Annotated in this window: 116 protein-coding genes, 1 tRNA gene and 3 pseudogenes (2 of these 120 running past the window's edge); 33 read left to right on the top strand and 87 right to left on the bottom strand. The window is 36.0% G+C overall.

The genetic code is table 11. The annotated features are described in order from the left end of the window. The 8 genes from QOL71_RS11820 to QOL71_RS11785 form a co-directional block, all read right to left on the bottom strand. A protein-coding gene (locus QOL71_RS11820) for a porin (protein ID WP_283417112.1) crosses the window boundary here: on the bottom strand, positions 1-23 show its 5' end (the start). The gene continues 1,054 nt to the left of window position 1, outside the view; 23 of the gene's 1,077 nt are visible here — the first part of the coding sequence; the start codon lies at positions 21-23; its stop codon lies beyond the left edge, outside the window. Positions 24-52: 29 nt separating this feature from the next. Further along, positions 53-679 carry a TMEM175 family protein gene (locus QOL71_RS11815; RefSeq protein WP_283417111.1) on the bottom strand — a complete coding sequence of 209 codons (627 nt, stop codon included), beginning with the start codon at positions 677-679 and terminating at the stop codon, positions 53-55. An 18-nt stretch (positions 680-697) separates the two neighbouring features. Further along, positions 698-1,333 (bottom strand): hypothetical protein, encoded by a 636-nt coding sequence (locus QOL71_RS11810; protein ID WP_283417110.1) that lies wholly within the window; start codon positions 1,331-1,333, stop codon positions 698-700. A gap of 144 nt (positions 1,334-1,477) precedes the next feature. Continuing rightward, positions 1,478-1,936, bottom strand: a complete 459-nt coding sequence (locus QOL71_RS11805) for a hypothetical protein (protein ID WP_283417109.1) — start codon at positions 1,934-1,936, stop codon at positions 1,478-1,480. A 21-nt stretch (positions 1,937-1,957) separates the two neighbouring features. Then, positions 1,958-2,308: a DoxX family protein gene (locus tag QOL71_RS11800; protein WP_283417108.1), complete on the bottom strand. Its 351-nt coding sequence runs from the start codon at positions 2,306-2,308 to the stop codon at positions 1,958-1,960. A gap of 13 nt (positions 2,309-2,321) precedes the next feature. Continuing rightward, positions 2,322-2,837: a class I SAM-dependent methyltransferase gene (locus tag QOL71_RS11795; protein ID WP_283417107.1), complete on the bottom strand. Its 516-nt coding sequence runs from the start codon at positions 2,835-2,837 to the stop codon at positions 2,322-2,324. Positions 2,838-2,902: 65 nt separating this feature from the next. Next, positions 2,903-3,658, bottom strand: a complete 756-nt coding sequence (locus QOL71_RS11790; RefSeq protein ID WP_283417106.1) for an SDR family oxidoreductase — start codon at positions 3,656-3,658, stop codon at positions 2,903-2,905. Between the two features lie 96 nt (positions 3,659-3,754). Continuing rightward, on the bottom strand, positions 3,755-4,123 hold the full coding sequence (locus QOL71_RS11785; protein WP_283417105.1) for a helix-turn-helix domain-containing protein: 369 nt from the start codon (positions 4,121-4,123) through the stop codon (positions 3,755-3,757). A gap of 684 nt (positions 4,124-4,807) precedes the next feature. Here QOL71_RS11785 and QOL71_RS11780 point away from each other — a divergent pair. Next, positions 4,808-5,143: pseudogene (locus tag QOL71_RS11780) on the top strand (hypothetical protein); the annotation flags it as partial. A gap of 21 nt (positions 5,144-5,164) precedes the next feature. Here QOL71_RS11780 and QOL71_RS11775 read toward each other — a convergent pair. From QOL71_RS11775 to QOL71_RS11690, 19 genes are all read right to left on the bottom strand, one after another. Continuing rightward, positions 5,165-5,422, bottom strand: coding sequence for a helix-turn-helix domain-containing protein (locus QOL71_RS11775; RefSeq protein WP_283417104.1), 258 nt, complete (start codon positions 5,420-5,422; stop codon positions 5,165-5,167). An 88-nt stretch (positions 5,423-5,510) separates the two neighbouring features. After that, the gene (locus tag QOL71_RS17675) at positions 5,511-6,029 is read right to left on the bottom strand and encodes an RteC domain-containing protein (protein WP_346772097.1); all 519 of its coding nucleotides are present in this window, start codon (positions 6,027-6,029) and stop codon (positions 5,511-5,513) included. After that, a complete protein-coding gene (locus tag QOL71_RS17670; RefSeq protein WP_346772096.1) occupies positions 5,992-6,360 on the bottom strand; it encodes an RteC domain-containing protein in 369 nt (122 codons plus the stop codon). The genes QOL71_RS17675 and QOL71_RS17670 overlap by 38 nt, the downstream gene beginning before the upstream one ends. A gap of 45 nt (positions 6,361-6,405) precedes the next feature. Beyond that, the gene (locus tag QOL71_RS11765) at positions 6,406-6,741 is read right to left on the bottom strand and encodes a helix-turn-helix domain-containing protein (protein WP_283417103.1); all 336 of its coding nucleotides are present in this window, start codon (positions 6,739-6,741) and stop codon (positions 6,406-6,408) included. Further along, positions 6,728-6,970, bottom strand: a complete 243-nt coding sequence (locus tag QOL71_RS11760) for a hypothetical protein (protein WP_283417102.1) — start codon at positions 6,968-6,970, stop codon at positions 6,728-6,730. The genes QOL71_RS11765 and QOL71_RS11760 overlap by 14 nt, the downstream gene beginning before the upstream one ends. 16 nt (positions 6,971-6,986) lie before the next feature. Next, positions 6,987-7,226, bottom strand: coding sequence for a hypothetical protein (locus tag QOL71_RS11755; RefSeq protein ID WP_283417101.1), 240 nt, complete (start codon positions 7,224-7,226; stop codon positions 6,987-6,989). Between the two features lie 17 nt (positions 7,227-7,243). Continuing rightward, complete coding sequence (locus QOL71_RS11750; RefSeq protein WP_283417100.1) at positions 7,244-7,450, bottom strand: hypothetical protein; 207 nt, start codon at positions 7,448-7,450, stop codon at positions 7,244-7,246. Continuing rightward, entirely contained in the window at positions 7,451-7,738 is a 288-nt protein-coding gene (locus QOL71_RS11745; protein ID WP_283417099.1) for a hypothetical protein, read from the bottom strand. It abuts the gene before it with no gap. Continuing rightward, a complete protein-coding gene (locus tag QOL71_RS11740; RefSeq protein WP_283417098.1) occupies positions 7,705-8,148 on the bottom strand; it encodes a transposase in 444 nt (147 codons plus the stop codon). Before QOL71_RS11740 ends, QOL71_RS11745 begins: the two co-directional genes overlap by 34 nt. A 398-nt stretch (positions 8,149-8,546) precedes the next feature. Then, positions 8,547-9,080 carry a hypothetical protein gene (locus QOL71_RS11735; protein WP_283417097.1) on the bottom strand — a complete coding sequence of 178 codons (534 nt, stop codon included), beginning with the start codon at positions 9,078-9,080 and terminating at the stop codon, positions 8,547-8,549. 85 nt (positions 9,081-9,165) lie between these two features. Further along, positions 9,166-13,752, bottom strand: a complete 4,587-nt coding sequence (locus QOL71_RS11730) for a hypothetical protein (RefSeq protein ID WP_283417096.1) — start codon at positions 13,750-13,752, stop codon at positions 9,166-9,168. Positions 13,753-13,847: 95 nt separating this feature from the next. Continuing rightward, complete coding sequence (locus QOL71_RS11725) at positions 13,848-14,504, bottom strand: hypothetical protein (protein ID WP_283417095.1); 657 nt, start codon at positions 14,502-14,504, stop codon at positions 13,848-13,850. 275 nt (positions 14,505-14,779) lie between these two features. Further along, positions 14,780-16,237, bottom strand: coding sequence for a helix-turn-helix domain-containing protein (locus tag QOL71_RS11720; RefSeq protein WP_283417094.1), 1,458 nt, complete (start codon positions 16,235-16,237; stop codon positions 14,780-14,782). A 543-nt stretch (positions 16,238-16,780) separates the two neighbouring features. Next, positions 16,781-18,103, bottom strand: a complete 1,323-nt coding sequence (locus QOL71_RS11715; RefSeq protein ID WP_283417093.1) for an erythromycin esterase family protein — start codon at positions 18,101-18,103, stop codon at positions 16,781-16,783. A gap of 303 nt (positions 18,104-18,406) precedes the next feature. Further along, a complete protein-coding gene (gene pafA / locus QOL71_RS11710) occupies positions 18,407-20,056 on the bottom strand; it encodes an alkaline phosphatase PafA (RefSeq protein ID WP_283417092.1) in 1,650 nt (549 codons plus the stop codon). Positions 20,057-20,140: 84 nt separating this feature from the next. After that, positions 20,141-21,262: an alpha/beta hydrolase-fold protein gene (locus QOL71_RS11705; RefSeq protein ID WP_283417091.1), complete on the bottom strand. Its 1,122-nt coding sequence runs from the start codon at positions 21,260-21,262 to the stop codon at positions 20,141-20,143. 17 nt (positions 21,263-21,279) lie between these two features. Beyond that, on the bottom strand, positions 21,280-23,955 hold the full coding sequence (locus QOL71_RS11700) for a TonB-dependent receptor (RefSeq protein WP_283417090.1): 2,676 nt from the start codon (positions 23,953-23,955) through the stop codon (positions 21,280-21,282). Between the two features lie 31 nt (positions 23,956-23,986). After that, positions 23,987-25,462 (bottom strand): trehalase family glycosidase, encoded by a 1,476-nt coding sequence (locus QOL71_RS11695; protein WP_283417089.1) that lies wholly within the window; start codon positions 25,460-25,462, stop codon positions 23,987-23,989. Between the two features lie 2 nt (positions 25,463-25,464). Next, positions 25,465-26,694, bottom strand: a complete 1,230-nt coding sequence (locus tag QOL71_RS11690; protein WP_283417088.1) for an MFS transporter — start codon at positions 26,692-26,694, stop codon at positions 25,465-25,467. A 121-nt stretch (positions 26,695-26,815) separates the two neighbouring features. Between QOL71_RS11690 and QOL71_RS11685 the strand changes: the two genes are divergently transcribed. Then, complete coding sequence (locus QOL71_RS11685) at positions 26,816-27,661, top strand: AraC family transcriptional regulator (protein ID WP_283417087.1); 846 nt, start codon at positions 26,816-26,818, stop codon at positions 27,659-27,661. Between the two features lie 395 nt (positions 27,662-28,056). On the opposite strand, the gene QOL71_RS17720 is transcribed toward QOL71_RS11685, so the two are convergent. The 8 genes from QOL71_RS17720 to QOL71_RS11655 form a co-directional block, all read right to left on the bottom strand. Then, positions 28,057-28,230, bottom strand: coding sequence for a hypothetical protein (locus tag QOL71_RS17720; protein WP_430395194.1), 174 nt, complete (start codon positions 28,228-28,230; stop codon positions 28,057-28,059). Between the two features lie 53 nt (positions 28,231-28,283). Further along, on the bottom strand, positions 28,284-28,439 hold the full coding sequence (locus QOL71_RS17715; protein WP_417323516.1) for an IS1/IS1595 family N-terminal zinc-binding domain-containing protein: 156 nt from the start codon (positions 28,437-28,439) through the stop codon (positions 28,284-28,286). Positions 28,440-28,649: 210 nt separating this feature from the next. Next, a tRNA-Asp gene (locus tag QOL71_RS11680) sits at positions 28,650-28,723 on the bottom strand. Between the two features lie 474 nt (positions 28,724-29,197). Further along, positions 29,198-29,797 (bottom strand): hypothetical protein, encoded by a 600-nt coding sequence (locus QOL71_RS11675; protein WP_283417086.1) that lies wholly within the window; start codon positions 29,795-29,797, stop codon positions 29,198-29,200. Continuing rightward, positions 29,787-32,984, bottom strand: a complete 3,198-nt coding sequence (locus QOL71_RS11670) for an HsdM family class I SAM-dependent methyltransferase (RefSeq protein WP_283417085.1) — start codon at positions 32,982-32,984, stop codon at positions 29,787-29,789. Before QOL71_RS11670 ends, QOL71_RS11675 begins: the two co-directional genes overlap by 11 nt. Before the next feature lie 495 nt (positions 32,985-33,479). Then, positions 33,480-33,938: a MarR family winged helix-turn-helix transcriptional regulator gene (locus tag QOL71_RS11665; RefSeq protein WP_283417084.1), complete on the bottom strand. Its 459-nt coding sequence runs from the start codon at positions 33,936-33,938 to the stop codon at positions 33,480-33,482. Then, positions 33,931-34,353 carry an EVE domain-containing protein gene (locus tag QOL71_RS11660; RefSeq protein ID WP_283417194.1) on the bottom strand — a complete coding sequence of 141 codons (423 nt, stop codon included), beginning with the start codon at positions 34,351-34,353 and terminating at the stop codon, positions 33,931-33,933. Before QOL71_RS11660 ends, QOL71_RS11665 begins: the two co-directional genes overlap by 8 nt. A gap of 58 nt (positions 34,354-34,411) precedes the next feature. Continuing rightward, positions 34,412-34,771, bottom strand: a complete 360-nt coding sequence (locus tag QOL71_RS11655; protein WP_283417083.1) for a VOC family protein — start codon at positions 34,769-34,771, stop codon at positions 34,412-34,414. A gap of 451 nt (positions 34,772-35,222) precedes the next feature. Here QOL71_RS11655 and QOL71_RS11650 point away from each other — a divergent pair, with 451 nt between their 5' ends. After that, positions 35,223-36,263 carry a zinc-dependent alcohol dehydrogenase family protein gene (locus QOL71_RS11650; RefSeq protein ID WP_283417082.1) on the top strand — a complete coding sequence of 347 codons (1,041 nt, stop codon included), beginning with the start codon at positions 35,223-35,225 and terminating at the stop codon, positions 36,261-36,263. 56 nt (positions 36,264-36,319) lie between these two features. Here QOL71_RS11650 and QOL71_RS11645 read toward each other — a convergent pair whose 3' ends face one another. The 36 genes and pseudogenes from QOL71_RS11645 to QOL71_RS11470 form a co-directional block, all read right to left on the bottom strand. Next, complete coding sequence (locus tag QOL71_RS11645) at positions 36,320-37,252, bottom strand: AraC family transcriptional regulator (protein WP_283417081.1); 933 nt, start codon at positions 37,250-37,252, stop codon at positions 36,320-36,322. 156 nt (positions 37,253-37,408) lie between these two features. Next, entirely contained in the window at positions 37,409-38,143 is a 735-nt protein-coding gene (locus QOL71_RS11640) for an SDR family oxidoreductase (RefSeq protein WP_283417080.1), read from the bottom strand. Positions 38,144-38,148: 5 nt separating this feature from the next. Further along, a complete protein-coding gene (locus QOL71_RS11635; RefSeq protein WP_283417079.1) occupies positions 38,149-38,352 on the bottom strand; it encodes a type 1 glutamine amidotransferase family protein in 204 nt (67 codons plus the stop codon). Continuing rightward, positions 38,352-38,867: a type 1 glutamine amidotransferase domain-containing protein gene (locus tag QOL71_RS11630; protein WP_283417078.1), complete on the bottom strand. Its 516-nt coding sequence runs from the start codon at positions 38,865-38,867 to the stop codon at positions 38,352-38,354. Before QOL71_RS11630 ends, QOL71_RS11635 begins: the two co-directional genes overlap by 1 nt. Positions 38,868-39,022: 155 nt before the next feature. Then, positions 39,023-39,598, bottom strand: coding sequence for a Crp/Fnr family transcriptional regulator (locus tag QOL71_RS11625; protein WP_283417077.1), 576 nt, complete (start codon positions 39,596-39,598; stop codon positions 39,023-39,025). A gap of 91 nt (positions 39,599-39,689) precedes the next feature. Beyond that, on the bottom strand, positions 39,690-39,986 hold the full coding sequence (gene trxA, locus QOL71_RS11620; RefSeq protein WP_283417076.1) for a thioredoxin: 297 nt from the start codon (positions 39,984-39,986) through the stop codon (positions 39,690-39,692). A gap of 12 nt (positions 39,987-39,998) precedes the next feature. Then, positions 39,999-40,235 (bottom strand): hypothetical protein, encoded by a 237-nt coding sequence (locus QOL71_RS11615; protein WP_283417075.1) that lies wholly within the window; start codon positions 40,233-40,235, stop codon positions 39,999-40,001. 8 nt (positions 40,236-40,243) lie between these two features. Then, positions 40,244-41,635, bottom strand: coding sequence for an MBL fold metallo-hydrolase (locus QOL71_RS11610; protein WP_283417074.1), 1,392 nt, complete (start codon positions 41,633-41,635; stop codon positions 40,244-40,246). Between the two features lie 80 nt (positions 41,636-41,715). Then, on the bottom strand, positions 41,716-42,333 hold the full coding sequence (locus QOL71_RS11605; protein ID WP_283417073.1) for a class I SAM-dependent methyltransferase: 618 nt from the start codon (positions 42,331-42,333) through the stop codon (positions 41,716-41,718). A 15-nt stretch (positions 42,334-42,348) separates the two neighbouring features. Further along, complete coding sequence (locus QOL71_RS11600) at positions 42,349-43,149, bottom strand: sulfite exporter TauE/SafE family protein (RefSeq protein ID WP_283417072.1); 801 nt, start codon at positions 43,147-43,149, stop codon at positions 42,349-42,351. Between the two features lie 176 nt (positions 43,150-43,325). Further along, positions 43,326-43,670 carry a NifB/NifX family molybdenum-iron cluster-binding protein gene (locus tag QOL71_RS11595; protein WP_283417071.1) on the bottom strand — a complete coding sequence of 115 codons (345 nt, stop codon included), beginning with the start codon at positions 43,668-43,670 and terminating at the stop codon, positions 43,326-43,328. A 136-nt stretch (positions 43,671-43,806) separates the two neighbouring features. Further along, positions 43,807-44,991, bottom strand: coding sequence for a cytochrome d ubiquinol oxidase subunit II (gene cydB / locus QOL71_RS11590; RefSeq protein ID WP_283417070.1), 1,185 nt, complete (start codon positions 44,989-44,991; stop codon positions 43,807-43,809). A gap of 19 nt (positions 44,992-45,010) precedes the next feature. Further along, positions 45,011-46,546, bottom strand: coding sequence for a cytochrome ubiquinol oxidase subunit I (locus QOL71_RS11585; protein WP_283417069.1), 1,536 nt, complete (start codon positions 46,544-46,546; stop codon positions 45,011-45,013). A 15-nt stretch (positions 46,547-46,561) separates the two neighbouring features. Next, positions 46,562-46,795 (bottom strand): DUF4492 domain-containing protein, encoded by a 234-nt coding sequence (locus QOL71_RS11580; protein ID WP_283417068.1) that lies wholly within the window; start codon positions 46,793-46,795, stop codon positions 46,562-46,564. A 100-nt stretch (positions 46,796-46,895) separates the two neighbouring features. Next, positions 46,896-47,771 (bottom strand): AraC family transcriptional regulator, encoded by an 876-nt coding sequence (locus tag QOL71_RS11575; protein ID WP_283417067.1) that lies wholly within the window; start codon positions 47,769-47,771, stop codon positions 46,896-46,898. Between the two features lie 60 nt (positions 47,772-47,831). Further along, positions 47,832-48,683 carry an IS3 family transposase gene (locus QOL71_RS11570; RefSeq protein WP_283417066.1) on the bottom strand — a complete coding sequence of 284 codons (852 nt, stop codon included), beginning with the start codon at positions 48,681-48,683 and terminating at the stop codon, positions 47,832-47,834. A 14-nt stretch (positions 48,684-48,697) separates the two neighbouring features. Further along, a complete protein-coding gene (locus QOL71_RS11565; RefSeq protein WP_042722216.1) occupies positions 48,698-49,132 on the bottom strand; it encodes a helix-turn-helix domain-containing protein in 435 nt (144 codons plus the stop codon). Between the two features lie 98 nt (positions 49,133-49,230). Continuing rightward, positions 49,231-49,437 (bottom strand): YgaP family membrane protein, encoded by a 207-nt coding sequence (locus QOL71_RS11560; RefSeq protein WP_283417065.1) that lies wholly within the window; start codon positions 49,435-49,437, stop codon positions 49,231-49,233. Between the two features lie 30 nt (positions 49,438-49,467). Beyond that, complete coding sequence (locus QOL71_RS11555) at positions 49,468-49,659, bottom strand: DUF6132 family protein (protein WP_283417064.1); 192 nt, start codon at positions 49,657-49,659, stop codon at positions 49,468-49,470. Next, positions 49,643-49,948 carry a hypothetical protein gene (locus QOL71_RS11550; RefSeq protein WP_283417063.1) on the bottom strand — a complete coding sequence of 102 codons (306 nt, stop codon included), beginning with the start codon at positions 49,946-49,948 and terminating at the stop codon, positions 49,643-49,645. Before QOL71_RS11550 ends, QOL71_RS11555 begins: the two co-directional genes overlap by 17 nt. Positions 49,949-49,984: 36 nt before the next feature. Then, positions 49,985-53,212 (bottom strand): efflux RND transporter permease subunit, encoded by a 3,228-nt coding sequence (locus QOL71_RS11545; RefSeq protein ID WP_283417062.1) that lies wholly within the window; start codon positions 53,210-53,212, stop codon positions 49,985-49,987. A gap of 128 nt (positions 53,213-53,340) precedes the next feature. Next, a complete protein-coding gene (locus QOL71_RS11540; RefSeq protein ID WP_283417061.1) occupies positions 53,341-54,429 on the bottom strand; it encodes an efflux RND transporter periplasmic adaptor subunit in 1,089 nt (362 codons plus the stop codon). 65 nt (positions 54,430-54,494) lie between these two features. Further along, the gene (locus QOL71_RS11535) at positions 54,495-55,802 is read right to left on the bottom strand and encodes a TolC family protein (protein ID WP_283417060.1); all 1,308 of its coding nucleotides are present in this window, start codon (positions 55,800-55,802) and stop codon (positions 54,495-54,497) included. Between the two features lie 135 nt (positions 55,803-55,937). Further along, a complete protein-coding gene (locus QOL71_RS11530) occupies positions 55,938-56,372 on the bottom strand; it encodes an OsmC family protein (protein ID WP_283417059.1) in 435 nt (144 codons plus the stop codon). Between the two features lie 4 nt (positions 56,373-56,376). Continuing rightward, positions 56,377-56,688 carry a rhodanese-like domain-containing protein gene (locus QOL71_RS11525; protein ID WP_283417058.1) on the bottom strand — a complete coding sequence of 104 codons (312 nt, stop codon included), beginning with the start codon at positions 56,686-56,688 and terminating at the stop codon, positions 56,377-56,379. A 65-nt stretch (positions 56,689-56,753) separates the two neighbouring features. After that, entirely contained in the window at positions 56,754-57,362 is a 609-nt protein-coding gene (locus tag QOL71_RS11520; RefSeq protein WP_283417057.1) for a Crp/Fnr family transcriptional regulator, read from the bottom strand. A gap of 399 nt (positions 57,363-57,761) precedes the next feature. Next, on the bottom strand, positions 57,762-58,952 hold the full coding sequence (locus QOL71_RS11515; RefSeq protein WP_283417056.1) for a DUF3570 domain-containing protein: 1,191 nt from the start codon (positions 58,950-58,952) through the stop codon (positions 57,762-57,764). Positions 58,953-58,986: 34 nt separating this feature from the next. Then, a complete protein-coding gene (locus QOL71_RS11510; RefSeq protein WP_283417055.1) occupies positions 58,987-59,208 on the bottom strand; it encodes a DUF4266 domain-containing protein in 222 nt (73 codons plus the stop codon). Further along, positions 59,205-60,131 carry an FAD:protein FMN transferase gene (locus QOL71_RS11505; RefSeq protein WP_283417054.1) on the bottom strand — a complete coding sequence of 309 codons (927 nt, stop codon included), beginning with the start codon at positions 60,129-60,131 and terminating at the stop codon, positions 59,205-59,207. Before QOL71_RS11505 ends, QOL71_RS11510 begins: the two co-directional genes overlap by 4 nt. 5 nt (positions 60,132-60,136) lie before the next feature. Next, complete coding sequence (locus QOL71_RS11500; protein ID WP_283417053.1) at positions 60,137-60,580, bottom strand: thioredoxin family protein; 444 nt, start codon at positions 60,578-60,580, stop codon at positions 60,137-60,139. 70 nt (positions 60,581-60,650) lie between these two features. After that, positions 60,651-61,040, bottom strand: coding sequence for a hypothetical protein (locus QOL71_RS11495; RefSeq protein ID WP_283417052.1), 390 nt, complete (start codon positions 61,038-61,040; stop codon positions 60,651-60,653). A 40-nt stretch (positions 61,041-61,080) separates the two neighbouring features. After that, positions 61,081-63,588: a cation-translocating P-type ATPase gene (locus QOL71_RS11490; RefSeq protein WP_283417051.1), complete on the bottom strand. Its 2,508-nt coding sequence runs from the start codon at positions 63,586-63,588 to the stop codon at positions 61,081-61,083. A 71-nt stretch (positions 63,589-63,659) separates the two neighbouring features. Then, positions 63,660-64,124, bottom strand: a complete 465-nt coding sequence (locus tag QOL71_RS11485; protein ID WP_283417050.1) for a heme-binding domain-containing protein — start codon at positions 64,122-64,124, stop codon at positions 63,660-63,662. Positions 64,125-64,173: 49 nt separating this feature from the next. Beyond that, positions 64,174-65,328 (bottom strand): efflux RND transporter periplasmic adaptor subunit, encoded by a 1,155-nt coding sequence (locus QOL71_RS11480; RefSeq protein ID WP_283417049.1) that lies wholly within the window; start codon positions 65,326-65,328, stop codon positions 64,174-64,176. Between the two features lie 2 nt (positions 65,329-65,330). Continuing rightward, a pseudogene (locus QOL71_RS11475) lies at positions 65,331-69,678 on the bottom strand (CusA/CzcA family heavy metal efflux RND transporter). Positions 69,679-69,816: 138 nt separating this feature from the next. Further along, the gene (locus QOL71_RS11470; RefSeq protein WP_283417048.1) at positions 69,817-70,203 is read right to left on the bottom strand and encodes a hypothetical protein; all 387 of its coding nucleotides are present in this window, start codon (positions 70,201-70,203) and stop codon (positions 69,817-69,819) included. A gap of 327 nt (positions 70,204-70,530) precedes the next feature. On the opposite strand from QOL71_RS11470, the gene QOL71_RS11465 reads away from it, so the two are divergent. From QOL71_RS11465 to QOL71_RS11440, 6 genes are all read left to right on the top strand, one after another. After that, entirely contained in the window at positions 70,531-71,550 is a 1,020-nt protein-coding gene (locus tag QOL71_RS11465) for a sensor histidine kinase (RefSeq protein ID WP_283417047.1), read from the top strand. Continuing rightward, complete coding sequence (locus tag QOL71_RS11460) at positions 71,547-72,326, top strand: LytR/AlgR family response regulator transcription factor (protein ID WP_283417046.1); 780 nt, start codon at positions 71,547-71,549, stop codon at positions 72,324-72,326. The genes QOL71_RS11465 and QOL71_RS11460 overlap by 4 nt, the downstream gene beginning before the upstream one ends. A gap of 98 nt (positions 72,327-72,424) precedes the next feature. Further along, complete coding sequence (locus QOL71_RS11455; RefSeq protein ID WP_283417045.1) at positions 72,425-72,808, top strand: DUF4890 domain-containing protein; 384 nt, start codon at positions 72,425-72,427, stop codon at positions 72,806-72,808. Then, positions 72,805-73,635: an alpha/beta hydrolase family protein gene (locus QOL71_RS11450; protein WP_283417044.1), complete on the top strand. Its 831-nt coding sequence runs from the start codon at positions 72,805-72,807 to the stop codon at positions 73,633-73,635. The genes QOL71_RS11455 and QOL71_RS11450 overlap by 4 nt, the downstream gene beginning before the upstream one ends. Further along, positions 73,610-73,885 (top strand): hypothetical protein, encoded by a 276-nt coding sequence (locus tag QOL71_RS11445; protein WP_283417043.1) that lies wholly within the window; start codon positions 73,610-73,612, stop codon positions 73,883-73,885. Before QOL71_RS11450 ends, QOL71_RS11445 begins: the two co-directional genes overlap by 26 nt. A 157-nt stretch (positions 73,886-74,042) precedes the next feature. Further along, positions 74,043-75,338 (top strand): NRAMP family divalent metal transporter, encoded by a 1,296-nt coding sequence (locus QOL71_RS11440; protein WP_283417042.1) that lies wholly within the window; start codon positions 74,043-74,045, stop codon positions 75,336-75,338. 286 nt (positions 75,339-75,624) lie between these two features. On the opposite strand, the gene QOL71_RS11435 is transcribed toward QOL71_RS11440, so the two are convergent. The 6 genes from QOL71_RS11435 to QOL71_RS11410 all read right to left on the bottom strand — a co-directional run bounded on the left by QOL71_RS11435 (position 75,625) and on the right by QOL71_RS11410 (position 80,511). Then, entirely contained in the window at positions 75,625-76,344 is a 720-nt protein-coding gene (locus tag QOL71_RS11435) for an IS1 family transposase (RefSeq protein ID WP_283417041.1), read from the bottom strand. Positions 76,345-76,874: 530 nt separating this feature from the next. Further along, complete coding sequence (locus QOL71_RS11430; protein ID WP_265144823.1) at positions 76,875-77,696, bottom strand: SMODS-associated NUDIX domain-containing protein; 822 nt, start codon at positions 77,694-77,696, stop codon at positions 76,875-76,877. Continuing rightward, positions 77,693-78,577 carry an AAA family ATPase gene (locus tag QOL71_RS11425; RefSeq protein WP_122027989.1) on the bottom strand — a complete coding sequence of 295 codons (885 nt, stop codon included), beginning with the start codon at positions 78,575-78,577 and terminating at the stop codon, positions 77,693-77,695. Before QOL71_RS11425 ends, QOL71_RS11430 begins: the two co-directional genes overlap by 4 nt. Before the next feature lie 2 nt (positions 78,578-78,579). Further along, entirely contained in the window at positions 78,580-79,089 is a 510-nt protein-coding gene (locus QOL71_RS11420; protein WP_283417040.1) for an HORMA-1 domain-containing protein, read from the bottom strand. A gap of 8 nt (positions 79,090-79,097) precedes the next feature. Then, a complete protein-coding gene (locus QOL71_RS11415; protein ID WP_283417039.1) occupies positions 79,098-80,084 on the bottom strand; it encodes a CBASS oligonucleotide cyclase in 987 nt (328 codons plus the stop codon). Between the two features lie 250 nt (positions 80,085-80,334). Beyond that, complete coding sequence (locus QOL71_RS11410) at positions 80,335-80,511, bottom strand: hypothetical protein (RefSeq protein ID WP_002981080.1); 177 nt, start codon at positions 80,509-80,511, stop codon at positions 80,335-80,337. A gap of 166 nt (positions 80,512-80,677) precedes the next feature. Here QOL71_RS11410 and QOL71_RS11405 point away from each other — a divergent pair, with 166 nt between their 5' ends. From QOL71_RS11405 to QOL71_RS11385, 5 genes are all read left to right on the top strand, one after another. Beyond that, the gene (locus tag QOL71_RS11405; RefSeq protein ID WP_002981081.1) at positions 80,678-81,373 is read left to right on the top strand and encodes a hypothetical protein; all 696 of its coding nucleotides are present in this window, start codon (positions 80,678-80,680) and stop codon (positions 81,371-81,373) included. Next, positions 81,360-81,704 carry a hypothetical protein gene (locus tag QOL71_RS11400; RefSeq protein ID WP_122027993.1) on the top strand — a complete coding sequence of 115 codons (345 nt, stop codon included), beginning with the start codon at positions 81,360-81,362 and terminating at the stop codon, positions 81,702-81,704. The genes QOL71_RS11405 and QOL71_RS11400 overlap by 14 nt, the downstream gene beginning before the upstream one ends. After that, positions 81,697-82,497, top strand: coding sequence for an ImmA/IrrE family metallo-endopeptidase (locus QOL71_RS11395; protein WP_283417038.1), 801 nt, complete (start codon positions 81,697-81,699; stop codon positions 82,495-82,497). The genes QOL71_RS11400 and QOL71_RS11395 overlap by 8 nt, the downstream gene beginning before the upstream one ends. 375 nt (positions 82,498-82,872) lie before the next feature. Further along, the gene (locus QOL71_RS11390; protein WP_283417037.1) at positions 82,873-83,895 is read left to right on the top strand and encodes a hypothetical protein; all 1,023 of its coding nucleotides are present in this window, start codon (positions 82,873-82,875) and stop codon (positions 83,893-83,895) included. 15 nt (positions 83,896-83,910) lie between these two features. Next, positions 83,911-84,750 carry a hypothetical protein gene (locus QOL71_RS11385; protein WP_283417036.1) on the top strand — a complete coding sequence of 280 codons (840 nt, stop codon included), beginning with the start codon at positions 83,911-83,913 and terminating at the stop codon, positions 84,748-84,750. 291 nt (positions 84,751-85,041) lie between these two features. Here QOL71_RS11385 and QOL71_RS11380 read toward each other — a convergent pair whose 3' ends face one another. Then, positions 85,042-85,830: a DeoR/GlpR family DNA-binding transcription regulator gene (locus tag QOL71_RS11380; protein WP_283417035.1), complete on the bottom strand. Its 789-nt coding sequence runs from the start codon at positions 85,828-85,830 to the stop codon at positions 85,042-85,044. Positions 85,831-86,006: 176 nt separating this feature from the next. Here QOL71_RS11380 and QOL71_RS11375 point away from each other — a divergent pair, with 176 nt between their 5' ends. The 16 genes from QOL71_RS11375 to QOL71_RS11300 all read left to right on the top strand — a co-directional run bounded on the left by QOL71_RS11375 (position 86,007) and on the right by QOL71_RS11300 (position 103,835). Continuing rightward, positions 86,007-87,611 carry a glycerol-3-phosphate dehydrogenase/oxidase gene (locus QOL71_RS11375; protein ID WP_283417034.1) on the top strand — a complete coding sequence of 535 codons (1,605 nt, stop codon included), beginning with the start codon at positions 86,007-86,009 and terminating at the stop codon, positions 87,609-87,611. 19 nt (positions 87,612-87,630) lie between these two features. Beyond that, positions 87,631-89,142, top strand: coding sequence for a glycerol kinase GlpK (glpK, locus tag QOL71_RS11370; protein WP_002978575.1), 1,512 nt, complete (start codon positions 87,631-87,633; stop codon positions 89,140-89,142). A gap of 86 nt (positions 89,143-89,228) precedes the next feature. After that, entirely contained in the window at positions 89,229-89,945 is a 717-nt protein-coding gene (locus tag QOL71_RS11365) for an MIP/aquaporin family protein (RefSeq protein WP_047096316.1), read from the top strand. Positions 89,946-89,966: 21 nt separating this feature from the next. Beyond that, on the top strand, positions 89,967-90,794 hold the full coding sequence (locus QOL71_RS11360; protein WP_283417033.1) for a hypothetical protein: 828 nt from the start codon (positions 89,967-89,969) through the stop codon (positions 90,792-90,794). Positions 90,795-91,023: 229 nt separating this feature from the next. Further along, entirely contained in the window at positions 91,024-91,479 is a 456-nt protein-coding gene (locus QOL71_RS11355) for a MarR family winged helix-turn-helix transcriptional regulator (protein ID WP_283417032.1), read from the top strand. Further along, complete coding sequence (locus QOL71_RS11350) at positions 91,476-92,858, top strand: TolC family protein (protein WP_283417031.1); 1,383 nt, start codon at positions 91,476-91,478, stop codon at positions 92,856-92,858. The genes QOL71_RS11355 and QOL71_RS11350 overlap by 4 nt, the downstream gene beginning before the upstream one ends. Before the next feature lie 5 nt (positions 92,859-92,863). Continuing rightward, positions 92,864-93,820: an HlyD family secretion protein gene (locus QOL71_RS11345; RefSeq protein ID WP_283417030.1), complete on the top strand. Its 957-nt coding sequence runs from the start codon at positions 92,864-92,866 to the stop codon at positions 93,818-93,820. A gap of 2 nt (positions 93,821-93,822) precedes the next feature. Beyond that, positions 93,823-94,977: an ABC transporter permease gene (locus QOL71_RS11340; protein ID WP_283417193.1), complete on the top strand. Its 1,155-nt coding sequence runs from the start codon at positions 93,823-93,825 to the stop codon at positions 94,975-94,977. A 68-nt stretch (positions 94,978-95,045) separates the two neighbouring features. Beyond that, the gene (locus QOL71_RS11335; protein WP_283417029.1) at positions 95,046-95,921 is read left to right on the top strand and encodes a helix-turn-helix domain-containing protein; all 876 of its coding nucleotides are present in this window, start codon (positions 95,046-95,048) and stop codon (positions 95,919-95,921) included. 101 nt (positions 95,922-96,022) lie between these two features. Further along, entirely contained in the window at positions 96,023-97,612 is a 1,590-nt protein-coding gene (locus tag QOL71_RS11330; RefSeq protein WP_283417028.1) for an oleate hydratase, read from the top strand. Positions 97,613-97,669: 57 nt separating this feature from the next. Next, on the top strand, positions 97,670-98,302 hold the full coding sequence (locus QOL71_RS11325) for a porin family protein (RefSeq protein WP_028122568.1): 633 nt from the start codon (positions 97,670-97,672) through the stop codon (positions 98,300-98,302). A 100-nt stretch (positions 98,303-98,402) separates the two neighbouring features. Continuing rightward, positions 98,403-99,362 (top strand): alpha/beta fold hydrolase, encoded by a 960-nt coding sequence (locus tag QOL71_RS11320; RefSeq protein WP_115621430.1) that lies wholly within the window; start codon positions 98,403-98,405, stop codon positions 99,360-99,362. 36 nt (positions 99,363-99,398) lie between these two features. Further along, positions 99,399-100,160, top strand: coding sequence for an MlaE family ABC transporter permease (locus QOL71_RS11315; RefSeq protein WP_028122566.1), 762 nt, complete (start codon positions 99,399-99,401; stop codon positions 100,158-100,160). Between the two features lie 9 nt (positions 100,161-100,169). After that, positions 100,170-100,937 (top strand): ABC transporter ATP-binding protein, encoded by a 768-nt coding sequence (locus tag QOL71_RS11310; protein WP_028122565.1) that lies wholly within the window; start codon positions 100,170-100,172, stop codon positions 100,935-100,937. Positions 100,938-100,940: 3 nt separating this feature from the next. Further along, entirely contained in the window at positions 100,941-101,939 is a 999-nt protein-coding gene (locus tag QOL71_RS11305; protein WP_034972710.1) for an MlaD family protein, read from the top strand. A 126-nt stretch (positions 101,940-102,065) separates the two neighbouring features. After that, complete coding sequence (locus QOL71_RS11300; RefSeq protein WP_283417027.1) at positions 102,066-103,835, top strand: oleate hydratase; 1,770 nt, start codon at positions 102,066-102,068, stop codon at positions 103,833-103,835. A 225-nt stretch (positions 103,836-104,060) separates the two neighbouring features. Here the strand turns inward: QOL71_RS11300 and QOL71_RS11295 are convergent, their stop codons facing one another. From QOL71_RS11295 to QOL71_RS11280, 4 genes and pseudogenes are all read right to left on the bottom strand, one after another. After that, on the bottom strand, positions 104,061-105,197 hold the full coding sequence (locus QOL71_RS11295; RefSeq protein WP_034972714.1) for a catalase family protein: 1,137 nt from the start codon (positions 105,195-105,197) through the stop codon (positions 104,061-104,063). Positions 105,198-105,208: 11 nt separating this feature from the next. Beyond that, the gene (locus QOL71_RS11290; RefSeq protein ID WP_283417026.1) at positions 105,209-106,567 is read right to left on the bottom strand and encodes a Dyp-type peroxidase; all 1,359 of its coding nucleotides are present in this window, start codon (positions 106,565-106,567) and stop codon (positions 105,209-105,211) included. A 2-nt stretch (positions 106,568-106,569) separates the two neighbouring features. Further along, positions 106,570-107,121, bottom strand: a complete 552-nt coding sequence (locus QOL71_RS11285; protein WP_028122560.1) for a hypothetical protein — start codon at positions 107,119-107,121, stop codon at positions 106,570-106,572. A gap of 405 nt (positions 107,122-107,526) precedes the next feature. Then, positions 107,527-107,793, bottom strand: a pseudogene (locus QOL71_RS11280) (isocitrate lyase); the annotation flags it as partial. Between the two features lie 143 nt (positions 107,794-107,936). On the opposite strand from QOL71_RS11280, the gene QOL71_RS11275 reads away from it, so the two are divergent. Genes QOL71_RS11275 through QOL71_RS11265 form a run of 3 tightly spaced genes read left to right on the top strand, consistent with a single transcriptional unit; the run spans position 107,937 to position 110,207 of the window. Next, positions 107,937-109,271, top strand: coding sequence for an efflux RND transporter permease subunit (locus QOL71_RS11275; protein ID WP_283417025.1), 1,335 nt, complete (start codon positions 107,937-107,939; stop codon positions 109,269-109,271). Between the two features lie 23 nt (positions 109,272-109,294). Continuing rightward, positions 109,295-109,477: an efflux RND transporter permease subunit gene (locus QOL71_RS11270; protein ID WP_283417024.1), complete on the top strand. Its 183-nt coding sequence runs from the start codon at positions 109,295-109,297 to the stop codon at positions 109,475-109,477. 4 nt (positions 109,478-109,481) lie between these two features. Then, the gene (locus QOL71_RS11265; RefSeq protein WP_283417023.1) at positions 109,482-110,207 is read left to right on the top strand and encodes a phosphatase PAP2 family protein; all 726 of its coding nucleotides are present in this window, start codon (positions 109,482-109,484) and stop codon (positions 110,205-110,207) included. 280 nt (positions 110,208-110,487) lie between these two features. Here the strand turns inward: QOL71_RS11265 and QOL71_RS11260 are convergent, their stop codons facing one another. From QOL71_RS11260 to QOL71_RS11240, 5 genes are all read right to left on the bottom strand, one after another. Then, complete coding sequence (locus QOL71_RS11260; RefSeq protein ID WP_283417022.1) at positions 110,488-111,564, bottom strand: nucleotidyl transferase AbiEii/AbiGii toxin family protein; 1,077 nt, start codon at positions 111,562-111,564, stop codon at positions 110,488-110,490. 20 nt (positions 111,565-111,584) lie between these two features. Beyond that, positions 111,585-112,322 carry a DUF6577 family protein gene (locus QOL71_RS11255; RefSeq protein WP_283417021.1) on the bottom strand — a complete coding sequence of 246 codons (738 nt, stop codon included), beginning with the start codon at positions 112,320-112,322 and terminating at the stop codon, positions 111,585-111,587. 290 nt (positions 112,323-112,612) lie between these two features. Then, on the bottom strand, positions 112,613-113,872 hold the full coding sequence (locus QOL71_RS11250; protein WP_283417020.1) for a hypothetical protein: 1,260 nt from the start codon (positions 113,870-113,872) through the stop codon (positions 112,613-112,615). A gap of 107 nt (positions 113,873-113,979) precedes the next feature. Further along, positions 113,980-115,038, bottom strand: a complete 1,059-nt coding sequence (locus tag QOL71_RS11245; RefSeq protein WP_283417019.1) for a hypothetical protein — start codon at positions 115,036-115,038, stop codon at positions 113,980-113,982. 12 nt (positions 115,039-115,050) lie between these two features. Further along, positions 115,051-115,343, bottom strand: partial view of a helix-turn-helix domain-containing protein gene (locus QOL71_RS11240; protein ID WP_283417018.1) — the 3' portion only. 217 nt of this gene lie beyond the right edge of the window; the window shows 293 of its 510 coding nt (coding positions 218-510); its start codon lies beyond the right edge, outside the window; it ends in the stop codon at positions 115,051-115,053.

Below are 115,343 nucleotides of genomic sequence, written 5' to 3'. Positions count from 1 at the left end.
ATAAATGATATTATCTTTTTCATTTAAAACTCATCTCTCAAACTATTAATTACTATTTCTTTCTACCGCCAGAGAAAAAGGCAAAAGCATAATTCAGCTGGATAGCGATAATGACTCCAATACTCAGATACGGATTAATAAAACAAAGCAATGCTCCAAAGAAATATAATGCCTGCGCTACCAGAATCCTTCTCCTGATTGACTCATAGACCATATCTCTGGTCTCTTCTGTGATGAAGCCTTTCCTGCCGGCATATGTCCAGTTGATATAAAGGAATATTCCCATCAGCAAAATATTAAGCCAATACAATAGAATAGAAAATTTAAAATTGATGTGATCACCCAGAAAAGCGGTTGAAAAAGGCAATGTAGATACAAAAAGCAGGAAAAGCAGGTTGATCCAGATAAGATTTCTGTCACTTTTCTCAATATGACGGAACTGTGCCGACTGCCCTACCCAGAAGATTCCGGCTGTCATAAAACTTAAGAAGTAAACCAGGAATTTCGGCATCAGAGCGAAGAAAGCGTGCATCAGATCGCCTTCCGTCTCGTGGCCTTCCAACTCCGGAACTTTGATCTCTAATACGAGAAGGGTCATTGCCACGCCAAAAACGGCATCGCTGATAGCATTAATACGCTCAGCACTCTGGCCGGCAAGTTTATTATAACTTAATTTCATTTTTTATGTTTTTGGGATTTAAAAATTAACTCTTAAAAAAGGTCCGATATTGAAGTCTTTGTGAGAACTTTTGCCATGTTCTTCAACTTCTACACCTACACCAAAACCGATTTTTTCATTGTATTGAGCACCAAGTTTAAGCTGTTGTGTGCTGAATGCGTGACCGTGATCATAATTGATGGCCGTTCTTGCCTCCAGCCTGGTAACGAGTCTCCATTTTTCGCTCAGTTCCGGCAGATAGCCTAAAACTACAAGAAGTTGTGCATCCGGATCTTTGGTAATGGCAGTAGAAAGATTGGTATAAACCAGCCATTTTTCACTTTCTCTCAGATACTGAACTCCAAGCCTTGCACTGAACGGATAATGAGAAGTCGCATACGTTCCGGCGGTAATACCGAAATGGTTCTTGAAATTGTAAGCAAAGATGTTGTAATTTACAAATCCCGGATGTTCTGTTTCATATTCCTGGAGATGCATTTCGCTTCGGGAAATAACAGTCCAACGCGCATCTTTGTCTATAGGTTCCAGGAAAAAGAATTCGGAGGTTAATCCTTTATGTCCGGCTAGCACATCTATATAAACCTGTGACTGAGCATTTATTTTCCCAAATATCAGCATAAAAAATACCGATAATAAAAGTAGTTTTTTGTTCATTTTTAATGAATGATTTTTAGTTATTGTGTTATTTATTGGTCGTTGTTAATAGAAATCCAGTCTAATGAATGATCCAACCACATATAAATCCTTTCTTTATCAAGAGAGGATTTAATGATTAAATTATTTTAGTATTCTTAAAAATTAATGGGCTTGCCCGATGTCCAGACGGTCGAATTTGCCATCAGAATTCTGATGAAATCTGAAGAATACCTTAAAAGTTCCCCATTTTCCAGCCTTGAAATTTCCGGTAATATCTTTCCCGTCATTTTCAACAGAATCTATAGTAAGGAATTTTTCTTCGCCACAAGCTTCTTTTACAAACGCCAGAAAACCTCTCGGGTTTCCATCATCCGTCATTGTAGGATTAGCTGTAAAATAGGATAAGAAAGTTTTGCTGTCACCGTTTTGCCACGCTGTCATTGCAGCATTCACAGTTGGGTTGGTAATTTTTGATAAGTCCATAGTTTGTTGTGTTTTTTTAAGGGTTAGATTTTTATTTTCAGATAATTTCTGTGTTTTTTCTGTTTTAGTCTGTGCGCAGGCCGTTACAGAACACAGCACCAATGCTGAAAAGTTTGCAAATAATATTTTTCTCATCATTTGTGTTTTTAGAATCATTAATTAAGCACTCTTTAAAGGATGCTGAAGATAGATAATCAACAGATTAAGCAGCAAAAATGGAAGCTCAACCATTACACCTTTGAAGTCTTTATCTAATAAATGAAAACAGATAATCAGCAAAATTCCCGCTGCCATCAGAAAATTTCCCCAGACAAAAGTTTTTGGAAAAAGAATTAATACTGCTGCAAGAATAGTAACAGTTCCGTTAATCATCAGTCCGGTTTTTCCAAAACCCCATTTTCCGAACATCTCCATCATTTCAGGCTTTCCGGAAAATATAGCATATCCTTGTTTGAAGCCCATAAAAACGGCAACCAGAATCAGAATTCCATTTATAATTTTAAGTATCATCGTAATTAATTTTTTAAGTTTTAGTAATGAAAGCCGAATACATTGTTCCGCCAAAAACAGACTTTCTTTCGCCTATTTTTTCAATTTTTGAATAACCAAATTGACTGAATAACAACTTCAACTGAACAAAAGGAATTGGATAGGGCTCCCACTGGTTCGGAACCGAATGGTCGTATTCTACAATGATCCATCTTCCGTTTCCTTGCTCAAAATATCCTTCCAGCTTTTGAATTAACCTTACCTTATTTTTTACAAAATGCAGTGCATTGGCTAAAAGAACCCCATCCAGAGAAGGAATATTCAAATCATTATTTTCAAAATCGGCCTGTTTAAAATCAATTTTTGATTGATGATAACGTTCTGAAAATTCTTGTCGAATTCTGTCAACAGCAAGTATTTTACTTTCCGTTGATAATTTTTCGGCCAAGGCATAAGTAAAAGTTCCGCTTCCACAACCTAAGTCTGCCCATATTTCAGGCCGGATTGAGGTCAATTCTGGTAGCAATAATTTAGCTTCGCCGATCTCCATAAAATAAAAATTGGGAATTGAAGCTTTTCCAATTCCCAACTTTGAAAGAGCTTATGAATACTCTATTACCTCGTCGTGTATCCGCCGTTAGCGAAAATAGTCTGACCAGTGATCCACCATCCGTCAGTTACTAAAAACTCTACCAATGGGGCAATATCTTTGATATCGGTAAGACCACCTAATGCGGAAGCAGACTTGTGATAAGCCACAGCATCATCAGCTTCCTGACCATAGAAAAATGGCGTATCCATTGGTCCGGGCGCAACTGCTGTTACAGAAATACCTCTGGCTCCGAATTCTTTAGAAGCCGCTCTTGTGAAGTGCTCTACTGGTGCTTTCATTCCAGCATACGTAGAATAAAGACCTGTGTAAGCCGCAAGAAGAGACGTTACAATCGTACAGATTTTCCCGTGATCAGCTACTTTTTTACCAGCTTCCTGCAGGAAGAAATACGCCACCTTCGAGTTGATATCAGACATTGTATCGTATTCTTTCTCTGTAGTTTCTGTAAAAGGCTTTTTCAATACCATCCCAACCGTATTGATAGCGATATCAATAGTTCCGAACTTACTGATGGTTTCGTCGAAGAATTTAGTTATGTTTTCAACTTTCGTAAGGTCAGCCTGAAATAAAAAAGCTTCTGCACCTAAAGCCTGAACGTCGGCCAAAGTTTTTTCGCTTTCTGCTCTTGAACCCTCACTATTGTAATGAATTGCTAGTTTTGCACCTTTAGCAGCAAAGTCTCTGCTTAATAATCCTCCAAGATTTTTACCACCTCCGGCAATAAGGACCACTTTCCCTTTCACATCGTGTTTTGACATATTACTTATTATTAATTGTTAACAATACAAATATGAAAATTTACAGTTATTAAAGCATGGTGAACTTTTCGGATGTTAGAATAATTTCGGAAATCATTACATTGTTTTTCTGAATTGTCCCGGAGTTATCCCAGTCCATTTTTTGAAAAATTTTGAAAAGTTAGAGGGATCATAAGTCAGTGATAATGAAATCTGTGCAATAGAAGTTTCTTTATTTTTCAATAATTCTTTAGCTTTAGAAATGATTTTCTCATCATAAAAATGGCAAGGATGCTTACCCATTTCTTTTTTTATCGTATCCGTCAAGTGTTGGTGGGAAATGGCAAGTCCGGAAGCAATCTGATTAAGTTCCATAAACTCTGAAGCTTTCCCTTCAACAACATCTGAGATATGCTGATCTAAAAATTGAAAATATTGTAATGTAATTTCTTTACTTCGGGAATTGGTTTGAATTTTTTTTTCCATTCATTTGTGCTTTATTAATAAAATATATAAAAAAACAGTCCTTATTAATATATAAGGACTGTTTTTGCGATCCGGACGGGACTTATCAGTTTTCAAATCAGCCTTTATTTATAGTACTTTGCGTAAGCGATTTTTTTAAAGACTCCTAATTCTCCCCCTCCTATTTTATTACAATTTGTAACATCTTATGACTACTCAAATTTAAAGAAAATCCTTGACCTATGCAATAAACAACAAGGTTAATCGGTGATAAATTCTTTTAGATTTTCGTATTCCAGACCGGTGAATTGGCAGAACTCCTGAACAGAAACAAACTGGTGCTCCTGCTTGTTCAGAGCTATCATAATTTTACGGATTAGGTTACGACTATACCTTTCACTACGCCCTGTAATTCTCTGAACGTCTTTTGGGTAAATACAAAGTCGCTGCATTCTCTTTTTCATACTCTATCCATACTTTTGGTTGGGAGTTACTATACTGATTCTGCGGTGACTATACAAATGTAAAATAATTCTTTTTCTTTCCCAAAACGAAACTTCTTACCATTTCGACAAAATAGGTCTGTAGCGGCACCTAAACTTGTATTGAATCTGCATTTTATGAAATTTTGTCTTGTGAATTCACCAAGGTTTGGGCGGATGTACCTCTGAACATCCGGAAATCAATCTAATAAAAAGTAAAATAATGGCAAGACAAAGAAGTATTATCAAACTCGACGGAACGATCGGAGGTATTACCTTCTATAAGTCTAAAGATGGTTATTTAGCCAGAGAGAAAGGCGGAATCCCCGCGGAGAGAATAAGAACCGATCCCGCCTTTCAAAGAACCAGAGAAAACGGAGCGGAATTCGGGCGTGCTGGAAAAGCAGGGAAAGTTCTGCGAAATTCTATTAAACAGCTTTTGCAGAACGTAAATGACAGCAAAATGGTAAGCAGACTGACCAAAGAAATGGTAAAGGTTATCCAGATGGATGCTACCAATCCAAGAGGACTAAGAAACGTTATCGACGGCGAAGCTGAGTCGAATGTAATTCATAACAAACTATTTCTGATTCAACATTTTCTCGATATCCTGATAATTGTAATACAGTGTTCCGCCGACTTTGGAATATCTTAATGTTCCGCTGATACGGAGATTTTGTAATGTTCCGGAGGAGATTTTCAGAAGCGATTTGACTTCTGAAGAGCGCAGCCACAATTTTTGTTCTGTGGTTTTGATATGGAATAAATTTTTGATTTCTTCTAATAATTCCATTTTGAATTCCTGAAGGTCTTCTTTAGTGATGATGTTGACTGCCATAATTTTAGTTTTAAGATTATGGTTTCAAAATTGTGGGTTTTGAATGGTTTTAAATCACAACGGAGGTCGCGTTGGGTATGAAATTTTATCAAAAAGATTCATCGGTATCATCCATTCTTTTGAGAAGATTATTTTTCAAGGTATCCAAAAACTTTGTCCGGTTTTCTTTTCTTGCCCTTATTTCCAAGAAACTCCGGCGGTATTGTCCTAAATCTATATCCAGATTTTCTTCAAAAAAATCAGCAATTATTTTAAGGTCTGCTGAACCATTATTGAAAACGCCCTCCGTCTGTAATGCATACAATAACTCTGTAAGTGCTATTTTGGAGCCCGTCCATACCAGTTTTGCGTTGGGGTTGCGTTGGGTATTCAGTTTGTGATTTTTTCTATCTAAAGTTAGTAATCTGTCTTCCAGATATAGTTGCAGCAGGTCGTGGACAAGAATTTTTGCAATTTTAAAATCGTGTGAAGTCGTGAAATTGGGGTCTGCTTCATAATAAAAATTATCAAGGCTTTGTTTGATATCAAAAGAGCCTCTTACAAAATATTTATAATCTAAATAGGTACTTTTAGTTCGATAATATTTGTAAAAAATCCAGGTTGTCATCAAAAAATCGTTTCAGCTTTTCCAATTCATTATTATAATATTTTTTTATAATCCGTCCACTTCCGGAAGGTTTCTTCATTTCTATTCTATAAACTGAATTGTAATAAATTCTCTTCGAAGTAAACTGGGGCTTCACTTCCTTGAAAAAAAGTATCTCTTCATCTTCAGATTTGAAGCCGATCTTTAAAACTAAAGCTTTTACTTTTTGTAGTGACTGAATAATTATCCATAGAGATCTTTCGCATTTTAGAACTGTATCATCTACCTCCAGATCAATAAAATTAAGTTGTTCCGTAAGGTTGTGGAGTACTCGTCCTATGTTGTTAATCATTTGTTTTTTATCATTAAAAAAAGGAGACTTAGCAGCCTCCCTGTATTAAACTAAAAACATCTTTTTCCACTTAGCCACTGTATTCCTGCTTAATTTAAAATGATTTGCCAGTTCGCAGTTATTAAGTTTATATTTTTTCTGGTAATCCAAAATATTGAGGATATCAGACTTTTTATAAGAGCGATGCTTTTGATTGAATTGCATGGATTCTTTGTCCTTTCCGAAAATTCTTTGATTGAGCTCAATAATATTTAAAACGGATAAATTTTCTTTACTAAGCAAAATTCTACACTCTTCTTTTTTATGAGGATATTTTTTCTGAAGGATATCTAAATAAATATTCTTGTAATCTGGTCTAGCCATTCTTTTACTTTTTATCACATATTTTGATTCTATCCAATACCAATATAATAGTCCCTAACTCTTCCTCTATAAAATATAGGTAAAGCCTCTTTTTATAAAGCCCGAAAAAACGCCTTTTAATGATATAGATATATTGTTCGTCACACTTGCTCACTAATGGGAATTTCAGAAAGGCTTCTATTTCTTCCCGGGTTTTCCCAATGATTTCTTTTTCAAAAACCTCAAAATTGCTGCTGTTTATATCCATTTTATTCCCTGGATTATTATTTCTTTATTTTTCCATACATAGATACGATTGATTTACGTATCACAATATCATCTTCAAATTCTATGTAAAGAATCTTTTTCCTTCCATACCAGGTCTTAGATATTATGTAATACCAGATATCGTCCGGATAAAAATTGAAATCATCTCCCAGCAGATCTATGATTTCAGATTTTGTTTTTCCTACAAGTGATAAATGCTCTATTTTTCTTTCGTTATTTTTTCTTTTTTTCATCATAGAATAATTTTGTGTATTTACATGATATCTGTTCTGGAATAAAAATCCCAAACTACACCATTGTTATAACACTTTACATATAGCTTTTTTTGAAATAGCCCAAAAAAGTAAGTTTTCATTATGATTTCATACTGATTTTTATATATCCATTTCGCAGAACAGTCAAAAATACTTTCTAGTTCTTCCAGTGTTTTTCCGATATATTTTTCATTCTTAGCATTCATTTAAAAATTTCTAAATATTTTATATTCAGGAGTTTCATTCTCATAATAAAAAATATATTGGTACTCTTTCCACAGGAAATACCGGATAATAGCAACATCAACCACTATATCTTCATCAAAAATAAAAATGACTTCATCTCTGAAAATACTCCAGAAAGGAGCAGGATAAAACCAGATTTCGTTATCCGAATGCCGAGAAGGTTTTCCCCAGATTTTGCTGATATTTTCTTTTTGCAGATATAGGTATGTACTAACTATTTTTTTAAATTTCCGTATTTGCTTATCCATTTGTAAAGAGTTGTTTTGGGAATTCTGTAACGGTCCATTATCTGGTTTTTGGTCATTGCTCCTGTTATTATCTGTTCAAGAATAAAGTCTATAATTTCCCTTGTATAAAGATTTTTACGAAACTGTGGCAATAACTTTTTTTTGTTTTGCTGATTTTCGGATTTTTCGATTACTGCAGGTGGCGCAAATAATATCAAATGCTGTGAATAAAGCCTGAAAAAATCATACTCTAAAAGTTTGCTCCATCTTAAAAGGAGTTTCACATCCAGGCTTTCGGATTGATACATCTGTTCAATATCCCGTTCACTGCATTGAAAAAAATTGGATATACGCTGGACACTAATACCTGATTCTTCCACACCTTTACGTATGACATCACCGATATTAATGTTTTTTAAATCTACAATCATAGAATTATTATTAATTTTTCTGCATAAGCATAGTGATTACTATATAATTTGAACACCTTTGAATCAGTGTTCGGTGTGCTTACTTACGAGAGTTTAGAAATATATCCGAAAATACCTTTCACGACTAACGAGCGTGAAAGATATCCTTCGGATGTTTTCCATCATTTACATTCTTTTAAAAATCCGTTGTAAAATACCGGATATAGAAGCAGGCTTCCAAAAAAAACAAGATACATATTCGGGAAAATGAATGAACCAAATTTCAACTTAAATGAAGGGTTTAATTTCATCACATACAATTTTAATAAAGAAACCCCCGAAACAATTCTTTCCCATCATTCGTTTTATTTTTGGTTATGAAAATGGGGGGCTTCAGTTATTAAATTATTTGTAATTACTTATTTCCAATAGCTCCAGTTTGCCCCGTCATATACCGCTAACATATCTGCTGTGGTGTCATATACCATTGTTCCTGCAATTGTTCCTTTAATATTTTGATGAGGATTTGCTACCTGAGGCAACACCAGGGCTTTGGTTGTGGATTCTAAAACCAATACACCCGGTTTAGCTGTGATATCGGCGCCTATAATGACCCCCGCGGGATTCGAAATCACATCAGCCCCTGTATTTGAAAAAGAATGATTTACACCTTGGTTTTCATCAGTCAATAATGTCCAATCTCCCAGGTTACCGTTGTTTTTTCCTTCCCAGACTTCCACTGCTTTTTTTGTTGTGTTAAAAATAAAAGTTCCTCCTGATGCTCCCGGAGCCGTGTTTACCGACGGTAATATGATTCCTTTATTTTCCGTGCCAAATTCCAGCAAAACACTGCTGTTGGTAATGTTTTGCTTGCCTATAGCGACCTGCGCTTTTGTTTTCTGTACTATCAGGAATATAAAAACACCTGATAATGCTATGATGTATTTTTTCATTTTCTATTTTTAAAGTGAAGTAAAAGGCAGAGCCTGTCATTTTTTAATCCTGACAAACTCTAACCTTCCAACTAATAACACGTTTTTATTCGTTGCAACCTCTTTTTATACAGTTCCATCCAGTACGTAAAGGTTCGATTACCGGCGTAGTAGCGCCTCTGTACATTTGAACACATTGAAGATCTGTATTATAGATCAACATCCCATCTATGGCAATTAAAGCATCTCTCTGAACAGTCGTCATATGGGTAATCACGAAGCCTTTTTCCGCACTATCCATTACGATGTGCCCATTCGGTACATTTTCCGGCCAGCTGATATTACCCGTTTTGTTGGTAATGCCGGCTTTGGTAAGAACCCCCACCTTAGTATAGCCATCAGGAGTTCCCGGCATGCCAGGTTTTATACATTCACAAGGAACTGTATTGAGCCCATAACCGTAACCGGACAGTTTTGTAGGGCCAACAACTGTTTGTGTAGCAATTACAGTATTGCTACTCGCGGTGTTCCAAACTATTGTATTAAAACTCATAACATTGGTTGTAACAGGATCAAATAATTCAAGTTCCTCCAAAGCTGCGTTATCACTTCTTTTACCGTACATTTTCACACTTCCTGCAGGACTTATCTGCACCCTGATAACAGGGCTGGAAGCAGTACCATTCATCATCCATATTGCAGGAACACTGCCTATCTGCCACTGCGCACCGTCTGCCTTGAAACGGATATTGGGAGCAGACTGGGCAGAAGTACTGAACTGCATTTCCTGCGGTGCCAGCAAAGTCCCGTTGATATCCATATTAAAAGAATTATCTAAACTATAGATATCCAATATAAATCCATAATTGGCAGCAGGTTGTGTGAACGTTTGGGTTACAGGATTGCTTGGAGCATTCCCATTATAGTTCCACGAAAATGATTCTCCCGAAACAGATTTTGTGCAAATTTCAGCAGTATTATTACAATTCGCATATTCCGGGTCTGCCGCTGTATAGTAAGAGACAGTAACAGGATTAGATGCAGCTGGGGTACCACAGTTAGCAAGCGATGATACATAAAATGCATAATAAGTGCCTGCTGTTACAGTTGTGGGATCTGCTACTTTGTTTGCCGGAATCATTGTGGAGCTCGTGTACCATTCCAAAGTATATCCAGACGGTAAAGCAGATGTATGTGCATTAGCTAAGTTTGCTGTACTGCCAGAACAAATTTTCAGGTTTTGAACGGTTGGAGCAGATGGTACTCCAATAGCGCCACACAGATTTAGAATACCTGTATTAGTAAAGTTGTATGTGTTTTCCGTGGCATCTACTGATGTGCCGTCTCCCATACTTCCATTAGTCCTATGTCCTACATAGCCATATCTTTGACTGCATTGCTTCACCGCAATAGATGTATGCCCGCCGATTTCTACTGCCATTATTACATCTGTGGCATTTAAGCCCCCTGGCATATAAATAGGGTCATAGTTTGTACTGTTTGCCGTACCTCCAATCATCATACTGCTGTTTCTTCCCCAGGAATATAATTTACCTGAGCTGGAAATAGCACTTACACTCGCAATATTATAATTATCGTGCTCATTCGGGCTGATCCACACAATGTCGTCCATAAAAGTACCAGAATCTGTACTACCCCCAACAATAGCATTAGGTTTATGTACCTGTACCCAACTGGTTCTCGCTGTTGTAGTAAAGTCGCCTAATTGCCTGTAATTATTATTCCCCAAACTATATAGACGTCCATTTGTACCTAACAAATAATAAGTTGAGCCACCACTATCGTGAGCTGTCATACCAATCATTTTGGGAGTAACCGGTAAATTTGGCATTTCTGTAGCATACAGCCTCTGGGTTTGAGCGGTACCATTTCCTAAATAGGTTTGCTGTCCCCAAGTGTATAGTTTACCGTCATTGGTCAATGCTATCATCCCCCAAGTAGAGCCTCTAACTGCAACCACATTGGTTAAAAAATCTGTTGCTCCAGCACCTGTTTTTACTCTATTCCACACAGTACCAGTATTGGAAACTGCCCCATTTCCATTTCTGTTATTTGCAAAAGACAGCATATAAACATCTCCGTTGTTGGTTACTATCGCCAATGCTCCATAAGTGCCAAACATCATTTTAACATCGGTAGGTACTATCCCAGAAGGCATACCGTTAGCTTGTCCATTGATAGTCACTTTAGCAAATCGTCTATTAGTAGGAGAACCGTTTAAGGTACCTCCTTTTAATACATCGCTTAATAATGCTCCTGCATTTCCTCCGTTAGGATCCGCACCATTACGCCCCCAAACCCATAATCCATCCGTGGTAAGTATGGCATATTGCATCGGCGCTCCAGATATAGCTCCATTACTACCTGCTGTAAAGTGCAGGATAGTACCGGTGTAATTGTAGCCATTAGCTGGTGTAAGAGCTGTAGGAACTAACTGATCTGTGTCACCATCCGGCTTAGTGTCTTCGCCCCATATTTTGACAGTACCATCCGTCTCTCTCGCTATTGTACCGTGAAAAGACGAAACAATATTGTCATAATACAATGTATTCGAGTCGCTGCTGTTTAAAAATGTGTTTGGATTACAGGCTCCGGTAGTACCTCCACCTCCAGAAACTGTCACAATATTGTTCGTTAAAATATTATTGCAACTCCCACCAAGCCCATTGTTTGTACATTCATATTGAGCATCTGTTGGTGGCACAGCCGGATTAGGATTGGTAGCATCAGGATCTGTTATATCATTGGTACGAAGAATGGTTGCCTGTACCTGTTTGCTTCCAGGAGTTATAGCAGCATTAGCAATCAATGTGATGCTGTATGTGATCTCACATCCGTTAGGCAGATTCAATGTAGAAGAATATGTACGTGTAGTTACATTGTAGGTTAGCGCAACAGCCTGGCTCCCACATCCATTCCCTGCAAATGTAAACGACTGCGGATCAAATCCAATGGGTATTATAAATGTAAAAGGAGCTCCTGATACATTACTAGGTCCATCATTTTTGACTTTAATAGTATACGTAAGATTATCACCTGCTGCAACAGAAGTTTTATTAGGAGTAATTTCAGAAATTTTAAGGTCGGCACTTTTTACTTCTACATTTGTATTAACCACAACAGGCGAACTTTCTATAAAAGCCCAGGTATCCAAACCTGAATCATTACCAAACATATTTCCAGTTCCGGTAACACCTGCACCAAATGTATGTCCGTTAGTATTACTACTGATACCTGCACTATTGGTAGGGGGTAAATGGCTATTGTTTTTTGGATTTGAGGATCTTGGATTTGTTCCTACAGTTCCGTTAGGCACATCAGTATCATCCCAATAAATCAAATCCGAAACAACATTATTCAGATTATTGTGATCCAAAAGTTCAATTTTGATACCATTCTTATTATACTCAATGTCAAAGAACGGGAAATGCACTTCTCCTGTCTGCATTTTTACAGAAACTTTAACAGGTTGATTACCTGCCGGAAGATCATTGCCATTCCCATCTTTACCATCCCATAATACATTATTTGCACCTATCGAGGCATTTCCTGTGAGTATTCGTGTTACAAATGCTGCTGGAAGAGCAGTACTTTCCAATGTTATGGAGTATCTACCTGCGGCTGCTGTTGTAAACTGAATATTGCCTCCTTTGTTACTAACCTGACCTGGCGTTCCTTCCACTCCTACTACACCGACTCCTGAAACATTGGGAGATACTACGGCATTCTTTACCCAGGTAGAACCACCCGGAACTGCTCCTGTGGCAGATATTGGAAGGTCGTTTGCGGGTAATGTATAAAATAATTTGTGAGTAATATGCATATTATCTGCCGTATTCGGATTTTTTATCTGTGCTAATGTAGTCGCATTAACAGCAGCCATACTTTTGTATAAAGGAACACCTGTTACCGAATTTACAAAACCGTTATTGTTAGCAAATAGCTGGAAGAACATCCCATTGATGCCGTTACCATCAATCCTATAAGTATAGCCATCTTTTGTTAATACATATATTTTTCCGTAAAAACCATTTGATTCGGGAAATTGCACACTGCTTGATAAACAGAAAGTATTGGTATATACCCTTCCCGGTATCCAAACTGTATTTGCGGCATCTCTTACAGAGACATCCCACGCATAAATATTGCTGCTGCTATCTTGAGTCCAAGTACCATTAGCATTAATAGTGGTGTTGAATGGTTCGGAAAAACCACGTGCAATAAATTGTACACGGTATATACCGGTTGTGGTAACGCTGTATTGTATTGCTGCATACCTGTTTCCCCCGGTAGCTTCTCCCGGATAGAGAGGCCCTGCCAACTCGGCATTCCTGTTACTGATCTGCCCGTTATTAGTGTTATTAACGACCTCTGTTCCGTTAGGAGCGTACATCCTAATACGACCGTTACCTCCATTTTGTGCACTGGAAGCCAGCGTAATAGTTTCACCTGCAACGGCATACACATAATGAGTCCCTTCGTTAGGAAAAGGCCAACTGGAAAGCCACCCATTATCGGTGGTAGCCGAACGTAAATAAGCACGGTATCCAGATACTCCATTTGGATAAAGATCCTTAGAGCCATCAGCAAAAAGATAGTTGCTGCTACATACCATCATTATTATAAGTATAAGCTTGAATGGTTGTAAAAATTGTAAATTATTTTTTTTCATTTGTTATGATTAATTGTTCATTTTTCTCAGAATACAGACATAAGTATCCTGTATCTCTTAAAAAAGAGATATAAAAGATTGAAATTCAGATAATTTTATGTTTTAGAATAAGGAGGAGGCCTCGACCTAAATGTGTTTAGAAATGGAAAATTTAGGAAATAGGGAATTGTTTTTATTTTAGTATTACTACATTCTGAGTATATGTAGAGGCAAGTGTTTTCTAAAAATGACAATGCCAGATCAAGTTTTTTTAGATTTGTGTTAGAACCGGAGAGGACGGCAATTATATTTTCGGTCTGTCGAATAATGATATTACTTTCTGTAGCTGATTTGTATTGATAATTGTATACTTGATGACTGTAGTTACCCAAGGATTTTATTTCTTTTTGGGCTATCAAATCCGGTATAAGCTTTTTCGGGTTTCCATTGCTTTCTGAAGCCTGTTGATTTACATAAACAATCTGTGCATTACTGTTTTCCAATAGCTGATAAACCAATGCACCTTCGAGAATGTAAATTTTAGAATTTTTATTTACTGGTTTTGGAGTTAAATGTTTACCTGTATTTAAATAAATAATTGAATCAGCATGAAAGAAAGAAGAATCTTTTACATAGATAAATGCATCCCCCTTAACATATATCTGTCCATAAAAACATTGCGATAAAATGATGAAAAACAGAATAACAGCTACATTAGCCCGAACTTCAGGAAGTAGCTGAATAATTTGTGTTCTATGTTTTTTTGTAATCACTTGGTTTGTTTTTTATCTGCAGCACAGATGGTATGCAAACCTAATATTTTCAAATACTTATAAAAAGAGGATGATTATCCGTAATCGGGAAGAAAAATGAAAGAAAAATTTATTTTTTCTGAAAAAATAATCAAAAAAACCTTTTCATCCCCTTTTAATAGCAATAATCTAACTTTCTATAATAACCATAATTTCAGAAAACTGGTGTGATTTTTTCGGAAATAATAACCCGGAATTAATAAAAACTATCAAATATTATAGAAACTTGATAATTTTTAATCCCCTTTAGTCTTCAATTTATTGATATAATCTGATGGTTTTTCGTTAGTATAAACGTGAAATGCTTTGATAAATGCATTATAGGAGGCGAAGCCCACCATATCAGCAAGATGGTTGATCTTGTAGTTTTTGAAATGCCTGGTGTTATTTAATTCATCTACAAGGAATTCTATTCTTAAATCATTCAAATATCTTGTAAAACTTTTGCTTTTGTGGTTTTTTATAACAACTGAAAGGTATTTTGAATTGCATTGAAATTGATTGGAAAGAACATATAAAGAGATCTCTTTATCCAAAAACTTTTTTTCAGCTTCAAATTCTGCCAGTTTATTAAGAATATGATTTTCTGTTTCCTTATTAATATTAATATCCTGTGTTTCCATTTTCTTGGCTTTAACTTTTTTCTTTCGCCATACTATAACTGCAACAATAAAAACTGACAGGATAACACATATACAAATGAGTATCCAATTTTTTTTAACCAGCATTGTATTTTCTTTTGAAACTGCATTTTCAATTTTAGAAACAACTACTTTTCCGTTTTGAGATTTCTCCCTATACATATCCTGATACAACTGCGTATAGTATAATGCATTTTTACTATCTCCCAATTGGGTGTAACTCTCAGAAATTCTTCCCAGTATTTCCATTTTCTTATCAAAAAACTCATTGTTTTTACAATAACTGAGTGCTTTTTTGTAGTTAATTATCGCTTCTGTGTGTTTTCCTTCTTCTGAAAACAAAACTCCTTTCTGATGATAGATGAAAATCATATGTACAGGCTGGCTCATATCCGCAAGCTCCAAAGCTTTATTTAAATAATAATGTGCAGAATCAAATTGCTTAGTGGCTGCATACTCATAACTCAGGTTCGTATAGGCTGTAGGCAGTAATTCTCTTCTTGACGACACATCAGATATTTTGTTATAAGCAGAAGCTGCTCTTTGTGCTGTTTTAACTCTCTCAGATTGTTCCTTATCAGGATTATAAAGTAAAAGCATCGAACTGTAGACTTTACCCTTTATTGAATATGCCTCATCATTTTCCTGTCCTTCTACAAAACCGATAGCCTTATTAAAAGCTGTTTTAGCTTTTTCCACTAATCCTATTTTGGCATATTCAGTTCCCAGCATACGCCATCCCAACGCTTTTCCTTCCTTATAATCTATTTTATCCGCAAACTCTATCGCAGAATTAGAATAATGAATGCACGAATCTGAATTTCCCGTATGGAAAAAAGCAAAGCCTATACTGTAGCTAATTTTTGAGGCCAATTTTAAATCTCCTGCGTAAATTGCCTTCTTTTTGAGAAACCTTCCTTCTTTTATAACTACTTCAGGTGAAGAACTCGATTCTTTTTTTAATTTTTCATATTCATCAGATAAATTATCAGCTGACTGCCCAAATGTATATGAAGCAAACATTAAGAAAAACAGGATAAGAAGATTTTTCATAGTTATTAAGATATATATTAGTCAGAATCGGGAATTTACTATTATAAAAACAGAAAATGTAAGTAAAAATCCAAGCCCCAAATTATTAACAGTTAAAGTTTTTTCAAATATCAGTCTTCAAAAGCATACGCACAACAAGAGATAGGAATTTACATCAAAACATATTTTACTTTTTCCGAAAAATATGCTTTTTCATCCAAATTAGTGCATTGGAATTAAAAGACAAGAGGATAACTATGGTGATTATATACTTAAATGTACTAGATAATATCTTTATGTAGTATTGGTTTTAGAATTAAAATACAAAGATTTGATTGATCGCTGGCTTTTTACTACTTTATATTTTTGACATGGTATGTCGAAATATATAGTTGCCTTTAACTTGGTGATTATATACTTGAATGTACTAGAATATCCCTATGCAAAGTATGGGTTTTAGATTGAATACAAAAATTTGATAGACCATCGCCATTTGACTATTTTATATTTTTGAAATAGTACATCGAAATATATAGTTACAAAAATTTATAGAACTGATTTAGATCACTGTCCATTAAGGTCAACCGTTTTATTCACATATATTATTCCATTGAATGCAGAAGTATAATCCATTTTTGCTTCGAAGCCCAGGTCAAGCAATCTTGCAGAGAACCACGGATAGCCGCTTGGCTTACCTTGCTGTTTTGGTAAAGGAATAAAGAGCACATTACTTTTTTTCTTGTTTAAATACCATTCCAAAGAACCTTCTCCTGATTTGGGAACCTTTGCTGTTTTGGTAAAATCTGCGTGGAAATAATCGTTCCCAAAAAATTTTGGTGAAAAATTACCCGTACCAGAAGTTATCGCCAATGAGTATATCTGATCTCCAAACGTTCTGAAGATGTCACTTCCAAAATAGGTAAACCCTTCGTAGGTGTTGTTGTCATACCAATTTTTTGCAAAATCTTTATCAAATGATGCATACGTATTTACATCCAGAACATTATGGTTATTATGAGACCATACCATAATTTTTTGATCAGGGAATACGTGCTTTGCGAGAAAGATGAAATTCTTTGCCATTAAAATATCCCTGTTTTTACCCTCAATCAGCATATCAAACAGATTCCTGATATTGTTGATCTCAATGAGCCATATTTGACGAAGCTTATTTTCTTTGTCGTTGAACATGACGGCCTCCTCAATATTGTTGATTTCTGAATGAAAATTTCCGGCATTAACAGAATCTTTCTTTGAGCGAAACTCATTTTGTAATATGTATTCCAGGTCTTTTATAAAAGAGCGGTAAGTTTTGGATTCGGTATCATGACCGGTAGTTTTCGCCAGCTCGGTCAAGTTTCCAATTAATTTTGTTTTGGCAAACTTCCCGGCATGTCGTGGATCGAATCCACCTATTTTTAATGGATTATTACCTGTCAATTCACGGGTGTAATATTTCCATAAATCCTGACTGACAGCACTTTCAGACCAACAGGTATATATATTTTCTTTGGATGAAGCAACGATACCTGATGGATCTTTCAAATTAGCGACATCAAACATGATGGAATATAAATCGGCTTCGAACAGAAGAACATCAAATTGCTTTTTTTCATGGAGATACTTTACTAATCTTGTTTTCATTGAGATTGCTCCTCCATCTCCATGACTGGGTTCTCCCAACAGCACTATCCTTGCATCACCTATTGATTTCCCGATAGCTTCGAGGTCATCAAAATTTGTATCATCGGGAGATCTAGAACCTATCTTACTACTATTATTGTATAAATCATCCAGATATAACTTTGAAAAGTCAGTAACTTTTGACTGTGCGAAGTTTAAAACAGGAACAACCAGCATGAGCATTGCCAATTTTAAATTTTTCATTTCAGTTTGAATATTAGATTTTTGCAAAAATATACAAAAATGGTTTAATAAAGGTGTTAATAGCGAAAGATTGCACCAATGTCAACGTAGTGAATATGTAGAAAATTCTAAGAAACAAAGTGATATTTTTTTAGTAAATACATTTCCAATCTCAAAAACTAAAATGCCTGATGGTATAGCCTATAAAATATAGTTGGCAAACTTTCACTTCAGATCTGCTCCAGAAAAAGTTTTTATGACAGGACTCCCACTCTTAATAATATAAAGAACATCATTTCAGCATAAAAAATATAAATCTTAAATCTATTTAATTTTAATCACTTCACTGATTGGATTCCCAACATTACCGCTTGGAAACTGGATATGTAGCAAAGCTGAAATTGTGGGAGCAATATCGGTCATATAATAATCAGTATTACTTTTACCATTTCTGATTCCCCAACCCATAAAAATAAGTGGTATGTGAGAATCATAGGAATTCCACGCACCATGGGTAGTCCCTTTTTTTGCATAACTTGGAAGCATACCATCACGTGGAACAATTTGTACATCACCACTTCTTTTCCAGTTGTAGCCTGCAATAGCCCGTGATTTTAATGGCTCAGCAATAGGAGTTATTGCTGTAGCTTTCAGGTCAAACGCAAATAAAATCTCTGGTTTTTTATTTAAATAATCAATGACTATTGATTTTACCTTTTCTGTATTTAACCCTTTTTCATTTATTGTAGCATCATTAAGATAAATCTGATAATTGTCTATACCTAAAACAATTCTTTCAGACTGATACTTTTTTTGCAATTCCTCTTCTAATGATCTTTTCAGATCTTCGTCAAAGAAACCACTTGGTATCTTATTCGATTTAAGAAAACCTTCCGAATTAGCCCCGCCATGATCAGCAGATAAGAAAACCAAATAATTATTTTTCCCGATCTTCTCGTCAAGCGTTTTGAAAAATGCAGCCAGATCGTTGTCTAGTCTAATATAAGTATCCTCAACTTCGACAGAATTAGGGCCGTAAGAATGCCCTATATAGTCCGTAGATGCGAGATTGATTGCCAGAAAATCTGTTTCATCTCCTTTTCCTAATTCATAATGATCCAAAGCAGACTTGGCAAACTGTAGTGTAAGTGTATTTCCAAAAGGAGTTGTTCTTATAACTCCTTTGTTCTTCGAATAATCTGTCATCAGGTTTTCATAAGGAAACACAGGTTGTTTTGCACTTCCAACCGGCTGTTCCCATAACACATTATCCTGAGTACTTTCTGTATACTCATTTATTGGTAAAATGGTATTCCAGCCATTAGACAGAAATTTTTCAGGATGCTTTTCATTATTGAAATCGTTGACCCATTTTGGCAGTTCATTCATATAATAAGTACTGGTAATAAAATTCCCGGTAGAGTCATCAAACCAAAATGCTGCCGTTGGATTATGCCCGGCAGGTAAAATAGAAGCACGGTCTTTCAATGAAACACCTACCACTTTTGATCTGAAATTACTAGCAATTCTTAATTGATCAGTAACTGTGGTTGTCCATAAATTAACGGGAGAATGACTACCATTTTTCCTGTCATCAGAACCAACAGGTGCTACATTCGGATCCGCAGTACAATAAACGCTTTTTCCGGTTTCTTTATCGAGCCAATTATTCCCAATAATACCGTGAATTGAAGGAACAGATCCAGTGTAAATTGAAGTATGCCCAACAGCAGTTATGGTAGGAATGTAAGGAATATGAACATTATTGAGAGAATACCCCTCTTTCAACATTCTTTTAAAGCCGTCTTTACGATATTTTTTTTCATAACGGTAGAGATAGTCCCAGCGCATCTGGTCAACAACAATTCCTACTACAAGCTTTGGTTTTTTGATCGTACCAATTATTTTTTTTTGCGCATTTAATCCTGTTAAAGCAAAAGATATAAAAAGTACTTTTATGGTTTTATCAAACATATAATTTAATTTATTAAAAATCAGAATACAGTGATTCTAAAATAATAGCCAACATTTAATGCTAACACTATTTTTTGAGAAGTGTCATTTATCAACCTGTTTCTCGTTAAGCCAAATTAAAAATTGGTACAGACAACGCCGCCAGGTTAGCCATTCGTGATAAGTATCCTGTGATTCATACATTTTGAAATTGGTATTTTGTTTTTCCAGTTCTGTTTGAAGTGAGTTTTTGAAATGATAATATCTCTCTTTTTCTTTGTTCCCGATCCCAATAAAAAATGATTGATTTTGAAATGTGGATGTATTTAGTAATTTAAAATCATCTACTTTGCTACCACCATAAATTACAGGACTGAAAAGCCCAACTTTAGAAAAAATATCAGGATAATCATTACTAATTTTTAAAGCCTGAAAACTACCTCTTGATAAACCTGCAATATAAAAATGTGTAATATTGCAACGTTGTTTTAATGGCAATAAAATAGAATCTGTCAAATTCTTTTCAATAGAATCTATATTTTCCAAAGTAGAAGTTTCAATATCAGCATTTGTGTTTCTTTCGATATCTCCTTCAGCCAGCAGAACCATTATAGGATCAATTCTTTTTTCAGCAATAAGGTTATCTAAAATATATTGAATTCTACCCTGATGTATCCAGCCCGTATTATCCTCACCGGCTCCGTGGTACAAAACTAAAAGAGGATAAGCATTTTTACTATTGAAATTGGCTGGATAATACATATAATAATTTCTCTTTACCAGTCCTTTCGAAAAATAATTATGTTTTCTGATCTTACCTTTGGAAACGTTTTTGTTTTTAAAAAAATCTTCACCCGAATCTATTTCAAAACCATTTACAAATGAATTGTATGCAAAATACTTTTCACGTTTTGGAATTAGATATTTTTCATTATCCGCCTCTATCCAAAAATAATGGAATCCGATAGGTACGGGTGAAGTTATTATATTCCAATATCCGTACACATCTTTTTGTGTACGGATATTTAGATTTGAAAAAACATCACCGCCTTTCAGCTTAATGCTTTTAGCAGTAGGTTTATAAAACCTTATCTTGACCTGGTTGGCTTTATCAACAGCAATACTGTTCCGGTTTAATATAAGATTACTGCCCTTTACTATTTTTTGAGCATCAATGCTGATAGCTGTCCGTAGTATTATTATCAGGCAGATGATCTTTCTAAACATATTTTTAATATTATCAATTAAAACTTGTAGGTAACCGAAACAAACACAGATCTTGGCGGATTAGCTACCGTAAAATACGGCATATTTGCACTTTCTGCTGCCTGGTACATTTCAGGTGTGAAATTATCTAAAGGTGCTCTTTGATCTGCATAAGAACCTGGTCTTGTCCAACTCATTGTTGCATAGGTGTTGAACAAATTATTTACATTAACTGATGCTGACATTTTTGATGTAAATTCATATCCTGCGCCGAAATCAAACATTGAGAACGCCGGTAACGTAAAAGCATTGGCATTGTTCGCCTGTCGTTTTCCCATATAGTTCCACGTAAGAAGCGAATAGAATTTACCCAAATTAAGTGTCGGCGTAATGTTGAAAAACAATCTTGGTGTTGCTCCGGTTTCGTTTCCTGTGAAAGAAGCCACTACATCATCATCTGGCCCCGGATTATTTACAACCCAATAAGTTCCATTAGTGATCTTAGATTTCTGAACTGTTAGCACAGCTCTTATGCTCAGATAATCCAAAGGTCGTATGTTGGATTCTATTTCCAATCCTATCGTTCTGTAATCATTATACAACGTTGGCAAAGCATAGAAACCTCCTCCCGCCGATGCCGGCATTGTGGCAGATCCGCCGGAAGGCACTTTTTTCAGTACGCTATAGAATGGCGTTGCAAAAAGATCAAATTTATCATATTTTGCTTTCAGACCTGCTTCGAGCTGGTTGGTGGTACGCTGTCTCGGATCAAGTAAACCAATAGTGCTTTTACGGTTTGCAGCAAAATAAACATCCAAATCCGGTGATTTCTTCCCCTGGGAGAATCTTGAATATACAGATAAATTGGTATTAATTCTATAATTAACCGCCGCTGAATAAGAAAATGCGTTCAAAGTACGATCATAATCTACAGTTTCCAGATAATTAAGTACTGTATTATCATACATCGTGAGAGGATTTCCATCCGGACCTGCAGTAGATTTCAAATAAGCTCGGGTATTGTGCCCTTTGATATTCTGGCTTTCATAACGAACACCCCAGTCTAAGGTTAAATCAGAAGTAATATCCCAAGTGTGGCCAAAGAATCCTGCTATCTGTCTTTGCTTGGCGTAGAACCCTAACAGAGAACCATTATTACTTGCAAACTGCGCCATTCCATCAGGGTTTGTCATCTGGAATGTTCCGGTTCGATTACTACCTGGAATTCCATTAAAATTCATAATTGTCCCATTGAATTCCATATCGATAATTCTTGGATTTGGTTCCATTGTGGTAATGGCTACACCACCACCGCCGGAAACCCTCGCCACATCGGAATAACCTAAATAACCTCCCAATGCGAAGTTCATATTCCTCCACTTCTTGGTAATCGTTAACTGGTTAAGGACTTCTTTTACTTTGTTCTGATAGGTCTGAAGCGGTGTAATGAATACGGAATTGTTTCTAAGCGTTTGTCCCGGAAGATTGTTAGCTGTTACAGTATATACAGGATTGCTTCCTCCTGTCGGAATTACAGAGTTGATGCTATATAATACCTGACCTGTATTGTGATCTCTGAACGTAAAAGTTCCTGCTCCCGTTCCTACCCCGAACAGATCGAAAAAAGCTTTATTATCTGCAGCAATAATGGATGTGCTGGTGGAAGTATTGTAACGCACATCGTTATTGGAAACTCTTATCTTATTGTCAAGATTCCAACCGTTTCCTAATTTTTGCTCCCAGTTCAGTCCTACGGAACGGTATGTATTGTCAACCTGTCTTCTGGAATCATAATGTAGGTTTCCACCTTCCACAAAATTCCCCTGATCATAAGTGACTGGCGGTAAAAGGATAGAGGAACTGTTATCAAATCCTTCTGCAGGTCTCGGATCGCCATAGCCTCTGGTCGGGATGGCCATAGAATAACCATTCCTGTCCTTCAGATATTTTACATACAATTTTAATGATCCGGAATTATATTTTTTTACAATGTTAGCTTTTACCTGTCCACCGTTATTTAAAGGATAAGCACCCGGAGATCTTGCTCCCTCGTCATAACGGTAAAATCCACCAATATTAAAAAACAGGTTTTCTGCTAACGGTCCGCCGATATTAAGGTCGGTACGGTAAAGTCCATTACTATTTTTCCCCTGAAGTCCTGTTCTGAATCGTGCCTCACCAGCTAATTTCTTTCCTCCTGTTTTAGAAACATAATTGAAAATTCCTCCAGGCGCATTTGCTGTAGTAATGGAAGAAGAACCACCACGAACAGCATCAAGTCTTTCTATAGTAGCATCTGCTCTAAGAAAGAAATCGGGGCCGTAGTTGTAGTAAGTCGTATTAGTAATCGGTAAGCCGTCTTCCTGCATTGATACATATTCGTAACCGAAACTTCCATCCTGTGTTCCTACGGTAATCCCACGCGAAGCAACACTGTTTCTAATTTCCCCGTTTGAAGAATTGACATATACACCCGGAACATTTTTCAGGAGGTCGGGAGCACTCACAGCCACCTGCTTTTCCAAAACATCTGCTTTAAGTACTGAAATCGCAATCGGCGAATTCATTCTTAAACGTTTGTCAAAAACTCCGGTAACTACCACTTCGTCGATGCTTTTTGATTTGAGAGAGTCCTGTTGGCTTTGTTGTGCATAAGCATTGTTCAGATAGAGCGACGCAATACCCACAATGAAAAGAATTGATTTGTTTTTCATATCAGTAGTATTTAAATGTTGTTTAATTTTATTAAATGTTGTTTTTAAGTTTTAAGTAAACTCCATTTGTCCATCCAAATCCATCCTGATTCGGATATTCTCCTCCACCTGCAATGCTATTGGTGTCCTCTACATTATATTTTTCCATCAGCTTTCCAGTGTTTTTGTAAACTCTTTCTACATTTTTGCACCAGTTATTTTTTATTTTATCCGCCAGATCATTAAAGCCATAATTTTTCATTGCTTTAAATCCCAGCCATTGATAAGGCGCCCATGCATTTGGAAAATCCCATTGCTGGCCAGTTTGTTTGGTTGTTGTAGCCAAACCACCTTTATACAGTAATTTTTCTTCAATGGTTTTTGCTGTTATTTCAGCTTGATCGTGTGAAGCAATTTCAAGGAATAGGGGATATAGTGTAGCAATACTTTCGGAAGCTGTATTTTCATTTTTACCTAAGTGAAAATCTTTGTACATCGTACCTTCCCAAAAATAAATATCAATATTCTTCCTGCGGCTTTCAGCTCTTTTTTTGTAATAGCTTTCTTTTTCTGTTAAATTTTGAATTTCCGAAGATTTTGCCAATGTTTTTTCCAAATGCCATAAAAGACAATTCAGATCAACCTGTGATATATTCAAAGTTTCAATGGTCTGTATATTTTCGCCGTCTGCAAACCATCTGCTGGAAAAATCCCAACCCGATTCGCAGGCACTTCTGATGTTCCTGTAAAATTCTTCCCCGGCATTTACACTGTCTTCAATATCAATTAAATAACTTTCAGGGCGGGGTTCGTTCTCAGCATCGTAATATCTGTTCAAAATATCTCCATGAATCGTTTTTACCACTCTTTTCACAGCCGAACCGTTTTCCAGTTTTTCAGCTCCGTTCATCCAGAAAGCATGCTCTTTTTCTAAAGTATCGTGATATTTGATGTAAATATTTTCGTCTTTCGTCGTTTCAAAAAGCAGATCCAGCATCAGTGAAAAATAAGGTGGCTGGGAACGGCTTAAGAAATGAGTTCTGCTTGCATTTGGCACAAATCCTACATTCTGGATTAAATAGGAACAGTTTTCAATAATATTTTCCATCATTTCCACTCTTCCGGAAACCTGTAAGCCCAGCATAATATAATAACTGTCCCAATAGAAGAACTCATTAAAACGACCTCCGGGAACAACGTAAGGTTTTGGAAGTTTCAGCAACGTTCCTTTTTCTTCATAAGCAGTTCTTGTCAGTTCATCCCATAATTTTTCGATGTGTTCTTCAATTGGCAGATGATCTTCTCTCTGAATAGAAATTTTAGCTCCTAAAAAATCGAAATTAGACATCACGAATTCCTTCAAATTAAAATTTTCAAATTGCTTTTCGGCTTCATACTTTGCATTAATTTCTTCAATCGGAAACAGCGGAACCGCATCGGTCATCATTTTCTGATCTTCAAAGACCTGTGATCTTTGCACATCATCAAAAAGAGCCTGAATTTCATTTATGTATAGCTGTTTGTTCATCTTTATTTTTTAGGATTTATTTTTAATTTATTCATGAAAATTGCCGAAATAATCAACAGTGAAAGCGGAATCAGCGAAAGGTAGAACGCCTGTTGTCCACTGAATTCCTGAAACACAAAACCTGTAATAATCGAACCGATCGTTCCTCCGATTGCAGAGAAAACCACAATTAAGCCGGACATTGCACTGTGTAAATATTTCGGAATCGATGCTAAGATCACCGAATTAATACTTGGATAAATCGGGGCCAGCAAACCGCCCATCAAAGGAAATAAATACACGACCAACGGAGCATTTAACCAGGTTGTGGTTGTATCAATGTTAATGTTATGAGTTAAAGGTAAAACCAGTAAAATACTTATTGCAAAACCTACCACGCAAAAAGAAACAACATAAATCCAACTGAATTTTTTGGAGAAAAAGCCTGATAAAAATCTTCCCAGTGCGAAAGCTCCCGCTAAAACCGCTCCCGCCTGAATGCTCATTGAGGTAGGAACTTTTAAAATTTCTTTGTAAAAAGTCGGTGTCCAGGTCTGGAAACTTTGCTCCACCAAAACGAAAAGGAAAGCGCACAGTAAAAAGAATAAGACTTTTTTATAACTGAATAAGCTCACACTGTTTTTAAGATCTCCCAGCAAATCTGTTTTCTCGCTTTTTGCTTCGTGTTCGTCTAGTTTTGTGAAGAATAAAAACAAAAAAGACAGTGTTGAAATGCATCCTAAAGCCCAGTATACATTTAACCATTCAGTTGATTTTGGGTTATGATCATCTATGAACAAGCTGAATAAAACATTTCCCATTAATACGCCGATCATAAAAAAACCTTCCAGATAACCCATAAAACTTGAATGCTCTTTATCTGTATCCGTCACCAATCCGATGGATGTGAAAACGGAAATTTTAATTAAAGCAAAAGAAACTCCGACAATCGTAAATAATAGTTTAAAAAACCAAAATTCATTTGCGAAGGGCATCACAAAACACATACAGCTTACCAAAAGCAATGCGATCAACATAGAGTTTTTAATACCGATCTTCGGTAAAAATGAAGCCAGAATAAATGAACAAATAGCAATCGGCAGGTCTTTGAAACCTTCCAGCACGCTTGCTGAAGATTTTGAGATCCCGAAGTTCTGCTGCATTTGTAAAATCACCGTTCCCACAGAATTCAGGAGAATTGCAAAAACAAAGTAATTTAAAAACAGAATGATGTTGATTCTAAAATTTTTCATTCATTTTAATCTTGGTGACAAAAGTATTAACATTGCGTTTACAATTATTTCACATAATAAATCATTATTGTCACTGTATTAATTATTATAGTATATTTAGTTTGTATTAATTATTAAAGTAATGAAAGTAAGTTACGAAAGCATCATTCCGGATAAAAACTGCTCTTTTAGAACATTACATAATAATGTGGCTGTAAAAGAACTAAAATGGGAATACCATTACCATCCCGAGATAGAATTGATATGTGTAGTATCAGGAAGCGGTACAAGACATGTTGGTTATCACAAAAGCAATTATATGAATGGGGATCTGGTATTGATAGGGCCCAATATTCCTCATTCAGGATTTGGAATCAATTCTCTGGATCCCCATGAAGAAATAGTAATTCAATTTCGAGAAGAAATTATAGTTTTCCCTCGGGAAATTGAAGAGATTACCGCTTTAAGAAAATTAATTGCGTTGTCTAAGTTTGGAATACTATTCAATTCTAAAACGAAAAAAAAAATATTACCTAAACTTATTCAGTTATTTGAAACTGAAAACTCAAAAAGGTATATTCTCTTGCTGAATATATTGTTCGAATTATCAGAGGAGAAAGATTATGTTTTGCTGAACAAAGAAGTTATGCCACACACAATTATCTCGAAACATAAAGAACGTTTGCAAGTTATTTTTACCTTTCTTGAAAAAAATTATGATAAGCCGATTGACATCAATGAAGTTGCGGATCTTGCTAATCTTACCTTACCTGCATTCTGTAATTTTTTCAAAAAAGCAACTAAGATTACTTTTTCAGATTTTGTCAATCAATACAGGGTTGAAAAAGCTTGTAAATTGTTAATGGAAGGTAAAAGCATTACAGAAGCGTGTTATAATACAGGCTACAGCAGTATTTCATATTTTGGTAGAACTTTTAAGAAATACATGGGTAAAAGTCCTACAGAATTTACGAACGGATTAAAGTAAATTAGAGAGCAATATACTTTTTAGTGTACCCAAAATACAGTAAATACAAATATTATTAAATTTTACTATTTTATATATTTGAGATGGATGTACATTGAAATATGTAGTTGCTTAAATACAGTAATTTGTATACTTGGATATACAAAATTACGAATTTTACTTATTAAAAAATCAAGAGTTCAGCCTAATGCAAATAAGACAAACTTCTAGATCCCTTATTTTCATTAAGAGAAATCCCCCAAAAATAAATTCTCAATATAGCGTCTGTATATTTATCTTTTTGAGCCTTATTAATACTCTTTCTTCCTAATCGTTTTATATGAGTAAATCAAGAAATTTCCGCTCAATGTGATTGGTCTCTCTTCGTTTATTTGGAATTAGTTTAGGGTAGATATTCAGGCGATCACTATAGATTTTTTTGGATTTGCAAAAAGTAAAGTATCAGTAATATATTGAATTGTTTTAGTTGTTCTTCTACCAAACTTATAGTCAATTACTTTCTTTGTCTCCCTGCAATATGCTGCAACTACCCACCGCTTACTTTTAGTATACGTTTTTAACTCATCAATTTCGATTGTAATATTCTGAGGGATTGGTGGCTTAACAACTTTAGAAGCGATTTTTAAAATCTTTTATGATATGCACGATAAGAACAGTTCCCAATAAACTTCTTTTTGCATTTTTTGCACTGATAGCGCTGTTTATTTTGTGATGTTATTCCTGCCTTGATACAGTAGCTGTAATTACAGTGAATACATTGATTTCGCCGTTTATTCATAATGATTTAAAGTAAATTAACAACTCCACATCTGAACCATCTGATATAAGAACAGTACATTCCGGGATCGCTATTTTGCTTTTTAGTCGGCAAAAATAAAAAACGATGCACTATGTACATCGTTTTTTTTATTATATCTTTTATGATATTGATAATCAATGAAGTTAATTAAAAACTCCATATCTGTACCATTACCTGATTTAATAGTTGCGATCCGGACGGGACTCGAACCCGCGACCTCCGCCGTGACAGGGCGGCATTCTAACCAGCTGAACTACCGGATCAATTTTCTTTTAAAGTTAAAATTGTAAAAACTTTTTTTGCGATCCGGACGGGACTTGTTCTGATTTGAAAAACTCCCTATCCATAAGCTTTATATCGTTCTCTTATTTTTAGGTCACCGAATAGGTCACTTTTTAAACAAGATTAAGATTGTTTGTTTTTACTGGTGCAAATATAGGTCTTTTTTTATTTTTTGCAAATTGTTTTACTAAATCTCATGAAAAATCATTGTAAATACCAGATTCTCAAATATAAAATTCTTAAACATTTTTACTAGTCAATTAAAATATATTGATTCTGAAATTCATTCATAGTTATTTAAACCAAATTAACAGCTCCACATTTGTACCATCTTGTATAAGTTAGTACATTCTTTAGTCATCATTTTATCTTGCAATATATTTTTCTATTATTATGATTATTAAAAATCTTTTATAAAACGCCATATCTGAACCACTACAGAAGGAACTAATTTTTCAAATAGTTGGAAATTGAAATATTATGTGCTTTAAAATACCAATTGTCGTATGGTTAGATTCGTAATAAGATTTATGGAGTTTGTTTGAAATAAGATTTAAGGTTTCAGAATTTCTCTTATCTTTTATTATTAAAGAATTTACACCATCAATTGTTTTTTCTACATCTCCTTCAAGATTATACCCCAGCATGCATCCTATTGGATATTTTTCAGATATATATCTGTCCATCCCTTCATTTATATAAGCTCGTTTTAGAGCGGAATCATTTTCTTTTAGTCTTTTGGCCTCCATATAACATTCAAATCTCTGCATCTTCCAGACTTTAAAATACACAAAATCGATTCTTGGAAGTTTATCTGCAAAACCTTTCAACTGACTGTCTACCTCTTTAATTAACTTTTTTTCAGTTTTACAGGTAATACCTTTTTTCAAGGAAAGTTCGTTCTCATTAACATGATGCCCTAGCAATTCTGAGAAATCATTCTCAAGCCAATCAGTTTGATATTTTTTTTCAGCAATTACAGTATTATACGCATTAACAATTAGTACAATACAATCTTCAGCAAAAGCTTTTATGTAAACATCACTAAGCTTCATCGTGAATTCCATTTAATATTTCCACGATTAACTCAGAAGAATCTTCCAAGGCCATTGATTGAGACCAAAACCTTCGTTGATTGGGACGAACCATATAGATATCGTTATCTATTTTAAAATTAAGTTTCTTTCTAAAATAAATGTTTGTAGCTTCTTTTTCCCACAGATTCCTGTCCAACTCTTCTAATTCATCATCAACCATTTCTTCAGAGAATAAAATATCCTTTTTTACTGTGTCGTGCGAAAGCTTGATTATCATCAATGGAGAAGATTTTAGGCTTCTTGATTTGTAAACTGTTGCATTTACAAAAACATCTTGACCCTCCAGAAATTCATTTAATTTTGCAACAATTATTTGCGCATATTCATAGGGTTGCTCTTTTAAAGTTGCGCACAATGCGATGGAACTTTCCTGTTTATGAAATAAATCAATATTGTAGATTATACTGTCACTTATAAGTGCTCTTTCGTATTCATCAAAATCAAAACTTTCATATATTACATTATCTATATTTAGATTTATAAAATAATCAATTTCTTGATTCTCAAAATCATCTTCTAAAAATGTCTTTGATTTAATTTGTGACAAAATATTTTTTGTCGAATCCTTAATATTTAAGCTTTGTTCTTCATCTAAATTAATTGGAATAGATAAATACTCGTTTTTCATTATCTGCTCCCTTTCTATTCCATAAGAAGAAATTGTCATAAATAGATAATAAGAACTTAGCTTTGAATTGAAATAACTTAATAGAACAAACAAATTATCATCATTGCTACCATCGGTATAAAAACCATATACACCATCTCTAAATGAACATTTTTGTTCAATATAGGATGCGCAAACACTATTATTTTCTAATCCTTTTTTTACAATAATGTGTGGATTAATAAATGCATCGATATCACCTAATCGTCGGAATGCTGTAAGCTCTTCAATTTCATCAACGTGATTTACATTATAAAACTCTTTATAGAATTTTTTTGCTTTTTGTGTTTTTATAACATTAACCACTGGTGCCAAATCTTCTTTAGGAGTATAATACTTTTTAATAAAATCAGTATCTAAATAATCTAGTTTTGTTAAAACTTCTGAATACTTTGGAGCATCTTTTTCTTGTGTAAGAATTTGAAACCCTACTCCAGAGCTTATATTTGTTTTATTTATAAATTGTTCGATTGTGTCCAACTTAGGAGAACTGAGACGTTTTATCAACTCCCAGTCGTTTAACCCACCCCACATCGCAACTTTCCATATTTTGGTATCCGGCTGCTTACATTCCTCCCTAGGTAAGTATTTTATGTCCGTCCAATCAATACTTAAACCCTCAATAACATTAGATTTGACATACGTTTTTGGCGCGTAGTAAGTAATGGTATCGCTTTGATGATCTGGTATTTCATTTTTATAACAAACGATACTAATTGGACCTGTCGCATCTCCAAATAGCTGACCTCCGAAACCTTTTTTTGCTTTGCGTAAAATCGAAAAATTAAATACCTTTTCGACATAACATTTATTGAAAAGCCAATTTCTAAAGTTTTGGTAAGTTGTACCTGTATTAGTAAGTACTTTTGTATTAAAAATCAATACAATTTCCCCTTTAGGTGCAAATGTGGTTGCTTTATGAAGAAAAGGTAAAACTTTTTCTTTAGCAAACTTTTCTTTATCACAGTAATATCTAATAGTTTCAGATAATTGATCTGTTCCGAAAGGCGGATTCCCCACAACCAGTTGAAAATCTTTTAATTCGTCTATCGCAGATAAATCAGAAATGGTATCTCTGCAAAAAAGGTTTTTCCCCTTTTTTTCTTCGTTCGCTTCATTTGAGTCATCAATCAGATAGGGTAACCTGTATTTCCTGTCCTGCCAAAGATTTTTAGGATCTAGTTTATCGACTAAAGCCATATACAAACTAAAAGCAGCAACTTTAATAGCTTGCGGATGAATCTCGATGCCGAAAATATTATCTTTTAAAATTTGAACCAAAGTGTCAAAATCAGAAAGAGATGATAAACTATGTGCATTTTCATACCTCTTTACCAACCGTTTGAAACTTTCTACCAAGAAAATCCCAGACCCGCAGCTGGGATCTAAAACTTTTACTTCATACTCTTTTTCCCCAGAATTAACAGGGAGTTTTTCGTTTAAAATAAACTCCACCAAAGAAGGGGGCGTATAGTAGGTTCCAGAATCCTCCTTCAAAATAGGATCGGTTTCCGATAAGAAATTTTCATATATTTCACTTAGTAATTCAATTTGAATTATCTTAAAGTTAAAAAGTCTGAAATGTTTCCAATCATCATCAAATAATTGTTTTGTATCATTCTTTTCTCTTCCTCTGATAAAACAAGTCTTAATAATAAGTAACTGCTCTTGACTTAGACGCTGCTCCGAATCATCTATAGTAAATACATTGCCGTTAAAATGTGTGGCCAACTTTGTGAAAAGAGTATAAGTAGCATCAACATCATCTAAAATATCAAAATATGATTCTGCACCTTCCTGTATTTGATTGTAAAAATCTTTTTCAGCTGCGCCTCTATCTTCAAGATACAAAAGAAATAATGAACGGAGTATAATTTTATGAATCAGTTCAATTCCTAATCCCTGACTCTGTATAAAAGAACTCGTATTGACAAAACTTTTTACTAAAAAATTATCTACTCGTTTTTGTAAATTGACTTTATCTCTAATAAATTGTGCTTCCTCCAAAGTCCAGATAATCCCAGTATCAATTGCTATTCTCGAAAACAGCTGATTAAGCTCTTGTAACCTAACCTTATCCGAATATAGATAAGACTGTATTTCAATAGTTTGAAGTTCACTTTTGTAATTAAAAGCATCTTTACTTAAAAGAAGTGGTTTTTCGGAACAATTGTAAATTCTAATTTCATTATCAGAGTAAACGTATAAAAAAAGGACTTTTTTGTAGTTCCAAATCTTACGCTGAGTTTCAGCAATATCTTTTAATATCTCTTCACTACTGAAGTTCGAAACTTTTTTTAAAAAAACAGCAGGAAAACTACTGTTGGTATTTTCGTCTCTGTTAAAATAAACTAAGTCAATGCCAAATTCCTTTTCCTTTAATTCTTGTATAATAACAGCCTCACTGCCCAATGATTTCTCTTCATCGAAATGAATGGATTTTGACCTTTCTAGATCAAGAAATTTAAGTATATCCATCAGCTATTTTATAATTTTACATCTATAAAAAATCTGTCTTAAAAGTACAATTTTTATAGATGCAAAGTTACTCCATTTTAATCTGAATCACCTAGAATTTCACTTGTAATATCAATATCAAATTAAACATTTCACCATCTTCTGATCTTTTTGCATCTTGTAATTGCAATTAAGCAATAATTCTTCAGATGCTAGTTCAGCATAAATATCATATTACACCAACGCCACAGTTTACAAATTCTGAATCATATATTTGGTAATCAATTTACTAATGAAAATTAAATGATAGTATTTTAGATTATCCCACACGAAATTTTCACATAATACATATGGGCGTGTCTGTAATATTTGTTAAAAAATTAAGGTAATTATATACTTTGGTGTACAAAATTATCTTTCTTAATTGAAAATCAAAGATTGTTTGAACAAACACTTTAGTTGATTGTCGTAATTTTATACAGCTAAGTGTATGGCACATTAAGTATGTCATTACCTCTATTTATTGTGTTCTTCAATAAGTACAGACATATATTTATTAAAATTTGAAACCTCATCCTCCAATATGGAGAAGAACTCCAGATCAGTATTCTCAACTTCTATCAGAGCTTTTTGTAGTACCTCTGCGCCGCTATCAGTTAGCTGAATAGTTTTTGCTCTGGTATCTGTCTTATGTTCCTGTCTTGTTAAAAAGCCTTTCTCTTCCAACGTACGCAAAACTTTTGAAACCATCATTCGGTCGGTATTACTTTGATTTGCGATATCAACCTGAGTTACCGAATTACTGGTTTTAGAAAGCCAGCCTAACGCCGCCAATAAAACAAATTGTGTCTGTGTTAAATCCAACGGATCCAGACATTTTTTTATTTTCCGTTGCCAAAGCATCGTTACCTGCCCAAGCAAATACCCCGGACTATTCTTTGGACTCTTAAAATGAAATTCAATTTCTTTAGACATTATTATTAAGCATTTTTGATGAAATTAGCTCGAAATCGTGCCTGTTGATTTCAAAAAAACCTAAACGGAACTGATACCCCCAATTCTGCTTATTTTCAATAAAATCCAGATCATTAATTAATGGAAGAACAGATGTATCCCGTGATGGAATGAATTCTATGTTTCTTCTTGAGGGGCAAAAATTATCAGAAACCTGATAATCATAAACTTTGTCATCCTTTACTTCACCCAAGGCTGTAAATTTCTGACACTTCTCAGTTTTTCCCAATGTTTGCTTTCCCGAATAATAGATGATAAAATCGCCTTTCGCCATTCTCTTTAACGGAGCCGCTTTTCCGTGATAGGCTTGGGCGATTCCCTGTGCAATTCCATTTTTAACGTGATCCTTGGACGCTACTGCTAACCAATACTTTATTTTCTTGTTTTCTATTTTTTATAAACTTACAAACCCTGTTCGCTATAATTTGCTTTAATTATTTTGACTCTAGGAAAGTAAGTTTATAACCGTCAAGATCCAATATATGAAATGCTCTTCCAAAAGGTGTTTCTATAATTGGTCCGGTCGTCTGTACCCCGTTAGAAATTAGTTTTTCTTTTAGTTGATCAACGTTTTCTTCTACAGCAAACCAAAGTGCAACTCCTGTACCTAGTTCCCTACCCTCAAGCGCTTCAAGCGGTGTACGAATTGCGAAACTTGCTTCTCCTTCGTTATACTTAAAAACACACGCCTGCGGATTTACATCTTGTATTTCAAACCCTAATTTCTCAGTATAAAACTCTTTTGATGCATCTAAATTTTTCACCTGTAATGATGCGAATGTTAATTGTTTCATTGTCTAAATATATTTTTGTTGTTGCAAATATAATATTCACAACAACAATATGCAAATTTTTAAAAATTATTTTTTTAGTTTGGTTTGAAGAAGACGATAATTAGTTAATAGATTACAGCGTTATCAATAAGAAAAATCTCAAATACAATTAGAGAATTTTCTAAATCATTCACCCCTATATACAGCTTAAATATATTTAATACTTTTAAATGTATCTATATCCGCTTAAATGATTGTAGAGTCTCCTGTTAAGATAACCTCAACCAATGTAACAACTCACATCTGAACCTTTACCTTAATGAAACAGATTCGTTGTAGGTTTTTTATTTTTGTAAAAAGTGATAAACCTGCAACTGGAAATAATGGATTAATGCTACAATTTGCATTAATCGTGCTATCTGCTTTCTATATATTCAAATACATTTGAAGATTAATAAAAATTAAAGACAATATGAAAGCATTAGTTTATTACGGCGACCACGACATTAAATACGAGGAAAAACCAAAACCTGAAATCTTAAAACCTACCGATGCGATTGTAAAAATCGTAAAAACAACTATTTGTGGAACCGATTTGGGAATCTACAAAGGAAAAAATCCTGAAATAACACCAGGAAGAATTTTAGGACACGAAGGGATCGGAATCATAGAACAAGTGGGAGAAAGTGTAACCAATTTTAAAGTGGGTGACAAAGTGCTGATCTCTTGCGTAACATCTTGTGGCTCCTGCGAATACTGCAAAAAACAATTATATGCTCATTGTAAAGATGGAGGTTGGATTTTAGGATATATGATTGACGGAGTTCAGGCAGAATATACAAGAATTCCACACGCAGATAACAGCCTTTACAAATATCCGGACACAATCGAAGATGATGTTGCAGTAATGTTGAGCGATATCCTTCCGACAGGACACGAAATTGGTGTACAATACGGAAATGTAAAACCAGGCGATGCGATTGCTATTGTTGGAGCGGGACCAGTTGGGATGTCTGTTTTATTAACTTCTCAATTCTACTCTCCGTCAACCATTATTATGGTGGATATGGATGAAAACCGATTAGAATTGGCTAAAACTTTAGGGGCAACGCATACGGTAAATTCTGCGGTGGAAAATGCGGAAGAGGCAATTAAAAAAATTGTTGGAGAAGAAGGTGTGGATGTGGCAATCGAAGCAGTGGGAATACCTCCAACCTGGGATATCTGTCAAAAAATTGTAAAACCCGGAGGTCATCTTGCCAATGTTGGTGTTCACGGCGTGAAAGTAGATTTTGAAATTCAGAAATTGTGGATTAAAAACCTTACGATAACAACAGGATTGGTCAATACGAACACAACACCGATGTTGCTGAAAGCGACTGCAACCAACAAACTTCCTCTAAAATCATTGATTACGCACCATTACAAATTAGACCAGATTGAAGAAGCATATCAAGTATTTTTAAATGGAGCAAAAGAAAAAGCAATGAAAATTATCATAGAAGCAAATTAATTAGGACTAATCAAAATATGAATAAAAAACATCTTTTTTAAGATGTTTTTTATTTTTTACGAAACAGAAGTGTTCATTAGCTGATATTGCTTCGGCGTAATACCTTCGTACTTTTTGAACATCCGTATAAAATAATTACTGTCTTCAAAACCTGTTGCAAACGAAACCTCATTGATATGAATATAAGGATTATTTAAAAGTCTTTTGGCATATTTTATTTTTTCTTTAATGATAAATTCTGCCGGACTCATACCCAATTCTCTTTTAAAATTACGGTAAAATGTACTCGAACTCATACAGGCGTATTTGCTGAGTTCTTTCATCTGAATCGGTTCACCAATGTGTTTTCGGATATAATCGACGGAAGAAGCAATCGGACTATTGGCTTCCATAACCAAAAACTGGTTTTGGTCGAGTCGTTTTGCCGTTTGTGTCTGTACAATCCGAATAATCAATTCCTGCAAACTCAGATATGAAAGCGCATCTTTTGCAACATTTTCGCTCATACATTCTTTCGTTATTTTGTTGATGGCATTCGCTAAATCCTGACTGTTATAAAAATAATAAGTCTCAAAATCAATTATCCATAAATTCCCTGTTCCCTCTTTCGGAAATTTATCATTCAGAAAATCCAGTGTATCATTAATAATTCCTTTATCAATTGCCAAAGCAATGCACTGCGTCGGTCTGTTTTCAGAAGCTTCCGGAAAATCTACTTTAAAACCTGATTTTGGAGGAACGATAAACGTTTCTCCCGGAAGATATTCAAATGGAGTTCTATCCTGATAATGAATTCGTTTTTTGCCTCTCAACATACTTGTTACAACAAAATCATTAAATTCTAAAGGAATTTTTTCCGAATACTGATGTGTTTCAAAGAGACTCAGCTCACAGTTTTCCAGTGAAAAAACGGAACGGTTCTCAATCAAAGTCTGAAGGGATTTTTCGTGAGAAAGTTCTACACTATGAAGTAATGATTTTTGAAACATTTATGGATTGGAATTATTATCAACTGATAAAAGTAAAATTATCAGTATTTTTTTTAGGTAAATTAAACAAAAAAAATAAAACTACTAAAATAAAAATCAGTTACTTGTTTATCTGCTATTTTTGCAATCGCATTTTTTTATTAGGTGGTTTGATTACTATCCGTTTTTCATTAGGTCATCAGCAAGTTTAGGTAATATTTGCTGTATGAATTTTAAAAGTTTTACTCTACCAATATTACTTTCAAATCGATCTTTTTTGAAATTGATTAAAAATTCATTTACAAGTTGTTTGGGGGTAATTTTACCTTTTCCGCGCCCTTCTGTCATTGCTGTATCAACCAGCGGTGGCAGTATTTCAAATACTTTAACCGTTGTATTCTCCAATTGGTAACGAAGTGCTTTTGTTGCATTGTGAATTGCAGCTTTTGTTGCACAATAAATGGGCGCGGATTTTTTTGGAGCCAATGCAAGTCCTGATGAAATATTAACAATTGCTGCAGTTTGTTTTAATGCTAATATTGGGAGTAATCCATAAACAATCTGCATTGGACTTGTAAAATTTATTCGTATCTCATCTTCAATTTTTCTGTGACCATCTTGTTCGTCCAGCCAGTTGTAATTATTTTGAATACCTGCATTGTTAATTACAACATTAATGTCATTATGTTTTTCCAAGCATTGGTTGATTAAGTTGATTACTGAAATGCTATCGCTTAAATCACAAAGCAGTATTTCAATTTTAGGAAATTGAATTTTAAGTTCGTCCAAATTGTGTTGATTGCTGGAAGTAACAATTAATTTATTATCAAGATTATAAAATTGCTGAACTATTTCAAAACCAATTCCTGAAGTTCCGCCTGTTATTAAAATGGTATTATTAGATAATTTCATAGGGTCTATTTCAAAGTGTTTTTTAATTCATATTCTTTCAATGCTTCCGAATATAATTTTATAAATGCGTGGTTAGAATACGGGTTTTGGCTTGTTATAAGTTCTCTGTCTCGAATTGCAAAATTCGCTGCCGGACTTCCTTTTTTGTGTTTCAAACCCATTTTTTTGAGTTGTTGGGCTATTTTCCTATTTTCGGGTTTGCCTTTCATCACAAAATTTTCAATAAAAGCTCTTCCAATCCTGTTACAGAGTTCACTTTATAACCGATAAAGGGGTTTTCTTCTCTAGGAATAGAGAGTATCAATGCGGGAGCGTGGCAAATTAAACCGATTGCTTTTCCTTTGGTTGAAAATTCTTTTAAAAGCCTTTTAATTTTCTTATCATATATTAAATCTGCCATTAGACCCTGGCCACCAGGAATTATTATTCCAGAATATTGATTTATATTTTCCAAACCATTTTCGAGTGTTTTCGGAGTATTGAATTTTTCATTATTCTGAACAAAATATTTGGCTTCCTCTAAAGGAGAATTTCTTCCTTTCCAATATTTTTTATTTAAACTTTCTTTATCAATAGATGGTTTTATACCGAAAGGGGTTGCAAAATCTACTTCATACCCTAAACTTATAATTTCTTTATACGCTAAATAAAATTCGCTTAAAAAAACACCTGTTTCTGTATATGTTTTGCCATTTTTTAATTGAAGCTCTTTAGCAGCACTCATCACAAAAAGAACTTTCCTTTGAGAGAATACAGACGAGAAACACAATAGGCTGATAATTGCGAGCATTGACCTTTGTACCATAATAATGTTTAATTTGAATTATGGAACAAAGAAAAAAAGAACGTATGTTCTATCCATTTACATATGTAAAGGAATCATTTTTTTGCCAGATTTCTTCTGATTCGGCTTAGCTGTGTTGGTGTAATTCCTAGATAGGAAGCTATATGATACTGAGGAATCATTTGTTCCAGACAGGGGAAATTTTGTTGAAAAATAAGGTAGCGTTTATCTGCATCCAGCATTACAAGATCAACTTCTCGTTCTTCCTTGTGCACAAAGAATAGTTCTGCAAGTTTTCTTCCAAAACGTTCAAAATCTTGATAGTTTTCGTAAAGGCTTACCACATCTGTGTAATTTATTATCAATAACTGACAGTCGGTAAGAGCCTGTTGATTGATTTTATTAGGTTCATTAGTGATTAAAGATGAGTATCCTGCAACAAAGTTATTGGCTAAAAAGAAGTGTTTATTATATTCTGTTCCTTCATTATTTCTATAAAAAGCCCTAATAATACCATTGGTTAGAAACCCTATTTGTTTGGCAGTTTCTCCATCTTTAATAAAATAGTCGCCTTTTTTTAATGTTTTTTCGGTAAACATCTCTTTTACTTTATTCCAGGTTTCATCTTTGATTGGAGAAACAGAATTCAAATAATTATATAGTTCCGTCATTAAAAAGATTGCTTTCGTTATTATTACTCTGAGGTTTTCCGCACCCCTTCAATACAATGAGAAAAATACAACAATCAGGTGTTTATATATCTTAGCTATTTTGCCTGATTAATCTCTCCAACTCATCCGCCTGAAAAACTCCGGATTGTTTCCATTTGACTTCACCGCTCTTGAAAATCATCAGCGTCGGCACACTTCTAATTCCGAACTGTGCAGCAACTGCTTGATTTTTATCGACGTCAATCTTGATGATACTTGCCATATCGCCAATATTTTTTTTCAAATCCTGAAGAATGGGAGCCTGCATTTTGCAAGGACCGCACCATTCTGCAAAAAAATCCACCAAAACAGGTTTGTCCTGGTTGATAAGTTCCTGAAACTTATTCATTTTGCTATATTTTTATTTAATTTCCTCATATTCCACCTCATCATTTGTTTTTTTTGAATTGCGAGTCGGTACAGAACAATTTCCTGTTGTACAACAGCCGATATTCAACAATGGCATTGCAACAAAAACTGCTCCAACAGCAACCAAAATCCACATCCCGGATTTTACGGCTTCCACAACAAGGAAAATTCCCATTGCCAAACGAAGCAACCGTGCAAAGTTCCAGTTTTTCAATATATTTTGTATCATCTCTTTTTTTATTTGGTAATAACATTATCATTTTCTAACCATTCTTTCATTCCGCCAGAAAAGTTTTTAACATTACCGAAACCGTTTTTCTTTAGTAAAGAATACGCAATCGCTGCTCTGTCACCACTTTGGCAATGGATAACTACCTGTTTATCACGAGAGATTTTGTCTAAATTTTCTTCCAATGTTCCCACAAAAACATTTTCGGCATTTTTAATATGCGCTGTCTCATATTCGGTTTTGTTCCGTACATCCACCACCTGAACATCTTCTCTGTTCAAATAAGTTTTAAAATCTGCAATATCAATAACATCAGCAGTTTGCAAATCCAATCCCAGATTTTTCACATCATCAATATAACCCATCATCTGATCCATACCGATTCTCATCAGCTTTCGGGTAAGGTCTTCCATCTGTTCTTCTTGAGCGACCAAAATGAAAGGCTCAGAATAATTAACCAGCCAGCCCATCCACGTTGAAAAAGAATTGTTTCCTTGAATATTAATACTTTCCGGAATAAAAGCTTCTGCAAAATCAACTTTATTTCTGGTATCAATCACTTTTACTCCGCTGTTGTAAGACTCCAAAAACTCGTTCTTGGAAAGTTTTTTGTGTTTTGGAACTTCCGTTAACAAAGATCTTTCCACTTTATTGAGCTTTTTCATCATTGCAAAATATTTTGGAGGCTCAGGCTGTCCTTCCAGCAGATATTCTATAAAGCCTTCCTCATCTTCTTCATACTGAAAAGCCCAGTTTCTGATTTTCTCATAACCAACCGTTGAGCTTGGAACCGACCCCAAAGACTTACCACAAGCAGAACCGGCACCGTGCCCCGGCCAAACCTGAATAAACTCTGGCAGCTTGCTGAAATCCTGAACAGAATGAAACATTTCTTTCGCTCCTTTTTCTTGGGTTCCTGTAATTCCGGCAGCTTTCTCCAATAAATCAGGTCTTCCGATGTCGCCCACGAACACAAAGTCTCCTGTAAAAATCATTACCGGTTCATCTGTCGCAGGATGGTCTGTTAATAAAAAGCTGATACTTTCGGGAGTATGTCCCGGTGTGTGAATCACTTTTAGCGTGAGATTGCCAACATTGATTACTTCTCCGTTTTTTAAACCTATATGCGGAAATTCATATTGCCAATCTACACCACCTTCATCTGAAAGATACATTTTTGCTCCGGTTACTTCCGAAAGTTCCCGAGAGCCTGACAAAAAATCGGCGTGAATATGTGTTTCTGTGATGTGGGTAATGGTCAGATTATTTTCTTTGGCAATCTCAAGGTAAGTATCAATATCTCTTTTAGCATCGATGACAATCGCTTCACCTTTTGCCTGACAACCAATCAGGTAACTTGCCTGAGCAAGACTTTTATCATAAATATGCTGAAAAAACATAATACTATTTTTAAAGTTTACCAATACAAAGTTATGTCTTACTGTTTTCTTTTTCAGTGACTTCGATTACATAAGAGAAATTATTTTTTAACAGCAAAAATTCTCACCACAGACGCTTCACCTTTATGATAATCTCCTTCGTTGAGCACAATCGTTTTTACAAAAGCTTCCTTTATCTCAAAATTTTCGAAATCTTTTTTTAATTCTTCAAGGTCATACAGCATTTCATAATCTCTCGGCCCTCCTGATTGTGGATTTCTTTGCTGATATTCTTGCTGAAGTTTAGAAAAACCTTCCAATATAAGATAGCCTCCGGGTTTTAAAAACCCAGACAGTTTCCTGTGAAATGCTCTTCTCGATTCTCCCGGAAAGTGTGCATAAATCATAGCTAAAGCATCAAAAGAAGAATTTGGATATTCTATATTTTCTGCATTAGATACTGTGTAAGAAATTTCTGTATTGTTTTCGCTTGCCCATAAAAGTGCTTTTTTCTCCCCTTCTTCACTTTGGTCAAACGCTTCTGATTGCCATCCTTTTACAGCTGCATAAACCGCATTCCTGCCCTCTCCTTCTGCAGGAAAAAGAATTTTCCCGGATTTCAAAGTATCTAACTTTTCTTTCAAATATTCATTCGGCAGCTTCCCATAGGTAAACTCTTCCTGACTGTAACGATTGTTCCAAAAATTTTTCTGATACATATTAATTATTTTCCCTTATAAAATTAATTCTTTTGCGATAATATAAAATCCCATCACTAACACAAACCATCCGAAACCAACTTTAAGTTTTTCTCCAGAAATTTTTCCTGATAAAAATATCCCGATGAAAATTCCTACAACAGCCAATAAGGTAAATTTTATAAGCAGACTCCAATCTATTACCGAATGTTCTTGGGTAACAAACCCAGTGAAACCAATTGCAGAATTGATTGCAATAATAAAAAGAGAGGTTCCTACCGCTGATTTCATAGAGATTTTTGAAAAAAAGACAAGAACAGGAATAATGAGAAAACCACCTCCGGCTCCCACCAATCCGGTAACAATTCCTACCAATGCTCCCATCAATACAATCATCAGATAATTGAAATCTGATTTTGAATCATTTTTATGCTTTTCACAATCTTTACAAGGTCGAAGCATTGATACCGAAGCCAATACCATGATAACAGCAAAAATAATCATCAGAAAAACAGGTTTAGTAAGGTGAAAATCTTCTTTTTTTAAAACAATTTCAGGAATCAGAGGCATAAGATACGCTCTGGTAAGATATACGGTAATAATGGAAGGAATCCCAAAAAACAAAACGGCATTAAATTCTATCTTCTGCTGATTAAAACTTTTGATTCCCCCCAATAACGAGGTAATTCCTACCACAAATAATGAATATCCCGTCGCTGAAACAGGATCAACACCCAATATATATACCATAATAGGAACAGTAAGAATAGATCCGCCACTTCCTATTAATCCGAGGGAAGTTCCTACTAAAACAGCTAAAATATATCCCGCTAACATTTGATTATATTTTTCAAAAGACAAAATTATAATCTATGGATATTCAAGTCAGTAACAGAAGTTACAGAAATATTTAAAATTAAAAAACTCGGTTTCTAATAATGATTTGTTCTTACTTTTTCATTTTAAATGTACTATGTAAGATTGAGTTGTAATGTGATCTTTATCACATAAGGTCATTTTTGTTTCAAAACAACATCAATAATCTCAGGAATACTGACAGATGACGCTTTTTCAAACGGAATTTCGTTATTCTCCAATTCTGTACGCAAACGTTTTCCCATTGCATAATACATCAACAAATCTCCTTTAGAAAACAACTCCAAAAGTTCCCGATGATTGTGACGCTGTTCTCCAGAATGCGTTCTGCAACAGCCTTCATCCTGATGTTGATGCGGATTGGGAACAAATGATTCAGAAACCACATTTCCGTTTCCGATTTCGTAAAAGCCAAATTCTTTGCATCTTCCGGTATGAACAGCTATGGTTTCACGGTCGTTGGTAGGAATAATAATTTTCATAACTTCTTATTTGAGTTTCCCTTCTCTTTCTAATTTTTTAAACAACCAGAATGTGAGTCGGTATGATACATAAATCATTACCGGAAGCGATATAAATTGTAAAATTTCTTTGAAATACATTATTTTATTTTTTGAATTAGTAAACATGATTTTCGGACTCCTTAAGTTCTTCTGAAGATATTTTTTTAGAATCCATTTTCTTCCAGACCAAAGCAATATATGCCACAACGAATGGAACGAGTAATGAAACATAGCTCATTGTTTTCAAAGTGAATTCGCTGGAAGAAGCATTATAAATCGTGAGTGAACTCTGCAAATCGTGAGTAGACGGATAAAACGCTGTATTGTTGAAACCTGCTATCAGAAAAAGCATCCAAACGGTAAGAACCGTTCCCAATCCGGAAAACCAAATCCCTTTTTTACTCTTGAAGAACATATTGGCAGCAATTCCCGCCAAAACCATAACCACACCAATGAGAAATACAGCTAAAACCAATGGCATTTCGAGGAAATTGTGAAGATATTTATTCGGTTCCATAAAAACTTCTCCGTTGGAAGGATTCACCGCGAAACCATCCAAAAACAGCAACCGAATCAACCAGAACAGGAAGAAAATTAAAAATAATACCGAATTGTAAATCAAACTTTTTTGCGATTTTTGGTAGATATTTTCGTCTTTAATATTATTTTGGAAATACAAATTGGCTAAAACTCGTGACAGGAAAAACACCGCCAATCCCAAACTGACATTCTGAACAAATGCCAGATTTTCGGTTGTCCAAAGTGCCTCCAATCCGTGGAAAGGTGTTTCCCAAGCAGAAATAATCGGCATTTTTGGCGAAGATATATCCAGAATATTGATTTTATTGACCGAAAATTCTGCTCCGGTAAAAAAGGTAGAAACCGCAACTCCGAGAAGCAAACTTCCTAAAACGCCATTCAGAAAAAGAAAAACCTCAAAGGTTTTATGGCCGAGAAAATTATTGGCTTTGCTTCGGAATTCATAGGAAACAGCCTGAAGAATGAAAGCAAACAAAATCGCCATCCAAACCCAATATGCACCGCCAAAACTTGTGGAATAAAACAACGGAAACGAAGCAAAAAATGCACCACCAAATGTAACCAAAGTCGTAAAAGTGATTTCCCATTTTCTTCCGGTGGAATTCAGAAGCATCGTTTTTTCTTTTTCGTTGGAAGCCAAAGTATAAATCAAGGATTGACCACCTTGCACGAAAAGTAAAAATACCAACAGCGCCCCCAAAAGTGAAACCAAAATCCACCAATAATGTTGCAGCCCGCTATAATCTAAAAATGAAAACATAATCTTAGTTTTTTTTGAATTAATGTTCAGTTCCTTTTTTGATAGCAGAAAGCATAATTTTGATTTCGGCAATCAGCAAAGTGGTAAAAATGATAAGGAAAAGGAAAAAAGTAATCTGTACACTATAGGCATCAATTTGCGAAACGGCGGCGATATTTGGCAACAGATTCTGAATGGTCCACGGTTGTCTCCCGACTTCGGCAACAATCCATCCCGATTGCGAAGCAACATAACCCAAAGGAATACTCCACAAAGTCAGTCTCAGTAAGCTACGGCTTTGGTCTAACTTTCCTCTAAGAGTTTTAACAAATAGAATGATGAAAAGCACTAGAAAATAAGTTCCGAGAATGACCATAATGTGGAATGAATAGAAACTCATTTTCACATTCGGAATCAGCATGTGCGGATTTTTACCAAAGTAATAACCGTAGCCAAAATCTTTTTCATGCGCGCGGAAAGTTTTGAGTTCATTCCCTGCTGTAGCTAAATCTCCGTTTTTTTTAGCTTTCACATAATTTCCTAATGCATCAATGGCTATTTTTCCGCTGGCAATTCTTTCATCATAGGAAGAGATTCCTTCTTTCTCATTTCCATGAACCAAATCACTGATTCCCGGAACAAATTTATCCGAATCCAGAAATGCCAGATAAGATAATGCTTTAGGAATTTTGAATTCTACCAGAAACTGTTCTTTTTTGTGAACGGTTTTGTCCTGTTCCCCGAAAATCCCCATAGCAATGAGCGGTGCAGAACGGTCGCCTTCATACAGGCCTTCCATTGCAGCAAGTTTCATTGGTTGGGTCGCAGCCACCTGTCTTGCCGATTCGTCACCACTCCAGAATGTTCCGATAGTGGCTAAAAACCCGAAAACAGAAGCAACCAGCATACTTCTTTTTGCTAAAACAATATCTCTCCGTTTCAATAAATACCAGGCGCTGATTCCCACCACAAACAGAGCAGAAACAATATAAGAGGAAATGACGGTATGAAGAAATTTATTTACTGCAACCGGATTGAAGAGCACAGCCCAGAAATCTATCATTTCGTTCCGCATCGTATCCGGGTTAAAACTCGTTCCCGTAGGATTCTGCATCCAACCATTGGCTACCAAAATCCACAATGCGGAAAGGTTGGAGCCAATTGCAACGAGCCAGCTCGAAAGCAAATGAAATTTCGGACTCACTCTGTCCCAACCGAAAAACATCACAGCAATAAATGTACTTTCCATAAAGAACGCCATAATGCCTTCAATGGCTAATGGAGCTCCGAAAATATCACCTACAAACCAAGAATAATTGCTCCAGTTGGTTCCGAACTCGAATTCCATAATGAGTCCGGTGGCTACACCAATGGCAAAATTAATTCCGAAAACCTTCATCCAGAATTTAGTAATCGACTTCCACTTTTCATCCTGGGTTTTCAGATAAATGGTTTCCATTATGGCAATCATAAAAGTGATGCCCAAAGTAAGCGGCACAAAAATCCAATGGTACATCGCAGTCAGTGCAAATTGTGCTCTCGACCAATTGACCAGTTCCCAGTCTATATGATTCATGATATTGTAATTTTTCTATTTTTTGATTTCTGTAAAATTCTTCTGGAGATATTCTATTCTTTGTTCGTCATTCTTAAATTCTGTTTTTAAAAAGTCTCTAAAAAAGAATATTTTCAGGATTCCGAACATAATAATGAGCTTTATTACTGCAATCACCCAAAGTGTCTGGCTTTCTTTTGACATCATGCTGAAACCATATTGGTAAAGCTTAATGAGCTCCTGAAACGGATAAAGGATAAAACTGAGCATATTGCGTAACACCACTATCATATGATTGTTTTTTACACAACAAATTTACTCACAGATACTTATGATATTATGGAAGTAAAAAAGGGAGAAATGGTAATTTTTACTTATTTATCGATTTACGGAATTCTGCCGGGGTGAGTCCTGTATTGGCTTTAAAGAATTTGCTAAAATAGGAATTGTCTTCAAAATACAATTCATAAGCAATCTGAGAAATGGTATATTCCGAATTAACTAAAAGACGTTTTGCCTCAAGAACAATCCTGCTTCTGATTATTTCGCCCAAAGTTTTCCCCGCTAACTTTTTGCACAGGGTATTAAGATAATTGGGTGTAACAGAAAGATGCGCGGCATAAAATTTCGGGTGATGAGCTTCCATAAAATATTTCTCTAGCAATTTCTCAAATTTTACGAGAAGATAGTTATTGCTGATGATTTCATTTTCCGGATTTTCATCTTTGGTCTTAATGGCAATCATCAAAACTATTTCAAGAACAAGCGTCTGAATAAATTGTTTTTTATATAAGGAATCATATTTAATTACTTTTAAAATCTTTGCAATAGTAGATTCCAGTTCACTTTTACAACTGTCGACCTTACGGAAGCCATATTTACCACTTTTACTGAATACTGGCAGAGAATTGATAAAATCTTTCTGCGACAGAAAATCGTTAAAAAAATCTTCATTGAAATTAATCATAATCCCTTCCGGATTTTTGGAAGTAAATCTAAGGTCATGCACCTGACCAGGGCTAAGAAAAAAAATTGTCCCATCCTCTATTTTCCATTCCTGGAAATCCACATAATGAATTCCTGCACCCCTGCTTACATAAAGAATCTGGAAAAAAGAATGTCTGTGAGGTATTTTTGGAATATACAAATCTTCTTTCACAAGCTCATTGAGATTGTGTACCGCAAAATTATTCTTCTGATTATCCCTTTTTCGGATATCACAGGACTTAAGTAATGGTATATTCATAGAAGTTGAAATGACTAGTCCTAAAAAATCGATACAAATTTATTAGACAAAAATAATTAATTAAACACTTGCAAAAACGTTTTTGCAGGTGTTTTTTGATTTATAAGTTTTCATTTTCAATGTGTTTTGCTGATGCATTTGATTAGGTGTAAGCATATGATTGGAATAATGGGGTCTTTTTTCATTATAGATTTCAACCGTTTCTTTTATTATTTGTTTCATAATTGGCAAGTCTTTATTGTACTTATCAATATTGAAGTCTTGTTTTAAAATACCATTTATTCTTTCGGCGACAGCATTTTCATACGGATCAGAATTTTGTGTCATACTTGGTTTTATTCTGTTTTTGCTTAATACTTTCTGATATTCATTGGCACAATATTGCAGTCCTCTATCGGAATGGTGTATCAAAATTAAATCCTTGTTTTTTCTTTGTTTTATAGCTAATCTTAATGCTGCCAAACTACTTTCTGTGTTTAAATTATCAGATACATTGTAACCAACGATCTTTTTAGAATAGGCATCTGTTATCAAACTTAGGTAGCAAGGTTTGTCTCTTTTCCCTATGTAAGTGATGTCAGATACCCAGACTTGTTCCGGCTTGTTTATTTCCAGATCTATTATTTGATTGGTGTATTTCCTAAAACGATGATGCGAGTTTGTGGTGATATGATAAGAACGTTTTGGAGTGATTAGCAAATGATTGGCTCTAAGGATGTCTATAAATTTATCTCTGCCAATTTTCAATGTTTTTAAGTCTTGATGTAATAAATAATATAACTTTTTAGATCCAATTCTTGGCATTTGCTGTCTAATTTCTAAAACCATATCAACCACCAGCCGGGCTTTGTTTTGCTTGTTAAAACGAAGTCTTATTTTTCTATAATAAACCTGTCTATCTATCCCGAACAAAGTACAGGCAAACTTTATTGTTTGTTGTTCTTTTTCTTTAAAATGGTCGATTGTTCGGGAGGTAAGTTTTTTCTGATGTCGATTTTATACTCTTGTTCGGCAATATCAATCATCATATCAAAGATGATGGCTTTCTTATCGGCTACAAAAGCTTGCCTTTCCAAAAGAGCTTTTTGCTTTTCTAATAATTTAACCTGAGCTTCAAGTTCCATTATTTTTTGTTCGGGTGATTTTGGCATATGGGATGGGTTTTGATTCTCCCAATCGAAGTTACCAAATTTCCTGAGCCATTCCACAACTGTTTTCCTACTTTGAACACCATACCTCCTGGTTGCTTCAGAAATAGAGAGCCTGCCTGTTTCTATTTCTTGGACTATTTGAAGCTTTAAAGACATTGAATAGTCTTTTTGAGTTCGCTTTACATAGCGGTTTTCTTGATTGTTTTCCATAACGATAAAAATTTGTGTATCGCTATTTCAGGACAGGACAAAACAATAAAATAAACCCTTCCACTAAGATAATGAAAGGGTTTATATTTTAAAAGAGTTTACACGGAGCAACTTCCGCCGTCTTTTTTGATGCCGAGCTTATTGAGAATCATATACATCAGACACCAATTGGTAAGTGCATGAACCCACATATTGATTCCTACAAATCCAGTTAGCCAAAACCAGTTCGGATTTACATATATTCCTAAAAACAAACTTCCCAAAACGAAAGTTCCTGCTATCGCATGTACTATTCTTGTTTGCATATTTTAATTTTTTTATTGATTTTTTAGGTTTTATTTTTTCTCAAAAACAGATACCAACAGATAACCCATTATTGCTCCATAAATGATGCTGTTGAAAGGATGGGAAGTGATTGCACAGCTTCCTGTACTACAGCCGATGAAGTAATAATACAGATAACCTGCAATTCCACCGATAAGTGCTCCAATAAACGATGCTATTCTCTTTTTACTTAAAATTTTCATTTTCTAAATCTATCGTTGCAATATGAATTTGGGAAACCGTCTCTTGCTTTTTGTTGAATTCGTTTATACTTTTATAAATATCATCAATACAATTACAGTCTGAAAAAATGGTAAAAAGCAGGGAATCTACCGAAAGATATTCTGATGGAAACCAGTTATCAATATTGTTTCCATTGCTTTTAAAACCTTTTACAGATTGATAAGAAAAAGCCCTTACTCCTGAATGTTTAAGAATATTGATTACATCTGCTTCAAATTCTTCTATTGCGGTGATTAATAATAGTTTCATAAGATAAATGTTGAATTGTTGAAAACTTTATAGATTTTATGCTTCAAAAAACTTGTCATCAGATTCGGATTTTTTCTCCCATTTTTTTCTTTCAGTAGCATAATAAACCAATGGCACAACAACCAGTGTAAGCAATGTAGAAACAATAGCTCCGAACACCAGGGAAATTGCCAGTCCTTGGAAAATAGGGTCAAAAAGAATGATTACTGCTCCAATTACAACTGCTCCGGTTGTCAGTAAAATCGGAGTTGTTCTTACTGCTCCTGCTTCAATAATCGCCTGTTTTATTGGAATACCTTCTTTCAGTCGGATTTCGATAAAATCGATTAGAAGAACTGAATTTCTTACCATTACACCTGCCAAAGCAATCATTCCGATAAAGGAGGTTGCCGTAAAAAACGCTCCTAATAACCAGTGTCCTAAAACAACTCCTATCAACGAAAGCGGAATCGCAACCATCATTACAATCGGGGTTTTAAAATTCTGAAACCAGCCGACAATCAGCATATAAATAATGATAATTACAACGGCGAAAGCCGTTCCCAAGTCACGGAAAACTTCTAATGTAATCTGCCATTCTCCATCCCATTTTACAGTGTAATTGCTTTCATCTTCCGGCTGATTCATATAAAGTTCATTCATCGAATAGCCATTTGGTAATTGGATTTTCTTTAGCTTTTCATCCATTCCAAGAATCGCATAAGCCGGACTTTCCAGTTTTCCTGCCATATCAGCAAGGACGTAAACTACTCTTTTCTGATCTTTTCTGTAAATGGTTTTATCCAGTTCCTTTTCCTCTACTTTCAAAAGGTCACTTGCCGGAACCATTCCCATTTGCCCTTTGATTTTTAGTCCTATAATATCCTGAACAGTAGATTTATCAGCATTTTTCAGCTTCATTACAATATCAACAGGGGCATTGGATTTTTCATCGTAAAGATTTCCAACCGGATATTCTCCCATCAGATACGTCATATTACCTACAATCTGTTGTGGTGCAACACCGTTCAGCATTGCCTTTTCTTTATCCGGAACAAGCTTAAATTCTTTTTGAGGAGCTTCAACCATCCAGTCAATATCCACCACATCATCAGTTTTCTTTAAAATATCTTCTACCTGTTTGGCAACTTTTATTTGACCTTCGTAATCCGGGCCATAAATTTCCGTTACGATTGTTGAAAGAACAGGAGGTCCGGGCGGAACTTCCACTATCTTTACATTAGCATCGTATTTGGCAGCTATCTTCTGTATTTCAGGTCGAATCGTTTTAGCTACATCGTGACTTTGTTCATCACGGTCTTCTTTGTGCAAAAGATTAACCTGAATATCTGCGGTATTACTACTTCCACGCATATCATAATGACGAACCAAACCATTGAAAGTTATTGGTGCAGAAGAACCTACATAATTCTGATAGTTCACCACTTCCGGAACCGATTTCAGGTATTGCGCGATATCCTGAGTAACTGCAGAGGTTCTTTCCAGCGTCGTTCCTTCCGGCATATCAATCACGACCTGAATTTCATTTTTATTATCAAACGGAAGCATTTTTACCGCCACCCATTTGGTAAAAAATGCAGCAATTGAAATTAATAATAAAACCACAGTAACCGCCATCATCGTCCATCGTTTTGATTTTGAATCCAAAAGCGGCTGTTCAATTTTTTTATAAATTCTGTAAATCCTGTTGGTTTCCAGACCTTGTTCTTCCTTATGATGTTGCTCACCTTTTACCTTTAATAAATGATAACCGAGATACGGCGTTACTGTCAAAGCAACAAAAAGAGAAAGCATCATCGCAATTGAAGCTCCAATCGGCATTGGCGACATATATGGTCCCATCATTCCTGAAACAAAAGCCATCGGAAGAATCGCTGCAATTACCGTGAACGTTGCTAAAATGGTAGGATTGCCGACTTCGTTGATAGCATAAATTGCCGCCTGTTTGAATGGTAATTTTCTCATATGGAAATGCCTGTGCATATTTTCAGCGATAATGATGCTGTCATCCACCACAATTCCGACAACAAAAACCAGTGCAAAAAGCGTAATTCTATTCAATGTATATCCTAAGATATAATAACTGAACAACGTTAAAGCAAATGTCAAAGGAACAGAAAAGAAAACTACCAAACCTCCTCTCCAACCCATTGCAAGCATTACCAGAACGGTTACTGCTAAAATTGCAATTCCCAAGTGCATCAATAGTTCTGAAACCTTATGAGAAGCTGTTTCTCCATAATTTCTGGTGACTTCTACGTGCACATCATTCGGAATGAGGTTTTTCTTTAGCTCATCTACTTTGGTAAGAATTTGCTCAGAAATCTTCATCGCATCTGCTCCTTTTACTTTAGAAACAGAAACGGTAACGGCAGGATATTCCGATTTGAATTTTTTTCCGTTTTCTACCGCATTTCCATAGCCAAAACTTACATAATTGGCAGGGTCAGAAGCGCCGTCTTTTATTGTTGCGACCTGTTTCAGATACACAGGCATATTCTGAGAAGTTCCGATAACCAGATTTTCCACATCTTCGGCAGAGTTTAGAAACTGTCCTGTTGTCAAAAGATATTCAGAATCCCCTGAATCAAACTTCCCGGATTGTGAGCTTCCGTTATTGGCTTGAATCATCTGCATTACCGAAAGTGCATCGACGTTCAGTTCCGCCATTTTATCTTTGTCTAAAATGACCTGAAGCTGGCGGTTTCTTCCGCCTATGGTTTTGGTAAGGGAAACATCTTTTATTTTTTTGATTTCGGAAGATAATTCTTCTCCAATCTGTCGAAGCTGAAAGTCATTGTAATTAGCATTGTCACTCCACAAAGTCAGCCCGAGCATCGGGACATCATCAATGGAACGGGTTTTCACCATTGGTTCCATTACACCTTTCGGAAATGTGTTTTTATTCTTCATCAGCTCATCATATAGCTTTACATAAGAACGTTCCGTATCTTCTCCTACATAAAACTGAACGATAATCATCGCCTGTCCGTTCATTGCCATCGAATGAATGTGTTCTACGCCTTTGATATTGGAAATAATCTTTTCCAAAGGTTTTACAATACGGCTTTCCACCTCTTTTGGGTTTGCTCCGGGATAACCGACCATTACATCCGCCATTGGGATGATAATCTGCGGTTCTTCTTCTCTTGGTATTAATGTCGAACTGTAAACCCCGATAATCATCAAAGCGATCATCAACAGAATCGTCAATTTTGAATTGATGAAAAACTCGGCGATACGTCCTGCGAATCCTTTTTCCATAATTTTTTGAATATTAAAAATCACGATTGTCATTCCGAGGAACGAGGAATCTCAAACAGAGATTCTTCACTACACTTCTGAACTTCGTTCGTAAACCTTCAGTTTATGTTCAGAATGACAGAAGCGTTTTATTTTACTTGAACTTTTGCTCCGTTATACAATTTTCCTGTAGAAGAAACGATGTAAGATTCTTTCGGATTCAAACCTGATAAAACCTCAACCTGACCTCCCAAATTTTTCCCGATTTTCAGCCATCTTAAAACAGCTGTATTTTGCGAACTGACCACATAAACACCTGTCAACTGACCGTTTTCAACCAGAGCTGTAGTAGGAATCATCATTATTTCATTAAAATCCTGATTAATTTTCCCTGAATTTTCAATTGGAAATTGAACATTCACAAACATTCCCGGAAGCAAATCTGCTGCATTATGGATGTTGATTTTCACCATATATTGCCCACCTGTGTTTGCTGCCGATTTGCTGATTTCTGAAACCGTTCCCGACACCGATTTGTTCATTGATTTTAAGGTAACCTGAACCGGCATTCCGTTGGAAATCATTCCAATATTCTGCTCCGAAACCAGAACCTGAGCTTGCAAAGATGACGGCGATTCTATCGTCAGCAATGGCATTCCAGGACTTGCCATATCGCCCTGTTCTGCAAATTTTGCAGTAACAGTTCCGGAAATAGGGGCTGTAATATTGGTATAACTATACTGTGCATTCACTTCGTTTTTCATTTGCTGTGCCGCCTGTAAACCAGCCTGTGCCATTTCGTAACGGGCTCTCATATCGTCAAGCTCTTTTTGGGAAGCACTTTGGGATTTATAAAGATTCTGGAATCTTTCGTAATCTTTTTTGGCGATATTAAAATTCGCCTGAGCTTGAGAAATCTGTGCACTGGCTTGTCCTCCTTTTGCCTGAATATCCGTGGCATTAATACTTACCAGAAGTTGCCCAGCTGTTACGTTCTGCCCTACTTCCGCTTTCATTGCGGTAATATATCCCATCATTCGGGTGGAAATATTGACGGAATTCTTTGCAACCAGTTTTCCGCTTGCGGTAGCTAATGAACCGTTTGATGCAACCGAAGATTTGTTGACGGTAACCGAAATCGGCTGGTCATTAGACTGAACGTTTTTTTCTTTATCCGGAGAACAGCTTTGCAATGCTACTGCTCCTAAAATAAGTGTTGAATAAATGTATCTTTTCATTGTAATTGTTTTCTTTTTTTGAAACATCATCCGTTTAAAAAACTATGATGTTTGTATATAGTTGATTATTTCTTCAAAAATTCCAGATAAGCGACTGCTGTGTTATGCTCGAAAATAGTTTGCTGATATTCCAGTTCTTTTTGGGACATCAATGTTTCGGCAGAAAGCAGATCCGCTGATTTTTCCAATCCCTGGTCGTAACGATTTTTACGGATTCTATACGCTTCCTGGCTCTGCTCCCAAGCTTGTTTTGTAAACGTAACTTTGGAATCTGCATCCTGAACCGACCTCACTGCTTTGTTGAGCTCAAGCTGACTTTGTTTGGTATATTGCTCGATTTCGGTTTGGGCTTTCTGGCGTTCGGTTTTGTACTTTTCCTGTTCGGATTTTGATTTTAAACCATCGAAAACATTCCAGGATAATTGAACTCCGACCAGGTATCCATTCGCATCAAATTGCGCAATTTTATTATCATACATTTCCCAACTTCCAAAAGCGTTAAGTCTCGGGAGAAACTTTGCTTTGGATGATTTTATCATTAAATCATAGGCTTCCAATGATTTATTATAAGCTTCCAAATCCTTTCTTGAAGTGCTTAATGAAAAGTTGTTTTCAACCAAATTTCCTTTATATTCCAAAGGTTCAGTCGGTTTCAATACCTTGCCTTTTGAATCTTCATTCAACAGAAAATAGAGATAATCCGAAGCATTTTTGGTATTGGAATCTGCCAGTTGAATCTGGCTGTCGATTTCACTCAAACGAACATCCATATACAAAACTTCAGATTTCTGAATCATTCCGTTTTTGTAATAATTGTCGATGACTTTTTTGTTGGCAAGTGTTGTTTCTTTTGCATTTTCCAGCGTTTCTTTCATTTTGTACGCCAACTGAAGCATCATATAAGCTTTCTTCAATTCAAACTGTACATATTCTTTGGTACGTAAGGTTTTTATATTCAGAACGTCAGCTTTTATTTGTCCTGCTTTCTTCTGATACACCGCATCCATATTGATAATGGGCTGCTGAACTTCAATTTTTGCCCCGAAATTAGAAATGCTTTTCGGACTGTTCAGGTTGTCCGGATTGAAATCCATCATTGTAATGCGTTCCTGATTCAGCTTCGAACCAAACGCCATCAATGGATTATTGGTATTGGTAAAGGTGTAGGATGCGGTCACATTCGGAAGATGCATTGCACGTGTTCCGAGAAGTTCGGTCTGGGCAAGACTGGCTTCATTTTTCGCCATCTTTACCTGAAGATTTTCATCAAGTGATTTGGCTTCAATTTCGGCTCTGGAAATCATCACAGTTTGTTGTGAAAATGCCAAAGTAAAAAAGCTTGTTGAAATGATGAAGGTGAACACTTTTTTCATTCTTTCTAATTTTAAGACAAAATTAGATCGGCAGAATATTCTGTACAGTGATGAAAGTTACATAAGAGATTTTTTTTAATTCATAAAAAAGACCGCCTTAAAAGACGGTCACAATATAAACTATGAAAATAAACACTACACCAATTTTATTTGCGGAATCATTATAATTTTTGATTTCACAGAATTGGATATTAAACAATTCGCTTCTGATTTTTGTAACACACGTTCTGCTTTTTCCCTATCGGATTCATTCTTAATGGTAACAACAGGTTCCAGAATAACTTCTGTCATTAGGAATTTTCCTTCCACCTGTTCTAATTTTCCTTTCGAACTACATTCAAAATTTACAAACTCCAATTTGGAATTTTCTGCAATTGCTAAAAATGTGGTCATTAAACAACTGCTTACGGCTGCGGTGAAAAGATGTTCTGGCGACCATATATTTTCTATCCCTTTCGGAAACTGCGGAGGTGTTGCGATTTCTAAACTTTGAGAAAGTTCAGGTGAAGACATTTCGCCTTTTCTGTCCTGTTTCCAAGAGATGTTTACGTTATAAAAATGGGCTTCCATCAGTTTATATTTTATTGTTTAAACTTGACCAGCCACCGCCGTTGTGTACATTTTTATAGCCATTATTCTGAAGAATGCTTTTAGCAGAAGCACTTCTCATTCCCGATGCACAACAGGTAATAACAGGTTTGTTTTTATCCTTCAGTTTCGAAAGGTTCTTCTGAAGCTGGTCAACAGGAATATTGATAGAATTTTTGATATGCCCTCCGTCATATTCGCTTTTGCTTCTTACATCAAGGATTACAGCACCTTCTTTTAAAAGCGCCGCATAGTCGGTTTTCTCCATTCCGAAAAGGTTTTTTATTGCATCTAACATTTTATTGATTTTTAAATTGATGATGCAAATGTAAGGTGCAGATAAAAGCCTGTCAGTGATGAAGGTTACAATAGGGTAATTTTATTTCGGGAAAGTTTTATTTTACCATCCGTTTCAATCTGTTTGAGAACACGGCTCACGGCTTCTCTTGTAATTCCGAGTTCGTCAGCCAATTGCTGGTGGGTTACATTAAGTTCTTTAGACTTATATAGTTGGGATTTCTGATTCAGTAAATAGAGAATCCTTGCATCAACTTTTTGAAAAGCAATTGAGTTGACCATCGTTACGAGATCTTCAAATCTTTTGTGGTAGAGTTCAAAAACAAATGTAGACCATTCAGGATATTTGGTAAGCCATTCCTTGGCCTTGACCAGAGATAGCATCAGGATTTCCGCATCTTCCTCTACAATGGCCTTAACTTTGGAAGTATCCTGAGTTAATCCTGAAAGTATAGAAGAAATACAACTTTCTCCAGGCGTGAGATAATAGAGGAGAATTTCTCTTCCGTCTTCCTCCGTACGTACTACTTTAACACTCCCTGACATAACAAGGGGAATATAATTGACATAGGAATCAATATCTAAAATAACGGTACCTGCAGGGAACAATTTTAAATCTCTACTTCCTGCGATTTCTTTCTTGAAATCCGGATCTAATATTTCATGAATATTCATTCTCAAATATAAATATAATTAAACATATATTCTTTTTCTTTTAACAATTAGCTTACTAGTATAACAATTAAAGGTTCAAAAAAATTATAAAACCATATCCTGTAAAAATTTATAAACATTATTGAGCACTATAATGAACTTTTCAATAGTAAACCGGTAAAAAGGCAGCTAATGTATTGTTACCAGCCAACACTCGTATCCCAAAGTACTACGGCATAAACAGTTTTCTTCCCGAAGACACCCTCCAATTATTCCGTTTTCTTTTGGTTTTTACTCTTTATCAACACTTTATATCTGCTTTTTTTCCGGTTTTTTATTTTGAAAAAACTAAGCTTGGATCTTACTGAATTTACAACTTAATAGGAGTCTAATCTTGAAAATCCTAACAGAAAAATGATTTTATTTAAATCTCAAATTCAGAGAGATGATATCTGATTTCATTCCTACGGATTTCGTATAATGACCATATCTGATTTCCAGCATATTCAGCCTTTCTACTCCAAATAAACCATTTTTCGGACTGATTCTGATTCCTGCTCCATAAAAGTGACTGTCAAATTTCGAAAGGTCGTAATTACTTGTATAAAAGTCATCAAAAGCCGTGTGCTCTTGATAAGGCGCAAAATATTTAGCCGCTGTCTGAGAATAATATCTGTAAAACGGACTTACCGAAACAAAAGGTGAAATCTTCACAGGAGTTTCCAGACTGAAAGTATTGGATTTCAAGCCCCAATCGTCGGTATAATAACGATAGTATGCTCTCAGAATCACTTTATCCCCAATGAAATAATTCGCTCTTACTCCCAAAGGAATTTTAAACCGTTTATCCGGCAAAGCTTCCTGATGAACCGAATTATCATTGAAATAAACCCTGTGGAAAGGCAAACTTAAATATCCTGTCTGCTGAACGCCGTCCGCCAAAAATTCAACCTGAAAGTTCTGATTGATGATTTGCGAATAAGAAAGAGACAAAGCATAAGTATTTCTTCCGCTGGTTCCGTAGTTTTCGTGTTCTCCTCCGGTGCTTCCGTTTGTTCTGAGCTCAATCGGAGCAATCAGTTTTACCTGATCCAGATAAGCCTGGAATTTCGCCGTAAACTCTCCCATTCTGTTTTTGGTTTTTTGCGAAAACCCGATGTTTGCACCGTAAGATATGTAGTCGAACTCGAAGGAAGTGGAAACACCCGCCATTAAAGTGGTTCCTTTATCTGTATTTTCACGGCTCCAGCTTAATGCAGGATAAATTCTATTGTCTGCGTGGGAAGCGGATGAATTGGCTTTCAGATCGATCATATCCGACGAAGCAGAAGTATAATGATCAATTCCTACACTGAAATCGAATTTATTTTTCCTGTTTTTCTTATCGTATTTTACCATAGTTACGTCGATAGTATTGGAAATATCGGTCAGTTTTTCCGTACCGATTCCTCCTGTAACTGCAGAATTGTTCCCGTTTTGTTTATAATAGCTTGAAACTAAATTAGCTTCATCAAAAGTCAGTTTTTTAGGCTGCTCATTGTTTGTCTTTTCCTGTGCTTTTACGTTGAAAATTCCGAAAAGAGCAATAACACTTACGATTATTTTTTTCATTTTTGAATCACAATTAAATTTTACGATTACTCTTTTAGTTACATCCGCAACCACCGCCAACTTTTCCTGCATTAGCGCCCGAAGATCCTTCTCTGTAGGATTGAAAGCTGAGTTCGGTTTTTTCAATAGTCCTGTTTCCCAGAACCATTTCGGCATCGTTTAATTTGTTTTTTTCGTACCCTTTTACAGTTGTGCAGGACTGTACCGAAGCAACTATGATCAGTAAGCAAGCTGATATTTTTATAAGGTTTTTCATTTTAAATTAATGTTTTGAGATGAATAAATTTTGTCCTGATCATCAATAATGATGCATTCCAAATGATTGATCTGGCTGATCATATTAAGCGCCGTATCGATTCCCATAATACTTACGGGAGTCGCCATTGCATCAGCAATTTCTGCGTTGGGACAAAAAATCGTAACACTTTTCACCCCCGAAACAGGCATTCCTGTTTTGGGATTGATGGTATGAGAATATTTTTTACCGTTGATAACGATGAATTTTTCATAATTTCCTGAAGTTGCCACCGCCATATTGGTAATATTCATATACGAAAACGGCTGTTTGGCATTGTCTGGATCGGCGATTCCGACAGTCCAGGGCTTTCCGTCTGCCTGATTTCCCCAGGTCGTTAAATCACCCGAAGCATTCACAATTCCGGAATTTACACCTCTGTTTTGAAGCATCTGTTTTGCCATTTCAGCAGCGTAGCCCTTCCCTATTCCCCCGAAACCGATCCGCATTCCTTTTTCTTTGAGAAAAACAGTTTGCTTTTCCCGGTCAAGGATGATATTCTGATAATTAACGAGTTTTAGATGTTGTTTAATCACTTCAGGATTGGGAAGTTCTTTCATTTCGCGGTCGAAATTCCAAAAGCTTTTGTCGATTCCACCGTAGGAAATATCAAAATACCCATCTGTAATTTTACTGATTCTCAGACTTCTTTCAATTAAACCAAAGATTTCCGCATCTACTTTCACAGGCCTGATACCCGCATTTTTATTGATAAGATGGGTTTGACTTTCATCGCTGAAAGTGGTCAAAAGTCTTTCAATTCTTTGGATTTCAGCAATAGCTGCATCAATATGCTGATTTGCAGAATTTTCATTATCACTTACAACGGTAATTTCAAAAGCATTCCCCATTAACTTTTGAGGTCTTTTGAATTCTCTTAGCATACTTTTTATTTCTGATTTTCTTTAATATTTCTGATCTCTTTGCTGAAAGCCAATACATTTTCCGAAGGCAGCCCTTCCCAGCTTTTGAGAATTTTACCTTCAGAATTCAGCAACAATGTATAAGGAAATAACCCTTTTTGATTATACTGATCGGCAAGCAATGCATTTTCTTTTTTCAGTTCCGGAGAAAGCTGATTCTTCTTGTTTCTTGGAAAATCTGCATTAATGTAAACAACAACATTTTCGGTTTCCAGCTTTTTAAATTCATCAGTTTCAATGATATTTTTATGAAGTTTGATGCATGGAATACACCAATCTGACCCGGAAAAATTCAATAAAATAAGTTCTTTATTTTGTGAAGCTTGTTTTTTGGCACTTTCCAAACGGCTCTGCGCCTGAATACCAACAGCGAATACAACCATTAATATGGCTGAAAATAGTGTTTTCATTATTTAAATTTTATAATGATTTTAGAAAATAGTGATTTTTTGATTGGAGATCAATCAAATTTGAATAGAATTATATGAATAAAGCTCTTGGTGGTTCCCAAACAGATCCTGTAAATCCTTTGTAACAAAAATCTTCATCTTTTGAAGGAATTTTATGAGATTTTAGCGGTCTGTAATTTTCAGACTTTGCTTCAAAATAAAAGTTGGGATGAACCGTGAATATCAAGGCCAATGGTGCTGAATGAACTACAAACGGCAGTTTCTGATCTTTACCATAATCTCCATCCTTAACGGGATTTTCATAATGGGTTTTCAGAAATGCTGTAAGAGACATTTCAGGATTCAACTTTTTGTGTTCCCAATAATGCTCTATCAAAGTCGGAATTTTCAACAACTGATATACTTCAGTTGTTGAAATCAGATACAGCGACAATAACAGTATGGAAATCAATTTTTTCACAAATCAAAATTATAAAATATTTTATTAAGAATGGTTATTTTTATTTTCTTCCAATATTCCTTTTTAAGAGCTTATATATCTCAAACCATAACACTGAAACAGCAGCAACCAGCAATGTCATCCCTAATTCTTTTACAGCTAGAGGGGTTACACTAAAGAATCCTGATACCGGTTTTATATACAGAATGATAAACAATAACGCGAGAACCAATGCCGAAATTCCCATCAATAAAAAGTTACGGTTTTTAAAGCTTTCAAAAATACTGTAATAGAAAGATCGGTTTACTAAACTCAATAATATATTCGCAAATATCAAAGTACTGAATACCAAAGATCTTGTCTTGGGTTCATCATTTCCCAGATCAACGGAATATTGATACATCCATAATATTCCCGCTGTGATAACCAGTCCCTGGATAATACTTACCATAAGCTCTCTCCAGTTCAGAAATGTATCGGTAAGCATTCTGGGAGGCCTTCGCATTGCATCTTTTTCAATAGGCTCATTTTCATATACGATGGAACAGGTAGGACCCATTACCAGTTCAAGAAAAATGACATGAACCGGGGTAAAGATGTGAGGAAATACCCAACCCAGGAATAACGGTAAAGAAACCGTAAGTATAATAGGAATATGAATAGAAATAATATATTGAACGGCTTTTTTTATGTTGGTATAAATTCTCCGTCCTGCAGCAATTCCAACTACCAGCTTTTCAAGATCATCATTTGTAATCACCAGAGCTGCTGCCGATTTAGCAATTTCGGTTCCTTTATTTCCCATCGCCACTCCTATATGAGCCGCTTTTAATGCAGGTCCGTCATTCACTCCATCTCCCAACATAGCCACTACGTTACCTTGTGCTTTCAGAGCATTTACCACTTCAAACTTAGCTTCAGGAAACATTCTTGTGAATAAGGTTGTTTTTTCAGAAAGCTTCATTAAATCATCTTCTGAGCTGGAGGTCACTTCACTTCCATTAACGGCTGGAGCATCATTTATAATACCTGCCTGCATTGCAATAGCCTGTGTCGTATCCGCATTGTCTCCTGTAATTACTTTTACCTTAATTCCTGCATCATAAATATGCTGAAACACTTCTTTTATTCCTTTTTTAGGAGGATCATAAAATACGGTCAGTCCTAAAAACTCAAATCTTAAATCCTGCTGCTTTTCAGGAAAATTATTTCCTTCAAAATGAGATTTGGCCACTCCAAGCATCCTATATCCCTGCTCTCCAAATTCTTTTACAATATTTCTGATTTTATTCTTTTCCTCTTCTGAAAGGGCTGAAACATTGAGGATTGCTTCAGGAGCTCCTTTTGCAGCAATAATCCTTTCTTTGTGTTCGTTTTCAAAAAGATGGGTCATCATAGGAGGCTTTCCTTCCAACGGATATTCGTGAAATAACTGATACTCTTTTCTGCTGTCAGAATCCTGAGTCTGCTCATAAATCTTATGTAGGGTTATTTCCATCGGATCAAACGGAACGGGCTCACTGCTCCACATCGCATAATCAATAAGCTCATCCAGCTCTTTTGTTTTGAAATTCTCCTGTTCATAAATCGTATCAGATTTATAATCATAAAGATGTTTTAGCTGCATTGAATTTTCAGTAATTGTTCCTGTTTTATCTGTACATATTACTGTAACACTTCCCAACGTTTCGACAATACTGCTTCGCTTGATAATAATTCCTTCCCGCATCAGCTTCCAGGCTCCCAAAGCCATAAAGGTTGTAAAAGCCACAGGAATTTCCTCGGGAAGTACAGACATCGCTAAGGTGAGACCACTCAGCAAACTGGTAACAAAGTCTTCCGTTTTAATATAACTGAAGATGCATACCGCCATAAAGATAACCAGCCCAATAATGGCCATACCTTTTACAAAATTCCGGATCTGAAGCTGTAAAGGAGATATTTCTTCTTTTATCCCCAATATAGATTCTCCTATTTTTCCTACTTTAGTTTCTTTTCCTATTTGTTCTACCTCAAAAACAGCAAGTCCGGAAACAGTAATTGTTCCGCTGTATACTTTACTATCTTCTGATTTACTGTCTTTAAAAACAGAAAAACTCTCTCCTGTAAGTGAGGACTGATTGACAGAAAAATCATTACTATGTACGATTGTACCGTCTGCATTGATCAGATTTCCTTCTTCGGTAATGCAGAGGTCCCCCACAACAATTTCAAAAGTAGGTATTTGAACAACCTTTGAATTTCTTATTACCTTGCTTAAAGGCTCGTTCAGTTTTTCGAGCTCTTCCAGTGCTTTTTTACTTCGGTTGTCCTGGTAAAAAGAGATCGCCGTAACTCCTATTATTGCCACCAGCATAAATAATGCCTCTCCGTAATCGCCTATAATTACATAGATAAGAGAAACGCATATCAGTAAAATAAGCATAGGCTCTTTCAGAATGTCAATCAGCATATCTGCCCATGTTACTTTTTTAACCGCTTCTAGCCGGTTATATCCGTATTTTTTTCGGGAAGCGGTTACTTCAGCCTCTGTAAGACCTTTGAGATTTTCAGGGATATTATAATTCATGTGAAATGGATGTAGTATTAAAATTACTGAATGTTTTTGTCATAACAGAATAATATTTATGATTTTATCCTTTATTGAATCTGTTTTTTAACCTGCTCCGCCCATTCTTCTATTTTCGATTTGTCTGCAGGAGATAACTTGGCATCATGATGGGTAACTGTATACGAGCTAAGAGGCATTTCTCCGCTTCTTACCGTTTCAGTAATCTCGTCTAATTTTTTCAATTTTTTTTCTTTAGAATATGTATTGAATTCATCAAAATTCAAATGCCTTTTTCCAGAATTGACATGATCTGCCAACCACCATTTTACTGGCTGTATATGATTATACCATAGATAAGTTGTATTGTTAGAATGACAGTCATAACAGCTTGTTTTTAATAAACCTTGTACATGAGAGGATACCTGATAATGTTTTTCAATTGCATTTTCCGAAGAAGTAGCTGATATATTTTTGTCAGTATCAAAAAACTGAATAGCAATTATCAATAGGGCGACAAATCCGACTCCTGTTTTTATTAAAGATGATGTTTTCATTATTTTATATTTTACTTGATTTTTAAAGTACTTATTCATTTATCTAAAGCTATTCTCCTTCTGTATTTTTAAGCTTCATAAGAAGTGTATAAGCATTTTTGATTACTATTTTTTTATTATTAAAATCATTAAAATTGAGAATCTGTATGAATCCGTTTTCCATTTCCCCTAATTTTACAGGAGTCAATCTGTAGGTTTGTTTTTTATCTTCTACGAAAACAAAATCTTTCCCTTCAAAATTGACAATACTCTCTTCAGGTACGGCATTGGAGAACGCAGTACTCGTTTCTATTTCTGCATTCATATACATTCCCGGTACAAGACTCTGGTCGTATTTTTCAAAATGGCAATGTACTTCAGCCCAACCTCCGGGATTAACATCTTTACTTACCAATAAAATTTCTCCGTAGTATTTTTTATCAGGAGAAGTATTGGTATATGCTGCGAACCGCTGCCCTTTGTTCAGGTTTTTCAGATCCTTTTCATAGACTTTAAGAGTAAGATGGATATCATCAGGATTAATTAATTCAAAAAGTACATCGGATGGATTTACATATTTTCCGATATTCACATTTACCTTGCTTACAAAGCCATTGATACTGCTGTAAACCGGTACACTTTTTTGAATACTTCCCGAATTCAGAGATTCAGGATTGATATTGATAAGACGGAGCTGCTGGGCCAGGGAGTTCATCAGGATTTTCTGGCTGTTCATTTCAGACTGGGCCTGCTGCATTACCTTATCGCTGGTGGCCTGACTTTGGTTAAGGGTTTTCTGGCGGTTGTAATCCAATTGGGCAAAATGATTTTTAGACTTTGCCATTAAATAATCCTGCTGAAGCTGAATAAACTGGGGATTTTCTATAACAGCAATCACCTGCCTCTTGGAAACGGGCTTTCCTGGAAGCAGGCTGCTCGACTTCAGGTATCCGCCTAAAGGAATACTGACAGAAACCAGATTTTGTGGCGGTACATCTATCATTCCGTTAAGTTTTAAAACAGAGGAGATCTTCTGTAGAGAAAGTACTGTTGTTATTACAGGTGCATTTTTCAGTTGAGCATCAGTAAGCGTCACTACGTTTTCATCTTTGGAAGATACTGCTGCGAGTGCCGGCTCCGTTTTTCCATGATCTTTACACTCATAAAACATGAGTAATCCTATTATTGACAGGGAATATGATATAATTTTAAATGTACGTTTCATTATTATGAGTTTAAAGTAAGGTATTCCAGTTCTATAGCACTCTGATTCAGTTTCCAGACCGCATCGGTATAGCTGCTTTTTAAAGTAACCGCCTGATTGATCAGGATGACAAATTCCAGATAATTGATCTCGCCGGCAAGAAATTGTTTTTTAGCTGTTTCAGTAATGATATCGGCGTTTTTCAATTCCGAACTCTCATATTGGGAAACAATGTCAAGGTTAGCCTGATAAATCCCGGATGCCTTTCTGTACTGATTCTGCAGATTGAATTCCATGTTGGCAATATCACTTTCCACAACAGATTCAGCAATTTTTGCGGCCTGAATTCTGGCTTTCTGCCCGCCTGAAAAAACAGGCACCGAAACCCCGAGCTGTACAGAATGAAACTGGGGTGCACCGTTGTACACTTTATCATCTGCACCCATCCCTCTGAAGCTGTTGAGGTTATATGCCAGCTGCAGTCCGGGAAGCATTTTTGCTTTTTCAAGGGCAATCTGCTGCTCAGAGATGTTTTTCTGCTGCTGCAATATTTTAATGGCCGGATGTAAGCTGAGATCCTCTTTAAGACCGCTGTGATAAATTTTCTGATCTTCCGGAAGAAAATCTGTTTCTGCATTTAAAAGCCACTGAAGCTGATATCCCAGAACTGAAAGTTCCTGATGTAATTGCTTGAGCTGAATTTCAATAGCAGACTTCTGATTGGAAGCCGTCGTTTTTTCCAGAATATTACTTTCTCCTGCTTTCAGGCGGATATTTGCCTTATCCAGAAAATCAGTGTACAGTTTTAATGTTTCCTGAAGAAGTTTTTCTTTTTCTTTCCCGTACAGAATATTATAAAAAGTAAGACTCACAACTTTCTTCAGTTCATATTCTTTAAGAGAAACGTTCAGCAGAGACTTTTTCCATTCCTCGGTGTATACGTTCTTCTGTTTTTTATATACAGTTGGAAATGCTATATTCTGCGATATTCCGAATTTCATATCCGTCAGTGCACTGTTGATCTGCCCATAATCTACTGTTACGCCCGTCTGAGGAATATCAGACGATGACCTGATAAGGGCTTTTGCATATTCTGACTTTAGTTTCTCATTTTTAAGATTCCTGTTATTTTTCAAAGCAATATCAACAGCTTCCTGCAATGTAACGGGAGTCTGGGAGTTGACCAGCCCCGCAAAACCGAAGCATACCAAAAAGGTCAGAATGGAAACCTGTTTTTTATTTTTTATTTCTTTCATTTTTAAATCCTTTTTCAATAGTTACATACAATAATGGTAAGACAAACAGGGTAAGAAAAGTTGCAACCATCAGTCCTCCAATAACCACCGTTGCCAGAGGCCGCTGTACCTCAGCACCTGCTCCGTTGCTGACAGCCATGGGAATGAAGCCCAGTGAAGCGACAAACGCTGTCATCAGAACCGGGCGAAGCCTCGATTCTCCACCATCAATAATAATTCTTACAATATTTTTAATTCCTCTCTTGTGAAGACGGTTAAACTCAGATATCAAAACAATCCCGTTCAGCACCGCCACTCCGAAAAGAGCAATAAACCCGACTCCTGCACTGATGCTGAAAGGCATTCCTCTGAGCGCCATCAGAAATACACCACCAATAATAGAAAGTGGAATCGCGGTATAAATCAATAGGCTTTCTTTAACAGAATTAAAGGCCAGAAAAAGCATTACGAAAATAAGAGCCAGAGCAATAGGAACTGCTATCATAAGGCGCTGCTTGGCATTATTAAGGTTTTCGAACGAGCCTCCATACGTCATATAATATCCCGTAGGAAGTTTCATCTTCTGATCTACCTTATGCTGAAGTTCTTCTACAATACTCTGAACATCCCTGCCTTTTATATTAAAACCTACCACAATTCTTCTTTGAGCATTTTCCCTCTGAATCTGGTTGGGACCGTTCTTCACTTCCACTTTGGCAAGCTGAGACAGCGGAATCTGATTTCCAAAAGGTGTGGGAACCAAAAGGTTCTTAATATCGGTAACATTTTTCCGGTCTTTGGTATCCAGACGTACAACCATATCAAAGCGTTTTTCACCTTCAAATACCAATCCTGTACTCTGTCCTGCAAATGCAGTATTCACCACTCTGTTGATATCTGAAACAGACAGATGATACTGGGCAATCAGAGGACGGTTGTACTCTATAATTACCTGAGGCATTCCCGAAACAGGTTCTATGTAAAGATTCTGGGTTCCTTCTACTGTTTCAATAATTTTCCCAAGCTTCTGGGCATTTTGGGAAAGCACATCAAGGTCTTCTCCAAAAATCTTGATGACAACATCCTGTCTTGCCCCCGTCATTAATTCATTAAAACGCATCTGAACAGGGAACTGAAAACTGGCGGTAATTCCGGGAACATCCTGAAGTTGTTTACCCATTTTATCTGCCAGTTCAGGGAAAGAGGAAGCTGAAGTCCATTCTTTTTTATCTTTTAAAATAACCATCATATCGGAAGCATCCATGGGCATTGGGTCGGTAGGAACTTCCCCGCTTCCAATTTTTGTAACCACCTTTTCCACTTCAGGAAATCTGGATTTGAGAATATGAGCAGCCTTTTGGGTGCTTTCAATCGTTGTTGTAAGGTTACTTCCGGGCAAAACTCTTGTATCCACCGCAAAATCGCCTTCTTCAAGAGATGGAATAAACTCTCCTCCCATTCTGGATAAAATGAAAACAGCTGTAATGAATAAGACTCCTACAACCGCAAAAACCGTTTTAGGAATTCTAAGAAGTTTAAGTAAAGTATGAAGATAAATCTTCTCTACTTTCTTCATCACCCTATCTGAAAAAGTAGGTTTTTCACTTCTTTTTCTCAGTAAAACGGAGCTCATCATTGGGATATATGTTAACGACAATAAAAATGCTCCCAACAATGCAAAAGCAACGGTCTGCGCCATCGGTTTGAACATTTTCCCTTCAATTCCCTGTAAGGTAAGAATCGGTAGATAAACAATCAGGATAATGATCTGTCCGAAAACGGCGCTGTTCATCATTTTTCCAGCTGAATCTATAACAACGGTATCCATTTCTGATGCTCCGACAGCAAAAATCTTTTTGAATTTTGAATTATGACTGAACTGATGCAGAACAGATTCTACGATGATCACCGCCCCATCGATAATCAAACCGAAATCCAGAGCTCCCAGACTCATCAGATTACCACTGACTCCGAAAAGATTCATCATACAAATGGCAAACAGCATCGCTAGGGGAATTACTGATGCTACCAATAATCCCGCTCTTATATTTCCCAGAAATAAAACCAGGACAAAAACGACAATCAACGCACCTTCCGTAAGATTTTTCTCTACTGTTCCGATGGCATTGTTCACCATTTTGGTCCGATCCAGGAAAGGTTCTATCACCACTCCTTTTGGAAGGGTCTTCTGAATCTGAGCAATTTTCTCTTTTACATTTTTAATCACCTGGTTACTGTTTTCACCTTTGAGCATCATAACGACCGCTCCTGAGACTTCTCCTTCTTCATTAAAGGTCATCGCACCGTATCGGGTGGCAAAACCCGGTTTTACCTCTGCAATATCTCTTATAAACAATGGAACATCATTTGTTTTTGTAGCAATGGAAATATTTTTAATTTCTTCAATGTTCCCTACCAAACCTTCACTTCTGATGTATAAAACGGTAGGTCCTTTTTCAATATAAGCACCTCCTGTATTTTGATTATTGGCTTGTAGGGCATCGAAAACATCATTAATGGTGATTCCATACGCATTCAACCTATCCGGATTGACTGCAATCTCATATTGTTTTAGCTTTCCTCCAAAGCTGCTGACTTCTGCAACTCCTTTTACACCTAAAAGCTGCCTCCTTACAATCCAATCCTGAATTGTACGAAGCTCCGTGATATTGTATTTTTTTTCATATCCTTTTTCGGGCCTTACCACGTATTGAAAAATTTCACCTAGTCCCGTGGAAATAGGTCCTAGTTGAGGACTTCCTATCCCTTGTGGAATGATAGCCTGTACCTGTTGCAATCTTTCTGCAACCTGCTGTCTGGCCCAATAAACGTCAACATTATCTTCGAAGACAATGGTAACAAGAGATAGTCCGAATCTCGAAAAACTTCGGATCTCTTTTAATCCTGAAATATTATTATTGGCTTGTTCTATAGGAAAGGTAACAAGTCGTTCTATATCCGTTGCTCCAAAAGAAGGTGCAATGGTAATAACCTGTACCTGATTATTGGTAATATCGGGTACCGCATCTATCGGTAATTTAGTGACCTGATAGGAACCAATTCCAATAAGCCCTAATACCAACAATGCAATAATGAGTTTATTCTTTACAGAAAACTCAATGATTTTTGTAAGCATAAATGATTGATTATTAATCTTAATTATTGAGATAAGTTATAGGTATTCTGAAGCACACCATGAATGCATCTGCATCTTTACAGATACTTTATGGCAAAGCAGAATACCCTCAATCAGAGAATGATTGAAAAAAATAGATTAAGATTGATAAAATTTTGGAGGCTCCCAAATAGAATTTAAAATTTCCTTATTGTAAAGGACATTTTCATAAAGAATTTGTTTTATACCAATAGGGTTATATACCTTTTCTATACAATGAAGGTCTAAAATTGGATTAACGGTAAATACAACAGAAAGAGGACTTGCGTGTGAAACAAAAGGTAGCTTCTGATCCTGATCATAATCATTATCTTTAACCGGATGATCATAATGCATTTTCAGAAATGCAGTAAACGACATTTCAGAATTAAGGTTTTTGTGCTGAAAATAATGCTCAATGAGAAGCGGCATTTTCAAAAGCTGATATAGTTCGGTTGTAGAAACCAAATAAAGGGATAACAACAATATGGAAATCAGCTTTTTCACTATAACAAAATTATGAAATATTTCATTAAGAACGATTTTAAATAAGCCCAATCATTGGTTTTTCATTATTATATTTTCTTAATAATACTCTTTCTAATCAGCAAATTGATAAAGTCTCTATAATCTATCTCATACCTATAAAGTCAATGAATAAGAATTGCGTTTGAACAATGTTGGCAATTCCCCAATATATGTGATATTCTAAGTCTATTGCTACCCATGAATCTTTACGATAAGGTCTTCAGAATTTATTATTTCACCACCAACTTTTACCGCTTCAACCATTTATTATATCATCGGTTTTAATATTTTGCTTTCTTTGTATTAATGAATAAGAATGAAAGAAAAATATATCTTTACAGTGCCTTTTTGATCACACTAATGGTCAATTCTGCAAAACTGATGGCCCTTAACAGTGATGGGATTATCGCCCGTTACTGGCAGTTCAATATCGGGGAATATGGCTACCAGTTTTTATATAATATGGCATTCTGCCTTTTGTTACTGTATCTTAACCTGTCCCAGGGTAAGTTTCTGAGTGTCTTTAGAGAAAACAAACAATACTGGAGACTCTATATATTCAATGTCTTGGTGTTGGTGGCAGCAATTATACTGGGAAGTATGATTCATTCTTTGCTCTTTGGGGCTCCCCAACTTACGGGAGGAAGAATCAGAGGATATTTTGCCCGGTTTTTGCTCAGCAGTATCATGATTGCAGTTGTTATCCGCCTTATTCTTCTGATGCGTGAAAGCAGAAATAAGGACCTTATCAACGAGCAGCTCAATTCCGCTCACCTTAAGGCACAACTGCAATTGCTCCAGGAACAGCTTAACCCGCATTTTCTATTCAATACATTGAGCAGCCTTTCTGCCATAGTAAGGGAAAATCCAAATCTGGCTCAAAACTATATTCTCCATCTTTCCAAAATCTTCAGATATACGCTGGTTCGTTCAGGTAACAATCTAGTAAATCTTGAGAAAGAGCTTGAGCACTTGAAATCCTATATACAGCTGGTAAAAATGCGGCTGGAAAATGCATTTCAGATTCATATCAATATCAGCGAAGATTGTATAAGCAAACAAATTCTTCATTTATCACTGCAACCCCTGGTGGAAAATGCTGTTAAACATAACAAAGCTACTCTTTCACATCCTTTAACTGTAGAGATTTATGAAGAAGACAAATGGCTTATTATCCGAAATAATCTCCAGCCCTCCATCAGTGAGACAGAAGGCACCGGGCTTGGTCTTACCAACCTGAATGAGAGATACAAACTGCAACTCCATAAAGAAATAGAGATTTTCCAGACGAAAGAATATTTCATCGTAAAGCTTCCCTTATTATGAAAAAAAACTTACATATTGTCATTATCGAAGATGAAGTTGCAACCGCAAGAAATCTTGAGTATATTCTGAAAGAAGTCAATCCGGAAATTCAAATTGTGAAGATTTTACAAAGTATTGCAGAAGCTATAGATTGGTTTACATTAGACGATGGTGATTTTAATCTGATATTTTCGGACATCAGGCTTTCTGACGGGTTATCATTTGAAATCTTTAAACAGATCAATATAAGAAAACCAGTTATTTTTGTTACTGCATATAATGATTATGCTATCGAAGCATTCCGTAATAACGGTATTGATTACGTTTTAAAACCTTTTGACACAGAAGAAATACAGCGGACTTTACATAAATATGATACCCTTATTGCTGATGATTCAAAAAATGGACAGGACAAAACAGAATCTTTGCTACAGGAGCTACAACATACAACAAAGCAATATAAAAAATCCTTCCTTATTCATTACTGTGGCAGGCTTATCCCTGTTGACGCGGCTAAAATCAATTGGTTCCATACCGCAAATGAAATCGTATACGCACATATGGCCGATGGCAGACAATATGTAGTGGAATTTACCCTGGAACAGCTGGAACATGAGCTCGATCCCACTCTCTTTTTCAGGGCTAACCGCCAATTCATTATCAATAAGAGCGCTGTAGATGCCGTAGAATATTTCTTTAATGGCAGACTGCTGATCAAAATACATCCGCTACCTCAGGAACAGATCCTTGTCAGTAAAGCAAAAGCGATGCACTTTAGAAAGTGGCTGGATCAATAATGAATTCACCCCGGAATTTAGCAGCCTCATCCTTTTTTATCTTAAAGGAAATAATCGTTCTTGCTACATTTGTTTCATCAAATATTAAAATTTCCAAGATGATTTTAAAACAAAAACAATGGCCTATTCTTGTGACAGCATTTCTATGTATGACATTTGCAAATGTAACGGCACAGGCAAAAAAACTACAGGACAGTACTCCCGAGCAGCGTGCAAAGATGATGACGGAGTGGATGACAAATAAATTAGCATTAAATACAAAGCAGGTTGAGCAGGTCTCTGCTCTTAATCTTCAGTATGCCAAAAAAAATGATCCGATTCTGCAAAGTAACGAAGGTAAACTCGCTAAATTCAAAAAACTGAAAGCTTTACAGAAAGAAAAATCCAATGCCCTGAGCCAAATTCTGGATGCAGGACAATACAAAAAATATGAGGAAATTAAAGATCAGATGGTTCAAACTTTAAAAGAAAAAAGAAAATGAAAAAGCTATTCTATCCATGGGTAATGATTTTGTTTATTACTGCTTCTGCATGCTCTCAAAGCACTAACGACGCTGACGAAGCTGCTCTTATTCAGCCAAAACTTGGCAACAGCTTTCAAGGACCTATTCAGAAACCGGCATCAGGATATGGCGCAGACGGAAATTATGAAGTGGCCGAAATTGACTTTAGTAATCCGCAGTATACGGGAACACAGGTTTCAATTTTCTATCCTAAAGGAATTACTTCTCCCAGACCTACTATATTCTTTTCACATCCCTTTGGTGGTGAGGATAAAGAATACAATATAGAGCTGTATAACTTTATTGCCAAGAAAGGTTATGTAGTGGTGTTTGTGCCTTACCGCACCATTGACATCAGTGTTGATCACCGTTACCAAACCCTGTGGGAAGGCTTCATAAAGGCTGCCGCAGATTATCCCAACATTATTGATACTCAGAAAGTAGGCTTTATGGGACATTCTTTTGGTGGTGGAGCAAGTATTGATCTTGCCTATAAAGCATTTACGGAAAAAGGCTGGGGGCAAAACGGGCGTTTTCTTTTCACTATGGCTCCATGGTATTCTTTTAACTGGAATAGTACATTAACCACCCAACAGCAATTGCAGAGCTTCCCTTCTAATACCAAAATGATTACCCAGGTCTATGATGAAGATGATGTCAACGATCACAGAATGGCAATCGATATCTTTAAAAACATCAATATTTCTAATGCTGAAAAAGATTTCGTTTATATTAAATCATCCACTGTTAACGGGATACAATTATGTCACAGACCACGCAATGCCAAGTTCCCGAAAAGTATTTGATGCATTGGACTATTATGGTGTGTACCGGCTTTTGGACGCCATGATGGATTACAGCTTTAACGGTAATGCCAGTGCCAAAAATGTTGCTTTAGGTAATGGTTCCGCTGCGCAGATTACCATGCCTTCCTATAGCGGTCAATCGATGACTCCGCTTGAAGTTACAGATAATCCCACACCGAAATATCCGCAAGGAAAATATCAGTTCCAATGCGGAGACAGTACCAATCCTCGAATTTCTTACTGCAACTAATATGAAAAGCAGTTTTTCTTAAAAACACATTTAAAGTAATAATTAAAAAGACTTTCCCGCTATGCGGAAAGTCTTTTTAATGATGAAAAACTCTTTACTTCAGCGGATCGAAAAAAATGATCAATTAATAGTATATTGTATTCAAAAACAATTAATAATGTCTGTCAAACATCAGGTCGAAAATCAAACAAAAAAAATCAAAAAATTCTTTGGTCTTTTAGGTCCTGGACTTACAACCGGAGCAGCTGATGATGACCCTTCAGGCATTGCTACTTATTCTCAGACGGGAGCCCAGTTTGGCTATGCCCAATTATGGACCGCGCTTTATATGCTCCCGTTCATGACTGCCGTACAGGAAGCCTGTGCAAGAATAGGAATGGTTACCGGTAAAGGGCTAACAGGAGTTATTAAAGAGCATTACAGTAAAAAAATCCTATACAGCTCGGTAGGATTGGTTGTTATTGCTAATACGATCAATATCGGAGCAGATATTGGGGCCATGGCAGCTGCCGCACAATTAATTATTCCGGCCGATATTGTTATACTAATGCTTTTTTTTACTATTAGTATACTTACATTAGAGGTCTTCACCAGTTATCGGGTATATTCAAAAGTTCTTAAATGGCTGGCATTATCACTTCTTGCCTACCCGCTTACAGCTTTTATTATTGATCAGCCATGGAAAGAAGTACTAAAAGCCTCTATTGTTCCTCATTTTGAGTTTTCTTTCAATTTTCTTTTTATAATCACCGGAGTATTTGGGACAACGATTACACCTTATATGTTCTTTTGGCAGGCTTCCCAGGAAGTGGAAGAAGAAAATGAAAGAGGTCTTATCCAAGACGGAAAGCCCAACATCGGATGGCGTCATATTCATGCAATGAGAAAAGATAATAGTATAGGGATGGTCATCTCTGAATTTACAACATGGTGTATTATATTGGTTGGAGGAACTGTTCTGCATAGCGCTCATATAACAGATATTAATACTGCGGCTGATGCAGCAAAAGCTTTAGAACCTCTAGTGCAGTCATTTCCAAATTCGGGGTTGATATCAAAAATCATATTTGCTACAGGAATCATTGGATTGGGATTACTTGCCGTGCCCGTTCTTTCAGGATCGGCATCATATGCGGTTTCCGAAGCTTTCAACTGGAATGCAAGTTTAAACCTGAAATTTACAAAAGCAAAAGGTTTTTATATGGTCATTATTATTTCTACACTTATTGGTCTGTGTATGAATTTTATTGTGATTAACCCTGTGAAGGCTCTTGTTTACACAGCTGTTCTCAATGGTGTAGCTGCCGTGCCTCTCTTGTTTCTTATCATCAGAATATCTGCAAGTGAAAGTATTATGGGAGAATTCAAAAGCAGATGGCTTTCAAAAAGTTTATTGTGGGCAACTTTTTTCTTTATGGCTGCAGCATCAATTGCTATGTTTTTTACGATCTAAAGTTTGGGGTTTAATATTAAAAGATTGATTATAGGCGTACTGCTAGAATATACCTGGATGGTAATTTACTATAAATAAAATACCCATCGGTCGCTACCAATATCTCACAAAATATTCAGATATTGTATTGTTTAAAGTATCTAAATTTTTCATTTTATGATTTTATGGGAGACAGTATGTATATTTGAGTGTATAGAATCAAAAACTATCATCTATTGCATAATCTAATTTGCCGACTAATTATAGATTCAAACATTTAAATAAATAGCCACTACAATAAAATAACTTAGTTTAAGTATGACAAACTTTTAGATTCCTTATTTTCATTAAGAGATATTCCCCAAAAATAAATCTTCAATATAGCGTCTGTATATTTATCTTTTTGAGCTTTATTAATACTCTTCCTTCCCAATCGCTTTATATGAGTTCGTAAATCAAGGAATTTCCGCTCAATATGATTGGTTTCTCTTCGTTTTGTGCTATGAAGATGCTTAGGAATTAATTTAGGATAGATATTCAAACGATCACTGTATATCTTTTTAGGATTCGCAAAAAGCAAAGTATCTATAATACATTGTAGCGTTTTAGTCGTTCTTCTGCCAAGCTTATAGTCAATTACTCTCTTTGTCTCCCTGCAATAGGCTGCAACTACCCACCGTTCATTGGTTTTACTTTGAGTGTATGTTTTTAACTCATCAATTTCGATTGTAATATTCTGAGGGATTGGTGGCTTAACAACCTTAGAAGCGATTTTTAAAATCTTTTTTAGTACAGTCGTCTTGCTGACATCAAGTAATCTGCTAATTCCTCTAATACCAACTCCTTCTTTTATCAGCTGTTGAATATTGTGATTAGTACTTTTATGGTATGCACGATAAGAATAGTTCCCTATGAACTTCTTTTTACATTTTTTGCACTGATAGCGCTGTTTATTTTGAGATGTTATTCCTGCCTTGATACAGTAGCTGTAATTACAGTGAATACATTGATTCCGCCGTTTATTCATAATGATTTAAAGTAAATTAGTAACTCCACATTTGAACCATCTGACATAAATTACTACGTTCCGGAGTCGCTATTTTGCTTTTTTAGTCGGCAAAAATAAAAAACGATGCATTATAATACATCGTTTTTTCTATTATATCTTTGTACAGTATTGATAATCAATGAAGTTAATTAAAAACTCCACATCTGTACCATTACCAGATTTAAGATTGTTTGTTTTTACTAGTGCAAATATAGGTCTTTTTTTAGTTTTACCAAAAAAAAGACAATTTTTCAAGACTAAATTTCACTAAAACACAGACTTTCAAAGACAAAAAATTCCTCCCATATTTTTCATTCTTAAAATAATAATCATGATAACAAAAATTGTCAATTATATATTTGAATAAACGAAATTAAAAAACTAGGAAATTACTTTTGTGCTAATCTGGTTTATATTTGATAAATTGTAAAAATTTAATTAAGTAAATTCAATGCAAATTACCTCCTAATGATTACGTACTATGTCATAAAAATCAACAGTTGATGTTTTTATTTACTCCATTTTAAGTTTTGTGCATACTTTGTATGTGGCCCAATTTCATGCGGAAAAGATTTCGACCCGGTCTCATGCCCTAGTGTTTGAATAACTTCATCTGTAACCCAAATGTAATTTTCAGATGTTTTACTCTTTAAATCTTTAAGTAATGGCATTTGCTCATCATTAATTACTAAGTCAAAAACTTCATAAATAAAAAGACCTTTACCTCCCATATCCAGATCAATTATAGGTGATTGAATTTTTTTCTTAAACTTGTAGTCGATGTATCTAAAAGGCCTCCACTCTAAAATTTCTGTCGCAATTAATTCTTCACAAAATTCTCTCCAAGGCGAAATCTCACGATCCTCTTTTGAATCGAACCATTTAAGAAATTTAATTAGATTTTTACCTTTTACATGAACACGGAGATCATTTTTTGCTATTCCTTTTTCAGTTTCAAATTTTCTATCAGCTCTAACATCTAATTCTTCGAATATTTTTTCACAGCCAGGTAACGTTTTATAACAACCACCCACAGGCTGAAAATATTTTCTTGTTCTGCTTTTAACAAGTAAGTATTCATTTTCAACTTTTATTCTATACAGATATGAAATAGAAACACGAACATCAGTATTTTTTAACAAAACCTTTGACTGGAAATAAAACCCAAGTCTATTGTAGTTTTCATATACAAAAGTTACAATGAAGGTAAGTAAAGTGATATATCCCGTGGTGGAATATTTAGATTCTGTCCAGTTTCCTTTTTCGATATATCCTCCAACGATTAGAATAACAGACAGAATTATTTGTAGAAAGATAGGTCCTTTTTTCATACAATTTTGGGGCTTGGATTAAGTTTTTTAATTGTCTCGGCAACAGTTTCAAAATCTAAAGCTTTATCCGGGAAACATTTTGCAACAGCTTCTGGCAATATTCTTAATCTTATATCTGAAAAAGAAAAAGAAAGTCCATTGTTCGATTCCTCTCCTGACAGGTTAGCCAATTCCTCTAACTGCTTATCTGTAATTTCAACACCAGCGAGAGAGGTTTTAAAAAGAAGCACTCTTTCCTCAAAGGTGGGACGCTCAAATTCTAAAATAATTGCCGCCCTTCTCACAATAGCTTCATCAAGAAAATGCAATCTGTTTGTCGACATAAACAATATTGCTCGCCCATTTAGTTCACGAATTTCATCAATTTTTTGAATCAATGTATTTACAGCTGCTTTTTCTTCCTGATGCATCTGCATAGTAGATCGTGTTGAAGCAATTGCATCTGCTTCGTCAATTAGTAAAAATGCTATTCTTTTCTTACCTGCTTGGGTTTTTAGTTCAGCAAATGCATCATTTACTAAATTGCCCATTTGCCCATGAAGACCTTCTCCTCTTACTCTAGTACTCAGTTTTAGAAAAAAGCCCTCCTTTTTTAATTCTCTAAGCATTCTATCCGCAATAGCTTCTGCAGAAACAGTTTTACCAGTTCCCGCATCACCTGTTAATATAATTAAAGGATATTTCTCTTTGAGTTGTGAGATTACGGGTAGTTCCGTTTTGTGGAATTTCTTACTCCACTCAACTAGACCTTCCTGATCCAACAATAGTTTTAAGTTTGAGAATATCCTACTATACTTGTCTTCAAAACCTATTAAGTGTTTAGCTCTTTCTGCAATTTCTCTGCTAGGAAGTTCTGTTATATTATCGAAAATTGTGCTCATATTTATTTGAAATTCTTTTTTTGTAATTCATATCCATTGCTTGCGTACAACTGTGCGTCTGACTGTTGTAGATGTGGAAAATTAGTATTAATATCTGTACTCCCCCAACTCAGTTTTAATTCCTTTTGAAAATTTGCTTTGTCTTCAGAAGTTAAGCTCCTCCATTTCTGAGTATGAGATAATATGATTGATAGTGAAGTGTTATCAGTATCTGGCCAATCATTATTTTTCCCAGCACGTTCGCTATCGGTTGCATCACCTAAATCATTTACAATAAATTTAGCTGCTTTCACAGGTAAACCCGTATTAGTATTAATCAAGGTTATACTTACTGATTGTAAATAATATTTTTCTGCAAATTTGAGCACATCATGGAAAACCTTATCTACATATTCCATTGTCCACTTATTAGTGCGTCTGGCAATTGTTCTGATATCTGCCTCACAGCTTTCAAATGTTTTTCGTATATCAAGGACCGTATAAGTATTGGTTTTTGTATTTGTTCCGTACATAGTTTAATTTATTTAATGTTAAAGGTTGGGCCGAAGACACTTTTCCATTCTTGTATAGTATCTCCTTCATTATTTCTTGCTTGAGCAAAGTTCAAAGTATCAAATGCCTCTTCAGCCTCTTCAATAATTTCGTTCCATCTTGGTTTGGTCATTCTCTTTGCAACATTGTTTTCCTTATTAGTGTTGTCTGCTACATAAATAGCTGAATCGTATTGCGACGGAACACTACGAATGGAATCTTGAAAAATAATTTCGGGAAATTCAGTTGAACTTACAAATTCAAAAAACCGAATGATTCCTTCTTCGATATTTGTTTGGATTCCTTTATTTATGTCAAGATAGGCAACAATCAATTCAATCGTAAAAGAAGATAATCCTGGTTCATTATCAGAAGGTTTTAATTCTTTGTAATTTCTCCACCATTTTATAGCTCTTACAATTGAAGTGTAAGCAGAATTTTCCTGTCTTTTGTTAAGTGAAAAACTTAACTGCTTGGAAATACTGGTAATATACTTTTTACCATTTCCGTGTCTGCTGGGTTGCCATACATAATCCTTTGGTGTGCTTAATGGGACTACAGGAACAATATCAACACTTAATCCTGAGCCTGAAAAATAAATGGTTACCGACTTTGTATTTCCAGCAGCATCCACATCTTTAGAAATGTCTTTTTGTGGATAAATTTCTTTCAAATATTCTACAATAAAATCAAAAAGCTTCCCAATATCATTATGGATATCTTCATCACCAGTAACAAAAAGCACAAGATCAATATCTATGGGATGGTCTCCTGTAGGCTTCAAAATCGTATGCTTTTTCCACGAACCAGCAAGAAGATATTTCTCAACCTTTAATCCGTGTCTGTCATCTTCAGCAATTTTTTTATTTAATTTTTCTTTCAGGTTGTTTACCTGATCTCTATACTTGCCCATGTTTTCAGGCTGCAGTTTGATTTTACTAATAAAAAACTGTAAATCTTTGTCTGATAATTTCATTTTTTTGTTTATTAAATTTATTACATCAAACTTTTCTCCTACAATAGTAGTAATGACAAACTGTCATAAAAGTCTGATTTTAATATAAATAGAGCCAAATGTAATTTTATTTTTCAAAAATATATTACGGAAATCCGTAAGCATATTATAATCTTTTAAAGAACTACACCTCTTTCTCATTTATATAATGATATCAAAAAATTGGTAAACTCCAAGTATCATTTTTAGGATACCTGGAGCTTAAATGGAGTTACTTTTCCTTGGTAACTCCTTTGAAGGGAGTGTTACTAGAAGTTTTTACATCCATAAATCTACCTGTAGCAGTATCGCGTTTCACCCAAGAATCTGTTTGTGGATTGTAGGTTTGGGAACGCCCCTTAACTGCTCCGTTTCTGTGACCGTCTCCAGTCGGTTTGTTAGTTGCCATAATTAGTATGCATTTTTTCCTTTAACATTCTAGGCCATAAAGGAATTGACCGTTGAACAAACTTCAAACATATACTAATTCTATTAGAAAGATTTTTTTAACTTTGAAGTATATGAGCCTATCCACTCATATACTAATTCCATTAGTAATGCTTTTTGGTATATAGATGAATGTAGAACAAAAAAAAACCGATGAAATAGTTTTTGAGACATTACCCAGTGATGAGCTTATAGATTATATTTCTTTTAAAGAAGAATATCCTGAAGAAGCTGCTGCAGCGTTTACTGAGTTTTGTAGTAGGTTTGAAAGAGATATTTTGCAAAAAGCAGAAATATATTGTAATAAATTTAATTACAGTGAGGTTGTTGCACTTGAAATAGCAACTTGTGCTTTTGCCCGCGTTTGGAAATATCACTCTTTTAATAAAAGTAAAGCCAAGTATCCGGATGATATTGATCGGTCGATTTTGTTATGGCTTTATCCAATAGTATATACTCAATTGGTAAAATATGGAGATCTAAATACCTGTGCGGAACCTGATGAAGACGATTTATCAATTGTAGAGAATATTGATGATCTAATTTCTTTAACAGTAGGAGACGACGATATACAAAAGAAAAGAGAGCTGAAAATTAGATTAGAAATCATTGAGAGAGCTATGCTAGGTTTATCTGAAAAACATAAGATTGTGTATCTTACATATAAAGCTTACGAAAATACCGGAAAAAAAAATATACCAAGGTCGGTGGGTAAAAAATTGAGAGACAGATTGAATTTAGTTCAAAATTCAATTCAGGTTTATAAAAAAGAAGCTAACGATCACATTAATAACTATCTAAAAGCTTTCAATGGGAATAGATAAAAAATATATAGGAAAGGTTACAGAGACAAACCTTGATGATTGGTTACACTCAACAGGTTTTTTATTTCCTCAGACTAAAACTCAGATAGAGAGGTTTAATAAACTTTATGAAGATTATGATTTTAAGTTGAAAAACACAGGTATTAATGTCAAATCAATTATTGATGGTTCTTTTTGCGTTGAAAAAGAATCAAAAATTATATCAATTGACACAAACCTAAGTCATGAAATAGAAAGTTTGAAAATGGTCGCCAGAAAAGGGCAAAGCAATATTTCTCAAAGCGTCTTTGACAAAATGAAAGAGAATCAGAAAAAGAAGAAAGGTGATTGATAGCAGTTCCTTATCAAAAATTAAAAAGCTTGCTGGGTCCATTAGTGGAAATTTCAATACTGAAAAAATAATTCCATTACATCTTATTGCAGAATCTGAGGACATTGAGGTGTTTTATGATCATTATGACAAAGGGACTTTTGATGGAATGACTGTATATGATGATAATGAATTTTATATTCATATTAATATAGATAATCATAATAGGTTTAATTCTCCACGTTCTAGATTTACACTAGCTCACGAACTTGGACACTATTTTATAGACACACATCGCGTTGGGCTAAAACTGGGAATTTTAGAACCTCATCCCTCGAAAATTGACAAGGTTCAATTCGATAAAATTGAAAGAGAAGCAGATTATTTTGCGGCTTGTCTCTTAATGCCGGAAGAATCTTTTCAACGAGATTTATGGAAGAGAAAAAAATTTAGTTTTAAAGTAATTGATGAGTTAAGCAAGGAATATAATGTTAGTAAAACTTCATGTGCACTCAGATTTGCAGAAATAGGAAACCATCCTATCAAAATAGTTTATGCTGAGAATGGATTTGTGAAATGGCAAAAAAACAGTCAGGGCTTCCCTTTCTGGAACTTACTTAATGATAAAAAAGTTCCTGAAGGTTTAGCTATGGCTGATTATTTTAATAATGTAAAAACTTCAATTGAAAATCCAGAAGAAATTTTTGCTATAGATTGCTTTGAAGGTGTAAAATCTGAAGATTCCAGAAGAATTTTTTATGAACATTGTATAGTGTATGAAAATTGTGCACTAAGTATTATTTGGGAAGATTAAATATTCCTTAAATTGAAAAATTCAATCTAAATACACTTTATACATTATAGTAAATATTCAAAATTTTAATCTAAAGTTATCATAGATAAATTAGAAGTAAATTAAGTGACTATCTATTCGAAGTAAAATATTATATTTTAATAAAAATCAACTCTATTCCTTTCATAGAATTAAACTGGATAGAGTATCAAATAAATAATATTTGGTAACTACATCCAAATATTTCAATTATCTAACGATGCGGTGTAAAAACTTCTTCTTTCCTTTTGATTTTAACGGTTTTATATGTGATCGGAAAAATAAAAACAAATATTGGTACTTTGAATATCTTAACAAGAGAAAAAACAATTAAACATCTGATTTACTGTGAGTGAAATGTCCGATTTTAAAAAGAATTATTTTAAGCATCTTGAAGAAGAAGCCACGGCGATATTGAAAGAAAATCAAAATATTATATCTGCATTTATCAACTTTGCACAATCAAAGAATATTGATTTGACTGAGCACGAATTTAAGTATAGTCAGGTATCAGGAATAACCGTTAACTCAAAAAATTTATTCTTAAAATTTAACGAAGATATTATACCTGACAAAGATGGTTTATTAGATTACAAATATCTCAATTCAAAATTTAAAAAACACGTCTTTAGTGATGGATATTTTTTTGCTGACAATTACATAATTATGGCTGACTATTTATTTAGACGAGCATACTCTCCCCATAATGGTTTTCAACCAAGATTTATTGAAAAATTTTGGAGAATAGATCCTGCGGATTATGATGAAATAAAAATTAGATTGGATGTTGATAATTTAAAAATAGATATACAAGATTCTTCCCTATTAGAACTTGATACTTGGTATGGTGCAACTTTTAATCAAGATGTTGGGAAAATTTCCGATCAAGTAGTTAAACTGAGACCTTCTTATGATTTTGACGATTTTGATATATCTTCATTATTCGGAGGTACTTATTCCGTAGACGTTAAGTGGTCTTCATTACAAAATATTAAAACTTTTCAGGCAGAGGAATTTAAAACAGAAAGTATTAATTTGAAAATTGCTGAAGAATTATACTTCCCAGTTCGCTACGTTCACGCAGAATTTGATATGAATACAAATACTTTCAGACACTTTGATGGTGCATTCCATTTCTACACAGAACAAGAGTATTATCAAAGAAGAGATTCAGATCTCAACTACAATAAAAAGGAATACTCTCAAATTAAATCGAGATCAAAAAAATTATTTAAAATTAATGGTCAAATTTCAACTGAAACTTTTGTAGATCTCACAAGTCATTTTTTCTCAAAAAATCCTCTGATATATGAGTACTTTACCGGTCAATACCCTCAACATATAAAAGATGTTTTAGAGAAAATAAGAAATAATAATTAGTAACACTTGTAAAATATGAAATGTTGGATCTGTCAAATTAACGAAGCAAATTCGGAGGAACATAAATTTAAGGCATCTGATATAAGACGCCAATTTGGTAAATCTTTTGACGCTGTTTATTATGACGGAGAAAAGCTATACCCTTTTAATTCTCCAAAAGATAAACTGATTAAATTCCCAAAAATCATTTGTATTGATTGTAATAACAATAAGACGAGAAATGCTGATGATGCCTACACTATATTTTTTGAGAATATAGACAAAATCAACAATATGATTGAGCAAACAGGACATATCAATTATAACGAGATTTTTCCGAGTAATTGGAAATCTTCAAAAATTGACATACATCGTTATTTTGCAAAGCACGCAGGATGTAAAATAATGACTAGCAATTTTGTCGATCAAGTGGATATTTCTCAGCTTCGATTATTTATATTGGGTAAAGAAAATGTTCCTAATTTTTATGTCAGAATTTTTTTCAACGAGATTACAAAAGAATTTACTGAACAACTTAAAATAAATCCTCGTGATAAATACCGGAGTAATATAGCATTTGGATCAACAATCTATGTTGGAGAAAGTAATGATATTGGTTTTGCAGGGAGCATTATCAATGGTTCGTTACGAATAGAATGGTATTATGGAAATCAAAATCACTTTAATAGAAGTATTGACTTTAGTACAGAATCAGATTTTGTTGAAAAAGTCAATATTGAGGATTACTATCCTAAAGCTTTCACCGATTTTATTAACGAAGACTTTTTTTCATATTTAAATTTTGGAAAATATCATTTGAATGAAGAACTTCTTAAAAACCATTATCGAACTATGTTTAGAAGTCTTACCGTTTAGACAAAATATTTAATATTCTAATTAATAAAAGTAAACTGCCGAATTATATTTTGACTTACTCAAAATAAAATCTGGTACAATTAATTAGATAGTTACCATCGATCATAACTATATAGGTTAAAAATAGTAAAAAGTTATTTCCGAAAATTATTTTTGAGCTTAATGGGCTCAAAAATTTTTCAGAATAACTTTTTAACTTACACAGTTAGTGAAACACTACCTTATTTATCGAATTTTTATTTTATACAAATTATCCCTCTTAAATCCATGAATAAAATTCTCCGAATTATTTTATGAGTTTGTTAAATTTTCACAATGTGCAATCACAACATCAATACCCATTTCTATAAATAGGTTATATTGTTTCTCAGAAATACCTTTATCTGTTATCAAAGTATCCACCTCCGAGATTGAACATATTCTTCCGAATCCTCTTTTGTTGATTTTTGAAGAATCAGCAAGAATATATACCTGATCAGCTGAATTTACCATAATACTGTTCAAATGTGCTTCTGCCGCATTGGAGGTTGAAAGACCGAATTCCGGATCTATTCCATCAACACTTAGAAAAAGCTTGTTGCATGAAAACTGTTTTAAAATTGTTTCTGAAATAGAGCCTACAACAGACGCAGATGATTTCCTTACCTCACCCCCTAACTGGATAACTTCTACAGAAGGCATATTCCCCAATTCTATAGCAACTTTTAGAGAAGATGTAAGAACAGTAAGCTTTCTGAAATTAATCAATACTTTGGCAAATTCATGCAAAGTGGTTCCTGAAGCAATAATGATGAAATCATTATCTTCTACAAATGCTACTGCAGCTTTTGAAATACTTTCTTTTTGAGTTATCTGTACTAACTCTTTCTCATTAATATGTTTATCGAAAGCATAATTAGACTGTTTTCTTGCTCCACCATGAGTTCTATATAACAATCCTTTAGATTCCAGAAATTTCAAATCCTTTCGAATTGTAACTTCCGAAACATTCAGCAACTCAGAAATTTCATTCACTTTAATGAAAGTAGAACCATCAAAAAGGTTTATAATTTTTTCCTGTCTCTCATTTATAGCATTCATATATTAAGGAATTTATAGATAACAAATATGCAAAAAAAAAGCCAGTTGTACAACTTGCTATTCACAGCATTCAAGATTTCAATTCGAAATCAAAAAACAAATTTGAAGTTTCGTTTTATTTCATAAATTTGTTCAGCAAAGCAATACGAAATAAATAATAATTAAAATCAGCAAAAATGAAACGAAAAAATCAAATATCAAAACTTACCGAAACCCAGAACTGGGACGTTATTGTTATTGGTGGTGGAGCAAGCGGGCTGGGAACTGCATTGGATTCAACATTGCGGGGATATAAAACTGTTTTATTTGAAATTAAAGATTTTGCAAAAGGAACATCCAGTCGCAGCACAAAGCTCGTGCATGGCGGAGTACGTTATCTTGCACAAGGAGATATAAAATTAGTGAAAGAAGCATTGAGGGAAAGAGGCCTCTTAGCTAAAAATGCAGCTCATCTTGTAAAAGACCAGTCTTTTGTGATCCCAAATTATTCTTGGTGGGGAGGACCTTTTTATTTCATAGGTCTTACAATATATGATTTTTTAGCAGGAAAGCTGAGTATTGGAAAAACAAAATACCTCAACAAAAAGAATGTCCTACAAAAGTTGCCTGCCATTAAAAGCTCAAACCTTGCCAGTGGAATACTTTATCATGACGGGCAGTTTGACGATTCCAGACTGGCAATAAATCTGGTACAATCAACTGTAGAGAACGGAGGTACTATGATTAACTATATGGGTGTTACGGGGCTATCAAAAGATAATAACGGACAATTGAATGGGGTAATTGTCAAAGATGAATTCACGGGTAAAACCTACCATGTCAAAGGAAAAGTAATCGTGAATGCCACAGGTGTATTTACAGATGACATTCTTAACATGAACAATACAAAGCATAAGAAAATGGTGGTTCCAAGCCAAGGAATTCATCTGGTACTAGACAAATCTTTTTTCCCGGGAGAAGAAGCATTAATGATCCCTAAGACCAGCGATGGAAGGGTTTTGTTTGCAGTACCTTGGCACAACAAAGTTGTTGTAGGCACTACAGATACCTTGATTAAAGACACCAGCTTTGAGCCCCGCGCTCTGGAAAAAGAGATAGAATTTGTATTGGAAACCGCAAGAAACTACCTTGTAAAAGCACCAACCAGAAAAGACGTCCTGTCTGTTTTTGCAGGTTTAAGACCATTAGCCGCTCCCGAAAAAGAGGGACAAAGCACCAAGGAAGTATCCCGAAGCCATAAAATAATGATATCTGATTCAGGACTTGTGACCGTTATTGGCGGAAAATGGACCACATATAGAGAGATGGCGGAAGAAATTGTTGATGAAGCGTCAAAAGTTGCAGACCTGCCAGAAGTAAGTTGTAAAACGCATCATTTTTCTATTCACGGAAATATTCCAGCTTCTCACGCAGATCAGAGCGACCACCTTTACATCTATGGATCTGACATCCCTGAAATAAAAAAACTACAGCAAAGCGATGCTGCACTGAAACAAAAAATACATCCGAAATATGACGCTACTTATGCAGAAGTACTATGGGCAATAGAATGCGAAATGGCGGAAACCCTAGAGGATGTACTGGCCAGAAGAATCCGTTTCTTGTTTACGGATGCCCGTGCAGCCATTGATATTGCAGAAGATGTTGCCCAATTTATGGCGCAGAGATTAGGAAAATCCGAAGAATGGGCAGTACTGGAAACTAAAAATTTTATTGAGCTTGCAAAAGGCTACTTACTGGAAGATTATTCCCCAAAAAAAGAAACTCAAATTATCGTTTAAACTTTAATAGAATCAAATTATGGCACCAGCGGAAAAACTAAACAAACTTATTTTGGCCCTTGACCAAGGGACAACCTCATCAAGAGCCATTCTTTTTAATCAAAATGGAGAAATTGAAGAATTATCGCAGAAATCATTCACCCAAATATTTCCAAAAGGAGGCTGGGTAGAGCACGACCCCAATGAAATATGGTCTTCACAGATATCCGTTGCGGCAGAAGTCATTGCAAAAGCAGGAGTATCAGGTAGAGAAATCGCAGCGATAGGTATTACAAACCAAAGAGAAACCACTGTTGTTTGGGATCGCGAAACATCAGAGCCTATCTACAATGCCATTGTCTGGCAAGACAGAAGAACAGCAAAATACTGTGATGAGCTGAAGCAAAAAGAAGGGTACATAGAAACTATCAAGGAAAAGACTGGACTAATCCTTGATGCCTATTTCTCAGGAACAAAATTGAAATGGATTCTTGATAATGTAGAGGGTGCAAGAGAAAAAGCGGAGCAGGGAAAACTTTGTTTCGGCACTATAGATACTTGGCTGGTTTGGAAATTGACCAGAGGAAAAATGTTCGTCACAGATGTAACCAATGCCTCCAGAACACTACTTCTTAACATCCATACCCAGCAATGGGACGACGACCTGTTACAACTTTTCGATATTCCAAGAGCTATACTCCCTGAAGTTAAGCAAAGTTCCGAGATCTACGGAGAAACATCTACAACACTATTTGCATCAAAAATTCCTATTGCAGGTATTGCTGGCGATCAACAAGCTGCACTTTTCGGACAAATGTGCACCTCGGAAGGGATGGTGAAAAACACTTATGGAACAGGATGTTTTCTTCTGATGAATACAGGAGATAAAGCGGTTTATTCGAAAAATAACCTGCTGACCACTATCGCATGGAAAATCAATGGGAAAGTAACCTATGCACTTGAAGGCTCTGTTTTTGTCGGAGGCGCAGCAATACAATGGCTCAGAGACGGGCTAAAACTCATCAGAACAGCACCTGATATTAGTAATCTCGCCAATCTTGTAAAAGAAACAGAAGGTGTATATTTCGTTCCCGCCTTAACAGGTTTGGGCGCACCTTATTGGGATCCGTATGCTCGTGGCGCTATTGTGGGAATTACCCGAGGAACAACCGATGCGCATATCGCAAGAGCAACCTTGGAAGGTATCGCTTACCAGGTATATGATATTGTAAAAGCAATGGAAGCAGATTCCGGAATGCAGTCCATGGAACTGAGAGTCGATGGTGGTGCTACCGCATCTGACCTATTAATGCAAATACAAGCTGATTTGTTTGGTTTTTCTATTACAAGACCAAAAACATTGGAAACAACAGCTCTTGGAGCGGCATATCTTGCCGGACTTGCTGTTGGATTCTGGGATAATATTGACGATATCAAATCACAATGGAGCGTAGATAAAAAATTTGACCCTAAAATGGAGCGTGAAAAAGCGGACGAAATGATTAAAGGATGGCATAAGGCAGTAGGAAGATCCAAAAACTGGGAAGAATAAAAACAAAAATCTCCAACAAAACTGAGTTATTATTAAACAGCCCATTAAATAACTAAGAAAATTAAACTATTATATCATTATTTATTATGTCAACTATTTTTATTGCAGAGATGATGGGAACGATGTTCCTTATTCTCTTAGGAAACGGGGTCGTAGCCAATATCCTTCTCAAAAAAACAGGAGGTAATGGCGGAGGTATCATTTCCATTACAGCTGCCTGGGGATTTGCAGTATTCGCCGGAGGTTTAGTTGCTGTCAATCTAGGCAGTGCTGGAGAACTAAATCCAGCCACTGTAATTGCAGGCTGGATAAACGGAGCTTATACTACCAGCCAATTATTGCCTTACATCGGAGGCGAATTGACAGGAGCTATGCTAGGAGCATTTTTGGTATGGTTACTATATAAAGACCATTTTGATGAGACATCTGCAGAACCACACTTACAGCTTGCTTGTTTTTCTACATCCCCATCAATCAAGAACACTCCCCTCAATTTCTTTTCTGAAGTATTGGGAACATTTGTTTTGCTCTATGTTGCTATGAGTTTCCAAGGATCTGCCGTAAACTTGGGAAGCACAGGAAGATGGCCAATAACCACACTTATTTGGGCAATCGGATTATCGCTTGGAGGAACAACAGGATACGCCATCAATCCTGCAAGAGACCTCGGTCCGAGAATCATGCATGCCATTTTACCCATAAAAGGAAAAAGTTCCAGTAACTGGAGTTATGCCTGGATACCAATAATAGGACCTGTTACAGGAGCTTTAATATCAATTCTTATATTCAATCTATTACATTAAATCTATTCCATCAAATTTACCATGAAAAAAATATCAACATTGCTGACGAGCTTGTTTGCAATAACACTATTACTGGCACAGACATCTGAAGATAATGGGGCTTCTGCTGAAAATGACAACCTCCACCTTTCTGCGGGGATAAAAACAAACCATTTGTGGAGAGGACTTATTATTACGGACAAACCAATCGTTTCCGGACAACTGTGGTACGACCTCAACAAATCGAAAACATTACAGTTAGGAATCTGGGGTGCATCTGCTATCTCCAATGACAGTGATGACACCCATTACAAAGAAATTAATTATTATATCCAATATGCAGATAAAGGATTTTCTATAGGAATCTGGGATTTGTTCAACTCCAGGAATATCAATGAACTTATTGCATCAGACGATATTTTTAATTACTCTAAGGACAAAACAACGCATATCATTGATTTAAGAACATCTTATCAGTTTCCTGAAAAATTCCCTTTAAGAGTTGAAGCAGATGTCATGCTTTATGGAGGAGCCAATGCAGGAGAAGTAAAATTGAATGAAAATAGCGAATACGACAGCAACAAATATTCCACCTATATAGAGATAAGTTATCCATTGATTTCAAAAGGTTCTGTTAAGCTTAATGGATTTCTGGGTGGAGGTTTTGCTTTCAATCCCGGAAAAAGAAGTCTTGGACAAGGTACTTTTCTATATGGGAACGGCAAAAACGATTTCGATATTGTGAATATCGGATTCTCTGCAAGTAAAAACATCAAAGTTTTTTCTACCCATATTCCATTATCTTTTACCACTATGTGGAATCCTTCCAACAAATATGCAAGAATACAGTTTGCAACGACTTTATTTTGACAAATATTTTTCTTTAAGAAATTAATCCCCAAAAAGCTGTCCGAAATCCCGAACAGCTTTTATTTATTACTAACCATCGTTTATTTTCACTAATCACAAATTGTCTTAATAATAATTTAATAAAAAATTTATGTCATGTCAATCATATTAAGATTTAAAAAAATTTAATATAAAATAGTTGCAACAACAACTATTGTTTAATTAACTTTGTTCAATAAATAATTTTTATATGAAAGCTGAAAAAATATTAACTGAACAAGATCGATACAATCTGCTTACTGGCAATGTACCTATGCTGTTTAATCGTTTTTTGGGTCAGCAATTCAAATTGAATAATATTGGCCTGACCCGGGAACAATGGTCGGTGCTGGTACCGCTATGGAAAGAAGATGGATGTTCACAACAGGCAATAGCAGATTTTACCCACAGGGATAAGCCCAGTATAACCAGACTTATCGACCAATTGGAAAAAGAAGGCTACGTAGAAAGAAGGCCCCACCTTACCGACAGAAGGCAAAACCTGATATATTTAACAAATAAAGGAAAGGAGATAGAGGAAAAAGTAATGTATATTGTTAACAATGTAACCGAAAGGGCAACCAAAGGACTTTCAGAAAATCAAATCATGGAGATAAAAAACTTCTTTCAGCATATTCAAAAAAATATTCAAAACGAAATGGTATGAAAAAAATAACGTTAGCCATTACTTTGATCCTATTCGGCACTATCACAAAAGCACAGATTCTTATAAGTAAGGATTTGGATTACGCTATCGGAAAGGCATTGCAAAAAAACACTGAAATAAGGAATCAAGATCTTGAATTACAAAAATTAGAATTGGAGCGTAAAAGTGTATTGGCCAAATACATACCGAAGATCGAGGCTGCAGGGTTGTATTCCTACATCAGCAGCGATGCAAAATTGGATTTAGCTACCTTGAACTTACCCGTCACAGGATATCCGGTTTTTGCGGGATCTTCCGATTTCAGCACAAATGCGAATATTCTTTATGGAGGTATCACCGCAAAAACAGTACTTTTTAGTGGTGGACAAATCCTGAACGGCGCCAAAGCGCTTAAAGAAAAAAATGTAGGAACAGCCTATATGATGGAAAACCAAAAAGATGAGGTCATAAAAGATATCATAGAGAGTTTTGACCGTCTCAAACTTTTGGAAAGTGCCGAAAAGCTCATCGATGACAGCGAAAAAAGATTGAATAAGGAAAAAGAAAGAGTAGAAAAAGCGATATCGGAAGGATTGGCAATTCCGTATGACCGCGATAAAATCAAACTCTCCACTTTGGAACTGGCATCCAAACATGCAGATGTTGAAAATAAAAGAAAACTTCTGATACTCAAGATAAAACAATCCACCAATCTTACGGATGAAGAAATTCTTAAAACAAATCATCAGTTGGAGCCTATTATTATTTTCGACGACCTGAACACAGCAGAACGAAATGAGCTAAAAGCATTGGAATCTTTCAAAAAAGCATCCGAGTATGCCCTTAAAAAAGAAAAAGGGAGCCTTCTTCCTACAGTGGGGGCTTTTGCGGGATATAGCTACGCTTCATTATATAATGCCAACACAAAAGTGCCTATTGAAGAATTAAATACTACCGCAAATTTGAAACTGAATGAATTGACACTACATCCAAACTGGATGTTGGGCGTAGCAGTGAAATGGGAACTCTTCAGCGGATTTGAACGCAAACATAAAATAGACGAAGCCAAGATAGGACTGGCCCAAGTTGAAAATAAACTGACAGATACCAAAGAAAAAGTAGACCTGCAATTGGAAAAAAACAAGGTAGAATACAATACCATGTTACATCAGGTAGATATCGCGCTCCAAAGGGAGAAAATAGCACAAAATAATAATGAGATAGCATCAAAGCAATACAGATTAGGGCTTATTAACATAACTGAACGCCTGGGAGCGGAAAACGATATATACAAAGAATCCTTAAACAAAGTACAAACCGTGATTGAACAGCGTAATGCTGCCATTGAAGTTTACCGGTCATCGGGAAAATTATCAAACTTTCTTAAAATCCAAAACTAAGCAGAATGAAAAAAATTATTTACATACTCAGCATTGCAGGCATTTTAACTTCTTGTGAGAATAAACCGAAAGTATCACAAACCATCCAGGGAAAGACCGAGCGGGAAGAGATTGCAGTAGTTGGTAAAATAACAGGCAGGATTGATAAAATTCTGGTCAGCGAGGGAGATTTTGTAAAAAAGGGAGATACATTGGCAATATTGGAAATTCCTGAAGTAGACGCAAAAAAATCACAGGCGCAGGGAGCGGTAAAATCTGCCCAGGCCCAATATGATATGAGTGTACACGGTGCCACTGCCAATCAGTTGGCACAGCTCAATGCCAAGAAATCCGCTTTGATAGAGCAATACGAATTTGCAAAAAAATCCCTGGCAAGAATGAATGCCATGGTAAAGGATTCATTGGTTCCGCAACAGCAATATGATGAAGTATTCGCAAAGTATCAGGGGGCCAAATCACAAATGATAGCCGTAGATGCAGAAATTGCCGATGTTAAAAACGGGGTCCGCATTGAACAGCAAACGATGGCATTAGGACAAAAAGACCGTGCACAGGGAGCTTTGGAAGAAGTACAGGTTGCCGAGAAAGAAAGGTATATCATTGCGCCGCAGGATATGAAAATCGAATCTATCACGTTGAAGCTGGGCGAATTGGCATTGCCTGGTTATACGCTTTTCAAAGGTTCCCTCAATGATTCCGTCTATTTTCGTTTTACTATCCCGGAAAGCCAATTGGCAAATTACAAAGAAGGAAAAGAAATTACCATATATATACCATACCAAAATAGAGACATCAAAGGGAAAATCAGAAATATAAAACAAATAGGCGCTTATGCCAATATTGCTACAGCATACCCTGATTATGAAGTACAGGACGCTTTGTATGAATTATTGATAGACCCTGTAAACATCCAACAATCAAACGATGTCCTAAGCAAAACAACAGTAACGCTAAAACCTTAATGATGAAAACATTTCTGAATCTGATAAAACGGGAATTCGGTCTGTTCTGGAGCAACAAGGTCCTCCGAATTTTGTTTATTGGCGCTCCTTTGATGTACGGCATTTTGTTGGGATATGTATACAGCAAAGGAAAGGTGACCGATTTACCAATCATAGTTGTGGATTATGACCAAAGCTCACTCAGCCGGAAAGCAATCGAAATGATGAATGACAACGAAGTTTTGTCTGTTGCAAGGCTGCAGTTTGACGAGACAGACCTCAATCGCCTGATGATTGAGAAAGATGCAACCTGCGTAGTTATTATCCCCAAAGATTTTGAGAAAGATGTGCTTACCAAACGATATCCTGAAGTTACTACCATCATCAATACCGCAAATGTATTGACGGCAAATTATTCTTCATCAGCCCTTCAGCTGGTATTAGGAACACTAAAAGCAGGAGCACAGGTCGAAACCTTACGCAAACAAGGAGTTCCTGAAAATTTGCTGATGAGTCAGTACGAGCCATTTAAGACCACATTTATCAAAAAGAACAACAGAAGCACCAACTATATGTATTTTTTGTGGCCCGGTGTTTTGGCAACTGTGCTTCAGCAGGTATTGTTATTGGCACTGGCACTTTCTTTTGCTTCCGAGTTTGAAAACGGCACTTTCAGATATCTGGTGCACAAAAGCCGTTCTGCATTTATGCTGATACTGGTCAAAATCATTCCTTATCTCGTAATGAGCTTAGGGATATGGCTGATGTATTGGGGTTTCACGAAGTGGTTCAGGATTCCTTTTTATGAAAACATTTTTCCGCTTACCCTTATAGCAGGTGTGTTTGTAATCTCGGTCTGCTTTATAGGAATTTTGGTAAGCATCCTTGTTCCCAACCAGCTCAAAGCTACGGAAATCCTTATGGTCATTGCCACACCAAGCTTTATCTTGTCAGGATTTACCTGGCCGCTCAGCCAAATGCCGGCTTGGGTTCAGTACATTGCAAATGTCATCCCGCTTACACATTTCCTGCCTGCCTTTAGAATACTTATCATAGAAAAAGGCGCTGTAGACCTTACCTATCCTTATGTTATAAAAATGATAATTATAGGTACAGTAAGCGCCATTGCCAGCTATAGCGTTTTATGGTACAAAGTCCGAAAAATTAAAAAGGAATAAACTGTAGTGAGCTAAATCATAAGCCAAAAATTATATCTGCCCATATATATCCAATTAAATAAGGAACTATGAAAGCTTACGAAAGTATTAAAGAAATATTATCTTTTTATCAGGTACACTGTGATGAACCTTACTATATATCTTCAGGAAAACTCATTTTTGAATTCCCAAAAAGACTGTTCCGCATGGATTTTTATGCATTCTGCATCTGTGTTTCCGGTAGTATTGATTTAGAAATTGATAATCACCATTACAATATATCCCAAAACGGATTCCTGATATCTGCTCCGTCAACAATTATAAAATTTGTAAATACCAGCAAAGATTTCCGCATGAAGGTTCTATTCTTTGAAAAGAATTTCCTGCTTAAGAACATTTCTAATCCATTTTTTATCGAGAATCTGTCTCTATTCAATAAAACTACCTTTAATGTAGTTATTTCCAACGAAGCAAGTAGTAAACACTTAATCAATTTGTTGGAATATCTTCAGCAGCAGACCACGAGGAATGGTCGTTTTACAGAAGATATTCTTCGTACTATTATTATTAATATTTTGTTGGAAGTTGCAGTCCTAATTGATGAAGACAGAAAAGACAACGCATATCTAACTCCAAAAGATAATAATAATATTTTTTTTAAATTCAACGAATTGGTAAAAGAAAATATTTTGCTACATAAGGACGTACAATACTATGCAGACAAGCTATTCATTACCAACAAATATCTTATTCTGATTGTAAAAAAAGCTACTGGCAAAACTCCACATCAGATTATTGATGAGGCCTTATTAAAAGAAGCATGCGTTCTGCTCGGCTATCCAGAAAAAAATATCTCTCAGATTGCATTTGAAACAGGCTTTAATTCTACCTCTGCATTCGGTCGTTTTTTTAAAAAGCATGCATTAATCTCTCCCCAAAGGTACCGAAGACAACAACATATATAAAAAAAGAAATTCCGTATATGATTTTCGAATTTAGGGATACTAGGGAATTATGGTATATCAATATCTTTATCATTTAAAAATAACCTTAAAAAAAGTATCATATGAGCAAATCGAACAAACATGCATATTTTGTCGGAGGCGGATTAGCAAGTCTTGCTGGTGCCGTATATCTGTTAGAAGATGGCGAGTTTAAAGGCGAAAACATACACATCATTGAAGCATTACCAATATTGGGAGGAAGCAATGATGGAGCAGGAACTAAAAAAGAAGGGTTTATCTGCCGTGGCGGACGAATGCTTAACGAAGAAACTTACGAGAATTTCTGGGATTTGGCCAACCGTATCCCTTCATTGGAAGTACCAAACATTTCCGTAAAAGACGAAATTCTTGCTTTTGACCATGCAAACCCGACACAGGCAAAAGCAAGACTTATAGATAAGGATGGGAATATCCTTCCTGTTACCAATATGCAGTTCAATACTGGTGACCGTATGAAAATGGTAAAACTGTTCTTTGCTGATGAAAATGATTTAGACAACATTACTATTCGTGATTGGTTTGACGATCATTTTTTTACAACCAACTTTTGGTATATGTGGCAAACCACTTTTGCCTGGCAGGAATGGAGCAGTATTTTTGAATTTCAACGCTATATGAAACGTATGCTGTTGGAATTTTCAAGAATCGAAACACTCGAGGGGGTTACCAGAACACCATACAACCAATATGAATCCGTCATCTTGCCGTTGAAGGCATTTCTGGACCAGCATAAAGTGGACTTTTCATTAAGAAAAACCGTTACCGATTTGGATTTTGCCGATGATGATGGCATTACCGTAACGGAAATAGAATGCATCAATGCAGAAGGAAACACAGAGAAAATAACCGTAAATGAAGGCGATTTGGTATTCTTTACCAACGGATGCATTACAGACAATTCTAATAACGGCGATTATTACACGCCTGCAAAATATTTGCCGTCAAATCCGCCAAGTTTTGCATTATGGCGTAAAATTGCCAACAAGAAACCCGGCACGTTGGGTAACCCAGACCCGTTCTTTACCAAACCGGACGAAACAAAATGGTATTCATTTACGCCAACATTCAAAGGACATAATTTTCTGAAACTTATTGAAGAATACACTGGCAACAAACCGGGCAGCGGAGCTTTGATGACGTTTAAAGATTCATCGTGGCGAATGTCAATTGTGGTGGCTGCACAACCGCATTTCAAAGCGCAAGGCGATGATACTACTATTCTTTGGGGCTACGGATTATATCCAGATGCAGTGGGAGATTATGTGAAAAAACCGATGATTGATTGCACGGGCGAAGAAATTTTGACAGAGTTGATTCATCATTTGCATTTTGAAAAACACGAACAGGAAATAAAAGATAGCGTTATCAATGTTATTCCGTGTATGATGCCTTACATCGATGCTTTGTTTCAGCCAAGAGCTAAAAAAGACCGTCCTGCAGTTGTTCCTGAAGGCAGCACCAACCTAGCAATGATTAGTCAGTTTGTAGAAATACCGGAAGATATGGTTTTCACAGAAGAATATTCGGTTCGTGCAGCACGCATCGCGGTATATACCCTACTTGGTCTCGATAAAAAAGTAACACCAGTAACGGAATACTGGAAAAAACCAGACGTGTTGGCAAAAGCCATTCATACCTCTTACAGAAATTAAACAAAAAAAATTTTGTTAACGACAATATTAGATTGACAATTTAAATTAATACAAAAAATGAAAAAAATCACACTGGCCATTGCACTTTGTGCAACTACTTTCGCTGTAAAGGCGCAAATAACGATTGACCCTGAAATAGGTCTGAATTTTAATAAAATAAAGACAGAGGTAGGCGATAATTCTTCCGAATCCGATGACTCCAAAACGGGGTTCCGTATCGGGGCAGGCGTTAACATCCCTTTGTCACAAGGTTTCTACGTAAAGCCCGGTTTATTTTACAGCAACAAGGGCTCAAAAACCACTACCAGCATCGGAGATTTCAAAACCAGCATGGATTACCTTGAAGTCCCTGTTAATCTCGGATATCAGTATAAAATTGAAGGAGGAAAGTCCGGAGGAATTTTTGCAGAGGTAGGGCCTTACATCGGATTTGGAGTAAGCGGTAAATATAAAGGAGAGAATATCCCAGTAATCGGTTCTCAGGAAACCGACATCAACTTTGGTAGTGGCAGCGATGAAACTAAAGGATTCGATTGGGGATTTAATTTCGGTGCCGGATACGAAACACCTTGGGGAATCTATCTGAAAGGACAATATGGCCTGGGATTAGGTAATCTTTCCAATATAGACAACGTAACATCTTATAACCGTGGATGGAATCTTTCATTAGGATATCGAATCTCTCTTTAATCAATAAAAGAGATTTTGTATAATAACCAATTTATCTAACTTTATTCTGCTCTTACTTTTGTCAAGGGCAGAATTTGTTTTTGTGCAAAACCAACCGACTATGGCAAGGCATACATCAGGCTATATAATCAAGCAGAAAATTGGCAACTCAGGTTCGCACACGCTTTTTTATGAATTATCCGAACCAATAAATGAATCACCAAAGGCTACGGTTCTTATTCTCCACGGGATGCAGGAGCATAGCGGTCGTTATAAGGATTTTGCGGAATATCTGGCGAGCAATGGTTTTGCTGTTCTCGTATACGACCATCTGGGACACGGAAAAACGGCGGAAAACCAAGAAGAGCTTGGTTATTTTCAAAAAGAAAATCCCAAACAGCAACTGATAGACGATGCTGGAACGATGGCGGCATTTTTAGAAAACCAATACCCGTACGTTTCTCACTTTTTACTGGGACATTCTATGGGGTCTTTCATTGCAAGGTGTTTACTGCAGAATCAGAAAGCTGATTTTAAAGGAGCGGTAATTGTGGGAACGGGAGGAAAAATCAATGGAATCGGTTTTGCTAAATTTTTCCTGTGCATCAACAATCTTATTGCCCCAAAACACAGGAGCAAATTCATCAATCGAACTTTTTCCAAAATTAATAATGAACATTTTAAAGGCGAGAAGGATGGCGACCTTACCAGTTGGCTGAGCCTTAGCAAATCCAACCGTGAATCGTTCTGCAAGGACAGCCTCAACGGAATTCCTTTTACCAATAACGGTTTCTTCACACTCATCTCATTGAACAAACAGGCAACGGAAAGAAACTGGGCAGAAAAAATCTCAAAAGAATTTCCTTTTCTTTTTGTAAGCGGAGCTGATGACCCGATAGGAGACTTCGGAAAAGGTATCGAAAAAACGGTTACGCAAATGCAAAAAGATGGATTTAAAGATGTTAAAACAAAAATCTATCTTGACATGCGGCACGAAATACTTAATGAGGATATTAAAGAATATGTATATGAAGATATAAGGGATTGGCTCAATAAAAAAATACAGCAATTGGAAAAGTAGACTAAAAATATTTTAATTTAAAAAAATAATTTGTTAATGATTAAAATACGTAGTTTTTTACAGGAAACAGGCAATATCACACAGTTTACCAAAAATTACTTTCTATTAGGTTTCCGTCCACCATATGAAATAAAGGAACTGCTCGCACAATGCTATCTCATAGGTTACAAATCTTTGGGGCTTATTGCCATGACAGGCTTTATCATCGGCTTGGTTCTTACGATGCAGCTGCGGCCAAGCCTCGTACGCTATGGTGTGGAATCCCAGCTGCCTGTAATGGTAGGCATTGCCATCATCCGTGAAATAGCACCCGTAATCGCCGCTCTCATCTTTGCAGGTAAAATTGCCAGTAGCATCGGGGCAGAGCTGGGCTCGATGCGGGTTACCGAACAGATAGACGCAATGGAAGTAAGCGGTACACATCCTTTTAAATACCTTGTTGCCACACGTGTCCTGGCTACAACATTTATGCTTCCCGTACTTATCATCCTGGCGGATGCCATTTCACTATATGGTGCCTGGATAGGTGTTAACATTGGCGGTACAACTAGCCTGTCACTTTTCTATTCACAGGTTTTTGACTCCTTGGATTTCAGTGACATCATACCAGCTTTTATCAAAAGCTTTTTTTTCGGTTTTGCAGTGGGAATCGTGGGTGCCTATAAAGGCTATAATGCAGTAAAAGGAACACGGGGCGTGGGGAACGCCGCCAATTCAGCGGTCGTGCTCTCCTCTATCCTTATCTTCGTTTTGGACCTGATTGCGGTACAGATAACCGGCATTCTCGGATATAATTAAATCATCATTATGGCGGAAACAAAAACAACAGCAAACGGCAATAATGACAATGGACCGGCCATCGTCATTGAAGATATTTATAAAAGCTTTGGTGAAAAAAAAGTGCTTAACGGTTTTAACCTAACGGTCGATAAGAACGAAAATGTTGTAGTTCTCGGAAAATCAGGCACGGGAAAATCTGTGCTTATCAAATGTATCGTCCGGCTTTTAACACCTGATAGCGGTAGGATAATGATTTCCGGGCAGGATATTGTCCAACTGGAAAATCAAGAGCTGGACAAGGCACGCTCAAAAATAGGTTTTCTTTTTCAGGGAAATGCCATCTATGACTCTATGACCATCCGCGAAAATCTGGAATTCCCTTTAAGAAGACGGTGGTTCCGGCTGAAGCAGGTTGAAATTGACGCACGGGTTGAAGAAGCACTCGATAGTGTGGGGCTTAAACATACCGTAGACCTTATGCCATCCGAATTGTCGGGAGGGATGCTGAAAAGAATAGCTCTGGCACGTACTGTCATCCTCAAGCCGGAAATCATCCTTTATGATGAACCTACCACCGGACTTGATACGGTAACGGCAAAAGAAATAGACAGCCTTATCATGGATATACATAGAAAATACAAAACATCATCAATCATTATCTCACACGATATGAACTGTGTGAAAAATACGGCTGACAGAGTAGTCTTGCTGCTTGACGGAAAATGCTATGCACAAGGTACTTATCAGGAATTTGAAAGTTCTGATGACGAAAACATTAAACAATTTTTTGATTAAAATATGAATAAAAATAATATCAAGCTCGGCTTATTTGTAATTTCGGGGCTTATACTTATGATGGCTGTTTTCTTTTACATTGGCAGCGGTTCGGGTATTTTTACCAGCAAATTTGAGCTCAGGGCAAAATTCAAAAACTCTAATGGGCTCAGGGAAGGAAGCAATGTGCTATTTTCAGGGATGCAGGCGGGTTCTGTAAAATCTGTAAAATTGTCCGAAAGGGATGATATAGAGGTCATTATGCTTATAGACAAAGATATTGCAAAGCATATAGACAATAGTGCCAAAGCCTCGATTGGAACAGAAGGCATTATCGGCAATGCGGTGGTCAATATTTTACCTTACGGGAAGCCGGGCAGACCGGTGCAGGAAAAAGAATATCTCACGGCAGATACCAAACCAGGTGTGGATGAAATACTCAACACGCTATCGGCAAGCAACAACAATATACACGATATATCCAAATCTCTTAAAAACACTGTGCATAAAATTGACAGCAGCCAGATTTTAAAATTAATTAATGACAAGGCATTTGCCGAAAACTTAAAATTATCCATCCTGAAAATACGCCAAAGCACGGAAAATATAGAAAACCTGAGCAGTACTGCAGAAGCCATCATTACGTCTACACGCCAGGGAAAAGGAGCAACGGGACTTCTCCTTGCCAACAAAGATTTTGAGTCCCAGCTTAAGCAGACTTTCAATAACGTCAATGCCGCCAGCAATAATCTTAATACAGTAAGCAATGAACTTATCACAGTTGGTAAAAACCTGCAGACATTCAGTAAAAATATAGAAAATGGAAAAGGACCGGTAAATGCCCTTATCACTGATACCGTTCTTACAAAAAACATCAATAACAGCCTTTACAATATCGAAAAGGGAACCGAAGGCTTCAACCAGAATATGGAGGCTCTGAAGCATAATTTTCTCTTCAGAGGTTACTTCCGCAAACAGGAAAAAAAGAAAAGGGAAACCGAAAAACAGAATCTCCAAAGATAACATTATTGGAATATCAGCACATACAATTAGAATTTTGGGATATATAAAGTGAAAGCAATATGTGTAACTTTATTAAACAAAAACAAGGTTATTTTATCATATATTATAAACTAAAAAAATCTAATTATGTATTACAGTAATGGGAATTACGAAGCATTTGCCCGCCCGAAAAAACCGGCAAATATTGAACAGAAATCTGCCGTACTTATCGGTTCTGGATTAGCTTCATTGGCCGCCGCAGCTTTTTTGATACGCGATGCGCAAATGGAAGGAAACAAAATCCGTATTCTGGAAGAATTAGCTTTACCCGGTGGCAGTATGGACGGTATCTGGAATGAGCAGAAAGGCTACATCATACGAGGCGGACGGGAAATGGAAACACATTTCGAAACCCTCTGGGATTTGTTCCGCTCGATACCCTCATTAGAAACGGAAGGCGTTTCCGTACTGGACGAATATTATTGGCTCAATAAAGAAGACCCTAGCTTTTCCCACGCCCGTGTTATCGAAAACCGTGGAGAAAGACTGCCCACGGATGGCAAGCTTACACTTTCCCAGAAAGCCATCCACGAACTTATAGCGCTGGTTCTTCTTCCTGAAGAAAAACTACAGGATGTACAGATAGACCAGGTATTTACAGAAGAATTTTTCCAATCCAACTTTTGGACCTACTGGGCTACGATGTTCGCATTCGAACCCTGGGCAAGTGCGATGGAAATGCGCCGATATGTTCTTCGTTTCATCCATCACGTTGGCAGCATAGCAGATATGTCCTCACTACGCTTCACGAAATACAACCAATATGAATCACTGATTCGTCCGTTGGTAAGCTACCTTGAGTCCCACGGTGTTACCTTCCAGTATGATAGCCAGGTTCAGAACATACTTGTAGAAAATGAAAACGGCAAAAAAGTAGCGAAGAAAATCGAATATATTAAGAATGGCAATGCAGAAAGCATCAGCCTGACCGAAAACGACCTGGTGTTTGTTACCAACGGCTCCATTACCGAAAGCAGTACATGCGGTGACAATCATAACCCTGCTCCTGTTGCTGACGGCATTGGCGGAAGTTGGCAACTTTGGCAGAATCTGGCAGACCAGGATGATGCCTTTGGAAAACCCGAAAAGTTCTACAAAAACATTCCCGAAGCCAACTGGGTAATCTCCGGAAGCATTACCTTCTTCGACGAAAAAGTGATTCCGTATATAGAAAAAATAACAAAAAAAGACCCAAGAAGCGGTTCTATAGTGACTAGCGGACCTGTCACAATAAACGATTCTAACTGGTGGTATGGCTTTTCCATCAGCAGACAGCCCCACTTCAAGGCTCAGAAAAAAAATGAAGTAATTGTTTGGGTTTATGGGTTGTATTCTCATAAACCAGGAAATTATATCCAAAAGAAAATTACGGAAGCCACGGGGATAGAGCTTTGCAAAGAATTTTTATACCATATTGGTGTTCCTGAAAATGAAATTGCAGAAATTGCACAAGCTGCCAACAGCATCCCTTGCCGTATGCCTTATATCACATCTTACTTTATGCCTCGTGCATTGGGAGACCGCCCATTGGTGGTTCCGGAGGGTTCTGTGAACCTTGCTTTTATCGGTAATTTTGCCGAAACTGGAAAAGACACCGTATTCACGACCGAATATTCCGTGCGTACAGCAATGGAGGCAGTTTACACCCTTTTGGATGTAGACAGAGGTGTCCCGGAAGTTTTTGCTTCTTCATATGACATCAGGGTACTGCTGAAATCCATCTATCACCTTAATGACAATAAAAACCTAAATGAAATTGAATTTCCTTGGTTGATTTCAATCCTTGAAAAATATGGTGTCAAGAAAATAGAAGGTACTTATGTTGAAGAGATTTTAAAAGAAGCCAAGTTGTTATAAAAGATTTTTTTAATTTAATTATTTATACAATTATAAAAAGAGGCTGTTACAAAGCAACAGCCTCTTTTTATTTTGAAAATGAATCTACATATACTTTTCTAATTCCCCTCTGTTGAAATCCATTTCTCATCTTTAAAATAAAAGGGAAATTTCCTAGAAATAGCAGTATCACATAAATTTCCAGGATATTAGCATTTGATTTTCGATTTTCTTATTTATAATATTTTACAATTTATAAAACTCCGGATTGAATGCTTCCTCCAAGTTCTTTGGTTCTTGACGTTTTTTGTGGTTCAGCTCGTGTCTTGAGGTTGAAGATGTTACATACGCTGACTGTCGTGAACGCTGTAAATTTCCAATCGGTGAATTTTCTTCGATGGTTCTGAACGGTGTAAACGACATATTTTCCATAATTTCGAAATTACCGTCCTCAGGAACTGTTTGTTTCGGTATTTTGATTTTTGCTACCGTTCGGAATGGTGATAATTCCTGCGACCATTCTTTTGTGAGGTCGTTGACAGGCATTTCTTTCAGGTCTTTGCAAAGTTGTATTTGCAGCTCAAACGTAAGGTCATTTTGGGCTATTTCTTTGATAATTCCTTTCCTGTAAGGCCATTCTGCGCTGTCTATATCAATATCTTTTTCCGTGATGGCGTTCTTTGTCTGCTCAGTTGGGACTACCCTTACTTTGGCAATATAATCGCCGTGGCGAACCGCTCCCATACTGTAAAATTCGTAAAGAAAACTGTTGATGGAAGGGATTTTCTCAAAAGTTTTAAGAGCGCCCAATTCCTTCAAAGCCTCAAAATTCGGGAATGCTTTTTTATTTTCGGTGACCCAAAGTGCGGCAAATTCCAATTTTCCCAAAGCTCCCCTTTCAAAGAAATCATTTAGTTTTAAAAAGAGCTTTGAAATGAAAACATAATGTTCTGCCGAGTTGCAGAAAAACACAGGGTTATTAATCAGGTTAAAATCCACATTGGGCGAATCTTCTTCTCCGGAAGATAATTTTTTGCCTTCTACCTCAAAAATCTTTAAAGCAAATCCCTGTGCATTACCGCTCAGTTTATCGGGCAAAACTCTGGACGAACCATTGGACAGGCGAACTGCCGCCTGGTGCTTTCCGGGCTTGGCGTAAATGCCCTGCGCCAGTTCTTCGGGCAGATTATCCAAAATTTCTACCTCTGCTTTCAACACTGCGTAGCCGTTGGCGTGCGCATCTCTTGTATGTTGCGTTGCCCTGCTCAGGTGCGGCGTATTTTTGATGTATTCCCGGATGTCGTTATTAATGGTGGTAATATATTCGTCGAAATTTTCGGGAATTTCTTCCAGCTCGTAACTGTATTTGATGTATTCTTCCATAATTCTTTTTTTTAGGGGAGTTCGCTAATCCATTTTAATGCGGAAATGCTTGGGATAAAACAATATTCGCCGCCTTTCACGATGTTGTAGGTCTGCAAACCACGGTATCTTTTGATGAAAGGGTCTGCCGGTGCAGAAAACAATGCGTCTTTGTCCTGAACACCGATTACAGGGTCTTTTTCTGTTCCCAGATTTTGGGCATTACCATCGTTCGCCCATTGTTTTTGAAGAAATTCCAGTGTTCCCATTGCATCGGCACTAATGCCAATAAAGTACTGGCCGCGTTCCTTACCGTCATTTTTGGTTATATCCGGTGGAACAATATCGCCAAAAGTTACACTTCTTCTGATAATCCTGTGCAAACGTTCATCCTCCAAAACAAAAGATTTGGAATCTCTCGGGTTCATCCTACGGATATGCGAACTGAACGGGCATTTTTTACCGTATTCATCATCCTTGAAAGAAAAATCATTGTTCTTCTGCAAATCATCGCCCAGCTTTTCATCGTCTTTTTCGGGAGCTAAAACCAAAGGTGCACCACTTCGCCAGCGACCCACCATTTTAGCGGCCAAAAGTTCGCCTTCTTCCGGCGAAGAAGAATTTTCCTTAACGAACTGATTAAATTCCGCCACTTGGCTCTGGTACTTTCTGAAAACCATAAAAGAACCGTTCTTCCCTAAAACTTCAGGCTGTGGAAACGGCTTTATGGTGCCGGCTTCTCCAGGATAGCCCAGTATAAATTCGCCTGCTTTAAGCGGGCGGTCAAATCCAGCCGGAACTTCTATCCCACTGCCTTCAATTTCCGGGTTGCTAATACCGTCTCTGAATCCGAACACATTTTTAACCTCTTCAGATACGCTGAAATTGTGACTCAAGATTACTTCTATGCCTCTATTATCAGCCAATTTAGACCGAAATTCCTCCAGCTTGCTTTTCCACGCCTCTTCATTGTTGGCGATAATCGCCGCAGCGATGTGAATATGCGACCTTTTAAAAACCCTTTCCCAGTTTTTGGGGTCATTGACACCAATGTCATATAGAAAACGGGAGCGGTCTGCCATTCCTTCCTTGAAGGATTCGGGGAAAGTCTCAAGCGACTCTTTAGGCACGCCGATTTTTTCCAGACCTTTATAAGTGAACGTCAACGTAACCGATGCCCCTTCATTCTTATGCCAGTCTTCCGCAGAACTCACAATCGGCAAGAGTTTTTGGAGCATTTGTCTGGCTGCCACAGCATCTTTGATTTCAATGATTGCCACCGTTCCGAAATACGGAATAGGGCGGCTTCTGAGAATTAAGGCCTGTATTTCGTTCAGCTCAATTTCTACTTTATTGGGATTGAATATCCGCTTTAAAAATTCCAATGCCATACTTAGATTTTATTTGCTTCGTCAATCGCCCTATTAAGTCCGGTAATGATTTTATCATTTCTCCTCACATCATTTACAGTAAGATGCGGAACACCAACATACCAGCCGGTCGCGGTAATCTGATGGTCTAGAATGAACTGTTTTACACTCGGGTCTTTTATGCCCGGCCAGCCTTCCACATTACCGAAAATGATGTCCATCAGCTGCGGAATTTTTGTGGCGAAATCATCAATATAAGCATCCCAGTCGCCATCATAAGCCGTGCAGAAAAGAATCTTGGTATCGTTATCAAATAAAACGATACGCAGGTCGTGCAGTGTTCCTACTTTGGTTGCCCCTTTCAGGTTTCCGCCTGCAATTTCCATTATGGTCCTGAGGTTTTCTGCACCTCCCGGTTTAAGGTCTGCCATCGCCGTTAACTCAGATACACGCCCAGAGCGTAACCCTTTTTTGCCGGCAGATGTAGTGGAATGGTCGTAACCATCATCAATACCTTCACTGAAATTCGCCTTTGCCAATTCGGCAGTCAATTTGATTTTGTCTATGAAACCCATAATTCAGATTTTTGATTAATTATTCACATTGTTTTTTGAGATAAAAACAATAATTTTCAAGAGTGTACTACAAATGTAAAGCCACAGGCAGCCTTAAAAATATACCAAAATTCGTATATTATGTACTAAAACTCCCTAATCCCACCTATTTGCTTTAAAAGCTTCAATTGATAAAAGGAAATATCTTATCTTTAATCTTGTTGTAATTTTGAGAGAATAAAACCTATTTAACTATAAAAAATCAATCTTTATAATTGAGATTTCTCAATATTTACTCAATAGAACATTCAAAACAAAAACCTTCCTCAAAACAGGAAGATTGCAACAATTAAATTTAATTATAATGGATTTTTTGTAAGAATAGTTAAACGCAAAAATACAATGAAATTTGCCAATATTAAATTTTTAATGAAACTGTGCTGTTTCTGTCGAATCTCTCATCGCCACTGTTGCTGCCGAACCATTGGTTACAATATTTTGAATTTCATCAAAATATCCTGTCCCAACAAAAGACTGATGTTTTACCGCTCTGAAACCCTGCTTCTGCAAAGCAAATTCGCGTTCCTGCAATTCAGAATAACCTGCCATTCCTTTTTCTTTATATGCCAAAGCTAATTCAAACATCGCAGTATTCAAAGCATGAAAACCAGCCAATGTAATAAACTGGAATTTTTGCTACCTGGATCGTTACACCCGTACTGCATCTTATTGTTGGATACAAACCGCATAAACATTCGCATACCCACACAGAGGAAGAAAGCTTAAATAAATACAGATGGCTGACAAACCTATACAAGCTGCCCTGGCTGGCGGTTATGTTCGTTGTTATACTCATCTTGGCCGGCTGGTTTGCTTCCGGTAAGTTGCAAACGGGCTTCCTACCAGAGCTTGATGAAGGAACGATTGTAATGGATTACTTTTCACCCAGCGGAACTGCGCTGAAAGAAACAGATCAGTTGTGCCAGGATATGGAAAAAATTATCCTGAAAAACCCAACTATAGAAAGCTATTCCCGAAGAACAGGTTTAAGGCTAGATTTCAGAAATGTCGCGCCCAACTATGGGGATTACCTGATACAGTTAAAGAAAAACAGAAATAAAAAGACAGCCGACATTATCAATGATTTGCGGCATGATATTCAATCATCCGTTCCGGCGATGACAATTGAGTTTGGGCAGCGCATACAGGATTTGTTAGGAAACCTGATGAGTACACCAAGTCCAATTGAAGTAAAAATACTTGGAGATGACCAGCGGCAGCTTGAATCAATAGGACGGAAAGCCGATAGTATAATGCGCCACACTACTGGCTTGGTTGATGTTTCCAACGGAATGATCTCGGCAGGACCTTCAGTTATCATTTATCCGGATGATGCCAGGCTGGCACAATATGGCGTATCTCTTTCGGATTTTCAGAACCAATTACGGATGTACACCGAGGGCATTTTACTAGGTGATAACGCAAACGTAACGGAACCTTCACCGGTGCAGGCCTCGATGCTGGGCAATTTACAGGTAGGCCAGATCCAGGATGGTGAACAGATGCGCAAAATACGCTTGCGTACCACCAATTATCAGGACAACGACGTAGATAAAATAAAAAAACAAATGCTGTTTTTGCCTGATGGAACATTGAAACCGCTTTCATTTTTTTGTACCATAAAATCAGAAAAAGGCGAAATTGATTATAAGCGTGAGGATCTCAAATCCTGTGTGGTACTGACATCCAGGCTTACCGAAAGGGATTTGGGAAGTGCCGTAAGTGAGTTGAAGGGAAGTTTTGCTAAGCTACTGAACCTACCTCCGGGATATTATATAAATTTTGGAGGCGCTTATGCAGAACAGCAGCAATCTTTCAAAGAACTGCTGACGATACTTGCCGCCGCCTGTTTGCTGGTATTTACCGTATTGTTGTTCCTGTTCAGGGAATGGGGAATTTCTTTTCTGATACTGGGTATTTCAATACTTGGTATCCCCGGATGTTTGTTCGCTTTATATGTAACCCATATTCCCCTCAATGTGAGCAGCTATACAGGTATTATTATGATTGTGGGGATCATTGCAGAAAATGCCATATTTACTGTCAATCAGTTTAGGTACAATATGCAAATCTCCGGTGGCGATGTGAACAAATCTGTAAACTATCTTTAGCACTTAGAATACGACCTAAGCTGATGACGGCCATTGGAGCCATTTTAGCACTTATGCCATTGGCAATTGGTATTGGAATGGGGGCGCAGATGCAGCAGGCTTTGGCAATTGCAGTTATAGGGGGATTTGTTACCGGGATACCTTTGCTATTGTTCGTATTCCCAACTTTTATTCGGATTATCTATTCCAGAAAACAGAAAAGCTAGCAAAATGAATGCTAAAAATTTAAAAAAATGTCTGATGTTGTTTTTTGCCTTTTTTCTGGCATCAACGGTCCTGGCGCAAAGTGCCGACAGCAGCATAGTATCTACGGATAGTGTCTTCATTAATAACAGAGGTTCATTAAAAGTAAAACCTTTACGGTATAATTTCAGACAGCTTATCGTTCCTGTAAGCCTTGTAGCAGCCGGTTTTGCAGTAAACGGCAACGGCAGAGAGTCCATTAAAAATGAAATTGTTGAGGAAAGAAATGAGCATATCCCAAGCTTCCGAACAAGGTTTGATGATTACCTGCAGTTTTCCCCTCTTGTACTGACCTATGGTTTTGAGGCATTGGGTATGAAGCCCAAAACAGATCCGGTAAACCGCTCGGTCATCCTGCTGAAGAGCGAATTGCTGATGATGGCCGCCGTTACCGGATTAAAGACAACCTCTCATACTTTGCGGTCGGACGGAAGTGCACATACCTCGTTTCCTTCTGGACATACGGCGCAAGCTTTTTTAGGAGCCACTATTTTATCGGAAGAATTCGGCTACCGTTATAAGTGGGTTCCTTACGTATCTTATGGATTAGCATCTACCGTTGGGGCATTTCGTATGATAAACAACAAACATTATATAAGCGACGTCATTGTCGCAGCGGGTATCGGTATATTGTCGGCCAAGATTTCTTACTGGACACATCGCTATAGGTGGAATAAGCGAAATTCACTTTAATTATTTGAAACTAAATTTTCGAAATCTAGAATATTCTTATTCAGAAACATATAAAAAAAAGTACCCAGAAAATTTTGGAGACAAAAAACTAATAACCATAAAAAAACATTTTATATGAGATTCGCTGAAAAGATAGAGACGATTTTACATTTCTTCTCATTCCAATGCATTAAGCCTACTAACTTGCTAAGAAATTAGCGCAATTTTACAACTTAACCAATGCTCAAGTAAAATTGTATTTGCTATTACACGTTAATCAGTAAAATGTTATTGCTAGATGTTAGTTTTTATTGTTTTGCAGCCGTATAAGAGATATTTGATACCAATAGAAAAAGGCTTCAGGATTGCCTTTTTTTAACTTATTAAGTTTGGAATCAAATTCCTGGTCAATCACCAGCTCCTTTATACTTTCTATACCTTGATATTTTTCAAGTTCTGTTACTTTATACTTTAGTACAGTAGCTAAATAGGCAGCTTTTGCAGCATCGGTAATGGCTCTATCTAAATGATACGTTTCTGAGAATATAAATCTTTTCACCTGAGTAATACCTAATGAAAGTGCCTTAAAATCACCCTTTCCCTTTTCCCCTCGGGAGCAGATATGAAGTGCTGTATCGTAAATATCGTCAAGAACTCCATTTTCATCAGTTTCACAATTCCTATAACCGATCTCTGTTTTGGCAAAAATATCAAAAGTCCGCCTAATAATACTTACGTCAGTAACAGGCTCAAGAAGACTACCAATATCAAAAAGCTGCTTCATGATCTCCATCGTTCTGGAATCGCCACTTTTTTCATACGGTATGCCAGTCGTATTCGGCGCAAAGGCTGTAAGTTTATCACCCAATATGTCTTCGTGACATGGAATATTTACTTTTATAGGATCTCCATCCTGCTTGATAAAACTTGAATCAATTGGAAAATTTATAATTTTCGCATAGTGAGGTTCTTCAAAAAGAATATCTAACAACACATAGTCTTCAGTCATGTTAGACATATGAACGGGTGTATAAAAAAATTTGTAATGGGCTTTTTCAATGTCGCCGGATGTTTGCCTATGCTGCTCCTTAAACCTTGTGAAGCCTTGCTCAGATAAAAACTCCTGGAACTTTTCTTCGAGGTTTTGCTTCGGATTACTAATAATCACATCAATATCGATGGAAAGGCGCTTGGTGCTTTGCATTAACAACATGAGCGCTGTTCCTCCTTTAAAGACAAACTGAACATCAGCCTTTACGAGACCTTCAAGAAGAAGTAATGCGCGAATTACTTTTTCGATAAGAATTTTGTCTGCTTTGTTATTCTTCACAGAAACACTGTTCAGCCATTCAGTAGTAAGACTGTCTTTTGATATCATAATAATTAGAATTTAAATGGTTATTGTCTTAGAAATTTAGAATCATATATATATTTACTAATGTCTTGTTTTCTGCCCTTTCGGTCAGCATATCGTAAAAGCCTGTTTTCATTCACAATGTATTTTTTAAATACATTACCAAATATGCTTCTGAGCTCACTGCCTGCAAGGAACGTAAACTCCGGATCACAAAATATATCGACCAGCATTTTTTCGATGCTAATAAGGGGCAAACCTTTTTCTTCATTCAAAGGACTTTCGGTTGTCAGATACCGGACTATGATGGGAGAGCGGAAGTCCGGAAGAAGGTCGTTTATCAGCATTTCCGAAGGACGTAGAAATACACCGCTAAAATTATTTTTGAGCTGATAATAGACAGACTCCGTAACATCACGTTCAACATCTACGAGTACGAATGGATATGCGCTTAGATGCTGGGCAAATTCGTTTAACAAATCTGAGTTCCAGGCACAAAAAGAAACATCAGGAAAGTTTTTCCGTATGAATGTGCTGATTTTTTTTGACCTGGAAGATAATTCAGGATGATACTGCTTAGCATCGCCGAGTTGAAACAATCCTCTCCCTACTCTATGTAGTATTGACGATCTAACAAAATCATGTACTCTCCACCTGATGGTAGCATCCGGAATCTCAGGGTCATTAATTTTAAAATAAGCCCGCAAATCATCTAAGGAAAGCTCTGATCGGTTTCCAAAATATTCTTTTAGTGCTATTTTATCTTTTTCTCTCTTTACCATCTAAACAATATCACAACACAAACTTACGGCAAAATAATCAATTTACTGCCGTAAGTTTGATTTTATTTTGATAAAATTTAAAAATATAAATTCCTACTCTATAAGTATATACGAAAAATTCATCTCTAACTTTATAAATATTCAACAATACTATAACCATTAAAAAATAATTCAAACTTTCGGCAGTAAAACTAATTTATTGCCAAAAGTTTGAAATTACTTAATAAATTATAATGAAATTTAAATAATCCCAAGAAGAAGGTGGTATAGGATTGAGGGCATATCCAAACTTAGATAGAAATCATTTGGTTAAGCATTTCGATTGCAAATAGTGGGTTTGTAGATTCAAAGCGAATTCCAGCCTCCTCATGTTTTGGCATACATCCTAAACGGTCAAAGAGACGATCCTGGAAAATTCCCCACCCCACAAAGGCAATAGCATCTGTATTATTAAAGATTCTTGGTTTTAAAGTTTTCCAATTTGAGTATCCTTCCACCATAGGTGAACAAAAGTCTTTTAAAAAACTCTCTGAATAATCAGATATAATATCCAAAGTTTTACTATGTCCTTCAGGGCAATGATCCCGAACTACTTTTTTAAGCATCTTGCCGAAATCACTCTTTTGCACGGCTGCATTCCTCATAGTAAGTATTGGTGTTTGAAAAGAAACAAAATTAATCACAGTTATGTTGTAAGGTGCTAATCCAACATCAAAGCAATGTCTCCACAAAAATGCAAATCCATGAGCTTTCAATGAATTACCCTTTGCGGACATAGCATGTAAGGCAACCAGCATGGAGTCCTCATACTCCTCTAGCCGCATATAATCTCCACCGTTAAGGATTTGATTATCGTAAAGACAAATTTGATATCCACCTAATTGATTTGCTGAAATTAAAGGGGTTATTTGTTCCTTGAAAATGATAAGGGGATCAACGATTTTCAAAGCTATTCCATCACCGTCTTGAGTAGGTTCCAGGCAGATAATGCTTTTATTCAACCAAACTATCTCATTATAAATAAAATGACAAAGCAAAGTTGGCCATTCACTAGAAATGACCACATTCACCAAATCACCTTCTGCCAGAAAAGGAAGATAACTTCGAATTTCACCTGCATAGGCACCAATTTCTGTCGCTGCCTGTCTTGTCGATTCTTTTATATTCTTTAGCTCAACAATTAGAATGCTTTCAGTTTTTGGCGAGTAAAGCAAAAAATCCGGTCGTAAAATATCTCCTGAATCCAAGGAAATATTTATATCCTCCACTAGAACTTCATGATTTTCAAATGAGTTAAGACAATGGTTAAAACTATGTACTATTTTCTGATGTGAAGAATCTGGATAGTTTTGATGAAAAAAATTTTCAGTAAAATCCTCGTAATTCATGATGATATCGGCTAAACAGTAACCTTTTTCAAAAAGATTACTCAACCAAACTTGCATGTCTTTCTCACTTTTAAAAAACATAATCCAAGATATTATACAAATTGTGCAATAATGTTCAGAAAGTATTATAGTTTCTATTTCAAAGGGAGTAACTCTACTCATTGATTTTCTTAATAGGCTAATCTTTACTACTCTTTTTATAAAGATAAAAAACATTTAGAATGTCAACCATTAAAGAATATTGGAAAAATGCAACAATCCAATGTTTCCTATTCTCCTAATAAACCTGGATTTTTTGTAAGAAATATTTTTATTATTTCATCCGAATTAAAATTTTCAGAATTTTGTATATTTTGAATGTTATTACTCCCTTTCTTCAGAAGATTTTCATCAAAAGTTAAATTAAGTTTTGAAGTCTTTCCCTTAGTCATGACATTAGAAGATAAATCTAACTTTTCATAATTCTTTGCAATTCCTTGTGGTTGTCTATCAGCAAAAATTAATGGAGGACAAAGTGGATAAGTTATTTCTTCACCTCGAAGTAAGACTTCATCATCTTTATGGCATGGTATGTAAAATTGAATGTAAGAATCCTGGTAATATAGCTTAATCCAATGAGAAGGCAATTTACTTTCTGAATTTCTTTTTTTGAAAATTAATACATAGGGAAATTTTACATTAAAGCCAGATGGCCCCCTGTGAACCTGTTTGGCATGCTGTGCCAAATAGGCCTCATTCTTATTTTCCATCAAAAAATCAAAACATAGTTTATAGTTTTCTACTTCATCATCAGGAATTACTGTCAAGGCAATTTTCAGCAAACATTTAAAAATATTAATCGGTATATAAGGATTATGTATAATATTAAATTCTATAATACCTCCATCTAATTTTTGAATTGTTCCTCGTTTATTCGATTCTATCTCGATGCCTTCAAAACCATTAAAACTATTTTTTTTAGCTACAATATTGCCATCGTATGACTTAAAGGTTGGCGGAGTTTGTACTCCCAAGGCATTAACACTTCTATTCAAGCCTAAAAAATTTGCCATATCACTTTCGAAACCTGAGAAATGATTGTTACACCTGTCACATTCATAATCTGACACCCCAGAATTATTTCCAAATAATCTTGAAATAATATGAGGCTTTCCTTTAAATGTCGTCTCATCCGATTTTTTACCACAAAAGCGACAGGTTCTCTCTGATATTTTTTTCAGCTGTCGTCTTTGATTATTTATTGGCGGAGTATACATACTTTTCAACTGATACTCGTCATCAAAAGCTTTCAGGTGCTCAATATTTCCGGAGTATGTATATATGTTCATTAGTTTATACTATTATTTAATGTATAGATTCTTTCTTCCCACTTTACTTTCTATTTTAACTATATCATCGATTACAAAGTTGCGCATTACTCCTGCGATTTCGGTAGAAGACACTTGCGCAGCATCAATCAGGTCAAACTTAATCAGCTCTGCTTTAATTTCTGCTACAGTTTTACTCGTTTTAAGAAAATTAGATTCAACAATGTATTTTCGGATTTTACCAGTTAAATTTGCTTTTTCCTTCCTGTCCTCGGGAAGAACTTTACTTGGTACCAATTTAATCTTAAAGTCATTTAAAGTTTCCA

The organism is Epilithonimonas pallida (assembly GCF_900182975.1).
In the GTDB taxonomy this organism is placed as follows: domain Bacteria; phylum Bacteroidota; class Bacteroidia; order Flavobacteriales; family Weeksellaceae; genus Epilithonimonas; species Epilithonimonas pallida.
Note: the sequence above shows the minus strand (reverse complement) of the source record. Positions and strands in the feature narration are given on the sequence as shown.

Coding starts and splice junctions, on each gene's coding strand:
- QOL71_RS11480 (WP_283417049.1), bottom strand. CDS start 65,328: ATGAAACGTACATTTAAAATTATATCATATTCCCTGTCAATAATAGGA.
- QOL71_RS11455 (WP_283417045.1), top strand. CDS start 72,425: ATGATTTTAAAACAAAAACAATGGCCTATTCTTGTGACAGCATTTCTA.
- QOL71_RS17675 (WP_346772097.1), bottom strand. CDS start 6,029: ATGACAACCTGGATTTTTTACAAATATTATCGAACTAAAAGTACCTAT.
- QOL71_RS11740 (WP_283417098.1), bottom strand. CDS start 8,148: ATGATTGTAGATTTAAAAAACATTAATATCGGTGATGTCATACGTAAA.
- QOL71_RS11335 (WP_283417029.1), top strand. CDS start 95,046: ATGAAAGCTTACGAAAGTATTAAAGAAATATTATCTTTTTATCAGGTA.
- QOL71_RS11705 (WP_283417091.1), bottom strand. CDS start 21,262: ATGTTTAGAAAGATCATCTGCCTGATAATAATACTACGGACAGCTATC.
- QOL71_RS11615 (WP_283417075.1), bottom strand. CDS start 40,235: ATGATACAAAATATATTGAAAAACTGGAACTTTGCACGGTTGCTTCGT.
- QOL71_RS11270 (WP_283417024.1), top strand. CDS start 109,295: ATGACGGCCATTGGAGCCATTTTAGCACTTATGCCATTGGCAATTGGT.
- QOL71_RS11625 (WP_283417077.1), bottom strand. CDS start 39,598: ATGACGGAACTATATAATTATTTGAATTCTGTTTCTCCAATCAAAGAT.
- QOL71_RS11265 (WP_283417023.1), top strand. CDS start 109,482: ATGAATGCTAAAAATTTAAAAAAATGTCTGATGTTGTTTTTTGCCTTT.
- QOL71_RS11485 (WP_283417050.1), bottom strand. CDS start 64,124: ATGAAAACATCATCTTTAATAAAAACAGGAGTCGGATTTGTCGCCCTA.
- QOL71_RS11355 (WP_283417032.1), top strand. CDS start 91,024: ATGAAAGCTGAAAAAATATTAACTGAACAAGATCGATACAATCTGCTT.
- QOL71_RS11410 (WP_002981080.1), bottom strand. CDS start 80,511: ATGGCAACTAACAAACCGACTGGAGACGGTCACAGAAACGGAGCAGTT.
- QOL71_RS11420 (WP_283417040.1), bottom strand. CDS start 79,089: ATGTACGGAACAAATACAAAAACCAATACTTATACGGTCCTTGATATA.
- QOL71_RS11775 (WP_283417104.1), bottom strand. CDS start 5,422: ATGGCAGTCAACATCATCACTAAAGAAGACCTTCAGGAATTCAAAATG.
- glpK (WP_002978575.1), top strand. CDS start 87,631: ATGGCACCAGCGGAAAAACTAAACAAACTTATTTTGGCCCTTGACCAA.
- QOL71_RS11310 (WP_028122565.1), top strand. CDS start 100,170: ATGGCGGAAACAAAAACAACAGCAAACGGCAATAATGACAATGGACCG.
- QOL71_RS11245 (WP_283417019.1), bottom strand. CDS start 115,038: ATGAACATATATACATACTCCGGAAATATTGAGCACCTGAAAGCTTTT.
- QOL71_RS11555 (WP_283417064.1), bottom strand. CDS start 49,659: ATGAAAATTTTAAGTAAAAAGAGAATAGCATCGTTTATTGGAGCACTT.
- QOL71_RS11405 (WP_002981081.1), top strand. CDS start 80,678: ATGAATGTAGAACAAAAAAAAACCGATGAAATAGTTTTTGAGACATTA.
- QOL71_RS11360 (WP_283417033.1), top strand. CDS start 89,967: ATGAAAAAAATATCAACATTGCTGACGAGCTTGTTTGCAATAACACTA.
- pafA (WP_283417092.1), bottom strand. CDS start 20,056: ATGTTTGATAAAACCATAAAAGTACTTTTTATATCTTTTGCTTTAACA.
- QOL71_RS11760 (WP_283417102.1), bottom strand. CDS start 6,970: ATGGATATAAACAGCAGCAATTTTGAGGTTTTTGAAAAAGAAATCATT.
- QOL71_RS11375 (WP_283417034.1), top strand. CDS start 86,007: ATGAAACGAAAAAATCAAATATCAAAACTTACCGAAACCCAGAACTGG.
- QOL71_RS11520 (WP_283417057.1), bottom strand. CDS start 57,362: ATGAATATTCATGAAATATTAGATCCGGATTTCAAGAAAGAAATCGCA.
- QOL71_RS11665 (WP_283417084.1), bottom strand. CDS start 33,938: ATGTCTAAAGAAATTGAATTTCATTTTAAGAGTCCAAAGAATAGTCCG.
- QOL71_RS11445 (WP_283417043.1), top strand. CDS start 73,610: ATGCCAAGTTCCCGAAAAGTATTTGATGCATTGGACTATTATGGTGTG.
- QOL71_RS11640 (WP_283417080.1), bottom strand. CDS start 38,143: ATGAAATTATCTAATAATACCATTTTAATAACAGGCGGAACTTCAGGA.
- QOL71_RS11440 (WP_283417042.1), top strand. CDS start 74,043: ATGTCTGTCAAACATCAGGTCGAAAATCAAACAAAAAAAATCAAAAAA.
- QOL71_RS11530 (WP_283417059.1), bottom strand. CDS start 56,372: ATGGAAGCCCATTTTTATAACGTAAACATCTCTTGGAAACAGGACAGA.
- QOL71_RS11275 (WP_283417025.1), top strand. CDS start 107,937: ATGTTCGTTGTTATACTCATCTTGGCCGGCTGGTTTGCTTCCGGTAAG.
- QOL71_RS11505 (WP_283417054.1), bottom strand. CDS start 60,131: ATGCTAAGAGAATTCAAAAGACCTCAAAAGTTAATGGGGAATGCTTTT.
- QOL71_RS11755 (WP_283417101.1), bottom strand. CDS start 7,226: ATGATGAAAAAAAGAAAAAATAACGAAAGAAAAATAGAGCATTTATCA.
- QOL71_RS11585 (WP_283417069.1), bottom strand. CDS start 46,546: ATGAATCATATAGACTGGGAACTGGTCAATTGGTCGAGAGCACAATTT.
- QOL71_RS11565 (WP_042722216.1), bottom strand. CDS start 49,132: ATGGAAAACAATCAAGAAAACCGCTATGTAAAGCGAACTCAAAAAGAC.
- QOL71_RS11595 (WP_283417071.1), bottom strand. CDS start 43,670: ATGAAAATTATTATTCCTACCAACGACCGTGAAACCATAGCTGTTCAT.
- QOL71_RS11255 (WP_283417021.1), bottom strand. CDS start 112,322: ATGGTAAAGAGAGAAAAAGATAAAATAGCACTAAAAGAATATTTTGGA.
- QOL71_RS11610 (WP_283417074.1), bottom strand. CDS start 41,635: ATGTTTTTTCAGCATATTTATGATAAAAGTCTTGCTCAGGCAAGTTAC.
- QOL71_RS11695 (WP_283417089.1), bottom strand. CDS start 25,462: ATGAACAAACAGCTATACATAAATGAAATTCAGGCTCTTTTTGATGAT.
- QOL71_RS11810 (WP_283417110.1), bottom strand. CDS start 1,333: ATGAACAAAAAACTACTTTTATTATCGGTATTTTTTATGCTGATATTT.
- QOL71_RS11320 (WP_115621430.1), top strand. CDS start 98,403: ATGGCAAGGCATACATCAGGCTATATAATCAAGCAGAAAATTGGCAAC.
- QOL71_RS11515 (WP_283417056.1), bottom strand. CDS start 58,952: ATGAAAAAAATAATCGTAAGTGTTATTGCTCTTTTCGGAATTTTCAAC.
- QOL71_RS17670 (WP_346772096.1), bottom strand. CDS start 6,360: ATGATTAACAACATAGGACGAGTACTCCACAACCTTACGGAACAACTT.
- QOL71_RS11315 (WP_028122566.1), top strand. CDS start 99,399: ATGATTAAAATACGTAGTTTTTTACAGGAAACAGGCAATATCACACAG.
- QOL71_RS11800 (WP_283417108.1), bottom strand. CDS start 2,308: ATGATACTTAAAATTATAAATGGAATTCTGATTCTGGTTGCCGTTTTT.
- QOL71_RS11605 (WP_283417073.1), bottom strand. CDS start 42,333: ATGTATCAGAAAAATTTTTGGAACAATCGTTACAGTCAGGAAGAGTTT.
- QOL71_RS11540 (WP_283417061.1), bottom strand. CDS start 54,429: ATGAAAAGATACATTTATTCAACACTTATTTTAGGAGCAGTAGCATTG.
- trxA (WP_283417076.1), bottom strand. CDS start 39,986: ATGAATAAGTTTCAGGAACTTATCAACCAGGACAAACCTGTTTTGGTG.
- QOL71_RS11400 (WP_122027993.1), top strand. CDS start 81,360: ATGGGAATAGATAAAAAATATATAGGAAAGGTTACAGAGACAAACCTT.
- QOL71_RS11700 (WP_283417090.1), bottom strand. CDS start 23,955: ATGAAAAACAAATCAATTCTTTTCATTGTGGGTATTGCGTCGCTCTAT.
- QOL71_RS11450 (WP_283417044.1), top strand. CDS start 72,805: ATGAAAAAGCTATTCTATCCATGGGTAATGATTTTGTTTATTACTGCT.
- QOL71_RS11500 (WP_283417053.1), bottom strand. CDS start 60,580: ATGAAAACACTATTTTCAGCCATATTAATGGTTGTATTCGCTGTTGGT.
- QOL71_RS11430 (WP_265144823.1), bottom strand. CDS start 77,696: ATGAAAAAAGGACCTATCTTTCTACAAATAATTCTGTCTGTTATTCTA.
- QOL71_RS11805 (WP_283417109.1), bottom strand. CDS start 1,936: ATGATGAGAAAAATATTATTTGCAAACTTTTCAGCATTGGTGCTGTGT.
- QOL71_RS11525 (WP_283417058.1), bottom strand. CDS start 56,688: ATGTTAGATGCAATAAAAAACCTTTTCGGAATGGAGAAAACCGACTAT.
- QOL71_RS11790 (WP_283417106.1), bottom strand. CDS start 3,658: ATGTCAAAACACGATGTGAAAGGGAAAGTGGTCCTTATTGCCGGAGGT.
- QOL71_RS11750 (WP_283417100.1), bottom strand. CDS start 7,450: ATGAATGCTAAGAATGAAAAATATATCGGAAAAACACTGGAAGAACTA.
- QOL71_RS11380 (WP_283417035.1), bottom strand. CDS start 85,830: ATGAATGCTATAAATGAGAGACAGGAAAAAATTATAAACCTTTTTGAT.
- QOL71_RS11260 (WP_283417022.1), bottom strand. CDS start 111,564: ATGATATCAAAAGACAGTCTTACTACTGAATGGCTGAACAGTGTTTCT.
- QOL71_RS11685 (WP_283417087.1), top strand. CDS start 26,816: ATGAAAGTAAGTTACGAAAGCATCATTCCGGATAAAAACTGCTCTTTT.
- QOL71_RS11390 (WP_283417037.1), top strand. CDS start 82,873: ATGTCCGATTTTAAAAAGAATTATTTTAAGCATCTTGAAGAAGAAGCC.
- QOL71_RS11340 (WP_283417193.1), top strand. CDS start 93,823: ATGAAAACATTTCTGAATCTGATAAAACGGGAATTCGGTCTGTTCTGG.
- QOL71_RS11365 (WP_047096316.1), top strand. CDS start 89,229: ATGTCAACTATTTTTATTGCAGAGATGATGGGAACGATGTTCCTTATT.
- QOL71_RS11305 (WP_034972710.1), top strand. CDS start 100,941: ATGAATAAAAATAATATCAAGCTCGGCTTATTTGTAATTTCGGGGCTT.
- QOL71_RS11295 (WP_034972714.1), bottom strand. CDS start 105,197: ATGGAAGAATACATCAAATACAGTTACGAGCTGGAAGAAATTCCCGAA.
- QOL71_RS11735 (WP_283417097.1), bottom strand. CDS start 9,080: ATGAAAAAATACATCATAGCATTATCAGGTGTTTTTATATTCCTGATA.
- QOL71_RS11645 (WP_283417081.1), bottom strand. CDS start 37,252: ATGTTTCAAAAATCATTACTTCATAGTGTAGAACTTTCTCACGAAAAA.
- QOL71_RS11290 (WP_283417026.1), bottom strand. CDS start 106,567: ATGGCATTGGAATTTTTAAAGCGGATATTCAATCCCAATAAAGTAGAA.
- QOL71_RS11675 (WP_283417086.1), bottom strand. CDS start 29,797: ATGAAGCTTAGTGATGTTTACATAAAAGCTTTTGCTGAAGATTGTATT.
- QOL71_RS11460 (WP_283417046.1), top strand. CDS start 71,547: ATGAAAAAAAACTTACATATTGTCATTATCGAAGATGAAGTTGCAACC.
- QOL71_RS11575 (WP_283417067.1), bottom strand. CDS start 47,771: ATGAATATACCATTACTTAAGTCCTGTGATATCCGAAAAAGGGATAAT.
- QOL71_RS11690 (WP_283417088.1), bottom strand. CDS start 26,694: ATGAAAAATTTTAGAATCAACATCATTCTGTTTTTAAATTACTTTGTT.
- QOL71_RS11550 (WP_283417063.1), bottom strand. CDS start 49,948: ATGAAACTATTATTAATCACCGCAATAGAAGAATTTGAAGCAGATGTA.
- QOL71_RS11545 (WP_283417062.1), bottom strand. CDS start 53,212: ATGGAAAAAGGATTCGCAGGACGTATCGCCGAGTTTTTCATCAATTCA.
- QOL71_RS17715 (WP_417323516.1), bottom strand. CDS start 28,439: ATGAATAAACGGCGAAATCAATGTATTCACTGTAATTACAGCTACTGT.
- QOL71_RS11795 (WP_283417107.1), bottom strand. CDS start 2,837: ATGGAGATCGGCGAAGCTAAATTATTGCTACCAGAATTGACCTCAATC.
- QOL71_RS11580 (WP_283417068.1), bottom strand. CDS start 46,795: ATGCTCAGTTTTATCCTTTATCCGTTTCAGGAGCTCATTAAGCTTTAC.
- QOL71_RS11600 (WP_283417072.1), bottom strand. CDS start 43,149: ATGTTAGCGGGATATATTTTAGCTGTTTTAGTAGGAACTTCCCTCGGA.
- QOL71_RS11785 (WP_283417105.1), bottom strand. CDS start 4,123: ATGGAAAAAAAAATTCAAACCAATTCCCGAAGTAAAGAAATTACATTA.
- QOL71_RS11300 (WP_283417027.1), top strand. CDS start 102,066: ATGTATTACAGTAATGGGAATTACGAAGCATTTGCCCGCCCGAAAAAA.
- QOL71_RS11730 (WP_283417096.1), bottom strand. CDS start 13,752: ATGAAAAAAAATAATTTACAATTTTTACAACCATTCAAGCTTATACTT.
- QOL71_RS11815 (WP_283417111.1), bottom strand. CDS start 679: ATGAAATTAAGTTATAATAAACTTGCCGGCCAGAGTGCTGAGCGTATT.
- QOL71_RS11630 (WP_283417078.1), bottom strand. CDS start 38,867: ATGAGTGCTGCTAAAGAGCTTCAATTAAAAAATGGCAAAACATATACA.
- QOL71_RS11560 (WP_283417065.1), bottom strand. CDS start 49,437: ATGCAAACAAGAATAGTACATGCGATAGCAGGAACTTTCGTTTTGGGA.
- QOL71_RS11250 (WP_283417020.1), bottom strand. CDS start 113,872: ATGAGTAGAGTTACTCCCTTTGAAATAGAAACTATAATACTTTCTGAA.
- QOL71_RS11655 (WP_283417083.1), bottom strand. CDS start 34,771: ATGAAACAATTAACATTCGCATCATTACAGGTGAAAAATTTAGATGCA.
- QOL71_RS11325 (WP_028122568.1), top strand. CDS start 97,670: ATGAAAAAAATCACACTGGCCATTGCACTTTGTGCAACTACTTTCGCT.
- QOL71_RS11510 (WP_283417055.1), bottom strand. CDS start 59,208: ATGAAAAACCTTATAAAAATATCAGCTTGCTTACTGATCATAGTTGCT.
- QOL71_RS11715 (WP_283417093.1), bottom strand. CDS start 18,103: ATGAAAAATTTAAAATTGGCAATGCTCATGCTGGTTGTTCCTGTTTTA.
- QOL71_RS11415 (WP_283417039.1), bottom strand. CDS start 80,084: ATGAAATTATCAGACAAAGATTTACAGTTTTTTATTAGTAAAATCAAA.
- QOL71_RS11490 (WP_283417051.1), bottom strand. CDS start 63,588: ATGAATTATAATATCCCTGAAAATCTCAAAGGTCTTACAGAGGCTGAA.
- QOL71_RS11345 (WP_283417030.1), top strand. CDS start 92,864: ATGAAAAAAATTATTTACATACTCAGCATTGCAGGCATTTTAACTTCT.
- QOL71_RS11720 (WP_283417094.1), bottom strand. CDS start 16,237: ATGAAAAATCTTCTTATCCTGTTTTTCTTAATGTTTGCTTCATATACA.
- QOL71_RS11635 (WP_283417079.1), bottom strand. CDS start 38,352: ATGAAAGGCAAACCCGAAAATAGGAAAATAGCCCAACAACTCAAAAAA.
- QOL71_RS11670 (WP_283417085.1), bottom strand. CDS start 32,984: ATGGATATACTTAAATTTCTTGATCTAGAAAGGTCAAAATCCATTCAT.
- QOL71_RS11745 (WP_283417099.1), bottom strand. CDS start 7,738: ATGGATAAGCAAATACGGAAATTTAAAAAAATAGTTAGTACATACCTA.
- QOL71_RS11285 (WP_028122560.1), bottom strand. CDS start 107,121: ATGGGTTTCATAGACAAAATCAAATTGACTGCCGAATTGGCAAAGGCG.
- QOL71_RS11535 (WP_283417060.1), bottom strand. CDS start 55,802: ATGAAAAAAGTGTTCACCTTCATCATTTCAACAAGCTTTTTTACTTTG.
- QOL71_RS11425 (WP_122027989.1), bottom strand. CDS start 78,577: ATGAGCACAATTTTCGATAATATAACAGAACTTCCTAGCAGAGAAATT.
- QOL71_RS11465 (WP_283417047.1), top strand. CDS start 70,531: ATGAATAAGAATGAAAGAAAAATATATCTTTACAGTGCCTTTTTGATC.
- QOL71_RS11385 (WP_283417036.1), top strand. CDS start 83,911: ATGAAATGTTGGATCTGTCAAATTAACGAAGCAAATTCGGAGGAACAT.
- cydB (WP_283417070.1), bottom strand. CDS start 44,991: ATGTTTTCATTTTTAGATTATAGCGGGCTGCAACATTATTGGTGGATT.
- QOL71_RS11435 (WP_283417041.1), bottom strand. CDS start 76,344: ATGAATAAACGGCGGAATCAATGTATTCACTGTAATTACAGCTACTGT.
- QOL71_RS11330 (WP_283417028.1), top strand. CDS start 96,023: ATGAGCAAATCGAACAAACATGCATATTTTGTCGGAGGCGGATTAGCA.
- QOL71_RS11650 (WP_283417082.1), top strand. CDS start 35,223: ATGAAAGCATTAGTTTATTACGGCGACCACGACATTAAATACGAGGAA.
- QOL71_RS11350 (WP_283417031.1), top strand. CDS start 91,476: ATGAAAAAAATAACGTTAGCCATTACTTTGATCCTATTCGGCACTATC.